The 112841-nt window shown below is 70.5% G+C and carries 109 protein-coding genes and 4 tRNA genes (2 of these 113 only partly in view); 93 read left to right on the top strand and 20 right to left on the bottom strand.

Annotated features, from left to right (window positions below; all coding sequences use genetic code 11):
- The 12 genes from SCWH03_RS11805 to SCWH03_RS11750 form a co-directional block, all read left to right on the top strand.
- Nucleotides 1-658, top strand: the final stretch of a protein-coding gene (locus tag SCWH03_RS11805) for an NADH-quinone oxidoreductase subunit D (RefSeq protein WP_173264095.1). 719 nt of this gene lie to the left of the window's left edge; 658 of the gene's 1377 nt are visible here — the last part of the coding sequence; the start codon falls outside the window, past its left edge; its stop codon occupies nt 656-658.
- 17 nt (nt 659-675) lie between these two features.
- Nucleotides 676-1533, top strand: coding sequence for an NADH-quinone oxidoreductase subunit NuoE (gene nuoE, locus SCWH03_RS11800; protein ID WP_173264197.1), 858 nt, complete (start codon nt 676-678; stop codon nt 1531-1533).
- Nucleotides 1533-2897, top strand: coding sequence for an NADH-quinone oxidoreductase subunit NuoF (gene nuoF, locus SCWH03_RS11795; RefSeq protein WP_173264094.1), 1365 nt, complete (start codon nt 1533-1535; stop codon nt 2895-2897). Before nuoE ends, nuoF begins: the two co-directional genes overlap by 1 nt.
- Nucleotides 2894-5422, top strand: coding sequence for an NADH-quinone oxidoreductase subunit G (locus SCWH03_RS11790; protein WP_173264093.1), 2529 nt, complete (start codon nt 2894-2896; stop codon nt 5420-5422). Before nuoF ends, SCWH03_RS11790 begins: the two co-directional genes overlap by 4 nt.
- Nucleotides 5419-6822: an NADH-quinone oxidoreductase subunit NuoH gene (gene nuoH, locus SCWH03_RS11785; RefSeq protein WP_173264092.1), complete on the top strand. Its 1404-nt coding sequence runs from the start codon at nt 5419-5421 to the stop codon at nt 6820-6822. The genes SCWH03_RS11790 and nuoH overlap by 4 nt, the downstream gene beginning before the upstream one ends.
- Entirely contained in the window at nt 6815-7456 is a 642-nt protein-coding gene (gene nuoI / locus SCWH03_RS11780; RefSeq protein WP_173264091.1) for an NADH-quinone oxidoreductase subunit NuoI, read from the top strand. Before nuoH ends, nuoI begins: the two co-directional genes overlap by 8 nt.
- Nucleotides 7453-8352 carry an NADH-quinone oxidoreductase subunit J gene (locus SCWH03_RS11775; protein WP_173264090.1) on the top strand — a complete coding sequence of 300 codons (900 nt, stop codon included), beginning with the start codon at nt 7453-7455 and terminating at the stop codon, nt 8350-8352. Before nuoI ends, SCWH03_RS11775 begins: the two co-directional genes overlap by 4 nt.
- A complete protein-coding gene (nuoK, locus tag SCWH03_RS11770; RefSeq protein ID WP_017948731.1) occupies nt 8349-8648 on the top strand; it encodes an NADH-quinone oxidoreductase subunit NuoK in 300 nt (99 codons plus the stop codon). Before SCWH03_RS11775 ends, nuoK (SCWH03_RS11770) begins: the two co-directional genes overlap by 4 nt.
- 14 nt (nt 8649-8662) lie before the next feature.
- A complete protein-coding gene (gene nuoL, locus SCWH03_RS11765) occupies nt 8663-10567 on the top strand; it encodes an NADH-quinone oxidoreductase subunit L (protein WP_173264089.1) in 1905 nt (634 codons plus the stop codon).
- A 5-nt stretch (nt 10568-10572) separates the two neighbouring features.
- Complete coding sequence (locus tag SCWH03_RS11760) at nt 10573-12201, top strand: NADH-quinone oxidoreductase subunit M (protein WP_173264088.1); 1629 nt, start codon at nt 10573-10575, stop codon at nt 12199-12201.
- Nucleotides 12198-13847 carry an NADH-quinone oxidoreductase subunit NuoN gene (nuoN, locus tag SCWH03_RS11755; protein WP_173264087.1) on the top strand — a complete coding sequence of 550 codons (1650 nt, stop codon included), beginning with the start codon at nt 12198-12200 and terminating at the stop codon, nt 13845-13847. The genes SCWH03_RS11760 and nuoN overlap by 4 nt, the downstream gene beginning before the upstream one ends.
- Before the next feature lie 293 nt (nt 13848-14140).
- Nucleotides 14141-14290 (top strand): hypothetical protein, encoded by a 150-nt coding sequence (locus SCWH03_RS11750; RefSeq protein WP_173264086.1) that lies wholly within the window; start codon nt 14141-14143, stop codon nt 14288-14290.
- Nucleotides 14291-14430: 140 nt separating this feature from the next.
- On the opposite strand, the gene fahA is transcribed toward SCWH03_RS11750, so the two are convergent.
- Nucleotides 14431-15660, bottom strand: a complete 1230-nt coding sequence (gene fahA / locus SCWH03_RS11745) for a fumarylacetoacetase (RefSeq protein ID WP_173264085.1) — start codon at nt 15658-15660, stop codon at nt 14431-14433.
- A gap of 530 nt (nt 15661-16190) precedes the next feature.
- On the opposite strand from fahA, the gene SCWH03_RS11740 reads away from it, so the two are divergent.
- A complete protein-coding gene (locus SCWH03_RS11740) occupies nt 16191-17201 on the top strand; it encodes a polyprenyl synthetase family protein (RefSeq protein ID WP_173264084.1) in 1011 nt (336 codons plus the stop codon).
- Between the two features lie 297 nt (nt 17202-17498).
- Nucleotides 17499-18782 carry a LolA family protein gene (locus SCWH03_RS11735; protein WP_173264083.1) on the top strand — a complete coding sequence of 428 codons (1284 nt, stop codon included), beginning with the start codon at nt 17499-17501 and terminating at the stop codon, nt 18780-18782.
- 163 nt (nt 18783-18945) lie between these two features.
- Here SCWH03_RS11735 and SCWH03_RS11730 read toward each other — a convergent pair whose 3' ends face one another.
- From SCWH03_RS11730 to SCWH03_RS11700, 7 genes are all read right to left on the bottom strand, one after another.
- On the bottom strand, nt 18946-20295 hold the full coding sequence (locus tag SCWH03_RS11730) for a M28 family metallopeptidase (RefSeq protein ID WP_173264082.1): 1350 nt from the start codon (nt 20293-20295) through the stop codon (nt 18946-18948).
- Nucleotides 20296-20752: 457 nt separating this feature from the next.
- A complete protein-coding gene (rarD, locus tag SCWH03_RS11725; protein ID WP_173264081.1) occupies nt 20753-21754 on the bottom strand; it encodes an EamA family transporter RarD in 1002 nt (333 codons plus the stop codon).
- Between the two features lie 503 nt (nt 21755-22257).
- Nucleotides 22258-23319: a 2-oxoacid:ferredoxin oxidoreductase subunit beta gene (locus tag SCWH03_RS11720; protein ID WP_173264080.1), complete on the bottom strand. Its 1062-nt coding sequence runs from the start codon at nt 23317-23319 to the stop codon at nt 22258-22260.
- The gene (locus SCWH03_RS11715; protein ID WP_173264079.1) at nt 23312-25258 is read right to left on the bottom strand and encodes a 2-oxoacid:acceptor oxidoreductase subunit alpha; all 1947 of its coding nucleotides are present in this window, start codon (nt 25256-25258) and stop codon (nt 23312-23314) included. Before SCWH03_RS11715 ends, SCWH03_RS11720 begins: the two co-directional genes overlap by 8 nt.
- Before the next feature lie 224 nt (nt 25259-25482).
- A complete protein-coding gene (locus tag SCWH03_RS11710; RefSeq protein WP_173264196.1) occupies nt 25483-26142 on the bottom strand; it encodes a response regulator transcription factor in 660 nt (219 codons plus the stop codon).
- Between the two features lie 338 nt (nt 26143-26480).
- Nucleotides 26481-27788: a sensor histidine kinase gene (locus SCWH03_RS11705; RefSeq protein WP_173264078.1), complete on the bottom strand. Its 1308-nt coding sequence runs from the start codon at nt 27786-27788 to the stop codon at nt 26481-26483.
- Between the two features lie 261 nt (nt 27789-28049).
- Nucleotides 28050-29222 (bottom strand): sensor histidine kinase, encoded by a 1173-nt coding sequence (locus tag SCWH03_RS11700; RefSeq protein ID WP_173264077.1) that lies wholly within the window; start codon nt 29220-29222, stop codon nt 28050-28052.
- A 192-nt stretch (nt 29223-29414) separates the two neighbouring features.
- On the opposite strand from SCWH03_RS11700, the gene SCWH03_RS11695 reads away from it, so the two are divergent.
- The 13 genes from SCWH03_RS11695 (at nt 29415) to SCWH03_RS11635 (ending at nt 41970) form a co-directional block, all read left to right on the top strand.
- A complete protein-coding gene (locus SCWH03_RS11695) occupies nt 29415-29819 on the top strand; it encodes an NADH-quinone oxidoreductase subunit A (RefSeq protein WP_173264195.1) in 405 nt (134 codons plus the stop codon).
- Nucleotides 29810-30559: an NADH-quinone oxidoreductase subunit B gene (locus SCWH03_RS11690; RefSeq protein WP_173264076.1), complete on the top strand. Its 750-nt coding sequence runs from the start codon at nt 29810-29812 to the stop codon at nt 30557-30559. Before SCWH03_RS11695 ends, SCWH03_RS11690 begins: the two co-directional genes overlap by 10 nt.
- On the top strand, nt 30556-32118 hold the full coding sequence (locus tag SCWH03_RS11685; RefSeq protein WP_173264075.1) for an NADH-quinone oxidoreductase subunit C: 1563 nt from the start codon (nt 30556-30558) through the stop codon (nt 32116-32118). The genes SCWH03_RS11690 and SCWH03_RS11685 overlap by 4 nt, the downstream gene beginning before the upstream one ends.
- Complete coding sequence (locus tag SCWH03_RS11680) at nt 32115-33086, top strand: complex I subunit 1/NuoH family protein (protein WP_173264074.1); 972 nt, start codon at nt 32115-32117, stop codon at nt 33084-33086. Before SCWH03_RS11685 ends, SCWH03_RS11680 begins: the two co-directional genes overlap by 4 nt.
- Nucleotides 33083-33718 (top strand): NuoI/complex I 23 kDa subunit family protein, encoded by a 636-nt coding sequence (locus tag SCWH03_RS11675; protein ID WP_173264073.1) that lies wholly within the window; start codon nt 33083-33085, stop codon nt 33716-33718. Before SCWH03_RS11680 ends, SCWH03_RS11675 begins: the two co-directional genes overlap by 4 nt.
- A complete protein-coding gene (locus SCWH03_RS11670) occupies nt 33715-34284 on the top strand; it encodes an NADH-quinone oxidoreductase subunit J family protein (protein ID WP_173264072.1) in 570 nt (189 codons plus the stop codon). Before SCWH03_RS11675 ends, SCWH03_RS11670 begins: the two co-directional genes overlap by 4 nt.
- Nucleotides 34284-34643: an NADH-quinone oxidoreductase subunit NuoK gene (gene nuoK, locus SCWH03_RS11665; protein ID WP_173264071.1), complete on the top strand. Its 360-nt coding sequence runs from the start codon at nt 34284-34286 to the stop codon at nt 34641-34643. Before SCWH03_RS11670 ends, nuoK (SCWH03_RS11665) begins: the two co-directional genes overlap by 1 nt.
- Nucleotides 34640-36667 (top strand): NADH-quinone oxidoreductase subunit 5 family protein, encoded by a 2028-nt coding sequence (locus tag SCWH03_RS11660; protein ID WP_173264070.1) that lies wholly within the window; start codon nt 34640-34642, stop codon nt 36665-36667. Before nuoK (SCWH03_RS11665) ends, SCWH03_RS11660 begins: the two co-directional genes overlap by 4 nt.
- A gap of 27 nt (nt 36668-36694) precedes the next feature.
- Complete coding sequence (locus SCWH03_RS11655) at nt 36695-38248, top strand: NADH-quinone oxidoreductase subunit M (protein WP_173264194.1); 1554 nt, start codon at nt 36695-36697, stop codon at nt 38246-38248.
- The gene (locus SCWH03_RS11650) at nt 38245-39834 is read left to right on the top strand and encodes an NADH-quinone oxidoreductase subunit N (RefSeq protein ID WP_173264069.1); all 1590 of its coding nucleotides are present in this window, start codon (nt 38245-38247) and stop codon (nt 39832-39834) included. Before SCWH03_RS11655 ends, SCWH03_RS11650 begins: the two co-directional genes overlap by 4 nt.
- Nucleotides 39835-40096: 262 nt before the next feature.
- Nucleotides 40097-40555, top strand: coding sequence for a large conductance mechanosensitive channel protein MscL (gene mscL, locus SCWH03_RS11645; RefSeq protein WP_173264068.1), 459 nt, complete (start codon nt 40097-40099; stop codon nt 40553-40555).
- A gap of 162 nt (nt 40556-40717) precedes the next feature.
- Nucleotides 40718-41581 carry a zinc metalloprotease HtpX gene (gene htpX / locus SCWH03_RS11640; RefSeq protein ID WP_173264067.1) on the top strand — a complete coding sequence of 288 codons (864 nt, stop codon included), beginning with the start codon at nt 40718-40720 and terminating at the stop codon, nt 41579-41581.
- Complete coding sequence (locus tag SCWH03_RS11635) at nt 41578-41970, top strand: YccF domain-containing protein (RefSeq protein WP_173264066.1); 393 nt, start codon at nt 41578-41580, stop codon at nt 41968-41970. The genes htpX and SCWH03_RS11635 overlap by 4 nt, the downstream gene beginning before the upstream one ends.
- 146 nt (nt 41971-42116) lie before the next feature.
- On the opposite strand, the gene SCWH03_RS11630 is transcribed toward SCWH03_RS11635, so the two are convergent.
- Nucleotides 42117-43361, bottom strand: a complete 1245-nt coding sequence (locus SCWH03_RS11630) for an APC family permease (RefSeq protein WP_173264065.1) — start codon at nt 43359-43361, stop codon at nt 42117-42119.
- 116 nt (nt 43362-43477) lie between these two features.
- Here SCWH03_RS11630 and SCWH03_RS11625 point away from each other — a divergent pair, with 116 nt between their 5' ends.
- Nucleotides 43478-43747, top strand: a complete 270-nt coding sequence (locus SCWH03_RS11625; protein ID WP_173264064.1) for a GlsB/YeaQ/YmgE family stress response membrane protein — start codon at nt 43478-43480, stop codon at nt 43745-43747.
- Nucleotides 43748-44105: 358 nt separating this feature from the next.
- On the opposite strand, the gene SCWH03_RS11620 is transcribed toward SCWH03_RS11625, so the two are convergent.
- Nucleotides 44106-44594 carry a YajQ family cyclic di-GMP-binding protein gene (locus SCWH03_RS11620; protein ID WP_173264063.1) on the bottom strand — a complete coding sequence of 163 codons (489 nt, stop codon included), beginning with the start codon at nt 44592-44594 and terminating at the stop codon, nt 44106-44108.
- 190 nt (nt 44595-44784) lie between these two features.
- Between SCWH03_RS11620 and SCWH03_RS11615 the strand changes: the two genes are divergently transcribed.
- Nucleotides 44785-44866: transfer RNA gene (locus SCWH03_RS11615), tRNA-Tyr, on the top strand.
- A gap of 159 nt (nt 44867-45025) precedes the next feature.
- On the opposite strand, the gene nadE is transcribed toward SCWH03_RS11615, so the two are convergent.
- From nadE to SCWH03_RS11595, 4 genes are all read right to left on the bottom strand, one after another.
- Complete coding sequence (nadE, locus tag SCWH03_RS11610; protein ID WP_272491055.1) at nt 45026-45856, bottom strand: NAD(+) synthase; 831 nt, start codon at nt 45854-45856, stop codon at nt 45026-45028.
- Between the two features lie 367 nt (nt 45857-46223).
- Complete coding sequence (locus tag SCWH03_RS11605; protein WP_173264062.1) at nt 46224-46682, bottom strand: transglycosylase SLT domain-containing protein; 459 nt, start codon at nt 46680-46682, stop codon at nt 46224-46226.
- Between the two features lie 665 nt (nt 46683-47347).
- A complete protein-coding gene (locus SCWH03_RS11600; protein ID WP_173264061.1) occupies nt 47348-48004 on the bottom strand; it encodes an SDR family oxidoreductase in 657 nt (218 codons plus the stop codon).
- 498 nt (nt 48005-48502) lie between these two features.
- Nucleotides 48503-49750: an amidohydrolase family protein gene (locus tag SCWH03_RS11595; RefSeq protein ID WP_173264060.1), complete on the bottom strand. Its 1248-nt coding sequence runs from the start codon at nt 49748-49750 to the stop codon at nt 48503-48505.
- Between the two features lie 424 nt (nt 49751-50174).
- Here SCWH03_RS11595 and SCWH03_RS11590 point away from each other — a divergent pair.
- The 6 genes from SCWH03_RS11590 to SCWH03_RS11565 all read left to right on the top strand — a co-directional run bounded on the left by SCWH03_RS11590 (nt 50175) and on the right by SCWH03_RS11565 (nt 52957).
- Nucleotides 50175-50247: transfer RNA gene (locus tag SCWH03_RS11590), tRNA-Thr, on the top strand.
- 47 nt (nt 50248-50294) lie between these two features.
- A tRNA-Met gene (locus tag SCWH03_RS11585) sits at nt 50295-50367 on the top strand.
- An 86-nt stretch (nt 50368-50453) separates the two neighbouring features.
- Entirely contained in the window at nt 50454-50618 is a 165-nt protein-coding gene (rpmG, locus tag SCWH03_RS11580) for a 50S ribosomal protein L33 (protein WP_003956487.1), read from the top strand.
- A 120-nt stretch (nt 50619-50738) separates the two neighbouring features.
- The gene (locus SCWH03_RS11575) at nt 50739-51191 is read left to right on the top strand and encodes a MaoC family dehydratase N-terminal domain-containing protein (protein ID WP_173264059.1); all 453 of its coding nucleotides are present in this window, start codon (nt 50739-50741) and stop codon (nt 51189-51191) included.
- 4 nt (nt 51192-51195) lie between these two features.
- Nucleotides 51196-51624: a MaoC family dehydratase gene (locus SCWH03_RS11570; RefSeq protein ID WP_173264058.1), complete on the top strand. Its 429-nt coding sequence runs from the start codon at nt 51196-51198 to the stop codon at nt 51622-51624.
- Between the two features lie 277 nt (nt 51625-51901).
- Nucleotides 51902-52957, top strand: a complete 1056-nt coding sequence (locus SCWH03_RS11565) for a UDP-N-acetylmuramate dehydrogenase (protein ID WP_173264057.1) — start codon at nt 51902-51904, stop codon at nt 52955-52957.
- 238 nt (nt 52958-53195) lie between these two features.
- Here the strand turns inward: SCWH03_RS11565 and SCWH03_RS11560 are convergent, their stop codons facing one another.
- Both SCWH03_RS11560 and SCWH03_RS11555 read right to left on the bottom strand, forming a co-directional pair.
- Nucleotides 53196-54215, bottom strand: a complete 1020-nt coding sequence (locus SCWH03_RS11560) for an adenosine deaminase (protein ID WP_173264056.1) — start codon at nt 54213-54215, stop codon at nt 53196-53198.
- 593 nt (nt 54216-54808) lie between these two features.
- Entirely contained in the window at nt 54809-56035 is a 1227-nt protein-coding gene (locus SCWH03_RS11555) for a pyridoxal phosphate-dependent aminotransferase (RefSeq protein WP_173264055.1), read from the bottom strand.
- Nucleotides 56036-56320: 285 nt separating this feature from the next.
- On the opposite strand from SCWH03_RS11555, the gene SCWH03_RS11550 reads away from it, so the two are divergent.
- From SCWH03_RS11550 to SCWH03_RS11505, 10 genes are all read left to right on the top strand, one after another.
- Nucleotides 56321-56393: transfer RNA gene (locus SCWH03_RS11550), tRNA-Trp, on the top strand.
- 106 nt (nt 56394-56499) lie between these two features.
- Entirely contained in the window at nt 56500-56787 is a 288-nt protein-coding gene (gene secE, locus SCWH03_RS11545) for a preprotein translocase subunit SecE (RefSeq protein WP_173264054.1), read from the top strand.
- A 74-nt stretch (nt 56788-56861) separates the two neighbouring features.
- Nucleotides 56862-57788, top strand: coding sequence for a transcription termination/antitermination protein NusG (gene nusG / locus SCWH03_RS11540; RefSeq protein ID WP_173264053.1), 927 nt, complete (start codon nt 56862-56864; stop codon nt 57786-57788).
- Nucleotides 57789-58071: 283 nt separating this feature from the next.
- Nucleotides 58072-58506 carry a 50S ribosomal protein L11 gene (gene rplK / locus SCWH03_RS11535; protein ID WP_116428045.1) on the top strand — a complete coding sequence of 145 codons (435 nt, stop codon included), beginning with the start codon at nt 58072-58074 and terminating at the stop codon, nt 58504-58506.
- A gap of 81 nt (nt 58507-58587) precedes the next feature.
- The gene (gene rplA / locus SCWH03_RS11530) at nt 58588-59310 is read left to right on the top strand and encodes a 50S ribosomal protein L1 (RefSeq protein ID WP_173264052.1); all 723 of its coding nucleotides are present in this window, start codon (nt 58588-58590) and stop codon (nt 59308-59310) included.
- A gap of 160 nt (nt 59311-59470) precedes the next feature.
- Nucleotides 59471-60421, top strand: coding sequence for an SCO4651 family lipoprotein (locus tag SCWH03_RS11525; protein ID WP_173264192.1), 951 nt, complete (start codon nt 59471-59473; stop codon nt 60419-60421).
- 380 nt (nt 60422-60801) lie between these two features.
- Nucleotides 60802-61332, top strand: a complete 531-nt coding sequence (rplJ, locus tag SCWH03_RS11520; protein ID WP_017949675.1) for a 50S ribosomal protein L10 — start codon at nt 60802-60804, stop codon at nt 61330-61332.
- A 107-nt stretch (nt 61333-61439) separates the two neighbouring features.
- Complete coding sequence (rplL, locus tag SCWH03_RS11515) at nt 61440-61826, top strand: 50S ribosomal protein L7/L12 (RefSeq protein ID WP_109295533.1); 387 nt, start codon at nt 61440-61442, stop codon at nt 61824-61826.
- 542 nt (nt 61827-62368) lie between these two features.
- On the top strand, nt 62369-65854 hold the full coding sequence (gene rpoB, locus SCWH03_RS11510) for a DNA-directed RNA polymerase subunit beta (protein WP_109295534.1): 3486 nt from the start codon (nt 62369-62371) through the stop codon (nt 65852-65854).
- 128 nt (nt 65855-65982) lie between these two features.
- Nucleotides 65983-69891, top strand: a complete 3909-nt coding sequence (locus SCWH03_RS11505; RefSeq protein ID WP_173264051.1) for a DNA-directed RNA polymerase subunit beta' — start codon at nt 65983-65985, stop codon at nt 69889-69891.
- 398 nt (nt 69892-70289) lie between these two features.
- Here the strand turns inward: SCWH03_RS11505 and SCWH03_RS11500 are convergent, their stop codons facing one another.
- Nucleotides 70290-70499 carry a DUF397 domain-containing protein gene (locus tag SCWH03_RS11500; RefSeq protein ID WP_109295536.1) on the bottom strand — a complete coding sequence of 70 codons (210 nt, stop codon included), beginning with the start codon at nt 70497-70499 and terminating at the stop codon, nt 70290-70292.
- Entirely contained in the window at nt 70499-71374 is an 876-nt protein-coding gene (locus SCWH03_RS11495; protein ID WP_116428046.1) for a helix-turn-helix domain-containing protein, read from the bottom strand. Before SCWH03_RS11495 ends, SCWH03_RS11500 begins: the two co-directional genes overlap by 1 nt.
- Nucleotides 71375-71541: 167 nt before the next feature.
- Between SCWH03_RS11495 and SCWH03_RS11490 the strand changes: the two genes are divergently transcribed.
- The 41 genes from SCWH03_RS11490 (at nt 71542) to truA (ending at nt 101497) form a co-directional block, all read left to right on the top strand.
- On the top strand, nt 71542-72087 hold the full coding sequence (locus SCWH03_RS11490; protein WP_173264050.1) for an ATP-binding protein: 546 nt from the start codon (nt 71542-71544) through the stop codon (nt 72085-72087).
- A gap of 157 nt (nt 72088-72244) precedes the next feature.
- Nucleotides 72245-73510, top strand: a complete 1266-nt coding sequence (locus SCWH03_RS28965; RefSeq protein WP_254076691.1) for a helix-turn-helix domain-containing protein — start codon at nt 72245-72247, stop codon at nt 73508-73510.
- 346 nt (nt 73511-73856) lie between these two features.
- Nucleotides 73857-74741: a hypothetical protein gene (locus tag SCWH03_RS11475; protein ID WP_173264049.1), complete on the top strand. Its 885-nt coding sequence runs from the start codon at nt 73857-73859 to the stop codon at nt 74739-74741.
- Nucleotides 74742-75626: 885 nt separating this feature from the next.
- A complete protein-coding gene (gene rpsL, locus SCWH03_RS11470) occupies nt 75627-75998 on the top strand; it encodes a 30S ribosomal protein S12 (RefSeq protein ID WP_003948652.1) in 372 nt (123 codons plus the stop codon).
- 2 nt (nt 75999-76000) lie between these two features.
- Entirely contained in the window at nt 76001-76471 is a 471-nt protein-coding gene (rpsG, locus tag SCWH03_RS11465) for a 30S ribosomal protein S7 (RefSeq protein ID WP_006347241.1), read from the top strand.
- Between the two features lie 40 nt (nt 76472-76511).
- Entirely contained in the window at nt 76512-78638 is a 2127-nt protein-coding gene (gene fusA, locus SCWH03_RS11460; RefSeq protein WP_173264048.1) for an elongation factor G, read from the top strand.
- Between the two features lie 151 nt (nt 78639-78789).
- A complete protein-coding gene (gene tuf, locus SCWH03_RS11455) occupies nt 78790-79983 on the top strand; it encodes an elongation factor Tu (RefSeq protein WP_173264047.1) in 1194 nt (397 codons plus the stop codon).
- 467 nt (nt 79984-80450) lie between these two features.
- Nucleotides 80451-80912, top strand: a complete 462-nt coding sequence (locus tag SCWH03_RS11450) for a hypothetical protein (RefSeq protein WP_173264046.1) — start codon at nt 80451-80453, stop codon at nt 80910-80912.
- 9 nt (nt 80913-80921) lie between these two features.
- Entirely contained in the window at nt 80922-82727 is a 1806-nt protein-coding gene (locus SCWH03_RS11445) for an alpha/beta hydrolase (protein ID WP_173264045.1), read from the top strand.
- Between the two features lie 76 nt (nt 82728-82803).
- Nucleotides 82804-83223: a hypothetical protein gene (locus SCWH03_RS11440; RefSeq protein ID WP_173264044.1), complete on the top strand. Its 420-nt coding sequence runs from the start codon at nt 82804-82806 to the stop codon at nt 83221-83223.
- A gap of 579 nt (nt 83224-83802) precedes the next feature.
- On the top strand, nt 83803-84111 hold the full coding sequence (gene rpsJ, locus SCWH03_RS11435; RefSeq protein ID WP_003948644.1) for a 30S ribosomal protein S10: 309 nt from the start codon (nt 83803-83805) through the stop codon (nt 84109-84111).
- Nucleotides 84112-84124: 13 nt separating this feature from the next.
- The gene (gene rplC, locus SCWH03_RS11430; protein WP_173264043.1) at nt 84125-84769 is read left to right on the top strand and encodes a 50S ribosomal protein L3; all 645 of its coding nucleotides are present in this window, start codon (nt 84125-84127) and stop codon (nt 84767-84769) included.
- Nucleotides 84770-84777: 8 nt separating this feature from the next.
- Complete coding sequence (gene rplD / locus SCWH03_RS11425; protein WP_173264042.1) at nt 84778-85428, top strand: 50S ribosomal protein L4; 651 nt, start codon at nt 84778-84780, stop codon at nt 85426-85428.
- The gene (rplW, locus tag SCWH03_RS11420) at nt 85428-85742 is read left to right on the top strand and encodes a 50S ribosomal protein L23 (RefSeq protein WP_173264041.1); all 315 of its coding nucleotides are present in this window, start codon (nt 85428-85430) and stop codon (nt 85740-85742) included. Before rplD ends, rplW begins: the two co-directional genes overlap by 1 nt.
- A 37-nt stretch (nt 85743-85779) precedes the next feature.
- A complete protein-coding gene (gene rplB, locus SCWH03_RS11415) occupies nt 85780-86616 on the top strand; it encodes a 50S ribosomal protein L2 (protein ID WP_017949662.1) in 837 nt (278 codons plus the stop codon).
- 12 nt (nt 86617-86628) lie between these two features.
- Nucleotides 86629-86910, top strand: coding sequence for a 30S ribosomal protein S19 (rpsS, locus tag SCWH03_RS11410; RefSeq protein ID WP_109295548.1), 282 nt, complete (start codon nt 86629-86631; stop codon nt 86908-86910).
- A gap of 42 nt (nt 86911-86952) precedes the next feature.
- The gene (gene rplV / locus SCWH03_RS11405; RefSeq protein ID WP_053759515.1) at nt 86953-87300 is read left to right on the top strand and encodes a 50S ribosomal protein L22; all 348 of its coding nucleotides are present in this window, start codon (nt 86953-86955) and stop codon (nt 87298-87300) included.
- Complete coding sequence (rpsC, locus tag SCWH03_RS11400) at nt 87300-88148, top strand: 30S ribosomal protein S3 (protein ID WP_173264040.1); 849 nt, start codon at nt 87300-87302, stop codon at nt 88146-88148. Before rplV ends, rpsC begins: the two co-directional genes overlap by 1 nt.
- Before the next feature lie 5 nt (nt 88149-88153).
- On the top strand, nt 88154-88573 hold the full coding sequence (gene rplP / locus SCWH03_RS11395; RefSeq protein ID WP_017949658.1) for a 50S ribosomal protein L16: 420 nt from the start codon (nt 88154-88156) through the stop codon (nt 88571-88573).
- Nucleotides 88573-88797, top strand: coding sequence for a 50S ribosomal protein L29 (gene rpmC, locus SCWH03_RS11390; protein WP_071273166.1), 225 nt, complete (start codon nt 88573-88575; stop codon nt 88795-88797). Before rplP ends, rpmC begins: the two co-directional genes overlap by 1 nt.
- On the top strand, nt 88797-89081 hold the full coding sequence (rpsQ, locus tag SCWH03_RS11385; protein ID WP_109295551.1) for a 30S ribosomal protein S17: 285 nt from the start codon (nt 88797-88799) through the stop codon (nt 89079-89081). Before rpmC ends, rpsQ begins: the two co-directional genes overlap by 1 nt.
- Before the next feature lie 156 nt (nt 89082-89237).
- Nucleotides 89238-89606: a 50S ribosomal protein L14 gene (gene rplN / locus SCWH03_RS11380; RefSeq protein WP_003956455.1), complete on the top strand. Its 369-nt coding sequence runs from the start codon at nt 89238-89240 to the stop codon at nt 89604-89606.
- Nucleotides 89607-89608: 2 nt separating this feature from the next.
- Complete coding sequence (rplX, locus tag SCWH03_RS11375) at nt 89609-89932, top strand: 50S ribosomal protein L24 (RefSeq protein WP_017949655.1); 324 nt, start codon at nt 89609-89611, stop codon at nt 89930-89932.
- A complete protein-coding gene (gene rplE / locus SCWH03_RS11370) occupies nt 89932-90489 on the top strand; it encodes a 50S ribosomal protein L5 (RefSeq protein WP_017949654.1) in 558 nt (185 codons plus the stop codon). Before rplX ends, rplE begins: the two co-directional genes overlap by 1 nt.
- Nucleotides 90490-90494: 5 nt before the next feature.
- On the top strand, nt 90495-90680 hold the full coding sequence (locus SCWH03_RS11365; RefSeq protein WP_003956452.1) for a type Z 30S ribosomal protein S14: 186 nt from the start codon (nt 90495-90497) through the stop codon (nt 90678-90680).
- 263 nt (nt 90681-90943) lie between these two features.
- The gene (gene rpsH, locus SCWH03_RS11360; protein WP_017949652.1) at nt 90944-91342 is read left to right on the top strand and encodes a 30S ribosomal protein S8; all 399 of its coding nucleotides are present in this window, start codon (nt 90944-90946) and stop codon (nt 91340-91342) included.
- Between the two features lie 22 nt (nt 91343-91364).
- Complete coding sequence (gene rplF, locus SCWH03_RS11355; RefSeq protein ID WP_173264039.1) at nt 91365-91904, top strand: 50S ribosomal protein L6; 540 nt, start codon at nt 91365-91367, stop codon at nt 91902-91904.
- Between the two features lie 3 nt (nt 91905-91907).
- On the top strand, nt 91908-92291 hold the full coding sequence (gene rplR / locus SCWH03_RS11350) for a 50S ribosomal protein L18 (protein ID WP_109295554.1): 384 nt from the start codon (nt 91908-91910) through the stop codon (nt 92289-92291).
- 38 nt (nt 92292-92329) lie between these two features.
- Nucleotides 92330-92935, top strand: a complete 606-nt coding sequence (gene rpsE, locus SCWH03_RS11345) for a 30S ribosomal protein S5 (protein WP_005313527.1) — start codon at nt 92330-92332, stop codon at nt 92933-92935.
- Complete coding sequence (gene rpmD / locus SCWH03_RS11340) at nt 92935-93117, top strand: 50S ribosomal protein L30 (protein ID WP_017949649.1); 183 nt, start codon at nt 92935-92937, stop codon at nt 93115-93117. Before rpsE ends, rpmD begins: the two co-directional genes overlap by 1 nt.
- 2 nt (nt 93118-93119) lie before the next feature.
- A complete protein-coding gene (gene rplO / locus SCWH03_RS11335) occupies nt 93120-93575 on the top strand; it encodes a 50S ribosomal protein L15 (RefSeq protein WP_173264038.1) in 456 nt (151 codons plus the stop codon).
- A gap of 261 nt (nt 93576-93836) precedes the next feature.
- A complete protein-coding gene (secY, locus tag SCWH03_RS11330; protein WP_173264037.1) occupies nt 93837-95156 on the top strand; it encodes a preprotein translocase subunit SecY in 1320 nt (439 codons plus the stop codon).
- The gene (locus SCWH03_RS11325; RefSeq protein WP_173264036.1) at nt 95156-95815 is read left to right on the top strand and encodes an adenylate kinase; all 660 of its coding nucleotides are present in this window, start codon (nt 95156-95158) and stop codon (nt 95813-95815) included. The genes secY and SCWH03_RS11325 overlap by 1 nt, the downstream gene beginning before the upstream one ends.
- Nucleotides 95816-95951: 136 nt before the next feature.
- Nucleotides 95952-96788 (top strand): type I methionyl aminopeptidase, encoded by an 837-nt coding sequence (gene map / locus SCWH03_RS11320; protein WP_173264035.1) that lies wholly within the window; start codon nt 95952-95954, stop codon nt 96786-96788.
- 336 nt (nt 96789-97124) lie between these two features.
- Complete coding sequence (gene infA, locus SCWH03_RS11315) at nt 97125-97346, top strand: translation initiation factor IF-1 (RefSeq protein WP_003956442.1); 222 nt, start codon at nt 97125-97127, stop codon at nt 97344-97346.
- Nucleotides 97347-97404: 58 nt separating this feature from the next.
- Nucleotides 97405-97518 (top strand): 50S ribosomal protein L36, encoded by a 114-nt coding sequence (gene rpmJ / locus SCWH03_RS11310; RefSeq protein WP_003956441.1) that lies wholly within the window; start codon nt 97405-97407, stop codon nt 97516-97518.
- A gap of 198 nt (nt 97519-97716) precedes the next feature.
- Nucleotides 97717-98097: a 30S ribosomal protein S13 gene (rpsM, locus tag SCWH03_RS11305; RefSeq protein ID WP_173264034.1), complete on the top strand. Its 381-nt coding sequence runs from the start codon at nt 97717-97719 to the stop codon at nt 98095-98097.
- Nucleotides 98098-98162: 65 nt separating this feature from the next.
- Entirely contained in the window at nt 98163-98567 is a 405-nt protein-coding gene (gene rpsK, locus SCWH03_RS11300; RefSeq protein ID WP_017949643.1) for a 30S ribosomal protein S11, read from the top strand.
- A gap of 200 nt (nt 98568-98767) precedes the next feature.
- Nucleotides 98768-99790 carry a DNA-directed RNA polymerase subunit alpha gene (locus SCWH03_RS11295; RefSeq protein ID WP_017949642.1) on the top strand — a complete coding sequence of 341 codons (1023 nt, stop codon included), beginning with the start codon at nt 98768-98770 and terminating at the stop codon, nt 99788-99790.
- 202 nt (nt 99791-99992) lie between these two features.
- Nucleotides 99993-100532 carry a 50S ribosomal protein L17 gene (gene rplQ, locus SCWH03_RS11290; protein ID WP_173264033.1) on the top strand — a complete coding sequence of 180 codons (540 nt, stop codon included), beginning with the start codon at nt 99993-99995 and terminating at the stop codon, nt 100530-100532.
- 95 nt (nt 100533-100627) lie between these two features.
- On the top strand, nt 100628-101497 hold the full coding sequence (gene truA / locus SCWH03_RS11285; RefSeq protein ID WP_173264032.1) for a tRNA pseudouridine(38-40) synthase TruA: 870 nt from the start codon (nt 100628-100630) through the stop codon (nt 101495-101497).
- 133 nt (nt 101498-101630) lie between these two features.
- On the opposite strand, the gene SCWH03_RS11280 is transcribed toward truA, so the two are convergent.
- On the bottom strand, nt 101631-102509 hold the full coding sequence (locus SCWH03_RS11280; protein WP_173264031.1) for a hypothetical protein: 879 nt from the start codon (nt 102507-102509) through the stop codon (nt 101631-101633).
- Nucleotides 102510-102565: 56 nt separating this feature from the next.
- Between SCWH03_RS11280 and SCWH03_RS11275 the strand changes: the two genes are divergently transcribed.
- The 5 genes from SCWH03_RS11275 to SCWH03_RS11255 all read left to right on the top strand — a co-directional run bounded on the left by SCWH03_RS11275 (nt 102566) and on the right by SCWH03_RS11255 (nt 108760).
- Nucleotides 102566-104218 carry an ABC-F family ATP-binding cassette domain-containing protein gene (locus SCWH03_RS11275; RefSeq protein WP_371872653.1) on the top strand — a complete coding sequence of 551 codons (1653 nt, stop codon included), beginning with the start codon at nt 102566-102568 and terminating at the stop codon, nt 104216-104218.
- A 436-nt stretch (nt 104219-104654) separates the two neighbouring features.
- The gene (rplM, locus tag SCWH03_RS11270) at nt 104655-105098 is read left to right on the top strand and encodes a 50S ribosomal protein L13 (RefSeq protein ID WP_017949632.1); all 444 of its coding nucleotides are present in this window, start codon (nt 104655-104657) and stop codon (nt 105096-105098) included.
- A 41-nt stretch (nt 105099-105139) separates the two neighbouring features.
- Nucleotides 105140-105658 carry a 30S ribosomal protein S9 gene (rpsI, locus tag SCWH03_RS11265; RefSeq protein ID WP_109295568.1) on the top strand — a complete coding sequence of 173 codons (519 nt, stop codon included), beginning with the start codon at nt 105140-105142 and terminating at the stop codon, nt 105656-105658.
- Nucleotides 105659-105854: 196 nt separating this feature from the next.
- Entirely contained in the window at nt 105855-107213 is a 1359-nt protein-coding gene (gene glmM, locus SCWH03_RS11260) for a phosphoglucosamine mutase (protein WP_173264030.1), read from the top strand.
- Nucleotides 107214-107359: 146 nt separating this feature from the next.
- Nucleotides 107360-108760 (top strand): alpha/beta hydrolase family protein, encoded by a 1401-nt coding sequence (locus SCWH03_RS11255; RefSeq protein WP_173264029.1) that lies wholly within the window; start codon nt 107360-107362, stop codon nt 108758-108760.
- Nucleotides 108761-108839: 79 nt separating this feature from the next.
- Here the strand turns inward: SCWH03_RS11255 and coaA are convergent, their stop codons facing one another.
- Nucleotides 108840-109832 (bottom strand): type I pantothenate kinase, encoded by a 993-nt coding sequence (gene coaA, locus SCWH03_RS11250; protein ID WP_173264028.1) that lies wholly within the window; start codon nt 109830-109832, stop codon nt 108840-108842.
- A gap of 179 nt (nt 109833-110011) precedes the next feature.
- Between coaA and SCWH03_RS11245 the strand changes: the two genes are divergently transcribed.
- Both SCWH03_RS11245 and glmS read left to right on the top strand, forming a co-directional pair.
- Nucleotides 110012-110812 carry a hypothetical protein gene (locus SCWH03_RS11245; protein ID WP_173264027.1) on the top strand — a complete coding sequence of 267 codons (801 nt, stop codon included), beginning with the start codon at nt 110012-110014 and terminating at the stop codon, nt 110810-110812.
- Nucleotides 110813-111025: 213 nt separating this feature from the next.
- Nucleotides 111026-112841, top strand: the 5' portion of a protein-coding gene (gene glmS / locus SCWH03_RS11240) for a glutamine--fructose-6-phosphate transaminase (isomerizing) (protein ID WP_173264026.1). It continues 32 nt past the right edge of the window; only the first 1816 of its 1848 coding nucleotides appear in the window; it begins with the start codon at nt 111026-111028; its stop codon lies beyond the right edge, outside the window.

Here is a 112841-nt window from a genome sequence, read left to right as displayed (position 1 = left end):
CGCCACCGGGAACCCCGTCTTCAAGGGCCGGATGCAGGAGATCGGCCATCTCGACCTGGCCGGCTGCATGGCCCTCGGCGCGACCGGCCCGATCCTCCGCTCCACCGGACTGCCGCACGACCTGCGCAAGACCGACCCGTACTGCGGCTATGAGACCTACGACTTCGACGTCCCGACCGCGGACACCTGCGACGCCTACGGCCGCTTCCTGATCCGGCTGGAGGAGATGCGGCAGTCGCTGCGGATCGTCGAGCAGTGCCTGGACCGGCTCGCCCCCGGCCGGGTGATGGTCGAGGACAAGAAGATCGCCTGGCCCGCGCAGCTCGCGCTCGGCCCGGACGGTCTCGGCAACTCCCTCGACCACATCAAGAAGATCATGGGCACCTCCATGGAGGCCCTGATCCACCATTTCAAGCTGGTGACCGAGGGCTTCCGGGTCCCCGCCGGGCAGGCGTACGCGGCCGTCGAGTCCCCCAAGGGCGAACTCGGCGTCCATGTCGTCTCCGACGGCGGCACCCGCCCCTACCGGGTCCACTTCCGCGACCCGTCGTTCACCAACCTGCAGGCCGTGGCGGCGATGTGCGAGGGCGGCCAGGTGGCCGACGTCATCGTCGCCGTCGCGTCCATCGACCCCGTGATGGGAGGCGTCGACCGGTGACAGACGTATCGCTCGGGATGCCCCAGCCACCCGCCCCCGACTATCCGGCCCAGGTGCGCGCGAGGCTGGAGGCGGATGCCCGGCAGATCATCGGCCGCTATCCGGAGAGCCGCTCCGCGCTGCTGCCGCTGCTGCACCTCGTGCAGTCGGAGGAGGGCCACGTCACCCGCACCGGTATGCGGTTCTGCGCGGAGCTGCTGGATCTGACGACGGCGGAGGTCACCGCGGTCGCCACCTTCTACACCATGTACCGCCGCAAGCCGTCCGGCGACTACCAGGTCGGCGTCTGCACCAACACCCTGTGCGCCGTGATGGGCGGCGACGCGATCTTCGACGGCCTCAAGGAACACCTCGGCGTGGGCAACGGCGAGACCACCGGGGACGGCAAGGTCACCCTCGAGCACATCGAGTGCAACGCGGCCTGCGACTTCGCCCCCGTGGTCATGGTCAACTGGGAGTTCTTCGACAACCAGACACCCGAGTCGGCCCGCCGGCTCGTCGACGACCTGAGGGCGGGGCGCCCCGTCGAACCCACCCGCGGCGCCCCGTTGTGCACGTTCCGGGAGACCGCCCGCATCCTCGCCGGCTTCCCCGACGAGCGCCCCGGGGCCGTCGCGGCCACCGGCGGGGCCGGCCCCGCCACCCTCGTCGGCCTGCAGCTGGCCAGGGGCGAGGCCCCCCAGCCGAGGGTCGTCCACCCCCGCGGCGCCGCTGCGCAGGACGAGCCGCCCGGTGAGCACCCCGGCTCCGATGCCCGCCCCTCGCCCGGCCGGCATCCCGCGACGCGTCCCCCCGGGACGCGGCACGACGCACAGGAGACGTCGGCGTCCGACCCGGCCCACCCGGCCGGACCGGTTTCCGAGGAGGGGGAGTGATGACCGTGTCCACCGAACACGGGCCGGAGGCCGGCGGCGGGACCAGCCCCGAGAAACTGCTCACGCCCGTCCTCTCCGCCTTCTGGGACCGGCCCGAGTCCTGGACCCTGGACACCTACCGCGAGCACGAGGGCTACGAGGGACTGCGCAAGGCCCTCGCGATGGCCCCCGACGAACTGATCGCCTACGTCAAGGACTCCGGACTGCGCGGCCGCGGCGGCGCGGGCTTCCCCACCGGGATGAAGTGGCAGTTCATCCCGCAGGGCGACGGCAAACCGCACTACCTCGTCGTCAACGCCGACGAGTCGGAGCCGGGCACCTGCAAGGACATCCCGCTCCTCTTCGCCAATCCCCACTCCCTCATCGAGGGCATCGTCATCGCCTGCTACGCGATCCGGTCCCGCCACGCCTTCATCTATCTGCGCGGCGAGGTCGTCCCGGTACTGCGCAGGGTGCACGAGGCCGTCCGGGAGGCGTACGACGCGGGCTTCCTCGGCCGGAACATCCTCGGCAGCGGCCTCGACGTCGAAGTCACCGTGCACGCCGGCGCCGGCGCCTACATCTGCGGCGAGGAGACCGCCCTGCTGGACTCCCTGGAAGGCCGGCGCGGTCAGCCCAGGCTGCGGCCCCCCTTCCCCGCGGTCGCCGGTCTGTACGCCTGCCCCACGGTGGTGAACAACGTCGAGTCCATCGCGTCCGTTCCCGCCATCCTCCACCGGGGCAAGGAATGGTTCCGTTCGATGGGCAGCGAGAAGTCCCCCGGCTTCACGCTGTACTCGCTGAGCGGCCATGTCGCCCGCCCCGGCCAGTACGAGGGCCCGCTCGGCATCACCCTGCGCCAACTGCTCGACATGGGCGGCGGCATGCGCCAGGGCCGCCGGCTGAAGTTCTGGACCCCCGGCGGCTCCTCCACCCCGATGTTCACACACGAGCACCTCGACGTGCCGCTGGACTACGAGGGCGTCGCCGCCGCCGGGTCGATGCTCGGCACCAAGGCACTCCAGTGCTTCGACGAGACCACCTGCGTCGTCCGGGCCGTCACCCGCTGGACCGAGTTCTACGCACACGAGTCCTGCGGCAAGTGCACACCCTGCCGCGAAGGCACCTACTGGCTGGTCCAGCTGCTGCACGACATCGAGGCCGGCAAGGGCGTCATGGAGGACCTCGGCAAGCTGAACGACATCGCCGACAACGTCAACGGCAAGTCGTTCTGCGCCCTCGGTGACGGTGCCGCCGCGCCGATCTTCTCCTCGCTGGAGTACTTCCGCGACGAGTACGAGCAGCACATCACCGGCCGGGGCTGCCCCTTCGACCCCGCGAAGTCCACGGCCTGGGCCGTGCCGAACCTGGAGGTGGACGCATGACCGTCACCACGTCCGCCGCGTCCGGAGGCGGGGGGAGCACCGCGGTCCCGCCGGAGGACCTGGTCACGCTGACCATCGACGGCATCGAGATCTCCGTGCCGAAGGGCACCCTGGTCATCCGGGCCGCCGAGCAACTCGGCATCGAGATCCCCCGGTTCTGCGACCACCCCCTCCTCGACCCGGCCGGGGCCTGCCGGCAGTGCATCGTCGAGGTCGAGGGCCAGCGCAAGCCGATGGCCTCCTGCACCATCACCTGCACCGACGGCATGGTCGTGAAGTCGCAGCTCACCTCGCCCGTCGCCGAGAAGGCGCAGCAGGGCGTGATGGAGCTGCTGCTCATCAACCACCCGCTCGACTGCCCCGTCTGCGACAAGGGCGGCGAGTGCCCGCTGCAGAACCAGGCGGTCTCGCACGGCCGCGCCGAGTCCCGCTTCGAGGGCAGGAAGCGCACCTACGAGAAGCCGGTCCACCTCTCCACCCAGGTGCTGCTCGACCGCGAGCGGTGTGTGCTCTGCGCGCGCTGCACCCGCTTCTCCGACCAGATCGCGGGCGACCCGATGATCGAACTCCTGGAGCGCGGCGCGCTGCAGCAGGTCGGCACCGGCGAGGGCGACCCCTTCGAGTCCTACTTCTCCGGGAACACCATCCAGATCTGCCCGGTCGGCGCGCTGACCTCGGCCGCCTACCGGTTCCGCTCCCGGCCCTTCGACCTGGTGTCGTCGCCGGCCGTCTGCGAGCACTGCGCGGGCGGCTGCGCGATCCGCACCGACCACCGGCGCGGCAAGGTGATGCGGCGGCTCGCCGCCGAGGACCCCGAGGTCAACGAGGAGTGGATCTGCGACAAGGGGCGGTTCGCCTTCCGCTACGCCCAGCAGCGCGACCGGCTCACCACCCCGCTCGTCCGCAACATCGAGAGCGGCGAACTGGAGCGCGCGAGCTGGCCGGAGGCGCTGGCGGCGGCCGCCACCGGACTCGCGGCGGCCCACGGCCGGGCCGCGGTGCTCACCGGCGGCCGGCTCACCGCCGAGGACGCCTACGCGTACGCCAAGTTCGCCCGGATCGCCCTCGGCACCAACGACATCGACTTCCGGGCCCGGGTCCACTCCCAGGAGGAGGCCGACTTCCTCGCCGCCCGGGTCGCCGGCCACGGCCGGGATCTCGACCGCGAGGGCGTCACCTGCACCTCCCTGGAGCAGGCCCCGGCCGTGCTGCTGGCCGGCCTCGAAGCGGAGGAGGAGGCCCCCGGCGTCTTCCTCCGGCTGCGCAAGGCCGCGCGCAAGCACGGCCAGCGGACGTTCTCCCTCGCCACGCACACCACCCGCGGTCTGGCGAAGGCCGCGGGCGTGCTGCTGCCGACCGCCCCCGGCACCGAGGCCGAGTGGCTGGACGCGCTGGCGTCCGGCACCGGGCTCGACGGGGACGGCGCCATCGCCGCCGAGGCGCTCCGGTCGGAAGGGGCCGTGATCGTCGTCGGGGAGCGACTGGCCGGGGTGCCGGGCGCGCTGAGCGCCGCGGTGCGCACGGCCGCGGCGACCGGCGCAGGGCTCGTCTGGATCCCGCGCCGGGCCGGGGAGCGCGGCGCGGTCGAGGCGGGCGCCCTGCCGTCGCTGCTGCCCGGCGGCCGCCCCGCGACCGACCCGGGGGCCCGCGAGGAGACCGCGGCGGCCTGGGGCGTACGCGAACTGCCGCACCGCCCCGGCCGGGACACCGGGCAGATCCTGGCGGCTGCCGCGAGCGGCGGACTGGCCGCCCTGGTCGTCGCCGGGGTCGAGGTCGCCGACCTGCCCGACCCCGCCCGCGCCCGCGAGGCGCTCGACGCGGTCGGCTTCCTGGTCTCGCTGGAACTGCGGCCCTCCGAGGTCACCTCACGGGCCGACGTGGTCTTCCCGGTCGCGGCCGTGGCCGAGAAGGCCGGGACGTTCCTCAACTGGGAGGGCAGGGCGCGGCTCTTCGAGGCCGCGCTGAAGCCGGACCAGCTGACCCGCCCGCCGGCCCCGGCGGACGCGCGGGTGCTGCACATGCTCGCCGACGCGCTCGACGTCCATCTCGCCCTGCCCGACCTGCGGTCCGTGCGGCGCGAGATGGACGGCCTCGGCACCTGGACCGGCCCCCGGGCGCAGCGGCCCGCCGGGTCCGCCCGTCCGCTGCCCCGCCCGGGCGAGGGCGAGGCGGTCCTGGCCGGCCACCGGCTCCTGCTCGACCAGGGCCTGCTCCAGGAGGGCGACGAGGCGCTGGCCGGTACCCGGCACGCGGCGGTCGCCCGGCTCTCCGCGGCCACCGCGGCCGAGGCCGGTGTCGAGGACGGGGATCTGCTCGCCGTGAGCGGACCCTCGGGGTCCGTGCGGCTCCCGCTGCGGGTGACCGAGATGCCCGACCGCGTGGTGTGGCTTCCGCTCAACTCGGCAGGCGGCGGTGTGCCGGGCGACACGGGCGCCACGCCCGGCGGGCTTGTCCGCGTCGGCCCCGCGGCAACGGCCGGCCGGGGGACGGCCGGCCCCGACGACGTACCGGAGGTGCGCGCGTGAACCCGGCACTCCTCGACCAGACGCTGCTCGCGGCGGAGGACCTTTCGCTGTTCGGGCGGGACCCCTGGTGGCTGGTCGTCGTCAAGGCGGTGTTCTGCTTCGCCTTCCTGATGGTGACGGTGCTGTTCTCCATCGTGTGGGAGCGCAAGGTCGTGGCCTGGATGCAGTTGCGCATCGGCCCCAACCGGCACGGCCCGTGGGGCCTCCTGCAGTCCCTCGCGGACGGCGTCAAGCTGATGCTCAAGGAGGACGTGGTCGTCAGGCGCGCGGACAAGGTGGTCTACGTCCTCGCACCGATCGTCGCGGCGATCCCGGCGTTCATGGCGATCGCCGTCATCCCGTTCGGCCCGGCGGGCAACGAGGTCTCGATCTTCGGCCAGCGGACCACGATGCAACTCACCGACCTGCCGATCGCGGTGCTCTACCTCCTCGCGGTCGCCTCGATCGGCATCTACGGCATGGTGCTCGCCGGCTGGTCGTCCGGTTCTACGTACCCGCTGCTCGGCGGACTGCGCTCGGTGGCACAGGTGATCTCGTACGAGATCGCCATGGGTGCCGCGTTCGCCTCGGTCTTCCTCTACTCCGGGTCGATGTCGACCTCGACGATCGTTGAGGCGCAGGCGGACCGCTGGTACCTGCTGCTGCTGCCGGTCTCGTTCCTCATCTACGTCGTGACGATGGTCGGCGAGACCAACCGGGCCCCGTTCGACATGCCGGAGTCCGAGGGCGATCTGGTCGGCGGCTTCAACACGGAGTACTCGTCGATCAAGTTCGCGATGTTCATGCTCGCCGAGTACGTCAACATGGTCACCGTCTCTGCGGTGGCCGTCACCCTGTTCCTGGGCGGCTGGCGGGCTCCGTGGCCCGTCAGCACCTTCTGGGAGGGCGCGAACCACGGCTGGTGGCCGATGCTCTGGTTCGTCCTCAAGGTGCAGTTGCTGCTCTTCTTCTTCATCTGGCTGCGCGGCACGCTTCCGCGCGTCCGCTACGACCAGCTGATGAAGCTCGGCTGGAAGGTGCTCATCCCGGTCTCGGTCGTCTGGCTGATGCTCGTGGCGACCGTACGGGCGCTGCGCAACGACGGCCGGGACTTCTCGCAGATCGTGCTGTACGTCGGCGGTGCGGTCCTCGCCGTGCTTCTGCTGTCCTTCGTCGCGGACCTGTTCCGGGACAGGAAGGAGCGGGCCGACGCGGAGGCGAAGGAGGCGGCCGGGGCCGGGGGGGCGGCCGGCGCGTTCGACCCGATGGCCGGCGGCTTCCCGGTGCCTCCGCTGCCCGGACAGGTGCTGCCGCAGGCTCCGCGCAGGCGGCCGCGCCGTGACCGCGAGCTGATTGTCAGTGGTGGATCCGATACTGACAGTGACGGTCCTCGTGACGGAAAGGAGGCTGACGGTGTCTGAGCGATCCGAGGATTCCGGGAGCGCGTTCCAGAATCCGCTCGCCGGCTTCGGCGTGACCTTCAAGGCCATGTTCAAGAAGCGGCTGACCGAGCAGTACCCGGAGCAGCAGAAGACCACGGCGCCGCGCTTCCACGGCCGGCACCAGCTCAACCGGCATCCGGACGGGCTGGAGAAGTGCGTCGGCTGCGAGTTGTGCGCCTGGGCGTGTCCGGCGGACGCGATCTATGTGGAGGGCGCGGACAACACCGAGGAGGAGCGCTACTCGCCGGGCGAGCGGTACGGCCGCGTCTACCAGATCAACTACGCCCGCTGCATCCTCTGCGGGCTGTGCATCGAGGCGTGCCCGACCAGGGCGCTGACGATGACCAACGAGTTCGAGCTGGCCGACAGCTCCCGAGAGAACCTGATCTACACCAAGGAGCAGCTGCTGGCGGGCCTTGAGCCCGGCATGGTCGACACCCCGCACGCGATCCACCCCGGCACGGACGAGCAGGACTACTACCGGGGCCTGGTCACCGAGGCCGCGCCGGGGACCGAGCGCCAGGTGGCCGTCTCCAAGGGAGAGAAGCCCCAAGACGCCGCTTCGGACGCGGGGTCCGCCGAACCGGCGGCGGACAAGGGGGCCGACGCATGAGCGCGCTGGCCGCCGCGGCCTCCACCGGCGAGGCCGTGCAGTTCTGGGTGCTCGGCACCGTCGCCGTCGTCGGGGCGCTGGGCACCATCTTGATGAAGAAGGCCGTGCACAGCGCGCTGTGCCTCGCCGCGACCATGATCATCTTGGCGGTGTTCTACCTCGCCAACGGCGCGTACTTCCTGGGCGTCGTCCAGATCATCGTCTACACCGGCGCGATCATGATGCTCTTCCTCTTCGTCGTGATGCTGGTCGGCGTCACGGCCGCCGACTCCCTCAAGGAGACGCTCAAGGGCCAGCGCTGGTGGGCGGCCCTGTGCGGCATCGGCTTCGGTGTGCTGATGATCGCGGGCATCGGCCAGGCCTCGCTGGGCCCCGGGGCCTTCGTCGGACTCGGCGAGGCCAACGCCGCGGGCAACGTCCAGGGGCTCGCGGCGCTGATCTTCACCAAGTACGTCTTCGCCTTCGAGGCCACCGGCGCCCTGCTCATCACGGCGGCGGTCGGCGCGATGGTGCTCACCCACCGGGAGCGCACCGAGCGCGCCAGGACCCAGCGCGAACTGGCCGAGCAGCGGGTGCGCGAGGCGAGCGCCCCGCCGTCCGCCGCCCCCCACCCCGCGTCGGCGGACTACGGCTGGAAGCTTCCGACCCCGCTGCCCGCCCCGGGCGTGTACGCCCGGCACAACGCCGTGGACATCGCCGGCCTGCTCCCCGACGGCACCCCGTCGGAACTCACCGTCAGCAAGACGCTGCGCGACCGCGGCCAGATCCGCGACGTATCCCGGGAGGCGCTGAACGACCTGAGGGCGCTGGAGCAGCGGTCCGAGGAGCGGCTCGGCCGGGACTGCGACGAACTCGACCGGGGCGGCCGGGGCGAGGGACAGGAGGCAGGCCGGTGAACCCCGTCAACTATCTCTACCTCGCAGCCCTGTTGTTCACGATCGGCGCGTCCGGCGTGCTGATCAGGCGGAACGCGATCGTGGTCTTCATGTGCATCGAGCTCATGCTCAATGCCTGCAACCTCTCGCTCGTCGCCTTCTCCCGGATGCACGGCAATCTCGACGGCCAGATCATCGCGTTCTTCACGATGGTCGTCGCCGCGGCCGAGGTCGTGGTCGGGCTCGCGATCATCGTGTCGCTGTTCCGTTCCCGCCACTCGGCCTCGGTCGACGACGCCAGCCTGATGAAGCTGTAAGGGGTCGCAGACTCGTGGACAACGCAGAGAACCTGATCGCGCTGCTCGTCGCGGCGCCCCTGCTCGGAGCGGTGGTGCTGCTTCTCGGCGGACGCCGACTCGACCGCACGGGCCACTGGGTCGGCACCGCGCTCGCCGGGGCCTCCTTCGTCGTCGCCGTCGTGCTCTTCACCGAGATGCTCGGCCGGCCCGGTGACGACCGCACGCTGTACCAGCATCTGTTCAGCTGGATCCCGGTCGGCGGCTTCCAGGCGGACGTCGCCTTCCAGCTCGACCAGCTGTCGATGACCTTCGTGCTGCTGATCACCGGCGTCGGCTCGCTCATCCATCTGTACTCCGTGGGGTACATGGAGCACGACGAGCGCCGCCGCCGCTTCTTCGGCTACCTCAACCTGTTCCTCGCGGCGATGCTCCTGCTGGTGCTCGCCGACAACTACCTGCTGCTGTACGTCGGGTGGGAGGGCGTCGGCCTGGCCTCGTACCTGCTCATCGGCTTCTGGCAGCACAAACCCAGCGCGGCGACCGCGGCGAAGAAGGCCTTCCTGGTCAACCGGGTCGGGGACATGGGCCTCTCCCTCGCCATCATGGTGATGTTCACCACCTTCGGCACCTTCGCCTTCGGCCCGGTGCTGGACTCCACGGGCAGCGCGTCCGAGGGCACGCTGACCGCCCTGGGGCTGCTCCTGCTGCTCGCCGCGTGCGGCAAGTCCGCCCAGGTGCCGCTGCAGTCCTGGCTCGGGGACGCGATGGAGGGCCCGACCCCGGTCTCCGCCCTGATCCACGCGGCGACCATGGTCACCGCCGGCGTCTACCTGATCACCCGCTCCGGGGCGATCTTCGACGCCGCCCCCGCGGCCCAGCTCGCGGTCGTCACCGTCGGCGCGGTCACGCTGCTCTTCGGTGCGATCGTCGGTTGCGCGAAGGACGACATCAAGAAGGCGCTTGCCGGGTCGACGATGTCGCAGATCGGCTACATGATCCTGGCCGCCGGCCTCGGTCCCGTCGGCTACGCCTTCGCCATCATGCATCTGGTCACCCACGGCTTCTTCAAGGCCGGGCTCTTCCTCGGCGCCGGATCGGTCATGCACGGTATGAACGACGAGGTGGACATGAGGCGGTACGGCGGTCTGCGCAGGTACATGCCGATCACCTTCGTCACCTTCGGCCTCGGCTACCTCGCCATCATCGGGTTCCCCGGCCTGTCCGGCTTCTTCTCCAAGGACAAGATCATCGAGGCGGCCTTCGCCAAGGGCGGCACCGAGGGCTGGATCCTCGGCGGCGCGGCCCTGCTGGGCGCGGCCATCACGGCCTTCTATATGACGCGTGTGATGCTGATGACCTTCTTCGGCGAGAAGCGCTGGCAGCCCGACGCCAAGGGCGAACTGCCGCACCCGCACGAGTCGCCCCGGACGATGACCGCCCCGATGATCGTCCTCGCCTTCGGCTCGGTCTTCGCCGGCGGGCTGCTCTCCTGGCACGAGTCGTTCGTGAAGTGGCTGGAGCCGGTCACCGGCTTCGACCACGGCCATGCGCCGCTCGGCGCCGCCGCGATCACGACCGCGACGGTCGCGGCGATGGTCCTCGGTGTCGCCCTGGCCTATCTCCAGTACGGCCGGCGCCCGGTACCGGCCACCCCGCCGCGGGGCTCGCTGCTCACCCGCGCCGCCCGCCGCGACCTCCTCCAGGACGACCTCAACCACGTGGTCCTGGTCCGGGGCGGCGAGCACCTGACCCGGTCGCTCGTGTACGTCGACCACAGCCTTGTCGACGGGGTCGTCAACGGCACGGCGGCGTCCTTCGGCGGCCTCTCCGGCCGGCTGCGCAAGCTGCAGAACGGCTACGCCCGCACCTACGCGGTCACGATGTTCGGAGGTGCGGCGGTGCTGATCGCTGCGACCCTGCTGATGAGGGCGGTGTAACCGACATGTCCTTCCCGCTCCTCACCGCGGCGGCGGCGCTCCCGGCACTCGGCGCGATCGCCACCGCCGCCGTCCCCGCCGGCCGGCGCACCGCGGCCAAGTGGCTGGCCCTGCTGGTCTCCCTGGGCACGCTCGCGCTGGCGGCGGTGATCGCCGTCCGGTTCGAGCCCGGAGGCGAGCGCTACCAGCTCACCGAATCCCACGCCTGGATCGCGGACTTCGGGGTCCGCTACGAACTGGGCGTGGACGGCATCGCGGTGGCGCTGATCGCGCTGACCGCCGTGCTGATCCCGTTCATCATCCTGGCCGGCTGGAACGACGCCGACCCCGCTCCTGACGCCGCCCCCGGCCTCGGGGGTGCCGCACCCGGCTCCGGCGGCACCCCCGCCGGGGCGAAGCACTACCGGTGGCGGCCGACCCAGGGCTTCTTCGCCCTGATCCTCTCGGTCGAGGCGATGGTGATCCTCTCCTTCGAGGCCACCGACGTCTTCCTCTTCTACATCCTCTTCGAGGCCATGCTCATCCCGATGTACTTCCTCATCGGCGGCTTCGGGGACCGCGCCCACGCGGGCAGCGACGAGCACGCGGCGGCCCAGCGCTCCTACGCCGCGGTGAAGTTCCTCCTGTACAACCTGGTCGGCGGCCTCATCATGCTGGCCGCGGTCATCGGGCTGTACGTGGTCGCGGGGAACTTCTCGCTGACGGAGATCGCCGCGGCCCGCGCGGACGGCACGCTGGAGATGGCGGCCACCATCGAACGGCTGCTGTTCCTCGGCTTCTTCTTCGCCTTCGCGGTGAAGGCACCGCTGTGGCCGCTGCACACCTGGCTTCCCAACGCGATGGGCGAGTCGACCGCTCCGGTCGCCGTGCTGATCACCGCGGTGGTCGACAAGGTCGGCACGTTCGCCATGCTGCGCTTCTGCCTCGGGCTGTTCCCCGAGGCCTCCGCGTGGGCGACTCCGGTGATCCTGGGCCTGGCACTGGTCAGCATCGTCTACGGTGCGCTGCTCGCCGTCGGTCAGCGCGACATCAAGCGCCTGATCGCCTATGCGTCGATCTCCCACTTCGGCTTCATCGTCATGGGCATCTTCGCGATGACCACCCAGGGCCAGTCGGGGTCCACGCTCTACATGGTCAACCACGGGATCTCGACCGCCGCGCTGATGCTGGTGGCCGGCTTCCTGATCTCGCGGCGCGGCTCCCGGCTCATCGCCGACTACGGAGGAGTGCAGAAGGTCGCGCCGGTCCTCGCCGGCACCTTCCTGATCGGCGGCCTGGCGACCCTGTCGCTTCCGGGACTCGCGCCGTTCGTCAGCGAGTTCCTGGTCCTCGTCGGGACGTTCACGCGCTACCCGGTGGTCGGGGTCATCGCGACCCTCGGCATCGTGCTCGCCGCGCTCTACACGCTGGTGCTGTACCAGCGGACCATGACCGGACCGGTGAAGGAGGAGGTGCGGACCCTGCCCGATCTGCGGCTGCGCGAACTGGTGGTGGTCACCCCGCTCATCGCACTGCTGATCTTCCTCGGCGTCTATCCGAAGCCGCTGACGGACATCGTCAACCCGGCCGTCGAGCACACCATGTCCGACGTCCGGCAGAAGGACCCCCGGCCCGAGGTGGAGGCGGCCCAGTGAGCACGACAGCTGTCCACAGCCTGTGGATCACGGCGGCCCAGCCGCTGGACAAGATCCAGGCCCCGCACATCGAGTACGCACAACTCGCGCCGATGATCATCGTGTTCGGTGCGGCGATCCTCGGTGTGCTGGTCGAAGTCCTCGTCCCGCGCAGGAGCCGCCACCACACCCAGATGTTCCTCGCCGTCGTCGCGCTGACCGCCGCGTTCGCCGCGGTCCTCGGCCTGGCCGCCGGGGGCTACGGCACGACCAGGGCGGGCATCGCGGCGATGGGCGCCATCGCGGTCGACGGACCTGCCCTGTTCCTGCAGGGCACGATCCTGCTGGCTGCGCTGGTCTCGGTCTTCACCTTCGCCGAGCGGCGGCTGGACCCCTCGGCGGACGGCAGGCGCGTCGACTCCTTCGCCGCACAGGCCGCCTCCGTACCGGGCAGCGACAGCGAGAAGGCCGCGGTCAAGGCCGGGTTCACCACCACCGAGGTGTTCCCGCTGGCCCTCTTCGCCGTGGCGGGCATGCTCGTCTTCCCCGCGGCCAACGACCTGCTGACGCTGTTCATCGCACTGGAGGTCTTCTCCCTCCCGCTCTACCTGCTGTGCGCACTGGCCCGCCGCAAACGGCTGATGTCGCAGGAGGCCGCGGTGAAGTACTTCCTCCTCGGGGCCTTCTCCTCCGCTTTCTTCCTCTTCGGCATCGCCCTGGTGTACGGCTACGCGGGCTCGGTCGCCTACGCGCGCATCGCCGACGTGGTCGACGGCACCGTGCAGACCATCGACCCGGCGCTCGCCGCCACCATGGGCAACGACGCACTGCTGCTGATCGGCGGAGCCATGCTCCTCATGGGGCTGCTCTTCAAGGTCGGCGCTGTGCCGTTCCACATGTGGACCCCGGACGTCTACCAGGGCGCGCCCACCCCGGTCACCGGGTTCATGGCGGCGGCCACCAAGGTCGCGGCGTTCGGCGCACTGCTCCGGCTGCTCTATGTGGTGCTGCCCGGGCTGAGCTGGGACTGGCGGCCGGTCATGTGGGCGATCGCCATCGTCACCATGCTGGGCGGGGCGATCGTCGCCATCACCCAGACCGACATCAAGCGCCTACTGGCGTACTCCTCGATCGCGCACGCCGGCTTCATCCTCGCCGGTGTCATCGCGGCGACTCCGGAAGGCATCTCGTCGGTGCTCTTCTATCTGCTGGCGTACTCCTTCGTCACCATCGGCGCGTTCGCCGTGGTCACGCTGGTGCGCGACGCGGGCGGGGAGGCCACCCACCTGTCCAAGTGGGCCGGTCTCGGCAGGCGGTCGCCGCTGGTGGCGGCGGTCTTCGCGGTGTTTCTGCTGGCCTTCGCCGGGATCCCGCTGACCTCGGGCTTCTCCGGAAAGTTCGCCGTGTTCCGGGCGGCGGCGGAGGGAGGCGCCGGAACGCTGGTCGTGATCGGCGTGATCTCCTCCGCGATCGCCGCGTTCTTCTATATCCGGGTGATCGTGCTGATGTTCTTCAGCGAGCCGAGGCCGGAGGGCCCGACGGTCGCCGTTCCGTCACCGCTGACGATGACGACGATCGCGGTCGGTGTCGCGGTCACCCTGGTGCTCGGAGTCGCCCCCCAGTACTTCCTGGATCTGGCGGGTCAGGCGAGCGTGTTCGTGCGGTAGGCGGCGGTGCTGCGGGGGTTCCTCTCCCACCCGGCCCGAGGGCCCGGCGCCCTCCGACAGGGATCCCGTCGCCGACGGCATCCCCCGGAGGGCACCGGGCATCCGCTCCACCGCGAGCGGCCACGCCGGTGGCCCGCGGGCGGCCGGTGGCGGGAGGTGCTCCCGCCACCGGCCCGCGCCGTCCTGGACCGGCCCCGTCGGCCCCCGTCGGTCCGCACGGCCGGGCCGCCCGGAAAGGACTACGCTCGGTGATAGGGCGAGGCCGTCGGCCGAGTCGGTCGAGGAGGAACGTCATGATCGACCAATACCAGGAGCCCGAGTACACCACGCCCTCGCAGGCCGAGGGAGAAGACCGGGAATCGACGGAGGAGCAGCACCCCGACGTCGACCGGACCACACCGTCCCAGGCCGAGGGCGAGCGCATCGGTGACGACACGAGCTGACGGACTCCGAAGCGGGGCGGGATCCGGGGACGCCGGCCCGGCCGGCCGCGCCCGGGTAGCGGGCCGCTCCGCCGGCCCGGGCAGGGCCTCGGCCGTTCACAGGGGCCCGCCGAAGCGCGCCTGCGCGGAAGGGCCCGCTGTCAGCCCACGGCGGGCGTGATCCGGCCGGTGACCTCGCCGAGGCCGACCCTGACGCCGTCCGCGCCGGGTGCCCACGCGGTGACGGTGACCTCGTCCCCGTCCTCCAGGAACGTCCGCTTCCCGTCCGGCAGCTCGAGCGGCTCACGGCCGTTCCAGGTGAGTTCGAGGAGCGAGCCGCGCTGGTGCACGTCGGGACCGCTGACCGTGCCGGAGCCGTAGAGGTCCCCGGTGCGCAGCGAGGCACCGTTGACGGTCATATGGGCCAGTTGCTGGGCCGCGGTCCAGTACATGGTGGCGAACGGCGGCTCGGACACGATCCGACCGTTGACGGCGACGGAGATGCGCAGGTCGAAGCCGCCCGGCTCCTCGTCACCCGAGTCGTCGAGGTACGGCAGCAGGCCGAAGTCCCGGGCGGGCGGGGAGACCCGGGCCGCGTCGAGGGCCTCCAGCGGGGTGACCCAGGCTGCAACGGACGTGGCGAACGACTTGCCGAGGAACGGGCCGAGCGGCACATACTCCCAGGCCTGGATGTCGCGGGCGGACCAGTCGTTGAGCAGCTGCAGGCCGAAGACGTGGTCTCGGAAACCGGAGAGCGGGACGGGCCGGCCCAGCTCGGACGGGGTGCCGACGACGAAGCCGACCTCCGCCTCGATGTCCAGTTTGACCGACGGGCCGAAGACGGGGGCCGCGTCGCCGGGGGCCTTGCGCTGCCCGGACGGGCGGATCACCTCTGTCCCGGACACGACGACGGTTCCCGAGCGTCCGTGGTAACCGATCGGCAGGTGCTTCCAGTTGGGTGTGAGCGGCTCGCCGTCCGGCCGGAAGATGCGGCCGACGTTGGTGGCGTGGTGCTCGCTGGCGTAGAAGTCCACATAGTCGGCGACCTCGTAGGGGAGGTGGAGGGCCACCGACCCCAGCGGGTGGAGCAGCGGCTCGATGTCCTGGCGGTGGGCCGGCACCGTCACCCAGGCGGTGAGCGCCCGGCGCACGTCCCGCCAGGCGGTGCGGCCGGCCGCGAGCAGCGGGCCGAGACCGGGCTGTGCGAGCAGCGCCGCGTAGGGGGAGCCGAGGGTCTGCGCCGCGGCTCCCGCGTCGAGCACATGGCCGCCGATCCGGACCCCGAGCCGGCGCCGGCCCGGCTCGTCCGCCGTGGTGAAGACGCCGTACGGGAGGTTGTGCGGGCCGAAGGGGTCGCCCTCGGCCAGATCGAGCGGGCTCTGCTCGGGCATCGGTGCTTGCCTCGCTTTCCACGGGTGTCGAGGACACGTTACGTGGAGTGTGCAGCCGGCGTCAGGGCCGCTCGGGGACCGGGGGCGGGCCGGCCCCGGTCCGCCGTACGGCAGAAGGCGCTGCCCGGGCGTCGGCCGCTCCACGGCCGCTCCACGGCCGTGCCGCCCGGGCCCTCGGCAGTCCTCCCTGCGGGGCCCGGATGCCGTCCGCGCGGGACCCGTGCGGGTCGCCGGTGCCGATCGCGATGACGGCGGTCCACGGTGGATCCGGCGCGCTGCTGCGGGGCCCGCACCGCCCGGCGGCAGGGAAGGGCGGCAGCGTTCCGCCGGCCTGTTCACGCCCGCTCCCGCGGGCACGATCGGGAGTCCGGACAAGGAGCCCAAGCCCAGTCCTATCGGCTGATCAAGAACATACCGGGGAGGCGGGAAGGCGCCCATGGTGATCGAAAGGCGACCGGATACGCTGACTTGAGTGGGAGCAGCGACACATCGACAATCCGTGTGATCGTCAGCAGACAGGAGTACCTCTCGTGACCGTCGTCGGGCCGTTCGGGCTGAGCGTGCGGGACCAGGCTCTTGAGGCCGATGTCCAGGCCGGATTGGCGGCCGTGGAGTCGGGGCTTCTCGACGCCACCAAGAGCGAGGTGCCCTTCATCACGGAGGCTGCGCAGCACCTCGTCCGGGCCGGCGGGAAGCGGTTCCGGCCGCTCCTGGTGATGCTGGCGGCCCAGTTCGGCGACCCCGATGCCTCGGGTGTGGTGCCCTCGGCCGTGGTCGTCGAGCTGACCCACCTGGCGACGCTCTACCACGACGACGTGATGGACGAGGCCGAGGTGCGGCGCGGAGTGCCCAGCGCCAACGCGCGCTGGGGGAACTCCCTCGCCGTCCTCACCGGCGACTTCCTCTTCGCCCGCGCCTCGCACATCCTGGCTGATCTCGGCCCCGAGGCCGTCCGCATCCAGGCCGAGGCGTTCGAGCGCCTGGTGACCGGCCAGATCCTGGAGACGGCGGGTCCGCGCGACGGCCGGGACCCGGTGGAGCACTACCTGGACGTGCTGCGCGGCAAGACGGGGTCGCTCGTCGCCGTCTCCTGCCGGTTCGGGGCCATGATGTCGGGCGCCGACGAGCGGATCACCGACGTCCTCACCCAGTACGGCGAGCGCCTCGGCGTCGCCTTCCAGCTCGCCGACGACGTCCTCGACATCGCGTCCGACTTCCACGAGTCCGGCAAGACCCCCGGCACCGATCTGCGCGAGGGCGTCGCCACCCTCCCCGTGCTCCGGCTTCGTGAGCAGGCGGCCGCACACGGCCGGCGGGAGGACCTGGAGCTGGTCGAGTTGCTCTCCGGTGATCTCACGGATGACGGCCGGCACGCGGAAGCGCTGGCGCGGCTGCGGGCCCATTCCGCTCTGGCGCAGGCCAGGCGGGACACGGTGCGCTCGGCGCAGGAGGCCCGCGCGAAGCTGACGGCGCTCCCCGAGTGCACCGCCAGGGCCGCGCTAGAGGAGCTGTGCGACGCGGTGGTCCACCGCGCGGGCTGACGCCCTGGCCGCGGGGCCGGCCCCGCGCCGTCGCCGGCCGGGTGTGCGGCTGCCGCCGCGCGGGGCGCCGCATCGACCTCCCGACCCCTAGTGGAATGGTGCCCGAACCGGCCCCGGGGTCATACCGCAGCAGTACGCGGAGTTGGCCCCCGGGGCTGACGCGCAGAGCGGCGTGCTGTGGTCGGATGGACGGCAACCACTCCTCACCGATGCAACCGCAGAGGGTGAGTATGGCGGCGCGGGGTGGACTCGTGCACTGGACGGACGACGCCGCCGATCACGGAGGTAGGGCACACCATGGCACCGAACGACACCGCACGAACCACCGAGGAGGCGGGGGAGGGCAGCGCCGTCCGCCGGAGGGCGGGGCGCTACGCGGTCCCGGTCGCGGTGGCGGGGGTCGCCGCGGCGACTATCGGGCTCGTTCCCGCGCTCGCCGTGTCCGGTGACCCCGAACTGCCGGAGGTCACGGCCCGGGAACTGATAGCGAAGATCGCCGCGTCGGACGCGGAGCAGCTGTCCGGGACGGTCAGAATCAGTACCGACCTCGGTCTGCCGTCGCTCGCCGGGCTGGTCGGGGACGCCGCGGACGGACTCGTGCCCGGCGCGGGCGGCTCGTCCGCCGCGCCTGACGCCAGGCTGATGGAGCTGGCGTCCGGCACCCACACGCTGCGGGTCGCGGTCGACGGCCCGGAACGCCAGAAGCTGTCGGTCCTCGACGACGCCGCGGAGTACAGCGTGCTCCGCAACGGCGACGATGTCTGGGCCTACGGCAGCGAGTCCGGCGAGGTCTACCACGGCGGGGGCGCCGGTGCGGCCGCAGAGCGCGAGCGCCCGGCCCTGCCGGAGCCGCCCACCACCCCGAAGGAGTTCGCCGACGAGGTGCTGAAGGCCGCGGGCGACACCACCTCGGTGACCGTCGACGGCACGGCCAGGATCGCCGGCCGTGACGCCTACCGGTTGCTGGTGAAGCCCGAGCAGAGCGGCTCGACCGTCGGCTCCGTCAGGATCGCGGTGGACGCCGAGAACGGGGTGCCGCTGAAGTTCACCCTGCTGCCGAGCGGCGGCGGAAAGGCCGTGGTCGACGCGGGCTTCACCAAGGTCGACTTCTCCCGGCCGGCCGCGTCGACCTTCGAGTTCACCCCGCCGGAGGGCGCGAAGGTGATCGAGGCGGATGAGCTCGACGGAGGGGAGCAGGGGGCGCCGGAGCACGGCGTGGGGCTGGGAGGGCTTGAGGGCCTGAAGGGCCTGAAAGCCATCGAGGGCCTGGGGCCCGTCGGTGAGGACGGCCAGGGGGTCGACGTCATCGGCGAGGGCTGGACGGCCATCGCCCAGATCACGGCTCCCGGCGGCGGGGGTACCGTCGCTCCGGAGCCGGGCGACGCCCCGCCGGAGGCCCGGAGCTTCCTGGAGTCCTTCGGCGACCGGGTGAAGGGCGATTTCGGTACCGGCACGGTCTACAAGACCCGCCTGGTCAACGCGCTGATAACCGACGACGGCACGCTCTATGTCGGCGCGGTCACACGGGATGCCCTCGTCGGGGCGGCGAACGCGGCGAACACGGCGAACGCGGCGAGGTAGGACGGCCGGTGCACGCACGGACAGCGCCGCGGTGTGAGGGCGCGGTGCCGGTATCGGCGGTATCAGCGGTATTGGCGGTATTGGCGGTACGGAAACGGCCGCATGCGCACGCGGTGTCGCGTGCGCATGCGGCCCGTGGGGGGTGGGTCCGGAGCTTGCGGTCCTAGAAGGTGAGCCGCCAGCTGTCGATGTAGCCGGTGTCATAGCGGGCCACGTCCTGCACCCTGAGCTGCCAGGTGCCGTTCGCCGTCTCGCCGGAGGCGTTCACGGTGTACGTCGTGATGACGTTGTCGGCGGAGTCGCTGCCGCTGGAGTCCTTCAGCCGGTACGCGGTGCCGTCCGGCGCGAGCAGATCGACCACGAGGTCGCCGCGCCAGGTGTGCTTGATGTCCACGCCCACCTCGAGATCGGCCGGCGCGTTGCCCGCGCGGCCGGACACGGTCACGGACGAGGCCACCGCGGCACCGTTGTCCGGGATGGCGACGTCCACCGTGGTCTCGTAGACATCCCCGGGGGGCACGGTCGACCCGGCGGACAGGGTCCAGACGGCGTGCGCCATGGCGTCGCTGTTGCGGTCGAGCGCCGTGTCGTCGATGTTCGAGGTGGTGTCGCAGGACGTGTGGTAGCAGCGGTCGAAGGCCTGGCCGGCCGTGCCGCCCCACTTCTGGGCCTGCGCAGTCGACTTGGTGCGGCTGGCGCCCGTGAACAGACCACCCACCGCTATCCCGACGTTCTTGAACGAGGCATGGTCCGAACGGCCGTCGCCCTCGGTCTCGATCTCGGTCGGTACACCGATTCCGGCGTAGAAGTCCTTGAAGGTCTGCTCGATCACCGGGTCGTCGTCGTAGACGAAGTAGCCGGGGTTCGGTGATCCGATCATGTCGAAGTTGAGATAGCCGGAGACCTTGGCACGGTCCGTGGAGGAGAGGTTGCCGACGTAGTACCGCGAACCGACGAGTCCCAGCTCCTCAGCGCCCCACCAGGCGAACCGCAGATGCTTCTCGGGCTGCAACTCGGCACGGGAGACGGCGAGGGCGGTCTCCAGCACACCCGCCGAGCCGGAGCCGTTGTCGTTCATGCCCGCTCCCGAGCTCACCGAGTCGAGATGGGCGCCGGCCATCAGCACCTGGTTGGGGTCGCCGCCCGGCCAGTCGGCGATCAGGTTGTAGCCGGTGGAGCCGGCGGAGGTGAACTGCTGCACGGTCGTGGTGAATCCGGCCGCGTCCAGCTTGGCCTTCACATAGTCGAGCGAGGCCTTGTAGCCGGGCCTGCCGTGGGCGCGGTTGCCGCCGTTGGCGCCGGCTATGGACTGGAGCTGGGACAGATGCGCCTTGACGTTGGCCAGCGGTATGTCCGGCGCCGCGGGCGCTGCCGGGGAAGCGGCGGCGGCTGCCCGGGAGACGGGCGCGGGTGGTCCACCGGGTGCAGCGGTGGCCGGAACCGCCGCGGTGAGCAGTCCGGCGAGGGCGAGTGCGGTGGCGGCGGCGGTACGTCTGTGCGCGGAGTGACTCATGTGGGGCTCCGGATTCCGTACGGGGACAGGACGGAACGTGCGGGACTCCGTGCGACGACGGCGTCGCAGGGTGCTGGAGCTGTGGGCGGTGCGGCTGTGTGCTGAATGTTCAGCGAGATGATGACTGACCGTCAAGGGCGGAAACCGGTCAGTCGGGTTCGATAGGCGGACGACGCGGAACCGTCGATCCCATACGGCGCCGGCAGCGGGATCCGTCTGGTGCCGCACCGGGGAGGACCCGCAGACCGCTGTCGGGAGGTTTCCGGCTCCGTTCCTTCCGTCGCTTCCGTCGCTTCCGTCGTTTCGCTCTGCCGACTCCGCCGACCGCGCCCAGGGTGCCCGCCGTTACCGTTGTGCCCGTTGTGCCCGTTGGCGGGGAGCGGTGGGAGCGGTGGGGGCGGTGGGGCAGGGCGTGCTTCCCCGGGCGCGGCCCTGTTCCCGGAGCGTCGGGACGCTGTCAGGCGGCGGGCTCGGGGTGCCGCCCGGACGCCGCCTCCGGAGCCGCCGGTGTGTCGGGTGTCGAGACCGCGGCCGCGGCGCGCGCCGCGGTGGCCAGCCGCGCCGCCTCCGCCCGGACCCGCCTGGCGTTGCGCAGCGCGTCCCAGGTGAGGATGGTCAACGCCAGCCAGACCAGCGAGAAGCCCGCCCACCGCTCGGCGGGCATGGCCTCGTGGAAGTAGAGGACGCCCAGCAGGAACTGGAACACCGGTGCGAGGTACTGCAGCAGACCCAGTGTCGACAGCGGAACCCGGATCGCGGCCGCGCCGAAGCAGATCAGCGGCACGGCGGTGACGATCCCGGTGGCGGCGAGCAGTGCGGCGTGGCCGGCTCCGTGCGCGCCGAAATCGGCCGTACCCCGGGAGCCCAGCCACAGCAGAAAGGCGAGGGCCGGCAGGAACTGCACCGCCGTCTCCGCCGCCAGCGACTCGAGGCCGCCGATGTTGGTCTTCTTCTTGATCAGTCCGTAGACGGCGAAGGTCAAGGCCAGGACCAACGAGATCCACGGCGGGCGGCCGTATCCGACCGTGAGCACCAGCACCGCGGCGAAGCCGACGCCGACGGCCGTCCACTGCGCGGGCCGTAGCCGCTCCTTCAGCAGCAGCACGCCCATCGCGATGGTGACCAGCGGGTTGATGAAGTAGCCGAGGGACGCCGCCACCACCTGGCCATTGTTGACCGCCCAGATGTAGACACCCCAGTTCACCGTGATCACTGTGGCGGCGACAGTGATCAGGCCGAGCCTGCGCCGGTCGCGGAGCAGCGGGCGCATCCATCCCCAGCGGCGCAGCACCAGCAGGGCGATCCCGACGACCGCGAGGGACCAGACCATGCGGTGGGCGAGGATCTCGACGGCGCCGGCCGGCTTCAGCAGCGGCCAGAAGAGCGGGACCAGTCCCCACATCCCGTAGGCGCCCATCCCGTACAGCAGGCCCATGCGCTGCTCGTTGTCCGCCTTCACCGAATCTCCTGCCGCACCGTGCCGCCCTGTCCCGGTCGAAGGTAGCGCCGGGCGGGGTGGGATGTCATGTTCGTATCGCCATACGGTCATGACGGGGCTGTCCGGCCCGGTCCGCCGAGGCCGTCGCGACGGTCTTCCCGGCCGCTGGTTCCCGGGTGCGCGGCTCAGGGGACCGGGGGCGGTGCACCCGGGCAGGGCTGCCTTTCCCCGTGCGGGGGTTTCCGCGAGCGGGGTGGCCGGTCTGAGGGCGGGAGGGGAGCGGCGGGGTCCGCTACGGCCGGCGCCCCCTGCCGCGGTGGAGCGGGCGGACCCCGGGCACCGCACTGGTCCGGGCCGGGCGGTGTCGCGGCCTGGAGGTGGAGACCCCGCAGCCCGGGCTTGCGGATCGCGCCGGACGTGCCGGGGCCCGGAGGGGGCGCGTCCCGACGCGCGACGGGGACGTGCCGGGGCCCGGACCTCCCGCAGCGGGGGTCCGGGCCGGTGTCCGGGAGCAGGGACGGGCGTCAGCCGACGACGGTCCAGGTGTCGTTGCCCGCGAGCAGGGCGCCCAGGTCGCCCTTGCCGTTCTGCTCGATCGCGGCGTCGAGCTGATCGGCCATCAGGGAGTCGTACACGGGGCGCTCGACGCTGCGGAACACCCCGATGGGCGTCTGGTGCAGCGTGTCCGGGTCGGCCAGCCGGGACAGCGCGAACGCGGTCGTCGGGGTGGCGCTGCGGGCATCGTGGACGAGGATCCGGGACTCGGTCTCCGCGGAGACCTCGACGACCGTGAGATCGCCGGTCGCCGGGTCCCGCACCACGCCCTTCGAGCCGCCGGGGCCGAACCGGATCGGCTGCCCGTGCTCCAGCCGGATCACCGCCTCCTCGGCCTGATCCTTGTCCTTGAGCGCCTCGAAGGCGTTGTCGTTGAAGATGTTGCAGTTCTGGTAGATCTCCACCAGGGCCGTGCCCGGGTGGTCCGCCGCCGCGCGCAGCACCTCGGTGAGGTGCCTCCGGTCGGAGTCGACCGTGCGGGCGACGAACGACGCCTCGGCGCCCAGCGCCAGCGACACCGGGTTGAAGGGCGCGTCCAGCGAGCCCATCGGCGTCGACTTGGTGATCTTGCCGAGTTCGGAGGTGGGGGAGTACTGCCCCTTCGTCAGACCGTAGATCCGGTTGTTGAACAGCAGGATCTTGAGGTTGACGTTGCGCCGCAGGGCGTGGATGAGGTGGTTGCCGCCGATGGACAGCGCGTCGCCGTCGCCCGTGACGACCCATACGCTCAGGTCGCGCCGGGAGGAGGCCAGTCCGGTCGCGATCGCCGGAGCGCGGCCGTGGATCGAGTGCATCCCGTAGGTGTTCATGTAGTACGGGAAGCGGGAGGAGCATCCGATGCCGGAGATGAAGACGATGTTCTCCCTCGCCAGGCCGAGTTCGGGCATAAAGCCCTGCACGGCGGCGAGGATGGCGTAGTCACCGCAGCCCGGGCACCAGCGGACCTCCTGGTCCGACTTGAAGTCCTTCATGGACTGCTCGGCCTCGGCCTTGGGAACCAGGGACAGCAGTGCGGACGCTGCCTCAGTCATCGATGGCCTCCTTGAGGGCCGCCGCGAGCTGCTCGGCCTTGAACGGCATTCCGTTGACCTGGTTGTACGGCTGTGCGTCGATGAGGAACCTCGCCCGGATCATGGTGGCGAGCTGGCCCAGGTTCATCTCCGGTACCACTACCTTGTCGTAACGTCCGAGAGCGTCCCCGAGATTCCTCGGGAACGGGTTGAGATGCCGCAGGTGGGCCTGGGCGACGGCGCCGCCCTCCCGGCGGATGCGGCGGACCGCCGCGGTGATCGGCCCGTAGGTGGAACCCCAGCCGAGGACCAGCGTCCTCGCGCCGTCCGGGTCGTCGACCTCCAGGTCCGGGACCTCGATGCCGTCGATCTTGGCCTGGCGGGTGCGGACCATGAAGTCGTGGTTCGCCGGGTCGTACGAGATGTTCCCGGTGCCGTCCTGCTTCTCGATGCCGCCGACCCGGTGCTCCAGACCCGGCGTGCCGGGCACGGCCCAGGGGCGGGCCAGCGTCCGCGGGTCCCGCTTGTAGGGCCAGAACACCTCGGTGCCGTCCTGGAGCGTGTGGTTCGGGCCCGTGGCGAACCGGGTCCGGAGATCCGGCAGCTCGTCGAGGTCCGGGATCCGCCACGGCTCCGAGCCGTTGGCGAGATACCCGTCGGAGAGCAGGAGCACCGGGGTGCGGTACGTCAGCGCGATGCGGGCCGCGTCCAGCGCCGCGTCGAAGCAGTCCGCCGGGGTGCGCGGGGCGACGACCGGCACCGGTGCCTCGCCGTTGCGGCCGTACATGGCCTGCAACAGGTCGGCCTGCTCGGTCTTGGTCGGCAGACCGGTCGAGGGCCCGCCCCGCTGGATGTCGATCACCAGCAGCGGCAGCTCCAGCGACACCGCCAGGCCGACGGTCTCCGACTTCAGGGCCACGCCGGGGCCGGAGGTGGTGGTCACGGCCAGCGAGCCGCCGAACGCGGCACCGAGCGCCGCGCCGATTCCGGCGATCTCGTCCTCGGCCTGAAAGGTGCGCACGCCGAAGTTCTTGTGGCGGGACAGTTCGTGCAGGATGTCCGAGGCCGGGGTGATCGGGTACGAGCCGAGGTACAGCGGCAGGTCGGCCTGCCGGGACGCGGCGATCAGCCCGTAGGACAGCGCCAGGTTGCCGGAGATGTTGCGGTACGTGCCGGCCGGGAACGCGGTGCCGGCGGGTGCGACCTCGTAGGAGACGGCGAAGTCCTCGGTTGTCTCCCCGAAGTTCCAGCCGGCCCGGAAGGCCGCCACATTCGCCTCGGCGATGTCCGGCTTCTTCGCGAACTTGGCTCTCAGGAACCTCTCGGTCCCCTCGGTCGGCCGGTGGTACATCCACGACAGCAGGCCCAGCGCGAACATGTTCTTGGAGCGCCCGGCCTCCTTGCGGGAGAGCCCGAACTCCTTGAGCGCCTCGATCGTGAGCGTGGTCAGGGGGACGGGGTGCACGCTGTAGCCGTCCAGCGAGCCGTCCTCCAGCGGCGAGGTGTCGTAGCCGACCTTGGCCATGGCGCGCTTGGCGAACTCGTCGGTGTTGACGATGATCTCGCCGCCGCGCGGCACATCGGCGATGTTGGCCTTCAGTGCGGCCGGGTTCATCGCCACCAGCACATGGGGGGCGTCGCCCGGAGTGAGGATGTCGTGGTCGGCGAAGTGCACCTGGAAGCTGGAGACGCCGGGCAGGGTGCCGGCGGGAGCCCTGATCTCGGCGGGGAAGTTGGGCAGGGTCGACAGGTCGTTCCCGTACGACGCCGTCTCCGAAGTGAAGCGGTCACCCGTCAGCTGCATACCGTCACCGGAATCACCCGCAAAGCGGATGATCACCCGATCCAGTTGGCGTACTTCCTTCTCGCCGGGAGGTTGCCGTTGCCCCCCGACGAGGGCCTCCCCGGGCCCGTCTGCCTCGTCCGCGTGCTCTGCTGGGCTGCTGACCTGGCTGGTCACTGAACTGGACCTCCCTCGAGGCGGCTGGTTCGCGGCCGGCGCACCGGTCGCTCCAAGGTCAACCCTACGTCCGTGAGTACCACCTTCCCGGGACTGCTCACATGTCGGACGTCGATTTGAGATACCGCCGTGTCCTGGTTTGCCGTGTTCTGTTCGCCCCGGGGATTCGTTCGGTGGGGCGCCGTTCCTGATCGATCGCTCTTGCCTGACAGGGTGTCAAATAATCAGGCATCCAGATAGGTGAGCACCGCCAGTACCCGCCGATGATCACCCTCGCCGGGGGGCAGCCCGAGCTTCAGGAAGATATTGCCCACGTGCTTCTCCACGGCGCCGTCGCTCACCACGAGCTGCCGTGCGATGGCCGAGTTCGTCCTGCCCTCCGCCATCAGGCCCAGCACCTCGCGCTCCCGGGGGGTCAGGCCGGCGAGTACCTCCTGCTTCCGGCTCCGCCCCAGCAGCTGCGCCACGACCTCCGGGTCCAGCGCCGTCCCACCGCCGGCCACCCGGACGACCGCGTCCACGAACTCCCTGACCTCGGCGACCCGGTCCTTCAGCAGATAGCCCACACCGCGGCTGCTCCCCGCGAGCAGCTCCGTGGCGTATCGCTCCTCCACGTACTGCGACAGCACCAGCACACCCAGGCCCGGATGGTCCCTGCGCAGTCGGACGGCCGCGCGGACGCCCTCGTCCGTGTGCGTGGGCGGCATCCGTACGTCCGCGACGACGACGTCGGGCAGGTCGTCCCGCGCGGCCAGCTCCCCGACCGCCCCGATCAGCGCCTCGGCATCCCCGACGCCCGCGACGACGTGGTGACCGCGGTCGGCGAGCAACCGGGTGAGGCCCTCGCGGAGCAGCACGGAGTCCTCGGCGATGACGACCCGCACGGCGCGCGGCCCGGACGGGGCGCTACCGGACGGTGCGGCGTGCCCGGGGAGGGCGTCTGTCTCGTGCTCCACGGCGGTGCGTCCCCCTGCGGTCGTTGTGCACGGCCCGCGGCCTGCGTCCGGCGGTCGACCCCAGCATCGCACCCTTCACACGATCGGGTGAGCGTTTCGGATCAGGGGCCGCGCGGATCGGGTGCCGGGTCCGGTCCCGCTCCCGGGCGTGGAGCGAGGCCCGGGTGGTGTGTCGGGGCCGACTGGTGTGCGGCCGGTGTCCGGGCCCGGAACGGGGAGGGGTCTGTGTGGAGGTGCCGCTTCGTGGGCCGGGGGGTGTGGCGGGGTTAGGTGCGCCAGGGGAGTTCGGCGGTGATGGTGGTGGGTCCGCCGGTGGGGGAGTCGATGAGGAGGAGTCCGTCGACTGCCTGGAGGCGTTCGGCGAGGCCGGCGAGGCCGTGTCCGGTGGGGTCGGCTCCGCCGTGTCCGTCGTCGTGGACCTGGATGAGCAGGCGGTTCTCGGTGCGCCAGATGTCGATGGAGGCGGTGTGTGCCCGGCTGTGTTTGCTGATGTTCTGCAGGAGTTCGGAGGCGGTGAGGTAGGCGATGCCTTCGGTTGCCGGGGTGGGGCGGGTGGGTAGGTCCACGTGGACTCGGACGGGGACGGTGCAGCGGGTGGCGGCGGAGGAGAGTGCGGCGTCGAGGCCGCGGTCGGTGAGGATGGCCGGGTGGATGCCGCGGGCCAGGTCGCGGAGTTCCTTGAGGGCGAGTTTCACCTCGCCGTGGGCTTCGTCGACCATGGTGGCGGCGGTGTCGGGGTCGTGGTGGAGTTTCTCCTTGGCGAGTCCGAGGTCCATGGCGAGGGCGACGAGTCTGGCTTGTGCGCCGTCGTGCAGGTCGCGTTCGATGCGGCGCAGGTCGGCGGCTGCCGTGTCCACGGCGACGCCCCGACCCGACTCCAGCTCCACCAGCCTGCCCTCCAGTCGGGAGGGGCCGAGCAGCCCGGTGACCAGCAGCCGGTCCACCGTGGCGAGTCCGCGGATGATCCAGGGCGCGGCCAGGGTGAACAGCAGGCCGATCAGGCTGGTCGCGGCGAGTTCGAGCGGGGAGTCGAGGTAGACGTCGTGCGTGTCGTCACCGTAGATCTGCAGGCCGTCGATCCCCGCGTAGAGGGGGAAGACCCACTGCCACAGCGGATAGGTCAGCAGACACCAGCCGTAACTCCAGAACACCAGGGAGACGGAGAACGCGAAGACCGCCCACGGCATGTGCACCAGCGCGTAGAGGAGGTGCCGCCAGGACGTCCCGCTCTTCAGCAAGGCGGTGACCCGGCCGAGCGCGCCGTTGCCCCCCGGCGGCAGTGGCGCGGGATCCGCCACATCGAGCCGCAGCAGCGCCCGCGCCCGGACCCGTTCCAACGCGCCGAAACCCCGGCACATCGCGAGCGCTCCGGCGAGGACCGGGATGCCGAGGAACGTGACCACCAGTCCGGCGCCGGCCGCAGTCAGCGACAGGGCCAGGGCGAAGAACACGATGCTGAGGGGCAGGCTCAGCAGGAGGTAGCCGAACTCGCGCCAGGTGCGGCCCTCGAACGGTGCCCGCAGCGCCGGGGGGAGTCCGTGGACCCGGGGCCCGGCTCGGTGTGCCGTGGTCATGGTGTCGTCCGTTCTGCTCGTCCGGTCGGCGGTGGCACGCCGCGGGTGGCGCGGTGTGCACGCCCAGCATTCGCGGTGCCGCCGGGCAGGCACCATGCGGTGCTTCTCCGTGTTCCTCCGGGGGTTTTCCCCACCCCGTCGGCCGGCGGGTGCGTCGGATCAGGGGGTGGAGCAGGGCCGGTGTGCGGCCGGTGTCCGGGCCCGGAACGGGGAGGGGTCTGTGTGGAGGTGCCGCTTCGTGGGCCGGGGGGTGTGGCGGGGTTAGGTGCGCCAGGGGAGTTCGGCGGTGATGGTGGTGGGTCCGCCGGTGGGGGAGTCGATGAGGAGGAGTCCGTCGACTGCCTGGAGGCGTTCGGCGAGGCCGGCGAGGCCGTGTCCGGTGGGGTCGGCTCCGCCGTGTCCGTCGTCGTGGACCTGGATGAGCAGGCGGTTCTCGGTGCGCCAGATGTCGATGGAGGCGGTGTGTGCCCGGCTGTGTTTGCTGATGTTCTGCAGGAGTTCGGAGGCGGTGAGGTAGGCGATGCCTTCGGTTGCCGGGGTGGGGCGGGTGGGTAGGTCCACGTGGACTCGGACGGGGACGGTGCAGCGGGTGGCGGCGGAGGAGAGTGCGGCGTCGAGGCCGCGGTCGGTGAGGATGGCCGGGTGGATGCCGCGGGCCAGGTCGCGGAGTTCCTTGAGGGCGAGTTTCACCTCGCCGTGGGCTTCGTCGACCATGGTGGCGGCGGTGTCGGGGTCGTGGTGGAGTTTCTCCTTGGCGAGTCCGAGGTCCATGGCGAGGGCGACGAGTCTGGCTTGTGCGCCGTCGTGCAGGTCGCGTTCGATGCGGCGCAGGTCGGCGGCTGCCGTGTCCACGACGACGCCCCGACCCGACTCCAGCTCCGCGATGCGCCGCTCCAACTCGTCGGACGGCGAGAGCAGTCCCCGGACCATCGCCCGGTCGACGTTCGCCAGCGCCCGGACGAGGAAGGGCAGCACCGGCCACAGCACGAAAAGCCCCGCCGATACGACGGTGAAGGACAGGACCGCCCAGGGAAGCCTGACGAACGCGTACAGCACGGTCCGCCAGCCCACCGGGTCCTTCAGCCTGTTCCACAGCCTGCCGAGGAACCCCGTCCCCGGGGTTCGGGGGAGCCGGCTCGGCTCGTCCACCCGCACGCCGAGCAGCGCCCGGGCCCGGGCCCGCTCCCCGCGACCGAACAGGCGCGCGCCGGCCAGTCCGCCCGCGAGCAGCGGCAGCCCGACGACCGTCACCGACAGTCCGGCGCCGACCGCGAGCATGGTCGACGTGTAGACGAACCCGGCGAGGGCGACCGGCAGATCCAGGAGGAGGTGGGCGATCTCCTTCCAGGTGCACCGGTCGTAGGCGAAGCGGGCCGGCGGCGGTCCGTCGGGTCCGCACCCGCGGACGTCGGGGGAACTGCTGGTCGGGGTCATGCGGGACAGCCTGCACGCCCGTGTCCGCGCACGCCATGGGGTATGGGGGTGAAGGCGGAGTGGGGATATCCCCACCGGTGCGGTGCCCGTTGTTCCGGTCCGATGACTGACACGCCCGCTTACCGTTTCTTTAACAGGGCCTAGACTCCCGTGCGTACAGATCGTCGAACGGGCAGGGAGCGAGGGGTGGACGTGCGGACACTTCCCGAATCGCCGGCCGTACTCGCGGCCGACTACTTCCAGAGCTACGCGGTGGTCGGGCTGCTCGCCCTCGTCGGGGTGCTCTTCGTTGCCGTGGCGTTCGGCGCGGGACGGCTGCTGCGGCCGGTCGTGCCGACTCCGGAGAAGCTGCTCACGTACGAGTGCGGGGTCGACCCCGTGGGCGAGGGCTGGGCGCACACCCAGGTCCGCTACTACGTGTACGCGTTCCTCTACGTGATCTTCGCCGTGGACTCGATCTTCCTGTTCCCGTGGGCCACGGTCTTCGCCGCGGCCGGATACGGGGCGACGACACTCGTGGAGATGTTCATCTTCCTCGGCTTCCTGGCCGTGGGAATTCTCTACGCATGGAAGAAGGGCGTCCTCACATGGACGTGACCCCGCGGACCCCGGGCCAGGAGCCCGCCGAACCCGCAGCTGGACCGGCAGCCGAACCCGCAGCCGAGCCGGTGCCGCTGCCGGAACCCAGGAGGCTGGGAGCCCTCTCCCGGCTCGCACCCGAGCCGATGAAGGTGATCCTGAACTGGGGCCGCCGCTACAGCCTGTGGGTCTTCAACTTCGGTCTCGCCTGCTGCGCGATCGAGTTCATCGCCGCGTCGATGGCCCGGCACGACTTCATCCGCCTCGGCGTGATCCCGTTCGCGCCCGGCCCGCGCCAGGCCGATCTGATGGTGGTGTCGGGCACGGTCACCGACAAGATGGCGCCCGCCGTCAAGCGGTTGTACGAGCAGATGCCCGAGCCCAAGTACGTCATCTCCTTCGGGGCCTGCTCGAACTGCGGTGGCCCGTACTGGGACTCCTACTCCGTGACCAAGGGCGTCGACCAGATCATCCCCGTGGACGTCTACGTCCCGGGCTGCCCCCCGCGGCCCGAGGCGCTGCTGGGGGGCGTTCTCAAACTTCAGGAGAAGATCGCTCGCGAGTCGCTGGGCGAGCGGTACGCCACCGCTTCCGGGCGGGCCTCGGTGAGCGAACTCCGCAGTGGGCTGGTGAGCCCGCCCGGGCCGGCCGGGAACGCCCCGGACTCCCCCTTCGGTGCGACGGCGCCGGGTGCGACGCCGTCGCAGGACGAGGCGCAGGACGGGCGCGGGTCCGACCGGGGAGGAGCCGCCTCGTGAGCACCTTCGAGACCGACATCGCGGAGCGCTTCGGCCCGGAAGCGACCGCCGAGGCGGCGTACGAGCTGCTGACCGTGGACGTTCCGGCCTCCGCGTGGCCGGACGCGCTTCGGATCGCCCGCGACGAACTCGGCTGCACCTACTTCGACTGGCTCAGCGCCGTCGACGAACCGGGCACCGGATTCCGCGTCTGCGCCCACGTCGTGTCGCTGGAGAAGGCGGCGGAGGGGACCTCCGTGCGCAGGCTGATGCTGCGTACGACCGTTCCGCACGACGCACCCGTGCTTCCCACGGCCGTGGAGATCTTCCCCGGCGCGGGCTGGCACGAGCGCGAGACCCACGAGATGTTCGGCGTGGACTTCACCGGCCATCCGCATCTGGTGCCGTTGCTCCTCCCCGAAACGTTCGAAGGACACCCGCTGCGCAAGGACTTCGTACTCGCGGCGCGGGTCGCCAAGGCATGGCCGGGGGCGAAGGAACCGGGAGAGTCGGAGCACGGCGGTCCGAAGCGGCGCCAGATGCTGCCGCCCGGCGTCCCGGACCCGAACGAGTGGGGCCCCCTCAGGGGCCAGCTCCCCCCTGCAGCCGCCCGCACAGCCCGCCCTCCGCGCGCCGCCGGCGAGCGCCCTCCGCGCCGCACCCGCAGCGTGGCGGAGGGGTCGGCGAGTCAGGCCGGGCCGGGCGGCCCCGCGGCTTCGGCCGGTCGGACGGACACCGCGGGCCAGGCCCGTTCGGGCGGTCCGGCCGCTGCGGCGAAGGGGCCGCGGGCAGCCGGCGGCGGGCCTCCGGCGCGGCGGTCCCGTTCCGCCGCCGAGGGGTCGGCGAGTCAGGTGCCCGAACGGCGTTCGCGCTCCGCGTCCGAAGGTCCGGCCAGCCGGCGAGGGACCGCTCAGCAGGCGGACACCCCACCGCAACGCGCCCAGGGCACGGCGGATCGCCCAACGGGCCGGCCCGGCGAGGTCGAACCCCCGTCGGGCCCGGCCTCGCGCACCCGCGCCACCGACGCTCCCTGGCACCATGCCCGCCCGGCGTTCGACGACCCGGAGCGGCCGGAGACCGACCCCGCGGATCAGGCCGGACGGGGCGAAGGCCCGACGCCGCCGCCACCCGGCGCCGCGGCCGGACCCGAGCCGGAGCGGGGGCCCGGGCCGGCGTCTGCCCCAGAGCCCGAGTCGCGCCCCGAGCCGAAGCCGGAGCCCGGGCAAGGGGCTGCCCCTGAGCCCGGGCAAGGATCTGCCCGCGAGCTTTCGACCGGGCAAGGGGCTGCCCCCGAGCCGGAACCTGGGCAAGGTCCCGGGTCAGGGCCTTCCCTTGAGCCGGGGTCCGAGCCGGGACCTGAGTCAAAGTCAGGGCCTGCCCCTGAGCCGGGGTCCGAGCCGGGGTCCGAGCCGGGGTCCGAGCCGGGGCCGCGCCCCGGGCGGGCAGCCGCCCCCGGGCCGCGCCCGGCGGCACGCCCCGACGGCCCCCCTCCCGCATCCCCGGCTCCCCGGCCGGACGGCGGGCCCGATGAAGGATCCGGTCCGCGGTCCGACGACGCCTCAGGAGGCGACCACGCGTGAACGACGCACTCGACGTCGCCCTGCGGCTCCTCGCCGTGTTCGCCGTGTTCCTGGTGCTGCCCCTCGTCGTCGGGCAGACCGAGCACAAGGTGATGGCCCATATGCAGGGCCGGGTCGGCCCCATGTACGCAGGCGGCTTCCACGGCTGGGCGCAGCTCGTCGCGGACGGGGTGAAGTTCACGCAGAAGGAGGACGTGGTCCCGGCCGCCGCCGACCGCCGCGTGTTCCAGCTCGCGCCGGCCGTCGCGCTCCTGCCGTATCTGCTCGTGCTGGTCGCGATCCCGATCGGTCCCGGCGAGGGAGCGGTCGGCGTCGTCGTCGACGCGGGCGTCTTCTTCGTGCTCGCCGTCATGGGCGTCGGTGTGCTGGGTTCGCTGATGGCGGGCTGGGCCTCGGCGAACAAGTTCTCGCTCCTCGGCGCCCTGCGCACCGCCGCGCAGCTCCTCGCCTACGAGCTGCCGATGCTGCTGGCCGCCGCGTCCGTCGCCATGGCCGCCGGTACCGTCTCCCTCCTCGGCATCCTCGACGCCTTCGAGTGGTGGTGGCTGCCCTGGCAGATCGTGGGCGCCCTGGTCTTCTTCGTGGCCGGTCTCGCCGAGTTGCAGCGCCCGCCGTTCGACATGCCGGTCGCCGACTCCGAGATCATCTTCGGCGCGTACACGGAGTACACCGGGCTGCGCTTCGCCCTGTTCCTGCTCGCCGAGTACGCGGGCATCGTCGTCCTCTGCGGTCTGACCACCGTCCTCTTCCTCGGTGGCTGGCACGGCCCGTTCGGTGCCGAGGGCCTCGGCTGGCTGTGGACCCTGCTGAAGACCGCGGTGCTCGCCTTCGTCGTGATCTGGATCCGGGTGTCCTCTCCGCGGCTGCGGGAGGACCAGCTCCAGCGGCTCGCCTGGACGGCGCTCGTCCCGCTCGCCCTCGCCCAGATCGCCCTCACCGGCGTCGTCAAGGTGGTGATCCAGCCATGACCGGCTCCCATCCGCCGTCCCGGTCCCGCATCCCGGGATCCGGCCTGGCCAAGGGGCTCGCCGTCACCCTGCGGACGATGACGAAGCGCGCGCACACCGCGCAGTACCCCGACGTGCAGCCCGAACTCCCGCCCCGCTCGAGGGGGGTGATCGGTCTGTTCGAGGAGAACTGCACGGTCTGCATGCTCTGCGCCCGTGAGTGCCCCGACTGGTGCATCTACATCGACTCCCACAAGGAGACGGTCCCGGCCGCCGCCCCAGGGGGCCGTGAGCGCTCCCGCAATGTCCTCGACCGGTTCGCCATCGACTTCTCGCTCTGCATGTACTGCGGCATCTGCATCGAGGTGTGCCCCTTCGACGCGCTGTTCTGGTCGCCGGAGTTCGAGTACGCGGAGACCGACATCCGCGAGCTGACCCATGAGCGGGACAAGCTGCGCGAGTGGATGTGGACGGTTCCTGCGCCGCCCGCGCTGGACCCGTCCGCCGAGGAGCCCAAGGAACTCGCCGCGGCCCGCAAGGCCGCGGAGAAGCTCGCCGCCGCGCGTGCCCAGGACGGCGGGGCCGGCCAGGCGACCGGGACACCGGACGCCACGGGCCCGGCCACTCCTCCGGACCGGGGGGGCCGGTCATGACCCTCGCCCACGCCGTCGCCCAGACGGGGAACGGTTTCCTGTCCCCGACGGGCGTCGAGATCGCCTTCCTGCTCGTCGGCGTCGCCACCCTCGCCGCCGCCGTCCTCACCGTGACGACCAGGCAACTGGTGCACGCCGCCCTGTGGCTGGTCGTGGCGCTTGGCGGGCTGGCGGTCGAGTACCTCCTGCTGACCGCGGAGTTCATCGCCTGGGTGCAGGTGCTGATCTACGTCGGTTCCGTGGTCGTCCTCCTGCTCTTCGGGCTGATGCTCACCAAGGCTCCCATCGGCCGCTCCCCCGACGCCGACTCCGGGAACCGTGCCGCCGCACTGACCGTGGCGGCCGCCGCGGCCGCCGCCCTGGTCTGGGTGGTCGTCGACGCGTTCCGCACGACGTGGATCGACCTCGAAGGACCGGCCCAGGGCTCCACCCGGGTCACCGGCGAGATCCTCTTCCGGCACTGGGTGCTGCCGTTCGAGGCGCTCTCCGTGCTGCTGCTGGCCGCCCTGGTCGGAGCGATCGTCCTGTCCCGCAGGAGCCCCGAGGGCCGGGAGGGGAAGAGCTGATGCATCTCGTCTATCCGGCGGTGCTCTCCGTCCTCCTCTTCTGCACGGGCCTGTACGGGGTGCTCGCGCGCCGCAACGCGATCCTGGTCCTGATGTCGGTCGAGCTCATGCTCAACGCCGTCAACCTCAACCTCGTCGCCTTCGACGTGTGGCTGCGCGACGCGCTGCACAGCGGCCAGGCCCTGACGCTGTTCACCATCGCCATCGCCGCCGCGGAGATCGGTATCGGCCTGGCGATCGTCCTGATGGTGTACCGCAACCGCGGCACCTCGGACATCGACAGGCTCCGCGACACCGCCGAGGGCCGTGAACCACCTGGCGGCCCCGCGCCGGCGGAGAAGGCCGAGGCCACCGCGTGAACACGACGACCCTCGCCGTTCTCGTCCCCCTCCTTCCCTTCCTCGGCGCCGCAGCCGGCCTGCTCCTCGGCCGCAGGTCACCCGGATTCACCCGGCCCCTGGCCGTGCTGCCCACGCTGGCCGCCGCCGCGCTCGCCGTCCTGGTCGCCGTACGCCAGGGCGGCGAACGGCCGATCAGCGCGTCCACCCGGCTGACCCCCACCGGGTCGGTGCCCGTCGACCTGGCCCTCTACCTCGACGGCTTCGCCGTCCTGGCCGCCGTCCTGGTCGGTGTCGTCGCCTCCTGCGTGCAGATCTACTCGACGGCCTATCTGCGCGACGACCCGCGCTACCCCTCCTACGCGGCCCTTGTCTCACTGTTCACCTCCGCGATGCTGCTTGTCGTCTACTCCGGCGACCTGATGGTGCTGCTGGTCGGCTGGGAGGTCATGGGCATCTGCTCGTACTTCCTGGTCGGCCACTACTGGGAGACGCCCGAGGCGCGCGCGGCCTCCCTGAAGGCGTTCCTGGTCACCAAACTCGGCGACGTCCCCTTCCTCTTCGGTCTGTTCGCACTGGCCGTGGACGCCGGAACGTTCCGCATCACCGGGATCCTCGGCGCCGTCGCCACGGGGGCGATCGAGCACCCGACCCTGGTGGCGCTGCTGCTGCTCGCGGGTGTCGCGGGGAAGTCCGCCCAGTTCCCGCTGCATACCTGGCTCCCCGACGCCATGGCCGGCCCGACACCGGTCTCCGCGCTGATCCACGCCGCGACGATGGTCGCCGCGGGTGTCTATTTCGTCGCCCGGCTCCTTCCCGTCTTCGCCGCGTCCGCCGCCGCGCTGACCGTCCTCGCCGTGCTGGCGGCGATCACCATGGCGGGTGCCGCCCTCGCCGCCCTCGCCCAGGACGACATCAAGCGGGTCCTCGCCTACTCGACGATCAGCCAGCTCGGCTATATGTCGGGCGCGCTGGCCGTGGGGGACCGCGGCGCCGCCCTCTTCCACCTCCTGTCCCACGGTGCGTTCAAGGCACTCCTCTTCCTCGCGGCCGGTGTGGTCATCCACGCCGCCGGCACCAACTCGCTCGCCGCGATGTCCCGGATGAGCGGCCTGGGCCGGCGGATCCCCGACGCCTACTGGACGATGGCCATCGCCCTGCTGGCGCTCGTCGCCATCCCCCCCTTCGCCGGCTTCTTCTCCAAGGAGGCCGTGCTCGTGGCCGCCGAGCGGACCGCGCTCGGGGAGTCCGCCGCCCCGGTCGCGGCGGGCTGGGCCGTGCTGGTCTCCGGTCTGCTCACCGCCCTCCTCACCGCCGCGTACGCCACCCGCCTGTGGCTGCTGGCCTTCCGCGGCCGGGGCCCCGGGGCCCCCGACCACGGCCGGCAGCCCGCGGTGATGAGCGCGGTCCTCTGGGCGCTGGCGGTACCGTCGCTCGCCTTCGGGCTGACCGCGGGCTTCATCGGCGACTGGTTCGACGGCCGGCCGCTGCAGCCGACCCTCACCACCGCCGTGCTCGGCACGGGAGTCGCCCTCGTCGGCGGGCTCGTCACCTATGCCACCTGGCGGCACACCACGGCTCTTGCCTCGCGCGTCCCGAACGGCGCCGCCGCCCATCCCGAGCCCCACCGCAAGGCCGAACCCCCGGTCTCCGAACCCCCGGTCTCACCCGCGGTCGCCCCGGCCCCCGAGGCGGTCACCGGCCGCGAACCCGCGTACGGGGACATCGGCGCCGCACCCGAACCGGCCGACCCCGGCCGGCTGCTGCTCGGCCCGCTGCACCGGCCCGCCGCGGCGGGCTTCCACCTCGACGCCGTCTACCGCGCCCTGTTCGTCCGCCCCGTCACGGCCGGCGCCGAACTGGTCAGGTTCCTCGACCGGGAGGTCGTCGACACCTATGTACGCGGCGCGGGTACCGGCACCAACTGGCTCGGGTGGCTCGTCCGCCGTGCGCAGACCGGAAACGTGCAGACCTATCTCAGCGCACTGCTGGCCGGCTCCGTCGTCCTGGCGATCGCCGTCGTACTCGTCGCCGCGGGAGTGTGAGCCGTGCTCGATATCAGCGAATCCGTGATGCAGTTCCTTCTCGCGTTCATCGTCGTCGGCCCGCTCATCGGCGCCGCAGCGGCCCTCCTGCCGGCCCCGCCCGGGCTGAAGGGGAAATCACCGGACCAGGCCGTGCTGCGGCACGGGGTGACCGTCACCGGCGCGGTCCTCGCCGCGGCGATCGTCCTCGCGCTGGGCTTCGACCACGACCAGCCGTCGAAGATGCAGGCCACGACGGACATCAGCTGGATCCCGGCGCTGGACGTGCGGATCCACCTCGGCACCGACGGCATTTCCCTCCCCCTCCTCGTCCTGACCGCGCTGCTGACCTTCCTCTGCGCGCTGTACAGCTACTTCGCGATGCCCGAGGGCCCGTCCCCCAAGGCGTTCGTCGCGCTGATCCTCGTGCTCGAGTCCGGCACTCTCGCCACCTTCGCCGTCCTCGACCTGCTGCTGTTCTTCCTCGCCTTCGAGACGGTCCTCATCCCGATGTACTTCCTCATCGCCCGCTGGGGCGGCGCCGGCCGGCGCCCCGCGGCCTGGAAGTTCATCCTCTTCACCCTGCTCGGTTCGGTCGTCATGCTGCTCGGCCTGCTCCTCGTGGGACTGCAGGCCGGCACCTTCGACATGCTGGCACTCGCCACTGACAACGGCCGCGGCCTCAGCCTCTCCGTGCAGGTCGCCGCCGTCCTCGCGATCGGGATCGGCCTCGCGGTGAAGACCCCGATGTGGCCGCTGCACAGCTGGCTGCCCGATGCCCACACCACCGCCCCGACGGTCGGCTCGGTCCTGCTCGCCGGGGTGCTGCTGAAGATGGGCACCTACGGGTTCGTCCGGATCCTCCTGCCGGTCGCGCCCGACGGCATGCTGGTCCTCGCCCCGTACCTCGCCGCCTTCGCCGTCGTGGGCGTCGTCTACGGCTCCCTCGCCTGCCTCGCGCTCGCCAGGCCCGGCTCCAGAGGCGACCTGAAGCGGCTGATCGCCTACTCCTCCGTCGGCCACATGGGCTTCGTGCTCCTGGGCATCGCGACCATGACCCCGACCGGCGTCAACGGCGCGCTCTTCGCCAACATCGCGCACGGCCTCATCACCGGTCTGCTCTTCTTCCTGACCGGCGCCGTCAAGGACCGCTACGGGACCGCCGACCTCGACACCCTCGCCGGCGCCACCGGCGCCGCGCTGTACGGCCGCGCCCCCCGCCTCGGCGGCCTGCTGGCCTTCGCGGCGGCGGCCTCGCTCGGCCTTCCCGGCCTGGCCGGGTTCTGGGGCGAGATGCTCGCCCTCTTCGGCGCCTTCGATCCCGCCGACGGCCTCAGCCGTCCCGCCTTCCTCACCTTCATGGCGATCGGCGGCCTCGGCACCCTCCTCACCGCGGCGTACCTGCTGGTCGTCGTCCGCCGGGTCTGCATGGGCGGCGCCCGGCCCGCCGGAGAGGCGCGGCTCGCCGACGTGCGGGGCTACGAGTTCGCCGCCTGGACGCCGCTCGTCGCCCTCACCCTCCTCGCCGGACTCTGGCCCGCGGTCCTCCTCGGCCTCACCGATCCGGCCGTGCAGAAGCTCCTCTCTGGAGGAAAGGCATGACCCTGGCCGCCGCCGCACCGCATGCGCTCTCCGCGCCTCCCGTCCAGTTCCCCGCCCAGCCGGTCGTCCAGTCCGTAGTCCAGTCCGTCGACTGGCTCGCGATCGCCCCGCCCACCATCGCCGCGGTGGCCGCCCTGCTCATCCTGGTCGCCGACCTCTTCGTCGCCGAGCGGAAGAAGACGCTGCTGGGCTACGCGGCCGTCGCGGCCCTCGCCGTCGCGCTGCTCTCGCTGGTGCCGCTGCGCACGGCCGACCGCGCCACGTTCTGCCTGACCACCGCCCCCGACGTGTGCAGCTACACGGTGGACCGGTTCACGCTCGTGATCCAGTTCCTGGTGCTGGGCGGGGCGCTCGTCACCGCGCTGCTCTCCGTGACCGAGACCCGGAAGCGGCTGCCCGCCGGCGAGTACTGGTTCCTGCTGCTGTCCTCGGCGGCCGGAGCGGCCCTGCTGCCCGCCGCGCGGGACCTGGCCACCCTCGTCGTCGCGCTCGAGGTCGCCTCGCTGCCCGCGTTCGCACTGGTCGGCATGCGCCGGGGCGACCGGATGTCCAGCGAGGCCGCGCTCAAGTTCTTCCTGTCCTCGGTCACGGCCACCGCCGTGATGCTGCTGGGCGTCAGCTTCGTCTACGCGACGACCGGCAGCCTCCACCTGACCCGGATCGCGGCCCGGATGGACGACGTCCCCGGCCGGCTGGACACGCTGGCCGCGGCCGGTGTGGCGCTCACCCTGGTCGGCTTCGCCTTCAAGACCGCCGCCGTACCGTTCCACTTCTGGGTGCCCGACACCTATGTCGGCGCGCCGCTGCCCGTCGCCGCCTATCTCTCCGTCATCGGCAAGGCCGTCGGTTTCTCCGGGCTGATCCTGGTGACGGTCATCGCCTTCCCCGCCCACGCCGGTGTGTGGGGCCCGGTCGTCGCCGTACTGGCGGCCCTGACCATGACCGCGGGCAACGTCGCCGCAGTTCGCCAGTCGCCCACTCGCGCGCACAGCGCCGTACGGCTGCTGGCCTGGTCCTCGGTGGGGCAGGCGGGCTACATCCTGGTCCCGGTCGCCGCGTCCGCCTGGTCGGGGGACGTACCGATCGGCGCCACCGTCGCGTACGCCCTGATGTACGCCGTCGTGAACCTCGGGGCCTTCGCCGTGGTCGCCCTGGTCGCCCGTACGAAGCCGCTGAACCGGATCGCGGACTACCGCGGCCTGTATGCGACGCGCCCCGCGGCCGCCCTGGCGCTTGGCTTCTTCCTGCTCTGCCTGGCCGGTCTGCCGCCCGGTGTCATCGGCCTCTTCGCCAAGGTCGCGGTGTTCTCGACCGCGGTCGACGCCGGCCTCGGCTGGCTCGCCGTCGTCATGGCGGTCAACGTCGTGATCGCGCTCTACTACTACCTGCAGTGGACCGCGCAGCTCTTCCGGGCGCCGCACGAGGCGCCCGCGCCCGCAGCCGCGCCCCTGCAGGACGGCTCTCCGGCCGGACGTCGCGGCCCCGCACTGGTCACCACCGCCATCGTGCTCACCGCCGCCGCGGGAGTCGTGCTCTCCGGCTGGCCTCAGCTCGTCCTGCGCTTCGCCGCCATCGACCTCTTCTGACCCGTCCGCGCGTTCGACCCCTCCGACCCGTCCACGACACGGGCGGGCGGGGCCGCCGGGCGGGCGGAACCGGCGGTTCGACAAGCGGCGCCCGCAACGGGCACGGTGGTGACCGCACACGGATGGCGGCAGCCCGGACGCGGTGCAGGCCCGACACGGTGCAGGCCTGGCACAGGGCCGGGCCGGCAGCGACGGCAGACGGCGACGGCAGACAGCAACGGCAGACAGCAACGGCAAACAGCGACGGCAAAGGAGTACCGCTGTGCTGAGCGGGTTCAAGGACTTCATCCTCCGCGGGAACGTGATCACCTTGGCGATCGGTCTCGCGGTCGGCTCCGCTTTCACAGCGGTCGTCACGGGATTCAGCAACGCCTTCATCACCCCGCTGATCGGCGTGGCCACGAAGGGCGCCGGCGACTTCAGCAAGGCCGTCTTCACCGTCCAGGGGGTGAAGTTCCCCTACGGCCTCTTCGTCAGCGCCGCCATCGCCTTCCTGATCACCGCGGCGGTCCTCTACTTCTTCGTCGTCGTCCCGATGCTGAAGGTCCAGAACCGCTTCACCAAGGAGAAGCCGGCCGGGATCAAGGCCGCGGTGCGCGACTGCCCGCGCTGCTACACGGAGATCCCCGCGATCGCCAGCCGCTGCGCCCACTGCACCAGCGATGTGCAGCCGCTCCCCGAGGCACTCGAGAAGGCCGGGCTGCTCCCGTCGCAGCGCTGAGCCGGCCGGGTCGCCCGAACGGCCCAGCGGTGCCGCCGTCCACGCCCCTGGCGGCGGGGGAACCCGCGGCTCCCGCCTGGCGTTGACCAGTACGGGAGGGTCCACTGGAGAGCGGACCGCGACCGCAGAGGTTCCCCTGCCGAACCACTTGGAGGGCGTACCGTGCACCGCCGGCACAACGGACTGAGGACCGCCGTTCTCCTCGGAGGGCTGTCGGCCCTCATCATCGTCATCGGCAGTCTGTTCGGCCGTACCGGCCTGGTCGTGGCCGTGGTCGTCGCCCTGGGGACGAACGCCTACGCCTACTGGAACAGCGACAAGCTCGCGCTGCGGGCCATGCGCGCCCGCCCGGTGAGCGAGTTCGAGGCACCCGCGCTGTACCGGATCGTCCGCGAGCTCTCCACCCACGCCCGCCGGCCGATGCCCCGGCTGTACATCTCACCGACCCAGGCGCCGAACGCCTTCGCCACGGGGCGCAATCCGCGCAACGCCGCGGTCTGCTGTACCGAGGGCATCCTGCGGATCCTCGACGAGCGCGAACTGCGGGCCGTGCTCGGCCACGAGCTGAGCCACGTCTACAACCGGGACATCCTCATCTCGTCGGTGGCCGGCGCCCTCGCCTCGGTGATCATGTTCCTGGTGAACTTCGCCTGGCTGATTCCCCTGGGCCGCTCGGACGACGACGACGGCCCCGGGCTGTTCGGCATGCTGCTGGTCATGATCCTCGGCCCCCTCGCGGCGTCCGTCATCCAGCTTGCCATCAGCCGCTCCCGCGAGTTCGAGGCCGACGCGGACGGCGCCAGGCTCACGGGCGACCCGCTCGCCCTCGCGAGCGCCCTGCGCAAGCTCGAGCAGGGCACGAGGCAGCTGCCCCTGCCGCCGGAGCCGAAGATCGAGACGGCAAGTCATATGATGATCGCGAATCCCTTCCGGCCGGGAGAGGCCGTCACCAGGCTCTTCAGCACCCATCCACCGATGGCCGAACGCATCGCCCGTCTCGAACAGATGGCAGGTCACCGCCCATGAAGACAGTCCTCAACGTCATCTGGCTCGTCCTGGGCGGATTCTGGCTGTTCCTCGGCTATCTGCTGGCCGGCATCCTGCTCTGCCTCACCGTCATCGGCATCCCGTTCGGCCTGGCGGCCTTCCGGATCGCCGGCTACACCCTGTGGCCCTTCGGCCGGACGGTGGTCGAGCGCCGGGACGCGGGCGCCCCGTCCTGCATCGGGAACGTGATCTGGCTGGTGCTGGCCGGCTGGTGGCTGGCCCTCGGGCACATCGCCACGGGCATCGCCCTCTGCCTCACCGTCATCGGCATCCCCCTGGCCATCGCGAACTTCAAGCTGATCCCCGTGTCACTGCTGCCGCTGGGCAAGGAGATCGTGCCGAGCGACCAGCCGTTCGCGACGCGGTAGCGGCCAGCCGTCCGTTCGCGACGCGGTAGCGGCCAGCCGTCCGGTCACCAGGCGGCCACCGGCCGTCCGCCATGAGGCGAGGCGCACGGCCGGCCTCCGCCCGGCCGGCCCGCGCCCGTACCACCGGCTCCCGGGCGAGGGGGGCTTCAGGTCCGTCCCCGGCCGGCCCGTGCCCGTACCGCGTACGCCGCCGCTCCCGCAGCCAGCACCGCCGCGCCCGCCACCACCGACGACGACGGCAAGGCGAACGCGAGCACCAGGCAACCCGCCAGCCCGGCGGCGGTCAGCACCCGCCCCCGGGAACCGAGCGTCCAGGCCGAGGCGTTGGCGAGGGCGTAGTACACGAGCACACCGAACGACGAGAAGCCGATCGCGCCCCGCAGATCCGCCGTCGCCGCCACCACGGCCACCACCGACCCCACCGCCAGCTCCGCGTGGTGCGGGACCCTGAAGCGGGGGTGGACGGCGGCGAGCGTACGCGGCAGATGACCGTCCCTGGCCATCGCCAGCGTCGTCCGGGACACACCGAGGATCAGCGCGAGCAACGAGCCGAGCGCGGCCACCGCCGCACCGGCCGTCACCGCGGGGACCAGCCCTTCCGCCCCCGCCGCCCGTACCGCTTCGGCCAGCGGGGCCGCCGCCCGGCCGAGCCCGCCGACGCCGAGCACCGAGACGACCGCGCAGGCCACGGCCAGGTACACCGCCAGGGTGATGCCCAGGGCGAGTGGGATCGCGCGTGGGATCGTCCGGGCCGGGTCGCGCACCTCCTCGCCGAGCGTGGCGATCCTCGCGTATCCGGCGAAGGCGAAGAACAGCAGTCCGGCGGCCTGCAGCACACCGCCCGTGCCGCCGCCGGGGCCACCCGACAGCAGCCGCTCCGGGTCCGCTGACGGCGAGGCGAGGGAGGCGGTGGCGACCGCCGCCAGCACCGCGAGCACGGCCGCGACGATGGCCCGGGTCAGCCAGGCGGACTTCCGGACGCCTCCGTAGTTCACGGCGGTCAGGGACACGACAGCCGCCACGGCGACGGCGTGCGCCTGTTCCGGCCACAGGTACGCCCCCGCCGTCAGCGCCATCGCCGCGCACGAGGCGGTCTTGCCGACGACGAACGCCCAGCCCGCGAGATACCCCCAGAACGGTCCGAGCCGCTCCCGCCCGTACACATACGTCCCGCCCGACGCCGGGTAGCGGGCCGCGAGCCGGGCCGACGCCGTGGCGTTGCAGTAGGCGACGGCCGCGGCGAGACCCAGCGCAAGGAGCAGCAGCGGCCCGGTGCCGGCCGCCGAGCCCGCGGGCGCCAGGGCGACGAACACCCCGGCTCCGACCATCGAGCCCAGACCGATGACCACGGCGTCGAACACGCCCAGCGACCTGCGCAGCTCATGTGTCATACGCCGCACCCTACGCACGGCCGCAACCGCACTCCGTACCACGATCGTCCTACATGGCAGCAGCGCGTTACGGGGAGGAAACCCGGGAACGCGCACAACGAAAGGCAGGTCATGGCATGGGCATCATCAGCTGGATCATCCTCGGGCTGCTCGCGGGGATCGTCGCCAAGATCCTGCTTCCCGGCCGGGACCCGGGCGGACTGATCGGCACCACTCTCATCGGGGTCGCCGGCGCCTTCGTCGGTGGCTGGATATCGTCCCGCTTCCTGGACCGGCCGATCGCCCAGGACTTCTATGACGGGGCCACCTGGGTGTCCGCCATCGGCGGTGCACTCGTCCTGCTGATCGCGTACCGGATCCTCTTCGGCCACTCCCGGTCCCGCTAGAACCTGTCCGGCGGACCCTGCGACCCTCGCGGCATCGGGTCGTCGGTGCGGTCTCGGGCGGATGGAGATCTCTCGAACGCGGCAACGGCGCCCCGGCCCGGCATCCCGCCGCGGGTAGCCGGACCACCCGGCGTGACCCGGCTGCCCCGGGGACGGGGCCCTCCGCCGGTACGCGAAGCGGGGCGCTCCGCGCCCGGCCTCCCCAAGCCGTCGATCAGGCTCGACACATACCCGCACACCTGCGGCCGGACGAGGAGGGCACAACGGGGGCCGCCGTTGAGGCAGTCCTCGGGGATATGTCCCCCGTTGTGCCCTGCCCGCTCAGCCTGACTACGCCCGTGCAGGTCAGGCCACTTGATCAGCGGTAGTTGACGAACTGCAGGGCGAAGTCGAAGTCCTTGCCCTTCAGCAGCGTGATGACGGCCTGCAGGTCGTCCCGGCTCTTCGAGCTGACCCGCAGCTCGTCGCCCTGCACCTGGGCCTTGACGCCCTTCGGGCCCTCGTCTCGGATGGTCTTGGCGACCTTCTTCGCGTTCTCCTGGGAGATACCCTCCTGGATCGAGGCGAAGAGCTTGTACTCCTTGCCGGAGAGCTGCGGTTCGCCGGTCTCCAGCGCCTTCAGCGAGATACCGCGCTTGATCAGTTTGGACTGGAAGATGTCGAGGATCGCCTTGACCCGCTCCTCGCCGCTCGCCTGCATCAGGATCTTCTCGCCCGACCACTCGATGGTCGCGCCGGTTCCCTTGAAGTCGTAGCGCTGCGAGATCTCCTTTGCGGCCTGGTTGAGGGCGTTGTCGACCTCCTGCCGCTCGACCTTCGAGACGATGTCGAAACTGGAGTCGGCCATGTCCTGTGGCTCCTTGTATCGGGTGGCTGTACGCACGGCCGGATGCCCGGACCGCCAGGGCAAAGCCTAGCCACCCGCGTCCGCCGCAGGTGCTGATCAAACCGGTGGCAGAGCACCCCTGGGCATCGGGTATCGTTTACGTCGTCGCCCCGGAGCACCACGCGCAAGCCGCTCCAGAGCGGCATCCCATGGCGGTGTGCCCGAGTGGCCAATGGGAGCGGACTGTAAATCCGTCGGCTTAGCCTACCCAGGTTCGAATCCTGGCGCCGCCACGCGAAGTGAGACCCCCGTCGACCTGCGGAAGCGCAGGACGGCGGGGGTCTTCTCGTCGGCCCGACGCGGCTTCGGCGGTGGTCCCGGTCCGACGGCGGTCGCGGCGGTGGTCCCCGACGGGCCGTCAGCGCCCCGGCCCCTGCGGGAAGCGCCGGCCCTCAGGGGGCGACGGGCAGCGCTCGCTTGTGGCCGGTGGCCCGGAAGCGGCGGACGATCGTCTCGAAGGCGCGCGCGTCCACCGGCTTGCCTTCCAGGAAGTCGTCGATGTCGTCGTAGGTGACCCCGAGCGCGTCCTCGTCCGCCTTGCCCGGGTCGAGGGTCTCCAGGTCGGCCGTCGGGGTCTTCCACACCAGTTCGGCGGGCGCACCCAGCGCGTCGGCGACGGCGCGCACCCGGCGCTTGGTCAGGCCGGTCAGCGGCACGAGGTCCGCGGCGCCGTCGCCGAACTTGGTGAAGAAGCCGGAGACCGCCTCGGCGGCGTGGTCGGTGCCGACGACCAGACCGTCGTGCGCGCCCGCTACCGCGTACTGGGCGATCATGCGCTGCCGGGCCTTGATGTTGCCGAGCACGAAGTCCCGGTGGTGGGCGTCGAGGAAGGCCACCCCCGAGGCGGGCAAGGCGGCGAGGGCGGCGTCGCTCGCCGGCCTGATGTCCACGGTCAGCACCTGGTCGGCCCGGATGAAGGCCAGCGCGAGCTGCGCGTCGTGCTCGTCCGCCTGCACCCCGTACGGCAGGCGCATCGCGTGGAACCGCGCCTCGTGCCCGGCCGCCCGGGCGCGCTCCACCGCGAGCTGGCAGAGCCTGCCGGTGGTGGTGGAGTCGACACCGCCGCTGATCCCGAGCACCAGGGAACGCAGACCGGTGGAGGTCAGGCGGTCGGCGAGGAAGGCCACCCGGCGCTCGATCTCGTGCTCGGCATCGAAGGTCTCGGCGACCTGGAGTTCCCGGGCTATCTCCTGCTGCAGGGCGATGGGCGCCGACTCGCTCACGTCTGCTCCTGGCTCCTGGGGGGGGCGGTCTGCCGTGTCGCGCCCACCCTAACGTCTGCGGGTGGGGGCTTCTCCGCAGCTCAGACGGATCCGTCAGATGCCCGTGGCGGGCGGGACGCAAGGGCGGACCCGGTAGGGAGGCCGCTGAGGGAACGGGCACCCGCAGGGTTGAGGGGACGCGTCCAGGGACGGGTACGGGTACGGGTGCGGAGACGGGCGCCGTTGCGCAAGACACGGGCGCGGGCGCCGTCAGAGCCATGGCCGTCGCACGTGCGGGCCGTGGCTCGCGGTACCCGGCACGTCATGGGGACCGCGGGCTGCCCGGCGGGTGGGGAGACGGCGCAGGGGGTGGGTGGGGGGCAGAGGTTCAGTAGGGGCCGTTGACGTTGTCGATGGACCCGTAGCGCTTGGCCGCGTAGTTGCATGCCGCAGTGATATTGGCAATGGGGTCGTAAATATCCCATGAGGTGCCTTCGACATGGTATGCCCGAAATGTCGGTTCAATTACCTGCATGAGGCCCTTGGAGGGAATGCCCTTTTTCGCGTTGGAATCCCAGAGGTTGATCGCGTAGGGATCGCCGCTCGACTCGCGCATCAGATTGCGGTGGATCCCGTGGTAGCTGCCGGGGATTCCCTTGGCCTCCATGACCGCCAGGGAGTGCGTGATCCAGCCGTCGATCCGCTGTGCGCCGACAGGGGCCGCGGAGGCCTGGGATGGAGTGACCACCCAGGTCGCACCGGTCGCGACGGTGGCCGCCGCGAGACCGGCCGCGAGGTATCGGGCGATCTTGGGTGTCGCTCTACGGGGGAGGGGGGAAAGCCGCATGACGCCGCCCTTTCGCATGAATGCTGAAGGTCTGATCCCATGTGGGGCGGTTAATCGGGAATGGGGGTTTCCGCCGCCGGGGGTTTCAGCATCCGAATGAGGGTGGGTGGCGGCAAGGGGCAATTCTGTGATTGGCGCCACAAGGCAATAAATACCGTGTCATATGGGGTGTGTTTCCCGTCACGGTGACGGGTCGGGCGGGCTGGTGCCGTCGGGTGTCGCCCCGGGATGACCGGCTCGGCCTGCATGCAGCGAGCCTGCTGCTCGAGACACCGGCGGAACGTGGGGGCGCCGGCGCGGTGTACGGAGAGGGGGAATGCCGCCGGAGCGGGTAGCGGCCGACCGGCGGGCGGTCCCTGGGGCAACTCGTGCTCCGGGCAGCGTCGATGACGATGAGTCGGCGGTTGCCCGCGCTCCGCGCCGCCGCGTCACACGTCCCGCACGCCGGTGGCCGGTCGGATCGGCCGGATGGGGGGCTGTCCCGTCCCCCCCGTTCATCCGGGCTTGGCCCCGGGCCCCAACCGTACTGGCCCTACCCGAGCCCCTAGCCGAGCCCTGACTCGGGCGGGGTTCGGGACGGGGCGCGTGTGTAGTTGCCCGGGGCCCCGTCCAGGCCCGCCCGGGGCGCCTGCCTCCTCACGGCCGGGCGCCGAAGCGGCGGGGGCTCAGTTGCCCGCGATCGCCTTCACCGCGACCGTGACGGGCACATTGCCGCTGATCACGTCCAGGACCAGCCCCGCCGTCGCCGAACCGTCCAGCAGTTCGGCCACCACAGCGGCCACATCGTCCCGGGGGATGGTCCCGCGCCCGGTGCCGGCCTCCAGCCGGACGAGCCCGTTGCCGGCGTCGTTCGTCAGCATCCCGGGGCGCAGGATCGTCCAGTCCAGGGCTTCCTTGCCCATGACGTAGGCGTCCGCCTCGCCCTTCATCCGCAGGTACGCGTCGAACACCTCGTCGCCCCGGTGGCCGGGGTCGGCGCCCATGGACGACACGACGACGTACCGCCTCACCCCGGCCCGTTCGGCCGCGTCGGCGAAGAGGACCGCGGCGTCCCGGTCCACCGTCTTCTTCCGCTCGGCACTGCTCCCCGGACCGGCGCCCGCCGCGAACACCGCCGCGTCCGCGTCCTGGAGCACCGCCGCGACCTCCTCCACCGAAGCGGACTCGAGGTCGAGCAGGCGGGGCTCCGCACCAGCCTCCCGTAGGTCGTCGCCGTGCTCCGGTTTCCGGATGATGCCCACGGGCTCGTGCCCGCCGGCGGCGAGCAGCCGCTCCAGGCGCATCGCGATCTGGCCGTGTCCTCCGGCGATGACTATCCGCATGCTCCCGACCGTACGCCCGTCCGGCTCCCCGTGCGCGCGCCGGCCGGGGACCCGGAGGGGCTGATGTCGGCCGGGCGCCGGAGCGCGCCCCGTTTTCTTGTCTTTCACCCGTTTTCTTGGCTTTCGCCCGCCGTGTCGGAGTCACGGGTCACGGCACCCGGCGGCGCAGCGGCGTATACGGGCCTGGTTCGGCCCGGGCGGCCCGGTCCGGCCCGGACGCGCCGGCTGGAGCGGCTTCGGCTCCAGCCGGTCCAACCAGCAGCCCCGACCGGGTCCGATCGCGTGCGCGTCCCCCGTCTATCGGCTCCCGTCTATCGGCTCCCGGCTCCCGGCTCCCGGCTCCTGGCTCCCGCCTCCACCCGCGCCCCGTGCCTCCCGGCCCGGCTCTTTCCGCCATGCCCCACTCCCGCCCATGTCCCCGAACCGGCTTCGCCCGCCCGCTGCCCGGTCTCCACACGCACCCCGCCCGCCCTCTGCCCGGTTTCCGGCCCGCCTCCCTCACGGCCTCGGATCGGGACGCCCCTGTCGTGGCAGCTCCAGTGCCACCGCCGCCGCCGAGTCGCAGTACTCCCGTACCGCGCTGGTCCGGGCCACCACGCGTCCCCGGTGGATGACGATCCGGCTGTATGCGAGTGAGAGGACGCCCGCAAGCCGCTCGCCCCGGACGGCGAGGAGTTCCGCCGGGAAGCCCGCCTCCAGCCGCACCTCCGGCAGGCCCATCGCCGCCCGCGCCGCCGCGCTGACGGCGTCGTACGCGTCCGGGACCCGCAGCCCGCCCTGCGAGGCGAGCAGGAAGGCAGCCTCCAGCGGGTCGCCGCGGCCCACCGGATTCGCCACGTCCCGCATCGCCCCGCTGCCCGCGGCGACGGGCACTCCTGCCGCCCGCAGCAGCCGCACGGGAGCGACCCCGCGCAGTTCGGAGCCCGCGCAGCCGCCCTGCGGAAGGCAGACGACCGTGACCCCGGCGGCGGCCAGCTGGTCCGCCGTCCGGGATGCCACATCCGCGGGCAACCGGGCAAGACCGGCGCACGGGCCGATCGACACCCCGGGACGCAGGCCCCCGGCCATGGCGGCGAGCCGGGCCAGCCGCGCGGGATCGTCGCCGTCGGTGTGCAGGTCCACCGGGCAGCCGTGCTCGGCAGCGGCCTCCAGTACCGCCTCCGTGTAGCCGGTCGGATCCGGATCGGCGTCCGGGCTGCCGCCCACCACGGAAGCGCCCGCTTTCAGCGCGTCCCGCAGCATCGCGAGGCCGTCCGCGCCCGCCACCCCGGTCAGCAGCCGGGGTACGGCGACGGTCGTCACCTCGGCGAGTCCGCGCAGCGCCCGTCGTGCCTCCAGTACGGCCTCCAACGGGCCGAGTCCCTGGACATCGCCGATCCGCACGTGCGAGCGCAGGGCCGTCGCCCCGTGCCCGAGCTGGAGCAGCGCTGCCTCGGTGGCGCGCCTCTGCACGTCCTCGGCGGTGTACGACACCGGCCCCTCCGGCGCGAGCGCGGTGAGCGCGGTGTCGGCGTGGCCGTGCGGCTCGGCGGGGGCGGGCAGCAGCAGATAGCCGCCGAGGTCCACGCGGGCCGAGCGCGCCGTCGCCGCGGAGCTCAGGCTGCCGGCGGTGCCGACGGCCTCGATGCGCGCGCCGCTCAGCCGCACGTCGACCGTGCGTCCGTCGGTGAGCCTGGCGCCGCTCAGGAGCAGTGTGGTGCTGTCCGCGGTGGCGCCGTCGGGCGGCTGCGCCTGGCTGTCGGGCATCGCGCTCCTGAGGGCGGGGGAGTGGCCTGCGGTCGGCCCGCGGGACGATCAAGATCACCCGGCGTGTGACAGACCTTAGGGGCGCCCCGACCCCGCATCGAGGAAGAGCGCAATAGTCGTACCGGTGTGGCCGCAAGTGGCGCAGGGGGGCGGGCGCGGGGGGTGGGGTGATGGGTGGAGTGAATGGGTGGGGGCGACGGGTGGGGACTGCGGGTGGGGACGGCGGTGCCCGCCGAGGGGTAGGGGCGGCGGGCGTGCCCGGACCGCTGGGCAACCGTGCCGGCCTTGTGCCGGAACCACGCCGGAACACATCACCATGCACAGGGTTGTATCGGTGTGTAGCGGTCCGCCTCGAAGGGGGTCAGCGTCGCCTGTGAACGGATTTGGGCGATCGGTGGGCGACCGTGTAATGTCTTCATCGCTCGCCCCAATAGCTCAGTCGGCAGAGCGTCTCCATGGTAAGGAGAAGGTCTACGGTTCGATTCCGTATTGGGGCTCTGGTGTTGGGTGATCCTCGCCTTCGGGCGAGGGGATCCTGCATCAAAGCGGTGTAGCTCAGTCGGTAGAGCAAGCGGCTCATAATCGCTGTGTCACCGGTTCAAGTCCGGTCACCGCTACGCACAGTAGCCGATTGCGGGGTCGGTCCTTCGATCGGCTACTCTTTTCTGCGTTCCATCCGTCCATCCGTCCAAGGAGCACTCACGTGGCTGCCACCGACGTCCGCCCGAAGATCACGCTGGCCTGCGTGGAGTGCAAGGAGCGGAACTACATCACCAAGAAGAACCGGCGCAACAACCCGGACCGTCTTGAGATGAAGAAGCACTGCCCGCGCTGCAACTCCCACACCGCGCACCGCGAGACGCGCTGAATCAGGCTCGTATGCGAGGCCGCCCCCACCGGGGGCGGCCTCGTGTCGTTTGTCCCGGGGCTACCGGCGGGTCTTCCGGTGCCATCGGCCAGTAAGGGAAAAACAGGAGGTAGCGAGTCCATGGCGCTCGACCAGTCCTTCGTCGGGCGGAGCTATCCGCCCACCGCGCCGTACGAGGTCGGCCGGGAGAAGATCCGGGAGTTCGCGGAGGCGATCGGTGACGCCAACCCCGCGTACACGGACCCCGGGGCCGCCCGCCGGCTCGGACACCCGGACGTGATCGCCCCGCCGACCTTTGTGTTCGCCATCACGTTCAAGGCGGCCGGACAGGTCGTCGAGGACCCGCAGCTGGGCCTGGACTACAGCCGCGTGGTGCACGGGGACCAGCGGTTCGCCTACGCCCGTCCGGTGCGGGCGGGGGACCGCCTGACGGTCACCTCCACGATCGAGGCGATCAAGTCGCTCGCGGGCAACGACATCCTGGACATTCGCGGTGAGGTGCGCGACGAGGCCGGAGAGCATGTCGTCACCGCGTGGACCAAGCTGGTGGCGCGCGCCGCCGAGGAGGACTGACCCCATGGCGGCGAAGATCGCATACGAGGACGTCGAGGTCGGGACCGAACTGCCGGCGCGGACCTTCCCGGTGGACCGGGCCGCGCTGGTCCGGTACGCGGGCGCATCCGGGGACTTCAACCCGATCCACTGGAACGAGAAGTTCGCCAGGGAGGTCGGCCTCCCGGACGTGATCGCACACGGCATGTTCACGATGGCCGAGGCGGCGCGGGTGGTCACCGACTGGCTGGGCGACCCGGGTGCGGTCGTCGAGTACGGGGTTCGCTTCACCAGGCCGGTGGTCGTGCCGGACGACGGCCAGGGCGCGGTGATCGAGGTCGGCGGCAAGGTCGCGGCCAAGCTGGACGGCAACCTGGTGCGCGTCGACCTGACGGCGGTCTCGGCGGGCCAGAAGGTACTGGGGATGTCCCGGGCGGTCGTCCGCCTCGCCTGAGGCCGGACACCGGGGTGCGGCCGGACACCGGGGTGCGGTGCGCCCGACCGTGGCGGTGCGCCCGGCCGCGGCGGCGCGCCTGCGGGGGCCCTGCCGGGTCGGGGTACGCCCGTTGTGTCCGGGGCCAGGCCGGGCGAACGCGGAAACGCAGAGGGCCTGCCGGGGAGTCCGGACGCTCGCGGACGATCGGGTGGGCCTTCCCCGAGCGCAGGGTCCCGCCCGCCCCAGGGTCCCGCCAGCCCCGGACGGCTGCCGACCGGACCGTACTCTTGTCCCCGTGCTGGAACTCCACGACGCGCCCCTCGCCCCGCTGACCACCTTCCGCCTGGGCGGTCCTGCCACCCGTCTCGTCACGGCCACCACCGACGACGAGGTGATCGCCACCGTGCGGGAGGCGGACGCCGCCGGGACCCCGCTGCTGCTGATCGGCGGCGGCAGCAACCTGGTGATCGGGGACAAGGGGTTCGAGGGGACCGCCCTGCGCATCGCCACCACCGGCTTCCGGCTGGAGGGCGGGGAGCTGGAACTCGCTGCGGGCGAGGTCTGGAGCGATGCCGTGGCCCGCACCGTCGAGGCCGGACTCGCCGGAGTGGAATGCCTGTCCGGCATCCCCGGCTCGGCCGGTGCCACCCCGATCCAGAACGTCGGGGCGTACGGCCAGGAGGTCTCCAGCACCATCACCGAGGTCGTCGTCTACGACCGGCGCACCGGCGGGACGGTCACCGTGCCGAACGCCGACTGCGGTTTCACCTACCGCCACAGCCGCTTCAAGGCCGCCCCCGACCGCTATGTGGTGCTGCGCGTCCGCTTCCGGCTGGAGGATGCGGGGGGCCTGTCCGCTCCCCTCAGGTACGCCGAGACCGCACGGGCCCTCGGGGTCGGGGCCGGCGACCGGGTGCCGCTGGCCGCGGCCCGAGAGACGGTCCTGAAGCTGCGTGCCGGCAAGGGCATGGTCCTCGACCCCGACGACCACGACACCTGGTCGGCCGGTTCCTTCTTCACCAACCCGATCCTGTCGGCGGGGGAGTACGAGGCCTTCCTCGGCCGGGTGCGGGACCGGCTCGGCGAGGACGCCTCCGCGCCCGCCTACCCGGCCGGCGACGGGCACACCAAGACCTCCGCCGCCTGGCTCATCGACAAGGCCGGTTTCCCCAAGGGGTACGGCGGCGGCCCCGCCCGGATCTCCACCAAGCACACCCTGGCCCTCACCAACCGCGGCGAGGCCACCACCGAGGACCTCCTCGCCCTGGCTCGCGAGGTGGTCGCCGGGGTCCGCGACGCCTTCGGGGTCACGCTCGTCAACGAACCCGTGACGGTGGGCGTCAGCATCTGAGGCCGTCCGGGGCGGCACCGCACGGCCTCGCGCGGCGTCATGCGGCGTCACGCGGGGTCCGCTGCGACGGGGCGGGCGGAAGGCCGCGCCCTCGGCTCCCGCCTCCCCTCCCCGGACGTCCGGGGACCCGGGCGCATTCCGTGCCGGACCGATTCCGCGCCGGGCGCCCTGCGCCGCACGGGGCCCGTCGCCGGCACCCGTCACCGGCGCCGACGACGGGGCCCACGAGCGGGCCCGGTCAGTCCTTCAGCCACTCGTCGATCCCGCCCAGCAGGGCTTCGCGCACCTGCCTCGGAGCCGCCGAGGCCCGGACCGACTGGCGGGCGAACTCGGCCAGCTCCTCGTCGGTGAAGCCGTGATGGCGCCGGGCGATCTCGTACTGGGCCGCCAGCCGCGACCCGAAGAGCAGCGGGTCGTCCGCACCCAGCGCCATGGGCACGCCCGCGTCCCACAGCGTCCGCAGGGGTACGTCCTCCGGCTTCTCGTACACCCCCAGGGCCACGTTCGACGCCGGGCAGACCTCGCAGGTCACCCCGCGGTCCGCGAGCCTTCGCAGCAGCCGCGGATCCTCTGCCGCGCGGACGCCGTGGCCGATCCGGGAGGCGTGGAGGTCGTCCAGGCAGTCGCGCACCGACGACGGTCCGGCCAACTCGCCGCCGTGCGGGGCCGCCAGCAGACCGCCGTCGCGGGCGATCGCGAACGCGCGGTCGAAGTCCCGGGCCATGCCCCGGCGCTCGTCGTTGGAGAGGCCGAAACCGACCACCCCGCGGCCGGTGTAGCGCACCGCAAGCCGCGCCAGCGTGCGGGCGTCCAGCGGATGCTTCATCCGGTTGGCGGCGACCACGACGCGCATCCCCAGTCCGGTCTCCCGCGCCGCCTCGTCCACGGAGTCGAGGATGGTCTCCAGCGCGGGGATCAGTCCACCCAGCATCGGGGCGTACGAGGTGGGGTCGACCTGGATCTCCAGCCAGCCCGAGCCGTCCCGGACGTCCTCCTCCGCCGCCTCCCGCACCAGCCTCCGGATGTCCTCCGGCTCCCGCAGACAGGACCGGGCGATGTCGTAGAGCCGCTGGAAGCGGAACCAGCCGCGCTCGTCCGTCGCCCGGAGCTTCGGCGGCTCTCCGCCGGTCAGTGCGTCGGGGAGGTGCACGCCGTACTTGTCGGCGAGTTCGAGCAGGGTGCCGGGCCGCATCGACCCGGTGAAGTGCAGATGCAGATGGGCCTTGGGCAGCAGGCTGAGGTCGCGTACTCGCTCCATTGAAGGATCTTGCCGCACACACCGGGCATCCGGCAGCCCCTTTCCCCGATCGGGTCCTTGCCCGAACGAAAGAACACGGTCCGCGGAGGACGGCGCCCGACCGGAACGCCCCGGGGGGAGGGGAGCGGGCCCGGTCGAGGACGGCGCCCGGGCCGTTGCACCGGGTCGCCCGGGGCCCTCGCATCGGGCCGTGGCGCCGGGCCGTGGCACCCCGGGAGGGTTTCCTGGGCTGTGCACGCCCGGGCTGTGGCGACCGGCCGCAGAGACCCGGGGCCGTGCCTCGTGCCCCGGTCCCGGCCCCGGTCCCGGCCCCGGTCCCGGCCCCGGTCCCGGCCCCGGTCCCGGTCCCAGTCCCGGTCCCGGTCCCGGCCCCGGTCCCAGTCCCGGTCCCGGTCCCGGCCCCGGTCTCGGGCCTCCGGGCCCCGGAGCCGTCCCTTCAAGACCGTCCCCGATACGGGAACGGCCCTGGCCGCGGGGCACCGGCACCCCCGGGCAGCGGAAGGGCCCCGGTCGTCCGGACCCGCCGGTACCACCGGTGGAGCCCTTCCGGCCGGGGCCCGCCCCGCCCCGACCCGCCGAGCGGAAACGGAACCTCAGTCCCGGGCCTCCGCCAGCAGCTTCTGCATACGCGAGACGCCTTCGACCAGGTCCTCGTCGCCCAGCGCGTACGACAGCCGCAGATAGCCCGGCGTGCCGAAGGCCTCACCCGGGACGACGGCGACCTCGACCTCCTCCAGGATCAGCGCCGCGAGCTCCACCGAGGTCCGCGGCCGCCGCCCACGGATCTCCTTGCCCAGCAGGGCCTTCACCGACGGGTACACATAGAAGGCGCCCTCGGGCTCCGGGCAGACCATGCCGTCGATCTCGTTGAGCATCCGCACGATGGTGCCCCGGCGGCGGTCGAACGCCTCACGCATCCTCGCGACCGCGTCGAGATCGCCGGAGACCGCCGCCAGCGCGGCGACCTGCGCCACGTTCGAGACGTTGGAGGTGGCGTGCGACTGCAGGTTGGTCGCGGCCTTGACGACGTCCTTGGGGCCGATGATCCACCCCACCCGCCAGCCGGTCATCGCGTACGTCTTCGCGACGCCGTTGACCACGATGCACCTGTCGCGCAGCTCGGGCACCAGCGCCGGGACGGAGGCGAACGATGCGTCGCCGTAGACCAGGTGCTCGTAGATCTCGTCCGTCAGCACCCACAGGCCGTGCTCGAGCGCCCAGCGGGCGATCGCCTCGGTGTCGGCCCGGCTGTAGACCGCTCCGGTCGGGTTGGAGGGGGAGACGAACAGGACGACCTTCGTCCGCTCGGTGCGGGCCGCCTCCAGTTGCTCCACGGAGACCCGGTAGTTCGTGGTCTCGTCGGTGGCCACCTCCACCGGGACACCGCCGGCCAGCCGGATCGACTCCGGGTACGTCGTCCAGTACGGCGCCGGGACGATGACCTCGTCGCCCGGATCCAGGATCGCCGCGAAGGCCTCGTAGATCGCCTGCTTGCCGCCGTTGGTCACCAGGACCTGCGCGGGGTCGACCTGGTAGCCGGAGTCGCGGAGCGTCTTCTCCGCGATCGCCTTCTTCAGCTCCGGCAGGCCGCCGGCCGGGGTGTAGCGGTGGTACTTCGGGTTCTTGCAGGCCTCGATCGCGGCCTCGACGATGTAGTCCGGGGTCGGGAAGTCCGGCTCGCCCGCGCCGAAACCGATCACCGGACGGCCGGCGGCCTTGAGGGCCTTGGCCTTGGCGTCGACGGCGAGGGTCGCGGACTCGGAGATCGCGCCGATGCGGGCGGAGACCCGGCGCTCGGCGGGAGAAGTGGCAGCGCTCATGCGGCCATGGTCCCAGAACGCCGAGCGCCCGGGCACAGGGGATTCACCGACCGGGCGGCGGCCGGACAGTTCCGGACGGGAGCCGCTCGCCCGCAGCGTGGACGGGGCGACGGACGGGACGTGGACGGGACGTGGACGGGACGCGGACGGGACGTGGAAGGGACGCGGAAGGGAACCGCCTCGAAGCTATCTGTTCGACGCACGGCTCCCGACCACGTACACTCACCTGTCGTTGGCCCTCACGGACCACCACCGCGGATGCGGTAGGTTTGGGGGGAACCACATAGGGTCGTAGCTCAATTGGTAGAGCACTGGTCTCCAAAACCAGCGGTTGGGGGTTCAAGTCCCTCCGGCCCTGCTACACACGCCTTCGCCAGGATGTGTGCGTATGTACGTACTTCGATGCACCGCCGTGCGGCTCGACCGGGCGCGGCACGGCCACGACCCGGAATCAGGTGAGAGACGTGACGGACGCCGTGGGCTCCATCGACATGCCTGATGCCGAGGACGAGGCGGCCGACTCACGCAAGAAGACCCGCAAGGGCGGCAAGCGTGGGAAGAGAGGCCCCCTGGGCCGCCTCGCGCTGTTCTATCGACAGATCGTGGCCGAGCTGCGCAAGGTCGTCTGGCCCACCCGCAACCAGCTGACGACGTACACGACCGTGGTGATCATCTTCGTCGTTATCATGATCGGTCTTGTGACCGTGATGGACTATGGCTTCCAGGCAGCCGTCAAGTACGTCTTCGGCTGATCCCGCGGAGGGCGCCCGACCGGCGCCTCTTTCGCATGTTCCACCCCATCTGTATCCAGGAAGAAGCAGCCACCGTGTCTGACCCGAACCTGAACGACGCCGTTGAGCCGCGCGAGAGCCGCGAGTCCGCTGAGGACGCGCTCGACATCGTCGAGGCGGCGGACTCCGTCGGCCCGGACCGGGCGGAAGCTGCTGACGCCGCTGCGGGCGAGCCCGCCGAGCAGGCCGCGATCCACGTGGACAGCGAGCCCGCGACCGGGGACGCCGTTGCCGGGGACGCCGGGCCCGGGGATCCCGAGGCCGTCGCCACTGCCGACGAGGAGCCCGCCGACGAGGAGCCCGCCGCCGAGGGGGCTGCCGAGGCGACCGCGCAGGAGGCTCCGGCCGATCCCGTCGCCGAACTCCGCGAGGAGCTGCGCGGGCTGCCCGGCGAGTGGTACGTGATCCACACCTACGCCGGCTACGAGAAGCGGGTGAAGGCCAATCTGGAGCAGCGTGCCGTCTCGCTGAACGTCGAGGACTTCATCTACCAGGCCGAGGTGCCCGAGGAGGAGATCGTCCAGATCAAGAACGGCGAGCGCAAGAACGTCCGGCAGAACAAGCTGCCCGGGTATGTGCTCGTCCGGATGGATCTGACGAACGAGTCCTGGGGTGTCGTCCGCAACACGCCCGGCGTCACCGGCTTCGTCGGCAACGCGTACGACCCCTACCCCCTGACCCTGGACGAGATCGTCAAGATGCTCGCCCCCGAGCTGGAGGAGAAGGCGGCCCGCGAGGCGGCCGAGGCCGAGGGCAAGCCGGCGCCCGCCCGCAAGGTCGAGGTCCAGGTGCTGGACTTCGAGGTCGGCGACTCGGTCACCGTCACCGACGGCCCCTTCGCCACCCTGCAGGCCACGATCAACGAGATCAACCCGGACTCGAAGAAGGTCAAGGGTCTTGTCGAGATCTTCGGTCGCGAGACGCCGGTCGAGCTGAGCTTCGACCAGATCCAGAAGAACTAGCCCTGATCACGAGCTAAAGGCGCCCCTCCCAGCGGTCTTCCCGCCGGCAGGGGCGTCGCCCATGCTGCCGGTGCCGTCCGAGTACGTCCGGCGGCGCGCGAACTTCCCGCCTGGCGGGACCGCGGGGGCCCGGCCGGGCCGGAGCGGTCCCGGGCTGCGCTGACCTGCGCGGTTTTTGGCCCCACGGTAGTACCCGCTATCGTGGTGCGGTATGCCTCCATCCGGATGATCGGGTGGATGCCATGCCGTTACAGCACACTCTCAACTGGACCCGGAGAGAGCAATGCCTCCCAAGAAGAAGAAGGTCACGGGGCTTATCAAGCTCCAGATCCAGGCCGGCGCCGCCAACCCGGCTCCGCCGGTCGGCCCCGCGCTGGGTCAGCACGGCGTCAACATCATGGAGTTCTGCAAGGCCTACAACGCCGCGACCGAGTCGCAGCGTGGCATGGTCGTGCCGGTGGAGATCACGGTCTACGAGGACCGTTCCTTCACCTTCATCACCAAGACCCCGCCGGCCGCCAAGCTGATCCTCAAGGCCGCGGGTGTGGACAAGGGCTCCGGCGAGCCGCACAAGACCAAGGTCGCCAAGCTGACGCGCGACCAGGTCCGCGAGATCGCCACCACCAAGATGCCCGACCTGAACGCCAACGACCTGGACGCCGCCGAGAAGATCATCGCCGGCACCGCCCGTTCCATGGGCGTCACGGTCGAGGGCTGACAGTCCCCCGAGACCTCAGTGGCAGGGCCAGGCGCTGGCCCGGACCACGAACTCCACGCCTGAGACACCACAGGAGAAGAAGTGAAGCGCAGCAAGGCTCTCCGCAACGCGGACGCCAAGGTCGACCGGGAGCGCAACTACGCCCCGCTCGAGGCCGTCCGTCTTGCGAAGGACACCGCCAGCACCAAGTTCGACGGCACCGTCGAGGTCGCCTTCCGCCTGGGCGTAGACCCGCGCAAGGCAGACCAGATGGTCCGTGGCACCGTGAACCTTCCGCACGGCACCGGCAAGACCGCCCGGGTCCTGGTCTTCGCGACCGGTGACCGTGCTGCGGCCGCGGAGGCCGCGGGCGCCGACATCGTCGGCTCCGACGAGCTGATCGACGAGGTGTCGAAGGGCCGCCTGGACTTCGACGCCGTCGTCGCCACCCCGGACCTCATGGGCAAGGTCGGCCGCCTCGGCCGGGTGCTCGGTCCCCGTGGTCTGATGCCGAACCCCAAGACCGGCACCGTGACCATGGACGTTGCCAAGGCCGTCACCGACATCAAGGGCGGCAAGATCGAGTTCCGTGTCGACAAGCACGCGAACCTGCACTTCATCATCGGCAAGGTCTCCTTCGACGAGACCAAGCTGGTGGAGAACTACGCCGCGGCGCTGGAGGAGATCCTCCGTCTGAAGCCGTCCGCGGCGAAGGGCCGCTACATCAAGAAGGCGACCCTGACCACCACCATGGGTCCGGGTATCCCGCTGGACTCCAACCGCACCCGCAACCTCCTCGTCGAGGAGGACCCGGCCGCGGTCTGAGTCTGCGGCTCGCACACGGCTGGGACCGACCCCCGCACCTCCTCTTTACGAGGGGTGCGGGGGTTCGTTTATCGTTGCAACGATGTCGGTCGGGCGCGCTACGGTTCGACCGACTTCACTGAGGCAACAGAACAGAACACGGGGTGGGGATTTCATGAGCATGTCGACGTGGAAGCGCGCGGGCGTCTCCCTGGCGGCCGTGGCCGTCGTCGCGGGTGCCGCGGGCTGCCAGAGCGGTGGCGAGGACGAGAGGAAGGCCGCCGGCTCCTCGCAGTCCGCCGGCCAGTCGCAGGGCGAGATCACCCAGGTGATCCAGGCCGCCTACAAGAAGACGTCGGACGCCAAGTCCGTCAAGGTCCGTATGACCATGGCCATGCCGGACGGCATGGAGGGCGGCACCATGGAGATGTCCGGGGTGCAGGGGTGGGACCCCGTCGTGATGGACGTCACCGCCAAGGGCTCGATGCTCAGCGCGGGCGACCCCGATGCGCCGTCCCAGATCCGCATGCTGATGGTGGACGACGCCATGTACATGGAGCTGAGCGCCAAGCAGGCCGCCGAGATGGACGGCAAGCGCTGGATGAAGCTGGACCTCGAGGCCGCCGCCGAGGCCAGCGGCGACAAGGCACTCCAGAAGCAGATGACCGGCAGCCTGGAGAACATGAACCAGGACCCGGCCCAGCAGCTCGCCCTGCTGCTCGGTTCGCCCAACATCAAGCAACTCGGCTCCGAGAAGGTCGACGGCGTCGAGGCACGGCACTACAAGGGCACGATGACCTTGGAGGAGATGCTCGACGCCAACACGGCCTTCGACGTGCTCTCGGCGGAGGAGCGCAAGGAGCTGGTCGACAGCGTCAAGAAGGCCGGCATCACGGGATACGACACCGAGGTCTGGGTCAACGAGGACGACTACCCGGTCAAGATGGTCGTCGGCATGAAGATGCCGCAGGGCACGATGGACATGACGGCGCACTACTCCGACTACGGAGCCGAGGCCGCCGTCCAGGCGCCGCCGGCGAAGGACACCTTCGACCTGTTCGAGATGCTCAAGCTGCTGGAGGAGCTCGGCGCGGAGGACGGCGCGGAGGACGGCGCCGGTCTCGGCGGCTGAGCGGTTCCCGGCTCCCGGTCGTGGCCGACCCGCGGTCGCGCCCTCCCGGTGGTGGCCGGTGGTCCCGCCGCCGGCCACCACCGCGGGAGGCCGTGACCGCGGCCGGCGGGCCCTGACGCCCGATTTGCTTGCCGGCGATCGGTTCGCGTACTCTTCCCCGGAAGCCAAAGACCGCTGGTCGTTGCCGTGCCCGTCAGGGTGTCGGCGGCCGAAGGATCCGCTCGCTGCGGACGACCCGCGCAGGTGACTGTGGATGAGGTTCCCGGATATACGTCCGGTGGAGCCACGCCCCGTGCGCCTGCGCCGGGGCGTTTCGTTTTGCCCGGTTCTCCTTCCTTCAGCCCATGCGGTCCGAATCACCCGGAAGGAGGCCGAGGCTCATGGCGAGGCCCGACAAGTCCGCCGCGGTCGCCGAGCTGACGGACAAGTTCCGCAGCTCGAACGCCGCCGTGCTGACCGAGTACCGCGGTCTCACCGTGGCGCAGCTGAAGCAGCTGCGCCGTTCGCTCGGTGAGAACGCCCAGTACGCCGTGGTGAAGAACACGCTGACCAAGATTGCGGCCAACGAGGCCGGGATCACCTCGCTCGACGACCAGTTCGCTGGTCCGACGGCGGTCGCCTTCATCACCGGTGACCCGGTGGAGTCGGCGAAGGGTCTTCGTGACTTCGCCAAGGACAACCCGAACCTCATCATCAAGGGCGGTGTCCTTGACGGCAAGGCGCTGTCCGCCGATGAGATCAAGAAGCTTGCGGACCTCGAGTCCCGCGAGGTTCTGCTCGCCAAGCTGGCGGGCGCCATGAAGGGCAAGCAGTCCCAGGCTGCCGCGCTCTTCCAGGCGCTTCCGTCGAAGCTCGTCCGCACCGTGGACGCGCTTCGCGCCAAGCAGGCCGAGCAGGGCGGTGCCGAGTAATTCGGCTCGCGCATTGATCCGCGCCGCCCGGCGCGGGTCGTAGCGGGCCGTACGCCCGCCGTTATGTACATCCCGGCACCAGCCGAATGAGTGGAAGGACCGCCATCATGGCGAAGCTGTCTCAGGAAGACCTGCTCGCGCAGTTCGAGGAGATGACCCTCATCGAGCTCTCCGAGTTCGTGAAGGCGTTCGAGGAGAAGTTCGACGTCACCGCCGCCGCCCCGGTCGCCGTGGCCGCCGCCGGCGTCCCGGGTGCCCCGGCTGCCGAGGCCGCCGAGGAGCAGGACGAGTTCGACGTCGTCCTCACCGGCGCCGGCGACAAGAAGATCCAGGTCATCAAGGTCGTCCGCGAGCTGACCTCGCTGGGTCTGAAGGAGGCCAAGGACCTCGTCGACGGCGCCCCGAAGCCGGTCCTGGAGAAGGTCACCAAGGAGGCCGCGGAGAAGGCCGCCGAGTCCCTCAAGGGCGCCGGTGCGGCCGTCGAGGTCAAGTGACCTCGGGGGTCCGCTGACTCCTGCGCTGTAACGCGCACGCACTGAAGGGCGATCATCCATTCGGGTGGTCGCCCTTCGGCGTTGCCCGCACCGTCGGGTGGGCGCCTTGCGCTGCCCGTCGCGGGGAGTAGGGTGATCTTCGCCGTGCGCCAGGTGACGATCCCCGCAGCCGGGAATGGGCTGGGGGGCCTTGACGAACCGCACGCAGCGCGCAATTCTCAGGACGCGTCGTCACAACGGTCCAAGTTCGAGGCATGGATCGGCGACCGAACGGGCAGTATCGGTGTGCGCCTCCCGGCGCGCGGCATACCGCGGAGTTGAGAACAACGAGGGTCTCGGTGAACCCGCCCTGGACATCAGTGGGCCAAGTGGCTACACTGACCCTTTGCGCTGCCTGTTAGCTGCTCCCTGCCCGTCACCAGGGGCATCCCCTCGCATGAGCATCGTTGACCAGAATAGCCCTGACCTGGGATTTCTGTCTTTGTGCCCGGCTTGGGACCGGTACGCGCGTAGTGAGTCCGAGCCCTCGGAAGGACCCCCTCTTGGCCGCCTCGCGCAACGCCTCGACCGCGAATACGAACAACGGCGCAAGCACCGCCCCGCTGCGCATCTCCTTTGCAAAGATCAAGGAGCCCCTCGAGGTTCCGAACCTCCTCGCGCTGCAGACCGAGAGCTTTGACTGGCTGCTCGGCAACGCCGCGTGGAAGGCTCGTGTCGAGGCGGCTCTGGAGTCCGGACAGGACGTCCCCACCAAGTCCGGTCTGGAGGAGATCTTCGAGGAGATCTCCCCGATCGAGGACTTCTCCGGGTCGATGTCGCTGACGTTCCGCGACCACCGCTTCGAGCCCCCGAAGAACTCGATCGACGAGTGCAAGGAGCGCGACTTCACGTACGCCGCCCCGCTCTTCGTCACCGCCGAGTTCACCAACAACGAGACCGGCGAGATCAAGTCCCAGACCGTCTTCATGGGCGACTTCCCGCTCATGACGAACAAGGGCACCTTCGTCATCAACGGCACCGAGCGTGTCGTGGTGTCGCAGCTGGTCCGCTCGCCGGGCGTCTACTTCGACTCCTCCATCGACAAGACGTCCGACAAGGACATCTTCTCCGCCAAGATCATCCCGTCCCGGGGTGCCTGGCTGGAGATGGAGATCGACAAGCGCGACATGGTCGGTGTGCGCATCGACCGCAAGCGCAAGCAGTCCGTCACCGTCCTGCTCAAGGCGCTCGGCTGGACCACCGAGCAGATCCTGGAGGAGTTCGGCGAGTACGAGTCGATGCGCGCCACCCTGGAGAAGGACCACACCCAGGGCCAGGACGACGCGCTCCTCGACATCTACCGCAAGCTGCGCCCGGGCGAGCCCCCGACGCGTGAGGCCGCGCAGACGCTGCTCGAGAACCTCTACTTCAACCCGAAGCGCTACGACCTGGCCAAGGTCGGCCGCTACAAGGTCAACAAGAAGCTCGGCGCCGACGAGCCGCTGGACGCCGGCGTGCTCACCACCGATGACGTCATCGCGACCATCAAGTACCTGGTCAAGCTGCACGCCGGGGAGACCGAGACGGTCGGCGAGAGCGGCACCCAGATCGTCGTCGAGACCGACGACATCGACCACTTCGGCAACCGCCGTCTGCGCAACGTCGGCGAGCTGATCCAGAACCAGGTCCGCACGGGTCTCGCCCGTATGGAGCGCGTCGTGCGCGAGCGCATGACCACCCAGGACGTCGAGGCGATCACGCCGCAGACCCTGATCAACATCCGGCCGGTCGTCGCCTCCATCAAGGAGTTCTTCGGCACCAGCCAGCTGTCGCAGTTCATGGACCAGAACAACCCGTTGTCGGGCCTGACCCACAAGCGCCGCCTGTCGGCGCTGGGCCCCGGCGGTCTGTCCCGTGAGCGGGCCGGCTTCGAGGTCCGCGACGTGCACCCGTCCCACTACGGACGGATGTGCCCGATCGAGACCCCCGAGGGCCCGAACATCGGTCTGATCGGTTCGCTCGCCACCTACGGCCGGGTGAACGCGTTCGGCTTCGTCGAGACCCCGTACCGCAAGGTCGAGGGCGGCCAGGTCACCGACCAGGTGGACTACCTGACCGCCGACGAGGAGGACCGCTTCGTCATCGCGCAGGCCAACGCCGCGCTCGGCGACGACCTGCGCTTCGCCGAGGCCCGCGTGCTCGTCCGCCGCCGCGGCGGCGAGGTCGACTACGTGTCGCCCGAGGACGTGGACTACATGGACGTCTCGCCGCGCCAGATGGTGTCGGTGGCGACCGCCATGATCCCGTTCCTCGAGCACGACGACGCCAACCGCGCCCTGATGGGCGCGAACATGATGCGCCAGGCCGTTCCGCTGATCAAGGCGGAGGCGCCGCTCGTCGGTACCGGTATGGAGTACCGCTGCGCCACCGACGCCGGCGACGTCATCAAGGCCGAGAAGGACGGGGTGATCCAGGAGGTCTCGGCCGACTACGTCACCGTCGCCAACGACGACGGCACGTACACCACCTACCGCGTCGCGAAGTTCTCCCGCTCCAACCAGGGCACCTCGGTGAACCAGAAGGTCATCGTCTCCGAGGGCGACCGGGTCATCGAGGGCCAGGTCCTCGCCGACGGGCCGGCCACCGAGAACGGCGAGATGGCGCTCGGCAAGAACCTGCTCGTGGCGTTCATGCCGTGGGAGGGCCACAACTACGAGGACGCGATCATCCTGTCGCAGCGCCTCGTCCAGGACGACGTCCTCTCCTCGATCCACATCGAGGAGCACGAGGTCGACGCCCGCGACACCAAGCTCGGCCCGGAGGAGATCACCCGGGACATCCCGAACGTCTCCGAGGAGGTCCTCGCCGACCTCGACGAGCGCGGCATCATCCGCATCGGTGCCGAGGTCGTCGCCGGCGACATCCTGGTCGGCAAGGTCACCCCCAAGGGCGAGACGGAGCTGACCCCGGAGGAGCGGCTGCTGCGCGCGATCTTCGGCGAGAAGGCCCGCGAGGTCCGCGACACCTCGCTGAAGGTGCCGCACGGCGAGACCGGCAAGGTCATCGGCGTCCGCGTCTTCGACCGCGAGGAGGGCGACGAGCTTCCCCCCGGTGTGAACCAGCTGGTGCGCGTGTACGTCGCGCAGAAGCGCAAGATCACCGACGGTGACAAGCTCGCCGGCCGCCACGGCAACAAGGGCGTCATCTCCAAGATCCTGCCGATCGAGGACATGCCGTTCCTGGAGGACGGCACCCCGGTCGACATCATCCTCAACCCGCTCGGCGTCCCGTCCCGGATGAACCCGGGACAGGTCCTGGAGATCCATCTCGGCTGGCTCGCCAGCCAGGGCTGGGACGTCTCCGGCCTCGCCGACGAGTGGGCCCAGCGCCTGCAGGCCATCGGCGCCGACCAGGTCGACCCCCGCACCAACGTCGCCACCCCCGTCTTCGACGGCGCCCGCGAGGACGAACTGGCGGGTCTGCTGGAGCACACGATCCCGAACCGCGACGGCGACCGCATGGTCCTCCCGTCCGGCAAGGCACGCCTGTTCGACGGCCGCTCCGGCGAGCCCTTCCCGGACCCGATCTCGGTCGGGTACATGTACATCCTCAAGCTGCACCACCTGGTCGACGACAAGCTGCACGCCCGGTCGACCGGTCCGTACTCGATGATCACCCAGCAGCCGCTGGGTGGTAAGGCTCAGTTCGGTGGCCAGCGGTTCGGTGAGATGGAGGTGTGGGCGCTCGAGGCGTACGGCGCCGCCTACGCCCTCCAGGAGCTGCTGACCATCAAGTCCGACGACGTCACCGGCCGCGTGAAGGTCTACGAGGCCATCGTCAAGGGCGAGAACATCCCCGAGCCCGGCATCCCCGAGTCCTTCAAGGTGCTCATCAAGGAGATGCAGTCCCTGTGCCTCAACGTGGAGGTGCTGTCCTCGGACGGCATGTCCATCGAGATGCGCGACACCGACGAGGACGTCTTCCGCGCCGCGGAGGAGCTCGGCATCGACCTGTCCCGGCGCGAGCCGAGCAGCGTCGAAGAGGTCTGACGGGCCTGGCCGGGGCTCCCGTCGGGAGCCCCGGCCGTCCCCGGACCCTCCCCCTACGCCCTGTGGGCGTGGAGGGACCCCCATCAGACCATTGATTGAGACACGACCCTGAGAGGGATTGACGCATAGTGCTCGACGTCAACTTCTTCGACGAGCTGCGGATCGGCCTGGCCACCGCTGACGACATCCGTCAGTGGTCCCACGGCGAGGTCAAGAAGCCGGAGACCATCAACTACCGCACGCTCAAGCCCGAGAAGGACGGACTCTTCTGCGAGAAGATCTTCGGTCCTACCCGGGACTGGGAGTGCTACTGCGGCAAGTACAAGCGCGTCCGCTTCAAGGGCATCATCTGTGAGCGCTGTGGCGTCGAGGTCACGCGCGCCAAGGTGCGCCGCGAGCGGATGGGCCATATCGAGCTGGCCGCTCCCGTCACCCACATCTGGTACTTCAAGGGCGTTCCGTCGCGGCTGGGCTATCTGCTCGACCTCGCCCCGAAGGACCTGGAGAAGGTCATCTACTTCGCCGCGTACATGATCACGTACGTGGACGAGGAGCGCCGCACCCGCGACCTGCCCTCGCTGGAGGCGCATGTCTCCGTCGAGCGCCAGCAGATCGAGAACCGCCGCGACGCCGACCTGGAGGCCCGCGCCAAGAAGCTCGAGACCGACCTGGCCGAGCTGGAGGCCGAGGGCGCCAAGGCCGATGTGCGCCGCAAGGTGCGCGAGGGCGCCGAGCGCGAGATGAAGCAGCTGCGCGACCGCGCCCAGCGCGAGATCGACCGCCTCGACGAGGTGTGGACCCGCTTCAAGAACCTCAAGGTCCAGGACCTCGAGGGCGACGAGCTGCTCTACCGCGAACTGCGCGACCGCTTCGGCACGTACTTCGACGGCTCGATGGGTGCCGCGGCGCTGCAGAAGCGCCTGGAGTCCTTCGACCTGGACGAGGAGGCCGAGCGCCTCCGCGAGATCATCCGCACCGGCAAGGGCCAGAAGAAGACCCGCGCGCTCAAGCGCCTCAAGGTCGTCTCCGCCTTCCTGCAGACCAGCAACAGCCCCAAGGGCATGGTGCTGGACTGCGTCCCGGTGATCCCGCCGGATCTGCGCCCGATGGTCCAGCTGGACGGTGGCCGCTTCGCGACCTCCGACCTGAACGACCTGTACCGCCGTGTGATCAACCGCAACAACCGCCTGAAGCGCCTGCTCGACCTCGGTGCCCCCGAGATCATCGTGAACAACGAGAAGCGGATGCTCCAGGAGGCCGTCGACGCCCTGTTCGACAACGGCCGCCGCGGCCGCCCGGTCACCGGCCCCGGCAACCGCCCGCTGAAGTCCCTCAGCGACATGCTGAAGGGCAAGCAGGGCCGGTTCCGCCAGAACCTGCTCGGCAAGCGGGTGGACTACTCGGCGCGTTCCGTCATCGTCGTCGGCCCGCAGCTGAAGCTGCACCAGTGCGGTCTGCCCAAGGCCATGGCCCTGGAGCTCTTCAAGCCGTTCGTGATGAAGCGCCTGGTGGACCTGAACCACGCGCAGAACATCAAGTCGGCCAAGCGCATGGTCGAGCGCGGCCGCACCGTCGTGTACGACGTCCTCGAAGAGGTCATCGCCGAGCACCCGGTGCTGCTGAACCGTGCGCCCACGCTGCACCGCCTCGGCATCCAGGCCTTCGAGCCGCAGCTGGTCGAGGGCAAGGCCATCCAGATCCACCCGCTCGTCTGCACCGCGTTCAACGCGGACTTCGACGGCGACCAGATGGCCGTGCACCTGCCGCTGTCCGCGGAGGCGCAGGCCGAGGCCCGCATCCTGATGCTGTCCTCGAACAACATCCTCAAGCCGGCCGACGGCCGTCCGGTCACCATGCCGACCCAGGACATGGTGCTGGGCCTCTTCTTCCTCACCACGGACGAGGAGGAGCGCGAGGTGCGCGGCGAGGGCCGCGCGTTCAACTCCACCGCCGAGGCGATCATGGCGTTCGACGCCCGGGAGCTCTCGCTCCAGGCGAAGATCGACATCCGCTTCCCGATCGGCACCGTCCCGCCGCGCGGCTGGACCCCGCCGGCGGACGAGGAGGGGCACGAGGGCATCGGCCCCTGGCAGCAGGGCGACAGCTTCCGCCTCACCACCACCCTGGGCCGCGCGCTCTTCAACGAGCTGCTGCCCGAGGACTACCCGTTCGTCGACTACACCGTCGGCAAGAAGCAGCTCTCCGAGATCGTCAACGACCTCGCCGAGCGCTACCCGAAGGTCATCGTGGCGGCGACGCTCGACAACCTGAAGGCGGCCGGCTTCTACTGGGCGACCCGCTCCGGCGTCACCGTCGCCATCTCCGACGTCGTCGTCCCCGAGGCGAAGAAGGACATCGTCGCGGGCTACGAGGCGCAGGACGAGAAGGTCCAGAAGCAGTACGAGCGCGGTCTGATCACCAAGGACGAGCGCACCCAGGAGCTCATCGCGATCTGGACCAAGGCGACCAACGAGGTCGCCGAGGCGATGAACGACAACTTCCCGAAGACCAACCCCATCTTCATGATGGTCAACTCGGGTGCGCGCGGAAACATGATGCAGATGCGCCAGATCGCCGGTATGCGCGGTCTGGTGTCGAACGCCAAGAACGAGACGATCCCCCGTCCCATCAAGGCGTCCTTCCGCGAGGGCCTGTCCGTGCTGGAGTACTTCATCTCTACCCACGGTGCCCGAAAGGGTCTCGCCGACACCGCCCTGCGTACCGCCGACTCGGGTTACCTGACCCGTCGTCTGGTCGACGTCTCGCAGGACGTCATCATCCGCGAGGAGGACTGCGGCACCGACCGCGGTCTGAAGCTGCGGATCGCCGAGCGGGGCGCCGACGGTGTCCTGCGCAAGGCGGACGACGTCGAGACGTCGGTGTACGCGCGGATGCTCGCCGAGGACGTCGTCGTGGACGGCAAGGTCATCGCGCCGGCCAACGTCGACCTCGGTGACGTGCTGATCGACGCGCTCGTGGGCGCGGGCGTCGAGGAGGTCAAGACCCGCTCGGTCCTGACCTGCGAGTCCGCCGTCGGCACCTGCGCGTTCTGCTACGGCCGTTCGCTCGCCACCGGCAAGCTGGTCGACATCGGCGAGGCGGTCGGCATCATCGCCGCCCAGTCCATCGGCGAGCCCGGCACCCAGCTGACGATGCGTACCTTCCACACCGGTGGTGTGGCCGGTGACGACATCACCCAGGGTCTGCCGCGTGTCGTCGAGCTCTTCGAGGCCCGTACCCCGAAGGGTGTCGCCCCGATCTCCGAGGTCGCCGGCATCGTCCGGGTCGAGGAGACCGAGAAGACCAAGAAGATCGTCATCACCCCGGACGACGGCAGCGACGAGGCGGCGTACCCGATCTCCAAGCGCGCCAAGCTCCTGGTGCGGGACGGCGACCACGTCGTGGTGGGGCAGAAGCTCACCTTCGGTGCCACCAACCCGCACGACGTGCTGCGGATCCTCGGCCAGCGCGCCGTCCAGGTCCACCTGGTCGGCGAGGTGCAGAAGGTCTACAACTCGCAGGGCGTGTCGATCCACGACAAGCACATCGAGATCATCATCCGGCAGATGCTGCGCCGTGTGACGATCATCGAGTCCGGTGACGCGGAGCTGCTGCCGGGCGAGCTGGTGGAGCGCTCGAAGTTCGAGCACGAGAACCGCCGCGTGGTCCAGGAAGGCGGCCACCCGGCCTCCGGCCGTCCGCAGCTGATGGGTATCACCAAGGCCTCGCTGGCGACCGAGTCGTGGCTGTCGGCGGCGTCCTTCCAGGAGACGACCAGGGTCCTCACCGACGCGGCGATCAACGCCAAGTCGGACTCCCTGATCGGCCTCAAGGAGAACGTCATCATCGGTAAGCTCATCCCGGCCGGTACGGGCCTCGCCCGCTACCGCAACATCCGGGTCGAGCCGACCGAGGAGGCCAAGGCCGCGATGTACTCGGCCGTCGGCTACGACGACATCGACTACTCGCCGTTCGGCACCGGCTCCGGCCAGGCCGTTCCGCTGGAGGACTACGACTACGGTCCGTACAACCAGTAAGGCGCACGTCTGACGCCAAGGGCGGCCACCCTCCGGGGTGGCCGCCCTTCGGCGTGCGGTGTGCGGTGTGCGGTGGGCGCGGTGGCGGTGGGGGAGGAACGAGGGGCCGAGGGAACCAGGGGACGCCTGAGGCGGCGATCGCGGACCGACGCGGGCAGTCCGGCGGAGCCGCTCCCTTGGCTGGGCTCCGGCGCCCGGGGGCCTCACGCACCCGGGACACCACCGCCGGCCCTGCTCCACGCGGACGACGACTACGCTGCCGTCACGAAGGTGCGTGTCCCCGAGCTGTTCGACGGTCAGCGCGCGGCCGGGCAGCCGGCCACCCAGCTGCCCGGGAGCGGTGGCCATGGGCCCCGTGCCCGCCGACAAGCAGGCGCAGGGCCCGTGCGGTCCGGAGGTCAGCCTCCCGAGGCGTACGTCACGAAGTCCGCCCAGGCCGACCGCGTCAGAGCGAGTCGGGGGCCGTCGAGGCACTTGGAGTCGCGCACATGGACCGTGCCGGGCACGGCGGCGACCTCGAGGCAGGAGTCACCCTCGCTGCTGCTGCTGTAGCTGCTCTTGAACCACATCAGGTCGGGGGCGTCCCCGGCCGAGGTGTTGCGGATCATCATGTATCCCCCAGCAGTTGCTCGATGAAGGCAGTCGACTCACGGGGCGTGAGGGCCTGGGCCCGGATGATGCCATAGCGGAGTTCCAGGATACGGAGCTGCCGGGCCTCGGTCACCGGTCGACCGTTGGCCATGGCCGGAGAGCGCCCGACCACCGAGCCGTCCTCGAACTTCAGCACCTCGATGCCGCCTGCCAGCCCGGCATGCTGCTCGCGGTCCATCGGCATCACCTGAAGTTCAACGTTCCTCAACTGGGCCACTTCCAGAAGGTGTTCAAGCTGGTTGCGCACCAGTGCCCTACCGCCGAGGGGACGCCGAAGCGTCCACTCCTCCAGAACGAAGCTGAGTTCAGGCGCCGGGTCGCGCTCGAACACCGACTTGCGGGCCACCCGCGCGGCGATGAACCGATCCACCTCGTCCCCGGTGTAGGCCGGGCGGCGCATCAGCAGCAGCCCACGCGCGTACTCCGGCGTCTGCAGCAGCCCATGGACGTTCAGCGGGTCGTACAACTGGAGTTCGACCGCCCGCCCCTCCATCTGCGCCAGATCCCGAACCTTCTTCGGATATCTGACCTTGCCCACGTCCTCCTTCATGGCCGCAAGCAGCCCACCCGCCCCCAGCACCTCGTCCGCCCTGTCCAGATACTCGGGGCGGGGAATCCGCTTCCCGCCCTCGATCTTGTAGACCAGGTCCTCCCCGTACCCCACCGCCTCGCCGAACTCACCGGCCCGCAGGCCCGCCGCCTCCCGCCGCAGCCTCAACTGCCGCCCCACCGTGGCGACCACGGCCACGCCCCAGTCGTCGTTCGGCTCCACCTCCCACCCCGGCTCGTCCGTCTCAGTCGTCGGCCGCCGCACCTCGTTGTCCACCGACATACCGCACTCCTCCGTCGTACCGTCGTACCGCCGTGCCGTACGGCCCGTACCGCACCCGCAACGCCCGTTCCGACAGCCCGGACAGCAGCGGACAAGCTCCGGACGGTCACCGTACGTATCGGCTGCGTCACTGTTCACGGTAAGCGCATGCCGCCACGCTCAGTGAGGTGAACCGGAAAAATTCCACCCAACTTCACCCCTGGACACGTCACTTCGGTGTGCTGCTTTCCCCCACGCCACGCGGTGCCCGGCTCGCCCGGCTTCTCGCGACCGAGTGGCTCCGCACCTGGGACCTGCCGCACTCCTCCCTCGAGGTCGCCGCGCACCTCGTCGCAGAACTCGCCTCGAACGCCGCCATCCACGGGCGCGTCACCGGGCGGGGGTTCCGCCTCGTGCTCCTCGCCGACGCCGGCACCCTCCGCATCGAGGTGACGGACACGCGCGGTGACGACCTGCCCCACCGCCGGCCGCCCGCTCCCGACGCCGAGTCCGGACGCGGGCTGGTGCTCGTCGAGGCTCTCGCCGACCGCTGGGGTGCCGAACCGGGTCCCGTCCCCCGCAAGACCGTGTGGGCCGAACTCGACCTGTCACCGAATCCCGGAAAGCCGAACTTCGGTGCGCCGGTCGCTCCCCACCAGGAACCGAGAGGAGAGAAAGAACCCGACCAAGCCCCACCCCTCCCTCCCGCGGCAGCCGCTCACTCTCACGGGTGAACCTCCCCCACTGAGCTGGATTCGGAGCCGGTCCGCTGCTCTACGCTCAGCGCGGCACCACACGCGGCACCCCACCACAACCGAAAAGCAACGGCCCTCGCCGGGACGGCAATCCCAGTGCGAGGGCCTGACCACCAAGGAAGAAGAGACCTTCCCGATGGACACCCAGAACCCTAGCGTGCGCCCGCACGCCCAGTCCCGTATCAGCGGGAAAATCCACCCCCGCCGCCCCGGCGGCTCCGCGGCACGTCCCGCCGGCGTCATCCACGACAACACCCGGCACACCAGCCACTTCACGGTGATCGGCAACCATCTCGCCCAGCACCGGGAGCTTTCGGGGCTCGCGATCGGGCTGGGTGTGCACATCCAGTCGCTCAAGGCCGGCAGCCTTGTCGACATCAGGACCCTCGCCGGGCGCTTCCCCGAGGGCCAGGCCCGTATCGCCGCCGCCCTGCGGGAACTGGAAGTCCACGGCTATCTGCGGCGCCCTCGCGAGCGCACCCCGAGCGGACGCATGGTCACCCGCACGATCTCCTGCAACCAGCCGGGCCGTTCCGGCGCCGCGACCGTGGCCAATGAGGGCACCGCCGGTGGGGAGTGCACCGCTGCTCCCGAGGCCACCCCCGATGGGGAGGCCACCGCGGCCCGAGACGCGACCGACGAGCACGGCTCGGCCGTTGTGCACCGCGTCGCCGACGAGCACGGGGCCACCGACGAGCACGGGGCCACCGATGCGCACGGCTCGGCCGTCGCACACCGCGCGGCGGACACGTACCACGTCACCGATGCGCACGGCGCCACCGACGCGCACCGGGCAGCGGACGCGCAGGAAGCGGCCGTTATGCCCGGCGCGCCCGCCGTGCCCGCCGCGCCGCCGGATGCGCGCAGGGTGACCGACGAGCGCCGGGTCCACGATGCGCAGAGCGTGCCCAAGCCGCCGGCCCGTGCGGTGCCGGCCACCGCCCCGCGCCGGCGATCCCCGCGCCGAGCGGCCCTCCCGGCCGTACCGCAGCCCGCGTACCCCGCCGTGAGCCTGCTCAGGACCGCCGCCGAGGTCCTCGCCTGCCTCCGCCACGACGATCCCCGGCTCCTGCTCTCCGCCGCCGATGCGGAACACCTCGCGCCCGGGGTCGCCGCCTGGCTGGAACGGGACCTTCCGCCCGACGCCGTACGCCACGCGCTGACCAGCCACCTGCCGCCCGAGCCCTTGCGCCGCCCGGCCGCCCTGCTGGCCCACCGCCTCGCGGACCGGATTCCTCCCCTGCCGCCGTTCCGGGCCCCCGAGGCGCCTCCGCCCGTCCGGCATCCCCTCCGCAACTGCGACGGTTGCGACCGCGCCTACCGGGGCCCGGATCCGGATGTCTGCCCGGGGTGCGCGGAGCGAGGCCGAATCCCGGAAATCCCGTCGAAGCGGCTCTCCTGATCGATGCGCGGGCCGAGCGCGGGTGCGCGGCACGCCAGTTCAACGTAGCCGACCAGTGCCTTCACGTGCCGAGACCGGGTGAGGGAGCAGTTCGGCGTCTCGCCGACCGGAGTCGGGCGCCGGCCCGCAAGCCACGCCTTCCGGCATGAGCGCATGACACCCGAGCACCGCCGGGCGCCGTCTCATGGGGCTCCGCGCTCGGTCACCTGTTGGGGTGAACATCGTCAACTGGCCCTGATCCAGGCTCTTTTGCGCAGCTACCTTCGTCGGGCGGCACATGCCTTCCGCATGTGTCGAAGGTGCCCGGCGCCTTCCCGTTCGCCCACTGCCCATCACAGGAACGCTCATGGTCAGCTCGTCCCACGAGGCGATGCACCGCATCTTCCAGGACCACCCGGGCCTCTTCTCCGGGGTGTCCGAGGTGCTCGGCGTCGACTTCGCCCCACCCACCTCGGTCACCGTCCTGCCTACAGACCTCACCGAGACGCGCCCGCTCGAACGACGCGTCGACACCCTGCTGAGGCTGGAGACGGAAGAGGACGAGCCGATTCTCCTCGCCGTCGAGGCCCAGGGCAGGAGGGACCCGGACAAGCCCGCGAGCTGGGCCTACTACGCCTCGTACCTGCTCGCGAAGTACCGGCTCCAGCCGATGCTGCTGGTGGTCTGCCAGGATCGCGCTACCGCCGAATGGGCGGCTAGGCCGGTCCGCTTCGGCCCTCCCCAGTGGCCGCTGCTCACCCTGCGGCCGCTCGTCGCGGGGCCGCACAACATGCCGGTGCTCACCGACCCCGCCGACGTGCGCAAGGATCTCGCGCTCGCCACACTGTCCGCGATCACCCAGGCCGCGAATCCGGACATCGGGGCCATACTCAAGGCAATGACCAACGTGCTGCGGGACACGCCCGCAGTCCTCGCCAACCCGATCGTCGAACTCATCGCGCAGGGTCTGGGCACGTACCCAGCCGCAGATACATGGAGGAAACTGGTGGCCGTGGACCTCTCTTTCTACAAGTCGCCCCTCTCCGAGGAACTCCGTGACGAGGGCCGTGCCGAGGGTGAGGCGCGGCGCGCGGCCGAGGACGTCCTGGACGTCCTGGCGGAGCGCGGTATCGCCGTGCCCGAGGCGGTTCGTGAGCGCGTGGTCGGCTGCGGCGACCCCGACACGCTGCGTCGCTGGCTCCGGCGGGCCGTCACCGCTCCCTCGGCTGACGCGATCTTCGCGGACGAGTAGTCCGGCCCGACCGAGCCGGGCCGTCGGGCACCGTCCGGCGGGTCTTGAGCGCACCGGGTGACGGCAGTGGAACGGGACGAAGGTCGGCTGGCTCCGGCATGTCGGTACCACCGGAGCCATCGACGATGACGGCGTCTTCGGGCCCGGACGCATCTCGTGTGCCGGGTCCCTCGCGTCAGAGTGGAGCCGCACCATGTCGTGGGTGGTGGGGACGGGCACCCTGCCGGGGCTGCTCGCGCTCGCATGGGCGATCGTCACGCTGCGGACAGGGGGGGGGTCGCGCCCATGGCACGCCGCTGCGTCGCGTGGCCCCACCTTCGCGGTCTCGCTGCCCTGCTCAAGGGCAGCCCCGCCGTGCTGCAGAGCCTCTTTCTGCTTCCGTCTCCCGCCGAGCGTCTCCTGGGATGTCCGGCGACTCCGGTCCCGGCGCCGCGGCTCCGCCCCGCCTCCACCATGTGCCCGCGGGCCCGATGGAGCGGGGCGGCACCGGCGAGGCGGTGTCGCGTCGGCCGCACTCCACGTGCGCGTACCGCCCTGGCGGGCCGCCCCGTGCCCGGTCGGCACGAGGCGCCCGGGAGGCGCCCGGGAGGCCGCCGGGACATGCGGCGGGGTATCCGGCCGGGGCGGCCGTTGTTCCGGCGTGTCGCTCCCCGTCTCATGTGTTTTGACCGGAGTCCATAGGCTAGGTACGCTCAGACCTTGTGCCTGGGGTGTGCCCTGGCCCTCGTGCGTGCCTACGACCGTGCGGGGAGCCTGTATCGGCCACCGTAATCTGCGCCTTTTCCGTCTTCGGCGGGGGTCCGCGGTATTCGACACACCCGACCGCGTGGGTCGGCGACGTTCCAGGTTAGCTTTACTACACGGCACACAGAAACCGGAGAAGTAGTGCCTACGATCCAGCAGCTGGTCCGGAAGGGCCGGCAGGACAAGGTCGAGAAGAACAAGACGCCCGCACTCGAGGGTTCCCCTCAGCGCCGCGGCGTCTGCACGCGTGTGTTCACGACCACCCCGAAGAAGCCGAACTCGGCCCTCCGCAAGGTCGCGCGTGTGCGTCTGACCTCGGGTATCGAGGTCACGGCCTACATTCCGGGTGAGGGACACAACCTGCAGGAGCACTCCATCGTGCTCGTGCGTGGTGGCCGTGTGAAGGACCTGCCGGGTGTTCGCTACAAGATCATCCGCGGTTCGCTCGACACCCAGGGTGTCAAGAACCGCAAGCAGGCCCGCAGCCGCTACGGCGCCAAGAAGGAGAAGTAAGAATGCCTCGTAAGGGCCCCGCCCCGAAGCGCCCGGTCATCATCGACCCGGTCTACGGCTCTCCTCTGGTGACCTCGCTGATCAACAAGATCCTGCTGAACGGCAAGCGCTCCACCGCCGAGCGCATCGTCTACGGCGCCATGGAAGGCCTCCGCGAGAAGACCGGTGCCGACCCGGTCATCACGCTGAAGCGCGCCCTCGAGAACGTCAAGCCGTCTCTCGAGGTCAAGTCCCGCCGTGTCGGTGGCGCCACCTACCAGGTGCCGATCGAGGTCAAGCCCGGTCGCGCCTCCACCCTCGCGCTCCGCTGGGTCGTGGGCTACTCGCGCGCCCGCCGCGAGAAGACCATGACCGAGCGCCTCATGAACGAACTGCTCGACGCCTCGAACGGCCTCGGCGCTTCGGTCAAGAAGCGCGAGGACACGCACAAGATGGCCGAGTCCAACAAGGCCTTCGCGCACTACCGCTGGTAGTCGCAGACCCCATCGAGAACCGAGAGAAGACTGAAGCCTTATGGCTACCACTTCGCTTGACCTGGCCAAGGTCCGCAACATCGGGATCATGGCCCACATCGACGCGGGCAAGACGACCACCACCGAGCGCATCCTGTTCTACACCGGTGTTTCGTACAAGATCGGCGAGGTCCACGACGGCGCCGCCACGATGGACTGGATGGAGCAGGAGCAGGAGCGCGGCATCACGATCACGTCCGCCGCGACGACCTGCCACTGGCCGCTCGAGGACGTCGACCACACCATCAACATCATCGACACCCCGGGCCACGTCGACTTCACCGTCGAGGTGGAGCGCTCCCTGCGGGTGCTCGACGGTGCCGTGACGGTGTTCGACGGCGTCGCCGGCGTCGAGCCGCAGTCCGAGACGGTGTGGCGCCAGGCCGACCGCTACGGCGTTCCGCGCATCTGCTTCGTCAACAAGCTCGACCGCACCGGTGCCGAGTTCCACCGCTGTGTCGACATGATCAGCGACCGCCTGGGCGCGCAGCCGATCGTGATGCAGCTCCCGATCGGTGCCGAGGCGGACTTCAAGGGCGTCATCGACCTGGTCCGCATGAAGGCCCTGGTGTGGTCCGCCGAGGCCGCCAAGGGCGAGATGTACGACGTCGTCGACATCCCGGACACGCACGCCGAGGCCGCCGAGGAGTACCGCGGCAAGCTGCTGGAGGCCGTGGCCGAGAACGACGAGGAGATCATGGAGCTGTACCTCGAGGGCCAGGAGCCCTCCGAGGAGCAGCTGTACGCCGCGATCCGTCGCATCACCATCGCCTCCGGCAAGGGCAAGGGCACCACGGTCACCCCGGTGTTCTGCGGCACCGCCTTCAAGAACAAGGGCGTGCAGCCCCTGCTCGACGCGGTCGTCCGCTACCTGCCGTCGCCGCTGGACGTCGAGGCCATCGAGGGCCACGACGTGAAGGACGCCGAGCGGGTCGTCACCCGCAAGCCGTCCGACGACGAGCCGCTGTCGGCGCTGGCGTTCAAGATCATGAGCGACCCGCACCTCGGCAAGCTCACCTTCGTGCGCATCTACTCCGGCCGCCTGGAGTCCGGCACCGCGGTGCTGAACTCCGTCAAGGGCAAGAAGGAGCGCATCGGCAAGATCTACCGCATGCACGCCAACAAGCGTGAGGAGATCGCCTCGGTGGGCGCCGGCGACATCGTCGCCGTCATGGGCCTGAAGCAGACCACCACCGGTGAGACGCTCGCGGACGACAAGAACCCGGTGATCCTGGAGTCCATGGACTTCCCGGCGCCGGTCATCGAGGTCGCGATCGAGCCCAAGTCCAAGGGCGACCAGGAGAAGCTGGGTGTCGCCATCCAGCGTCTCGCGGAGGAGGACCCCTCCTTCCAGGTGCACACCAACGAGGAGACCGGCCAGACCGTCATCGGCGGTATGGGCGAGCTTCACCTCGAGGTGCTCGTCGACCGGATGAAGCGCGAGTTCAAGGTCGAGGCCAACGTCGGCAAGCCGCAGGTCGCGTACCGCGAGACCATCCGCAAGTCGGTCGAGCGCGTCGACTACACCCACAAGAAGCAGACCGGTGGTACCGGTCAGTTCGCGAAGGTGCAGATCGCGGTCGAGCCGATCGAGGGCGGCGACGCGGCCTACGAGTTCGTGAACAAGGTCACCGGTGGCCGCATCCCGAAGGAGTACATCCCTTCCGTGGACGCCGGCTGCCAGGAGGCGATGTCGTTCGGCATCCTCGCCGGCTACGAGATGACGGGCGTCCGCGTCACGCTTCTCGACGGCGCCTACCACGAGGTCGACTCCTCCGAGCTCGCGTTCAAGATCGCCGGTTCGCAGGCCTTCAAGGAGGCCGCGCGCAAGGCGTCCCCGGTTCTCCTCGAGCCGATGATGGCCGTCGAGGTCACCACGCCCGAGGACTACATGGGCGACGTCATCGGTGACATCAACTCCCGCCGTGGCCAGATCCAGGCCATGGAGGAGCGTGCCGGCGCCCGCGTCGTCAAGGGCCTGGTGCCGCTGTCGGAGATGTTCGGCTACGTCGGCGACCTCCGCAGCAAGACCTCGGGTCGCGCAAGCTACTCGATGCAGTTCGACTCCTACGCCGAGGTTCCGCGGAACGTCGCCGAGGAGATCATCGCGAAGGCCAAGGGCGAGTAACTCGGCCGAGTACACGCTTTAGGCTTGACGCCGTACCGTCGGGGCGCTCCCGCGAACCCGTGAGGCCCGTCCCGGCGGTCGGCACCACCAGCAAAGATCACCCTGGCGCCGATGAGTAAGGCGTACAGAACCACTCCACAGGAGGACCCCAGTGGCGAAGGCGAAGTTCGAGCGGACTAAGCCGCACGTCAACATCGGCACCATCGGTCACATCGACCACGGTAAGACGACCCTCACGGCCGCCATTACCAAGGTGCTGCACGACGCGTACCCGGACCTGAACGAGGCCTCGGCGTTCGACCAGATCGACAAGGCTCCTGAGGAGCGCCAGCGCGGTATCACCATCTCCATCGCGCACGTCGAGTACCAGACCGAGTCGCGTCACTACGCCCACGTCGACTGCCCCGGTCACGCGGACTACATCAAGAACATGATCACCGGTGCCGCCCAGATGGACGGCGCCATCCTCGTGGTCGCCGCCACCGACGGCCCGATGCCGCAGACCAAGGAGCACGTGCTCCTGGCCCGCCAGGTCGGCGTCCCGTACATCGTCGTCGCCCTGAACAAGGCCGACATGGTGGACGACGAGGAGATCCTGGAGCTCGTCGAGCTCGAGGTGCGCGAGCTCCTCTCCGAGTACGAGTTCCCGGGCGACGACCTTCCGGTCGTCAAGGTCTCGGCGCTCAAGGCCCTCGAGGGCGACAAGGAGTGGGGCCAGTCGGTCCTGAACCTGATGGCCGCCGTCGACGAGTCGATCCCGCAGCCCGAGCGCGACGTCGACAAGCCGTTCCTGATGCCGATCGAGGACGTCTTCACGATCACCGGTCGCGGCACCGTCGTCACCGGTCGTATCGAGCGCGGCGTCCTGAAGGTCAACGAGACCGTCGACATCGTGGGCATCAAGCAGGAGAAGACCACCACCACGGTCACCGGCATCGAGATGTTCCGCAAGCTGCTCGACGAGGGCCAGGCCGGTGAGAACGTCGGTCTGCTCCTCCGCGGCATCAAGCGCGAGGACGTCGAGCGCGGCCAGGTCATCATCAAGCCGGGCTCGGTCACCCCGCACACCGAGTTCGAGGCCCAGGCCTACATCCTGTCGAAGGACGAGGGTGGCCGTCACACCCCCTTCTTCAACAACTACCGCCCGCAGTTCTACTTCCGTACCACGGACGTGACCGGCGTCGTGACCCTCCCCGAGGGCACCGAGATGGTCATGCCGGGCGACAACACCACCATGTCCGTCCAGCTGATCCAGCCGGTCGCCATGGAGGAGGGCCTGAAGTTCGCCATCCGCGAGGGTGGCCGGACCGTCGGCGCCGGCCAGGTCACCAAGATCGTCAAGTAAGTCCTTGACCGTCTGACCCGGCAGCTCCGCAGCGAGCCGCACACGAGGGGCCCCGCACCGCAAGGTGCGGGGCCCCTTGGCGTGCCCGGGCCGGCCGGCTTCGGGAGCCGACGGGCCCCGGTCGGCCGACCGGACGACTCCCCTGCGAGGTACTCAGGCGGAAGCTGAGTACCTGAGCGCTGCCACGGGCGGGACGCGGTGACTTGGATGGGCACCATGCCGCATGACCGCTCCCCCCTTCACCGGACAGCCCGGCCTCGGCCCGGGGGTTTCCCGCCGGGCCGTGCACATCGCCGAACGGCCCGGTACCGCGGCGGCGGAGGGCGGGATCGGGGTCCGGCGCCCGCCCGTACCCGTGGAGACCTGCTTGAACCCGCGCGGAGTGTTTGGCGATCATGACTGCGCGGCCGTCGAGGCTCCGAGGAGCGGGGGCGCGAGGCCGTTGACGCACAGGGAGGCGTACGGGGATGGCGTGGGACGAGTGGGAGCAGATCAAGACCGAAGCGGCCGCACGCGGCTCCGCCCGGACGGACCTGAAGCAGCTCCCGAGCGATGAGCCGGGTGGGACGCCTGCGGGCGCGGCTTCGGCGGAGCTGAGGTCGGACAAGAAGGCATGGGCGACGGCCGGTGAGGGTGTCACCGGTCTGAAGTCGGGAATCGGCAAGGCACTGACGACACTGGAGGAGGGCCAGGCGGGGCTGGGCGACCCTGCCGGGTGCCGGAGCGCGGCTGCGCAGAAGGAGCTGTACGAGTCCTGGAAGACGTACGTCGGCGAAGTGCGACGCCGCTGCGAGGCACTGGGGGGACTGCTGGAAAGAGCCGGGCACGACCTGTCCAAGAGCGATGCGGCGGTCAAGGAAGAGCTGGACGGGCTCACGGCGCACTATCGGGACACGGCCCCCGTCGGCGGCCAGACGAAGGGCAAGTGATCCGCGCTCATGGATCTCGCGACATTGAGCGCCTTCAAGCCCGCTCAGTACGAGGAAGCCGCCGACAGCTACCGAGCGACCGGTGACATGGCGCGTGCGGCCAAGGACACGGTCGACAACCAGATCTGCGCCGGGATGCGCAACCGGCTGCGGGGCGAGGCCGCCGGCGCCGCCCTGCAGCAGCTCAGAGAGCTGTCGAAGAACTTCCACTGCGTGCAGGCCGAATGCGGAATCGTGAGTACGGCGCTGAACGGATTCGCCTTCGACATGGCGCTGGCCAAGCGGAGACTGGACGCCGCCCTCGAGGATGCACGGGCGGGCGGCTGCAAAGTGAACGCGGACGGTTCGGTCAGCTATCCGACGGGCCGCAAGCTCGGTGACACCGAGCTCACCGAGGGCGGAACGGTGACCGGCAGCACCGGTGGCAGCCCGGTATCCGATGCCCTGGAGCGGCAAGCGGCGAGCATCCACCCGAACCCGCACTACGGCGCCGCGGTGGGCTATGCGAACCGGATCGCGGAGGCGCTGGAGGAAGGCGGCGACGCGGACGCCAAGTGGGCGCCCAGGCTGCGCGCGCTCACCGCGGACGACGACCCCGTGGTCTCGGCCCGGGACTGGGCCGACGCGAAGTCCGACACGGGCGGCGTGCGCCGGGCCGCCGACACGTATCTGGACACCATCGCGGCCCGGCCGGACAACGGCACCCCGGAGGAGAACGCGGAGTGGTGGAAGGGCCTCACCCAGGAGCAGCGCGCCGACCTTCTCGCCGTCGATCCCGGCGCCATCGGGGCGACCAACGGCCTTCCCTCGGACATCCGTGACGAGGCGAACCGCATGGTCCTGGCGGAGACGAGGGCGGCATATCGGCTGGAGCTCGATGCCATCCCGAAGGAGCCGGCCAAATACGCTGTCAACCCCGCCTACCCGGCGGTTCTGATCACGCCTGACTGGCAGGAATGGCGGGAGGAGCACGGGGACAGGAAGGCGAGACTGGAAGGTGCGCTGAAGGGCATGGACGCCATCCAGGCTCGTTTCGACCGGACAGGCCGAGCCGGACTTGCAGAGGCCTATCTCCTGGGGTTCGACCCCACCGGCCTCGGGGACGGCAAGGTCATCTTGGCGACGGGGAACCCCGACGCTGCCGATCACGTCGGCGTCTACGTCCCCGGGACTTTCGCCGGGCTCGAATCCATTGGTGACGGGGACGACCACGGGGACCTCGGCCGAGGGGACAGGCTCTGGGCCGAGAGCAGCCGTCTCGCCCCAGGTCAGAAGGTCTCCACCATCACCTGGCTCGACTACAACGCTCCGGACAGCATCGTGCCCCAGGCGACGCGAGGCCGGTACGCAGAGGAGGGCGGCCCCCGGCTGTACGACTTTCTCCAGGGGAGCCGGGTGGCGCAGGAGGGCGATCAGGGCGCTCGCGCGCACACGACCGTCATCGGCCACAGCTACGGCAGCACTGTGGTCGGAGTCTCGGCGCAGTCCGGTAGCTGGGATCACTCGGAGGCGGTCGACGATTTCGTCTTGGTCGGCAGCCCTGGTGTTCAGGCGGATCACGCGGCAGACCTGGGCGTCGGCGCCGACCACGTCTGGGCGATGGGTGGTCCCTGGGACGACCAGGTGGTTCGGCAGGGCGGTCGCCTCATGGGCCTCGGCGACAATGGCATCATCCCGACCGACGAGTCGTTCGGTGGACGAAGAATGACAAGTGATTCCGGTGGACATTCGGGATTTTGGGACACGGACTCTCTGAGTATGAGGAATCAGGCGGCTGTGATTGCCGGGAGATATGGTCAGGTGGAACTTGAGTAGGCGAGCCACGGGGGTGGTATCCGTTTTGGCGGCTTGTGTTCTTGTTGCGGCGTGTTCAGGTGGGGGTGAGGTCCCGGTGGAGATCCGTGACCGCGAGGCCGTCGAGGCGGATGTCGAGCAGGCATCGAGTCGAATCCTCGAAATGCTGGCACTGGGAGGGAAAGTCACCGAATCGGGCGCGATGACGGCGCGGTGCGCCGACTATGACTCCGGCCAGCACGTCTACCGGGCACGCCACCCGTGGAGTGTCTACCAAGTCCCCTTTGCGGACATGCAGAAGGCCATGGATCGCCTCCGGAGCGAGCTGCCCAAGAGCGGTTGGGAGATCCGCAAGGACGGTGTGGACGGCAGCGTGGGGAAGAGTCCGCAGATCATCGCGGAATCCGAGGGGCGCACGTTCTCGCTCGACGTGCGGCTCCACAAGGCGAGCGAGGCGGGTGGCGCCCCGGAGCTCTTGGAGGTCACCGTCGAGTCGGCCTGCTATCGCACGAAGTGATGGCGACATGCGGCCCCCTCCGCGTGGCTTCGGCGCGCGAGGCCGGTCTGGGCGGGGGCGGGGACGCCGGGTGCCGGTTCGTGCCCGGAAGCGGGGGCGGTGCTCCGCGCTTCGGCCGCCGCGGGGCGGGACGGCGCACGCCCGACGGGGGAGCGGGGCGGGCGCCGGGAGGCTGCTGCGCGCGCCGCGGTTTGACCTTCGTGATGGCCGGGGTAGTCTCTTCGGCTCGATTGGCGCCCCCAGCGGCCCGTATGGCAGACTGTCCGGGTTGCTCGGTTGCGTGCCGATGCTGCGCGCCTCCCGCCGGGAGGACCGGAAGCGAGTCCCACAGTACTCGTCACCCCTGATCAGGGGTGGACGTACGGGAATCTTCCGGGAAGCGTGAGCGGGGCGCCTGCCAGGCACCCGGCGGGTGTGTCACCCCCGGCTCCGTGGTCCCAGGGACCGCACCCCCTTGGTTGGGAAATCCTTCGGGAGATCTGCGTAGAGGGGATGCGACACGCCCGACCGCGTGGGTCGGAGGAGACGGGAAGCCGCCGGGTTCCGGAGCGTTACGAGAGACAGGACTACGAAGTAGCCATGGCGGGACAGAAGATCCGCATCCGGCTCAAGGCCTACGACCACGAGGTCATCGACTCCTCGGCGAAGAAGATCGTCGAGACGGTGACCCGCACTGGTGCGTCGGTCGCGGGCCCGGTGCCGCTGCCCACTGAGAAGAACGTGTACTGCGTCATCAAGTCGCCGCACAAGTACAAGGACTCGCGCGAGCACTTCGAGATGCGCACGCACAAGCGCCTCATCGACATCCTCGACCCCACGCCGAAGACGGTCGACTCGCTCATGCGTCTCGACCTGCCGGCCGGCGTCGACATCGAGATCAAGCTCTGAGGTGACGCGCGAGATGGCTAAGCAGATCAAGGGCATCCTGGGCGAGAAGCTCGGCATGACTCAGGTCTGGGACGAGAACAACCGTGTCGTCCCGGTCACCGTCGTCAAGGCCGGCCCCAACGTCGTCACCCAGATCCGTACGAACGACAGCGACGGCTACGAGTCGGTCCAGATCGCCTTCGGCGAGATCGACCCGCGCAAGGTGAACAAGCCCCTCAAGGGCCACTTCGCCAAGGCCGACGTCACCCCCCGCCGTCACCTCGTCGAGATCCGTACCGCCGACTCCGGCGAGTACACCCTCGGCCAGGAGATCACCGCCGAGGTCTTCGAGGCGGGCGTGAAGGTCGACGTCACCGGCAAGAGCAAGGGCAAGGGCTTCGCCGGTGTCATGAAGCGCCACAACTTCCGTGGCCTGGGCGCCGGACACGGCACCCAGCGCAAGCACCGCTCCCCCGGATCCATCGGTGGCTGCGCCACCCCGGGTCGTGTGTTCAAGGGCCTCCGTATGGCGGGCCGCATGGGCAACGAGCGGGTCACCACCCAGAACCTGACCGTCCACGCCGTTGACGCGGAGAAGGGTCTGCTGCTCATCAAGGGCGCGGTTCCCGGTCCGAACGGCGGCCTCGTCCTGGTCCGTACCGCGGCCAAGGGGGCCTGAGGTAACCGATGAGCACCATTGACATCCTTTCGCCCGCTGGCGACAAGGCCGGTAGCGTCGAGCTCCCCGCGGAGATCTTCGACGCCAAGGTCAGCGTTCCGCTGATCCACCAGGTCGTCGTCGCGCAGCTGGCCGCTGCCCGTCAGGGCACGCACAAGACCAAGACCCGCGGCGAGGTCCGTGGCGGTGGCAGGAAGCCGTACCGCCAGAAGGGCACCGGCCGCGCCCGTCAGGGCTCGACCCGCGCGCCGCAGTTCGCCGGCGGTGGCGTCGTCCACGGCCCCGTGCCGCGTGACTACTCGCAGCGCACCCCGAAGAAGATGAAGGCCGCCGCCCTGCGCGGTGCCCTCACCGACCGGGCCCGCAACGCGCGCATCCACGTCGTCTCCGGCGTGGTGGAGGGCGAGGTCTCCACCAAGGCCGCCAAGACGCTGTTCGGCAGGATCTCGGAGCGCAGGAACCTGCTCCTGGTCGCCGAGCGCTCCGACGAGGCCGCCTGGCTGTCCGCCCGCAACCTGCCCCGGGTGCACATCCTGGAGCCGGGTCAGCTGAACACGTACGACGTGCTCGTCTCCGACGACGTGGTCTTCACCCAGGCCGCCTTCGAGTCCTTCGTGTCCGGCCCCAAGGCCAACGACGATGAGGGGAGCGAGGCCTGATGGCCGAGATCACCAGCAAGACCTTCACCGACCCGCGCGACATCCTCGTCAAGCCGGTCGTCTCGGAGAAGAGCTACGCGCTGCTGGACGAGAACAAGTACACGTTCATCGTCGCGCCCAACGCCAACAAGACCCAGATCAAGCAGGCCGTCGAGGCGGTCTTCTCGGTCAAGGTCACCGGGGTGAACACGATCAACCGCCAGGGCAAGCGCAAGCGCACCCGCACCGGTTTCGGCAAGCGCGCCAACACCAAGCGCGCCATCGTGACCCTCGCCGAGGGCGACCGTATCGACATCTTCGGCCAGGTCTCCTAGCGGAGACCTCGGTCCGATATCGGACGAGGACTGAGAAATGGGTATCCGCAAGTACAAGCCGACGACTCCGGGCCGTCGTGGCTCCAGCGTCGCCGACTTCGTCGAGATCACGCGGTCCACGCCGGAGAAGTCGCTGGTCCGCCCCCTGCACAGCAAGGGCGGCCGTAACAACGCCGGTCGTGTGACCGTTCGCCACCAGGGCGGTGGCCACAAGCGCGCCTACCGCGTGATCGACTTCCGTCGTCACGACAAGGACGGCGTGCCGGCCAAGGTCGCGCACATCGAGTACGACCCCAACCGCACCGCGCGCATCGCGCTGCTGCACTACGCGGACGGCGAGAAGCGCTACATCCTCGCCCCGCGCGGCCTGTCGCAGGGCGACCGCATCGAGAACGGCCCCGGTGCCGACATCAAGCCCGGCAACAACCTGGCGCTGCGCAACATCCCGGTCGGTACGACCCTGCACGCCATCGAGCTGCGGCCCGGCGGCGGCGCGAAGTTCGCCCGCTCCGCGGGTGCCTCCGTGCAGCTGCTGGCGAAGGAGGGCTCCATGGCCCACCTGCGCATGCCGTCCGGTGAGATCCGCCTGGTCGACGTCCGCTGCCGCGCCACCGTCGGCGAGGTCGGCAACGCCGAGCAGTCGAACATCAACTGGGGCAAGGCCGGCCGTATGCGCTGGAAGGGCGTCCGCCCGACCGTCCGCGGTGTCGCCATGAACCCGGTCGACCACCCGCACGGTGGTGGTGAGGGCAAGACCTCCGGTGGCCGCCACCCGGTCTCCCCCTGGGGTCAGAAGGAGGGTCGTACGCGTTCTCCCAAGAAGGCGAGCAACAAGTACATCGTCCGCCGCCGCAAGACGAACAAGAAGCGCTAGGAGCGGGTTCAGATGCCGCGCAGTCTCAAGAAGGGGCCCTTCGTCGACGACCACCTGATCAAGAAGGTGGACGTGCAGAACGAGGCAGGCACCAAGAACGTCATCAAGACCTGGTCCCGTCGCTCGATGATCGTCCCGGCCATGCTGGGCCACACGATCGCGGTGCACAACGGCAAGACCCACGTCCCGGTGTTCGTCACCGAGTCGATGGTCGGCCACAAGCTCGGCGAGTTCGCGCCGACGCGCACCTTCCGCGGCCACGTCAAGGACGACCGGAAGTCGAAGCGCCGCTGACGCGGGGTGTGACTGACCATGACTTACACCGAAGGGACAACCATGGAAGCCAGGGCCCAGGCGCGGTACATCCGCGTCACGCCCATGAAGGCCCGCCGCGTGGTGGACCTCATCCGTGGCATGGACGCCACGGAGGCTCAGGCGGTCCTGCGTTTCGCCCCGCAGGCCGCGAGCGTGCCGGTCGGCAAGGTGCTGGACAGCGCCATCGCCAACGCCGCGCACAACTACGACCACCCGGACGCCTCCTCGCTGTTCATCAGCGAGGCGTACGTCGACGAGGGCCCGACCCTGAAGCGGTTCCGTCCGCGCGCCCAGGGCCGCGCCTACCGGATCCGCAAGCGGACCAGCCACATCACCGTGGTCGTCAGCAGCAAGGAAGGAACCCGGTAATGGGCCAGAAGGTAAACCCGCACGGGTTCCGGCTCGGTGTCACGACCGACTTCAAGTCGCGTTGGTACGCCGACAAGCTGTACAAGGACTACGTCAAGGAAGACGTCGCCATCCGCCGGATGATGACGTCCGGCATGGAGCGCGCCGGCATCTCCAAGGTCGAGATCGAGCGCACCCGTGACCGCGTGCGGGTGGACATCCACACCGCGCGTCCCGGCATCGTCATCGGCCGCCGCGGCGCCGAGGCCGACCGCATCCGCGGCGATCTCGAGAAGCTCACCGGCAAGCAGGTCCAGCTGAACATCCTCGAGGTCAAGAACCCCGAGGTCGACGCCCAGCTGGTGGCGCAGGCCGTGGCCGAGCAGCTGTCCTCCCGCGTCTCCTTCCGCCGTGCCATGCGCAAGAGCATGCAGTCGGCGATGAAGGCGGGCGCCAAGGGCATCAAGATCCAGTGCGGTGGCCGTCTCGGCGGCGCCGAGATGTCCCGCTCGGAGTTCTACCGCGAGGGCCGTGTGCCGCTGCACACGCTCCGCGCGAACGTCGAGTACGGCTTCTTCGAGGCCAAGACCACCTTCGGCCGTATCGGTGTGAAGGTCTGGATCTACAAGGGCGATGTGAAGAACATCGCCGAGGTCCGCGCCGAGAACGCCGCCGTCCGTGCCGGCAACCGCCCGGCCCGTGGCGGCTCCGACCGCCCGGCCCGCGGTGGCCGCGGTGGCGAGCGTGGCGGTCGCGGCCGCAAGCCGCAGCAGGCGGCCCAGGGCGGCCAGCAGCAGTCGGCCGAGGCTCCCAAGGCCGACGCCGCCGCTGCCGCTCCGGCTGCCGAGAGCACCGGAACGGAGGCCTGACCGACATGCTGATCCCCCGTAGGGTCAAGCACCGCAAGCAGCACCACCCGAAGCGCAGCGGTATGTCCAAGGGTGGTACGCAGGTGGCGTTCGGCGAGTACGGCATCCAGGCGCTCACACCGGCCTATGTGACGAACCGTCAGATCGAGGCCGCTCGTATCGCGATGACCCGTCACATCAAGCGTGGCGGCAAGGTCTGGATCAACATCTACCCAGACCGTCCGCTGACGAAGAAGCCCGCCGAGACCCGCATGGGTTCCGGCAAGGGCTCCCCGGAGTGGTGGGTCGCGAACGTCAAGCCCGGTCGGGTGATGTTCGAGCTGTCCTACCCGAACGAGAAGATTGCTCGTGAGGCGCTCACCCGCGCTGCTCACAAGCTTCCGATGAAGTGCCGCATCGTTCGGCGCGAGGCAGGTGAGGCGTGATGTCGGCCGGAACCAAGGCGTCCGAGCTGCGCGAGCTGGGCAACGAGGAGCTTGTCGGCAAGCTCCGCGAGGCCAAGGAAGAGCTGTTCAACCTCCGCTTCCAGGCGGCGACCGGTCAGCTCGAGAACCACGGCCGGCTGAAGGCCGTCCGCAAGGACATCGCCCGGATCTACACCCTGATGCGTGAGCGCGAGCTGGGCATCGAGACGGTGGAGAGCGCCTGATGAGCGAGAGCAACGTGACCGAGAACAAGACCGAGCGCAACGCCCGCAAGACCCGTGAGGGTCTCGTCGTCAGCGACAAGATGGACAAGACCGTCACCGTCGCCGTCGAGGACCGCGTCAAGCACGCGCTGTACGGCAAGGTCATCCGCCGTACGAACAAGCTCAAGGCCCACGACGAGCAGAACGCCGCCGGCGTCGGTGACCGCGTCCTCCTGATGGAGACCCGGAAGCTGTCCGCCACCAAGCACTGGCGCGTCGTCGAGATCCTCGAGAAGGCCAAGTAATTTTGCGGGGGCCTCCCCTGGGGGAGTCCCCGCATGCCCCCCGCTGGGGGAACTCCCGGGAGGGTGCTTCCCCAGCACTAAGTTCCGCCAGGCTCGGCGGGGCCGGTCCGCACGGACCGGCCCCGCCGGGAACCGGCAGACGATCAGGAGATAGACGTGATCCAGCAGGAGTCGCGGCTTCGCGTCGCCGACAACACTGGTGCCAAGGAGATCCTTTGCATCCGTGTTCTCGGTGGCTCGGGTCGCCGCTACGCGGGCATCGGTGACGTCATCGTCGCCACCGTCAAGGACGCGATCCCCGGTGGCAACGTGAAGAAGGGTGACGTCGTCAAGGCGGTCATCGTTCGCACCGTCAAGGAGCGCCGCCGCCAGGACGGCTCGTACATCCGCTTCGACGAGAACGCCGCCGTCATTCTGAAGAACGACGGCGACCCTCGCGGCACCCGTATCTTCGGCCCCGTGGGCCGTGAGCTGCGCGAGAAGAAGTTCATGAAGATCATCTCGCTCGCGCCGGAGGTGCTGTAAGCATGAAGATCAAGAAGGGCGACCTGGTCCAGGTCATCACCGGCAAGGACAAGGGCAAGCAGGGCAAGGTCATCGCCGCTTTCCCGCGCGACGAGCGCGTCCTGGTCGAGGGTGTCAACCGGGTCAAGAAGCACACCAAGGCCAACCAGCCGGGCCGTGCCTCCCAGGCCGGCGGCATCGTGACCACCGAGGCCCCCATCCACGTCAGCAACGTGCAGCTCGTCGTGGAGAAGGACGGCAAGAAGGTCGTCACCCGCGTCGGCTACCGGTTTGACGACGAGGGCAACAAGATCCGCGTTGCCAAGCGGACCGGTGAGGACATCTGATGGCTACCACGACTGCGCCGCGTCTCAAGACGCGCTACCGCGAGGAAATCGTCGGCAAGCTGCGTGACGAGTTCACGTACGAGAACGTCATGCAGGTCCCCGGTCTCGTCAAGATCGTGGTCAACATGGGTGTGGGCGACGCCGCCCGCGACTCCAAGCTGATCGAGGGCGCCATCCGCGACCTCACCACGATCACCGGTCAGAAGCCGGCCGTCACCAAGGCCCGCAAGTCCATCGCGCAGTTCAAGCTGCGCGAGGGCCAGCCCATCGGCGCCCATGTGACGCTCCGCGGCGACCGCATGTGGGAGTTCCTCGACCGCACCCTGTCGCTCGCGCTGCCGCGCATCCGCGACTTCCGCGGCCTGTCCCCCAAGCAGTTCGACGGCCGGGGCAACTACACCTTCGGTCTCACGGAGCAGGTCATGTTCCACGAGATCGACCAGGACAAGATCGACCGCGTCCGGGGTATGGACATCACCGTGGTCACCACGGCGACCAACGACGCTGAAGGCCGTGCCCTTCTCCGTCACCTCGGCTTCCCGTTCAAGGAGGCGTGAGCGAGATGGCGAAGAAGGCTCTGATTGCCAAGGCTGCTCGCAAGCCCAAGTTCGGTGTGCGTGCGTACACCCGCTGCCAGCGCTGCGGCCGCCCGCACTCCGTGTACCGCAAGTTCGGCCTGTGCCGCGTGTGCCTTCGCGAGATGGCGCACCGTGGCGAGCTGCCGGGCGTGACCAAGAGCTCCTGGTAGTCCCCAGTCCAGTCCGTCGGCCCGAAGGGCCGCCCCGAGGGGCGGCGGCCGGGCGGCGGCTGGACGGGATTACCGGAGGCTCTCGGTAAGCAACGGGCCGGCGGGTCCCCGACTCACATGCCGTAGGCTTGCGGGGTTGGGCGCCCGCCGCCCTGAACGACTTACTACGCCGTAGGTCCCCGTGCCGCACCCGTCCCGCCCCTGTGCGGGGAGAGGGATGGCGCATACAGGAAACCCCGGCGAGAGAGGCCGAAGGCCAATTCATGACCATGACTGATCCGATCGCGGACATGCTGACCCGTCTGCGTAACGCGAACTCGGCGTACCACGACTCCGTGACGATGCCGCACAGCAAGATCAAGTCTCACATCGCGGAGATCCTCCAGCAGGAGGGCTTCATCACGGGCTGGAAGGTCGAGGACGCCGAGGTCGGCAAGAACCTCGTCCTCGAGCTGAAGTTCGGCCCGAACCGTGAGCGCTCCATCGCGGGCATCAAGCGGATCTCCAAGCCCGGTCTCCGGGTCTACGCGAAGTCCACCAACCTGCCGAAGGTGCTCGGCGGCCTGGGCGTGGCCATCATCTCCACGTCGCACGGGCTCCTCACCGACAAGCAGGCCAGCAAGAAGGGTGTGGGCGGGGAAGTCCTCGCCTACGTCTGGTAGTCGGGAACGGAGGAGAAGAACAATGTCGCGTATCGGCAAGCTCCCCATCCCGGTTCCCGCCGGCGTGGACGTCACCATCGAGGGCCGCACGGTCACGGTGAAGGGTTCCAAGGGCACCCTGACCCACACCGTTGCCGCGCCGATCGAGATCGGGAAGGGCGAGGACGGCACCCTGCAGGTGTCCCGCCCCAACGACGAGCGTCAGAACAAGGCCCTGCACGGCCTGTCCCGCACGCTGGTGGCCAACATGATCACCGGTGTGACCCAGGGATACACCAAGGCGCTCGAGATCAGCGGTGTCGGTTACCGCGTGGCCGCGAAGGGCTCCCACCTGGAGTTCCAGCTCGGCTACAGCCACCCGATCCTGGTGGAGGCCCCCGAGGGGATCTCCTTCAAGGTCGAGTCGCCGACCAAGTTCTCGGTCGAGGGCATCGACAAGCAGAAGGTCGGCGAGGTCGCCGCGAACATCCGCAAGCTGCGCAAGCCCGACCCGTACAAGGCCAAGGGCGTGAAGTACGCGGGCGAGGTCATCCGCCGCAAGGTCGGAAAGGCTGGTAAGTAAGCCATGGCATACGGCGTGAAGATTGCCAAGGGCAAGGCCTACAAGGGCGCCGCTCTGAAGCGTCGCCACATCCGCATCCGCAAGAAGATCTCGGGTACGGCGGAGCGTCCGCGCCTGGTCGTCACCCGGTCCAACCGCGGTATCACCGCCCAGGTCATCGACGACCTCAAGGGCCACACCGTGGCGTCGGCGTCCACCCTGGACGCCTCCATCCGCGGTGGCGAGGGCGACAAGTCGGCGAAGGCGAAGCAGGTCGGCCAGCTCGTGGCCGAGCGTGCCAAGGCCGCCGGCATCGAGGCCGTCGTGTTCGACCGCGGCGGCAACCAGTACGCCGGGCGCATCGCCGCCCTGGCCGACGCCGCCCGCGAAGCCGGCCTGAAGTTCTGAGCCGTTCGTAGCTAGCGGAGAAGAGAGAGGTAAATCCAATGGCTGGACCCCAGCGCCGCGGCAGCGGTGCCGGTGGCGGCGAGCGGCGGGACCGGAAGGGCCGTGACGGCGGCGCTGCTGCCGCCGAGAAGACCGCGTACGTTGAGCGCGTCGTCGCGATCAACCGCGTCGCCAAGGTTGTGAAGGGCGGTCGTCGCTTCAGCTTCACCGCGCTGGTCGTGGTGGGCGACGGTGACGGCACCGTGGGTGTCGGTTACGGCAAGGCCAAGGAGGTGCCGGCCGCCATCGCCAAGGGTGTGGAGGAGGCCAAGAAGCACTTCTTCAAGGTCCCCCGCATCCAGGGCACCATCCCCCACCCCATCCAGGGCGAGAAGGCCGCGGGCGTCGTGCTGCTCAAGCCGGCTTCCCCCGGTACCGGTGTGATCGCCGGTGGCCCGGTGCGCGCCGTGCTGGAGTGCGCCGGCGTGCACGACATCCTGTCGAAGTCCCTGGGCTCCGACAACGCGATCAACATCGTGCACGCGACCGTGGCGGCCCTGAAGGGCCTGCAGCGTCCCGAGGAGATCGCGGCCCGCCGCGGTCTGCCGCTCGAGGACGTCGCCCCCGCGGCCCTGCTTCGTGCGCGTGCGGGAGCGGGTGCGTAATGGCCCGCCTCAAGATCACGCAGACGAAGTCGTACATCGGCAGCAAGCAGAACCACCGTGACACGCTGCGTTCGCTCGGCCTGAAGAAGGTCAACGACGTGGTCGTCAAGGAGGACCGCCCCGAGTTCCGCGGAATGGTGCACACCGTCCGCCACCTCGTGACGGTCGAGGAGGTCGACTGATCATGGCGGAGCAGAACCCGCTGAAGATCCACAACCTCCGTCCCGCCCCCGGCGCCAAGACCGCCAAGACCCGTGTGGGTCGTGGTGAGGCGTCGAAGGGTAAGACGGCCGGTCGTGGTACCAAGGGCACGAAGGCCCGCTACCAGGTTCCGGAGCGCTTCGAGGGCGGCCAGATGCCGCTGCACATGCGCCTCCCGAAGCTGAAGGGCTTCAAGAACCCGTTCAAGACCGAGTACCAGGTCGTCAACCTGGACAAGCTCGCCGCCCTCTACCCCGAGGGTGGCGAGGTCACGGTCGCCGACCTGGTCGCCAAGGGCGCGGTTCGCAAGAACCAGCTCGTCAAGGTGCTGGGCCAGGGCGAGGTCTCCGTGGCGCTGCAGGTGACGGTCGACGCCGTCTCCGGCTCCGCCAAGGAGAAGATCACCGCTGTCGGCGGCACCGTCACCGAGCTCGTCTGAGACGAGCCGATGGCCTGAACACCAACCGGGGATGCTCTCAGACGGGCATCCCCGGTTGGTCGTTCCCAGGGTTGGTCGTTCCAAGGGGGGCACACTCGCCGGTAAGGTGGCGTGCGTTGTTGCTGTCATCTCCCGGGGGGCGACCCCCGCACCGCGACGTGAGGCCGGCCGGCCTCCCGGAGCGGTACCCGTCCCCTACGAATTCGTCGAACCTCAAGACCGTCACCTCTGACGCTTTGCGCGGGGGTCGCAGGAGGCACCGTGCTCACCGCGTTCGCCCGGGCGTTCAAGACGCCCGACCTGCGCAAGAAGCTGCTCTTCACGCTCGGCATCATCGTGCTGTACCGGCTCGGTGCGCACATCCCCGTGCCGGGCGTCAGCTATGAGAACGTCCAGATCTGTGTGGACCAGGCAGCGAAGAACAACAGCAGCCTCTTCGGCCTCGTCAACATGTTCAGCGGCGGGGCGCTTCTGCAGATCACGATCTTCGCGCTCGGCATCATGCCGTACATCACGGCGAGCATCATCCTCCAATTGCTGACGGTGGTCATCCCCCGTCTGGAGGCCCTCAAGAAGGAGGGCCAGTCGGGCACCGCGAAGATCACGCAGTACACGCGCTACCTCACGGTCGCCCTGGCCGTGCTGCAGGGCACCGGCCTGGTGGCCACGGCCCGCAGCGGCGCGCTGTTCTCCGGCTGCCAGGTGGCCGGCGAGATCGTGCCCGACCAGTCGATCTTCGTCACCGTCACCATGGTGATCACCATGACGGCCGGCACCGCCCTCGTCATGTGGCTCGGCGAGCTGATCACCGACCGCGGTATCGGCAACGGCATGTCCATCCTGATGTTCATCTCCATCGCCGCCGGCTTCCCGGGCGCGCTGTGGGCCATCAAGGAGAGCGGCAGCCTCGCCAAGGGCTGGATCGAGTTCGGCACGGTCATCCTGATCGGCTTCGTCATGGTGGCGCTCGTCGTCTTCGTCGAGCAGGCCCAGCGGCGCATCCCGGTCCAGTACGCCAAGCGGATGATCGGCCGCAGGTCGTACGGCGGTACGTCCACCTACATCCCGCTCAAGGTGAACCAGGCGGGTGTGATTCCCGTCATCTTCGCCTCGTCGCTGCTCTACATCCCGGCGCTCATCGCCCAGTTCTCGAACTCGGACGCGGCGTGGAAGCGGTGGATCGAAGCCCACTTCGTCAGCGGTGACCACCCGTACTACATCGCGACGTACTTCGTGCTGATCGTGTTCTTCGCCTTCTTCTACGTGGCCATTTCCTTCAACCCCGAGGACGTGGCCGACAACATGAAGAAGTATGGTGGCTTCATCCCGGGCATCCGGGCCGGTCGACCTACCGCCGAGTATCTGAGTTATGTGCTCAACCGGATCACCTGGCCCGGCTCGCTGTATCTGGGTCTGATCGCTCTCGTGCCGACGATGGCGTTGGCGGGCTTCGGGGGTGCGAACCAGAACTTCCCGTTCGGCGGCACCAGCATCCTCATCATCGTGGGTGTCGGTCTGGAGACCGTGAAGCAGATCGAGAGCCAGCTCCAGCAGCGCAACTACGAAGGGTTCCTCCGCTGATGCGAATCGTCCTCGTCGGACCGCCCGGTGCCGGCAAGGGAACGCAGGCCGCGTTCCTCGCCGGGAACCTGTCGATCCCGCACATCTCCACGGGCGACCTGTTCCGGGCGAACATCAGCCAGGGAACGGAGCTGGGAAAGCAGGCCAAGGCGTACATCGACGCCGGCAACCTGGTGCCGGACGAGGTCACCATCGGGATGGCGCGGGAGCGGATGGCCCAGCGGGACGCCAGGAACGGCTTTCTGCTGGACGGCTTCCCGCGCAACGTCTCGCAGGCCGAGGCGCTGGACGCGGCGCTGGCGCTGGACGGGGTGAAGCTGGACGCGGTCCTTGACCTGGAGGTCCCCGAGGACGAGGTCGTCAAGAGGATCGCGGGCCGCCGCGTCTGCCGGAACGACAGCGCCCACGTCTTCCACGTCACCTACAGCGCGCCCCGGGTCGAGGGGGTCTGCGATGTGTGCGGCGGCGATCTGTACCAGCGGGGCGACGACTCCGAGGAGACCGTCCGCAAGCGGCTCGAGGTCTACCACACGCAGACCGAGCCGATCATCGACCACTACCGGGCCCAGGGCCTGCTGGTCACCATCTCCGCGCTCGGAATGGTCGACGAGGTGACCGAGCGCGCGATGCAGGCACTGGAGACGGACCGGGCCGCGTAGCCCGAGAACCCACCCACGGCGTTCCTCCCAGCGGATCGCACACGGCCGCGGTGTCCCCAGGACGCCGCGGCCGTATCGTTGACGACCCAGGGCGTTCAGCCGAACCACCCTCCCACTCTGAAAGGCGCCGGCCCCCATGGTGCAGATCAAGACCCCCGAGCAGATCGCGAAGATGCGGGCGGCGGGGCTGGTCGTCGCCGCCGTCCACGCGGCGGCCCGTGAGGCGGCGGTCCCGGGCGCCACCACGAAGGACCTGGACGAGGTCGCCCGCAAGGTGATCGCCGACCACGGGGCCACGTCCAACTTCCTCGGGTACGGCGGCTTCCCCGCCACCATCTGCACCTCGGTGAACGAGGTCGTCGTCCACGGCATCCCGGACGGCAAGACGGTCCTGAGGGACGGCGACATCATCTCCGTCGACGCCGGGGCGATCGTCGACGGCTGGCACGGTGACGCGGCGTTCACCGCGTTCGTGGGCGACGGCCACGCTCCGGAGCTGGTCGAACTCTCCCGGGTGACCGAGGAGTCCATGTGGGCCGGTATCGCCGCCATGCGCAGCGGCAACCGGCTGGTCGACGTCTCCCGGGCGATCGAGACGTACATCCGCCGCCAGCCGAAGCCCGGCGGCGGCCGGTACGGGATCATCGAGGACTACGGCGGCCACGGCATCGGCACCGAGATGCACATGGACCCCCATCTGCTGAACTACGTCAGCCGCAAGCGCGGCAGGGGCCCGAAGCTGGTGCCGGGCTTCTGCCTGGCGATCGAGCCGATGGTGTCGCTCGGCACCCCCCGCACCGAGGTCCTCGCGGACGACTGGACCGTGATCACCACGGACGGCACCTGGTCCTCGCACTGGGAGCACTCGGTGGCGCTGACGGAGGACGGTCCGCTGGTACTGACGGCGGTGGACGGCGGCCGGGCGAAGCTGGCGGAGCTGGGTGTCACGGCTGCCCCGGACCCGCTGGCCTGAGGGGGAGTTCCGGGACGAGGCGCCCGGACCGGCTCCGGGCGGGGCCGGCTCGGGGCGGGGCCGGCTCCGGGCGGGGCCGGAGGGCGGGTCCTGCGGCGAGGGCCCCAGGGCCCGGTGGGTCCGGAGCACACCGGCGAGCCGTGGGGCGGGGCGACCGGGGAGCCGCGGCCGGCCCCGCGCCCGCTTAAGGATCTCCTACCTTGGGCAAACTCCTCGGATTCGTCTTTTCCAGGGGCCTGACGTAGACTGATGCGTCGGTTCGCGTGTACCCGTATGCCCGCTTGCGGTCGAAGGGTGGCAAGAACCGATCAAGGTAGCCGATTCGAAGGGCGAAGCGTGGCCAAGAAGCAAGGTGCCATCGAGATTGAGGGCACCGTGATCGAGTCCCTGCCGAACGCCATGTTCAAGGTGGAACTCCAGAACGGTCACAAGGTCCTCGCGCACATCTCCGGCAAGATGCGGATGCACTACATCCGGATCCTTCCGGACGACCGGGTCGTCGTGGAGCTCTCTCCGTACGACCTGACGCGCGGGCGGATCGTCTACCGCTACAAGTAGATCTTGCCCTCACCCCTCCCGAGGGGTGCTGGCACTGACCCGGAGAACCTCACATCCCATGAAGGTCAAGCCGAGCGTCAAGAAGATCTGCGACAAGTGCAAGGTGATCCGCCGTCACGGCCGGGTCATGGTCATCTGCGACAACCTGCGCCACAAGCAGCGCCAGGGCTGACGCACGCCGACCTGCACCTCGCAGATCTTCGCGCGACGCGAGCAACACATGTTCACCAGCAGGGCCCGCCCAGTCACCAGAGGACCGGCGGCACCTCCGGCGGGGGCCGGGGACCGGGACGTACCACCTCTCCCAGGGAGCGGTCGGCGGCCCGGAACGGTTCTGCTGCAGACCCCCGAACACCACAGGAGCCATTGAATGGCACGCGTTTCCGGTGTCGACATCCCGCGCGACAAGCGCGTGGAGGTCGCACTCACCTACGTCTTCGGCATCGGCCGCACCCTGGCGCAGGAGACCCTCGCCGCGACCGGTGTGAACCCGGACACCCGCGTTCGCGACCTGGCCGAGGAGGACCTGGTCAAGATCCGCGAGTACGTGGACAACAACATCAAGACCGAGGGCGACCTCCGTCGCGAGATCCAGGCCGACATCCGCCGCAAGGTCGAGATCGGCTGCTACCAGGGTCTGCGCCACCGCCGCGGTCTGCCGGTCCACGGCCAGCGCACCAGCACGAACGCCCGTACCCGCAAGGGCCCGCGTCGCGCCATCGCCGGCAAGAAGAAGCCGGGCAAGAAGTAGTCCTCAGCAGGACGCTCTACCAGCGGTCTTCGCTGTAGGACCGACCACCTCCACGGGAGAAATACATGCCCCCCAAGGGACGCCAGGGCGCCGTCAAGAAGGTGCGCCGCAAGGAAAAGAAGAACGTCGCTCACGGCCACGCGCACATCAAGAGCACGTTCAACAACACGATCGTCTCGATCACGGACCCGAGTGGCAACGTGATCTCCTGGGCCTCCGCCGGCCACGTCGGCTTCAAGGGCTCGCGCAAGTCCACCCCCTTCGCCGCGCAGATGGCCGCCGAGTCGGCCGCCCGCCGCGCGCAGGAGCACGGCATGCGCAAGGTCGATGTCTTCGTCAAGGGTCCGGGCTCCGGCCGTGAGACCGCGATCCGCTCCCTCCAGGCCACCGGCCTGGAGGTGGGCTCGATCCAGGACGTCACCCCGACGCCGCACAACGGCTGCCGTCCCCCCAAGCGCCGCCGCGTCTGACGCGCCGCCGCAGCTGCGAGGCCGGCTCCGGGCGCCGGCGCCATCGGCGCCCGCCCCGCCAGGACCGGGGCTTCGGGCGGTACGGCCCCCATGGGACGTGCCGCCCGTACCCTTGCAGTACGCAGTATCGTGAGAGCCGGGTCCGTCCCGGCAGAGTCGGGCGTCAAATAGCGGGCGCCCATGACTGAAGGATCACTGACATGCTGATCGCTCAGCGCCCCTCGCTGACCGAAGAGGTCGTCGACGAGTACCGCTCCCGGTTCGTGATCGAGCCGCTGGAGCCGGGCTTCGGCTACACCCTCGGCAACTCCCTCCGCCGTACGCTCCTCTCCTCGATCCCGGGTGCGGCCGTCACGTCCATCCGGATCGACGGCGTCCTGCACGAGTTCACCACCGTGCCGGGTGTCCGGGAGGACGTCACCGACCTCATCCTGAACATCAAGCAGCTGGTCGTCTCCTCCGAGCACGACGAGCCCGTCGTGATGTACCTGCGCAAGCAGGGCCCGGGTCTGGTCACCGCCGCCGACATCGCGCCCCCGGCCGGCGTCGAGGTCCACAACCCCGACCTGGTCCTGGCCACGCTGAACGGCAAGGGCAAGCTGGAGATGGAGCTGACCGTCGAGCGCGGTCGCGGCTATGTCTCCGCCGTGCAGAACAAGCAGGTGGGCCAGGAGATCGGCCGTATCCCGGTCGACTCCATCTACTCCCCGGTGCTCAAGGTCACGTACAAGGTCGAGGCGACCCGTGTCGAGCAGCGCACCGACTTCGACAAGCTGATCGTCGACGTCGAGACCAAGCAGGCCATGCGCCCGCGCGACGCCATGGCGTCGGCGGGCAAGACCCTGGTCGAGCTGTTCGGCCTGGCCCGCGAGCTCAACATCGACGCCGAGGGCATCGACATGGGCCCGTCCCCGACGGACGCCGCCCTCGCCGCCGACCTCGCGCTGCCGATCGAGGAGCTGGAGCTCACGGTCCGCTCCTACAACTGCCTCAAGCGCGAGGGCATCCACTCCGTGGGCGAGCTCGTCGCCCGCTCGGAGGCCGACCTCCTCGACATCCGCAACTTCGGTGCCAAGTCGATCGACGAGGTCAAGGCGAAGCTGGCCGGCATGGGCCTGGCCCTCAAGGACAGCCCGCCCGGATTCGACCCGACCGCCGCCGCCGACGCCTTCGGCGCCGACGACGACGCGGACGCCGGTTTCGTCGAGACCGAGCAGTACTGAGCACCTCCCGGCGGGGTGCGGGGCCCGGCGCCCCGCACCCCGCCGGGTGGCCGCTCTCCGGGGCCCGCTGCCCCGGACACCGGGCGAGAGCCCGGCACAGACGTCCCCGGCACCGCCGGGGGGTGCGCGAGGGGTCCGAGCCCCTCGCACAGGCTGACACCGGTACCTGACACGGCCGGTGCAGATCACGAGGAGAAGAACCATGCCGAAGCCCGCCAAGGGTGCCCGTCTGGGCGGCAGCGCCGCGCACGAGAAGCTGCTTCTCGCGAACCTCGCGAAGTCGCTCTTCGAGCACGGCCGCATCACCACGACCGAGGCCAAGGCCCGCCGCCTGCGCCCGGTCGCGGAGCGCCTGATCACCAAGGCGAAGAAGGGCGACATCCACAACCGTCGCCTGGTGCTGCAGACGATCACGGACAAGGGCATCGTCCACACGCTCTTCACCGAGATCGCCCCGCGCTACGCCGAGCGTCCGGGTGGCTACACCCGGATCACCAAGATCGGCAACCGCCGTGGTGACAACGCCCCGATGGCCGTGATCGAGCTCGTCGAGGGCGAGATCGCGAAGAGGGCCACCGTCGCCGAGGCCGAGGCCGCCGCCAAGCGCGCGGTCAAGGAGGCCGACGAGGCCAAGGCCGAGGAGAGCAAGGCCGAGGACGCCAAGGCCGAAGAGGCCAAGGCCGGCGACGTCAAGGCCGACGACGCCGCCGAGGCTCCGGCCGAGGAGTCGAAGGACGCCTGAGGCGTTCCCCGACCGCTGTGCGGCCGACGGACGGGCCCGTTCCCCTTTCCCGGGGGCGGGCCCGTTCCCTTGACAGCAGGAGAGGCACACGAGACGTGAGCGACGACGTGAGGCCCGGCTTCGTACGGGTGCGGCTGGACCTGTCCTACGACGGCAGGGACTTCTCGGGCTGGGCCCGCCAGACGCGGGGGCAGCGGACGGTCCAGGCCGAGATCGAGGACGCGATCCGTACCGTGACCCGTTCGCAGGACACCTACGACCTGACCGTCGCCGGCCGCACCGACGCGGGGGTGCACGCCCGCGGCCAGGTCGCGCACGTCGATCTGCCGGGAGACCTCTGGGCGGAGCACCGGGAGAAGCTGCTGCGGCGGCTTGCCGGCCGGCTGCCCCACGACGTCCGGGTCTGGAACGCCGAGGAGGCACCGGCCGGCTTCCACGCCCGTTTCTCGGCGATCTGGCGCCGCTACGCCTACCGGGTCACCGACCACCCGTCCGGCGTCGACCCGCTGCTGCGCGGCCATGTCCTCTGGCACGACCGGCCGTTGGACGCCGGCGCCATGAACGCGGCGGCCGAACAGCTCCTCGGGGAGCACGACTTCGCCGCCTACTGCAAGAAGCGGGAGGGCGCCACCACTATCCGGACCCTCCGGGAACTGCGCTGGGAGCGGGACGCGTCGGGGATCCTCACCGCGACCGTGCGGGCCGACGCCTTCTGCCACAACATGGTCCGCTCGCTCGTCGGCGCGATGCTGTTCGTCGGCGACGGCCACCGTCCGGCGGACTGGCCGGCCCGGGTCCTGGCCGCCGGCGTGCGTGACTCGGCCGTCCATGTCGTGCGGCCGCACGGGCTCACACTGGAGGAGGTCGGCTATCCCGCCGACGGCCTGCTGGCTGCCAGGAACCTCGAGGCCCGCAACCGGCGTACGCTGCCGGAGCGCGGCGCGGGGGCGGCGGGCTGCTGCTGAGCGGTCAGGGGCCTCCCCCCGGGGCCCCCTCGCGGGGCGCCTCGGACCGGGGCCGGAGCCGGTCCCCCCGTGGGTTCCGTGTCCGGTGGGCTGCCTGCCGGCACGCCCGGCTGCCCGTACGCCCTTACGCCCGTCAGCCTGCCGGGGCCGCCGCCGCCGCGGACGCCTGGATCTCGCCGCGGCGCACGATCTGGCGGAACGTGAACTCCGCCAGATCGTCGCCCGGCCGGAACGCCTCGCTGTCGCCCTTGGTGACGGACTTCCCGCTGGCGTAGCCGGTGGTGGTGAAGTAGGCGTACCGGCCGTAGGAGTTGCCCACGAAGCGGCACACCGGACCGCCCTTGCAGAAGGCCCCGGTGCCGGAGCCGGACAGCGGGGCGATGCCGCGCGCCGACTGGTTCGCGGCCAGCCGGGCCTGCGCCTCGGTGGGGAAGACCGCGACGCCTACGGTGACCGCCACCTGGCCCCTGGTGTACGTGGCGCGGATGACCTGGTCGCAGCCGTGCGACCGGAGCGCAGCGGCCAGCGTGCCCTGGGCCGCCGAGGCGCAGTCCGCCGTGCGCGCAGTGGGGCCCTTGGCGTAGACCCGGTCTCCCATCGTCAGCTTCCCGCCCGGGAAGAGCGTGTCGGCGCTCAGCGGCGCGGTGTCCTTCTTCGCACTGGAGACGAAGTCCCTGGGGTCCGGCGGGGGAGAGGGGGCAACGGTGGAGAACGACGGCTCCGGCCCCGCGGTCCGACCGGGCAGTTCGGCGGCCGAGGGCAGCTCACCGGCGTTCTTGCCGGAGGGCGCCGCGTCGCCGGTGAAGACGACGGCCATGGCCACGATCGCGGCGACCGCGGCCGTCGCGGCACCGCCGGCGCCGATGAGCAGCCACCGCCTGCGCCGCACCCGCGCTGCGGAGGCGTCGGCCAGCGCCGCCCAGTCGGGCGTCGACGACGACACCGGCTCCCCGTACGACCGGTCGTCCGGCTGCCGCGGCTCCCGCGGCCACTGGGATCCCCCAAAGCTCATGCCGCGCATCCTAAACCTGTTGGGCGTGAGCGTGTCCTGCGGTGACAATGCTGGCCATGGGACATCTCGAGGCCGCGCATCTGGAGTACTACCTTCCGGACGGGAGGCCGCTGCTGGCGGATGTGTCGTTCCGGGTGGGGGAGGGCTGGGTGGTCGCCCTGGTCGGGGCGAACGGCGCGGGCAAGACGACCCTGCTGCGGTTGCTGTCCGGTGAGCTCAGGCCGCACGGCGGCACGGTGTCGGCAGGCGGCGGTATCGGTGTGATGCCGCAGTTCGTGGGCTCGGCGGCGGCGCCCCCCGGATCCGGCGGGCCGCGCGGCGGTGACGAGCGCACCGTCCGGGACCTGCTGGTCTCGGTGGCGCAGCCCAGGATCAGGGACGCGGCGCGCGCGGTCGACGAGGCCGAACACCTGATCATGACCGTCGACGACGAGGCCGCGCAGCTGCGGTACGCGCAGGCGCTCAGCGACTGGGCCGAGGTACAGGGGTACGAGGCCGAGACCGTCTGGGACATCTGCACCACCGCGGCGCTCGGCGTCCCCTACGAGAAGGCCCAGTGGCGCCTGGTGCGCACACTGTCCGGCGGTGAGCAGAAGCGGCTGGTGCTGGAGGCGCTGCTGCGCGGTCCGGACGAGGTGCTGCTGCTCGACGAGCCGGACAACTACCTCGACGTACCCGGCAAGCGCTGGCTGGAGGACCGGCTGCGGGAGACCCGCAAGACCGTGCTCTTCATCTCGCACGACCGGGAGCTGCTGGCCAGGACCGCGCAGAAGATCGTGGCGGTGGAGCCGGGGCCCTCGGGCAGCGACGTCTGGGTGCACGGCGGCGGCTTCGGCACCTTCCACCGGGCCCGGCGGGAGCGCTTCGCCCGCTTCGAGGAGCTGAAACGCCGCTGGGAGGAGGAGCACGCCCGGCTGAAGGCGCTGGTGCACAGGCTGCGGCAGCAGGCGGCGAGCAGCCCGGACATGGCGTCGCGGTACCGGGCGATGCAGACCCGGTTCCGGAAGTTCGAGGAGGCCGGCCCGCCGCCCGAGCCCCCGCGCGAGCAGGACATCCGGATGCGGCTGCGCGGCGGCCGGACCGGAGTGCGGGCCGTGACCTGCGAGCGCCTCGGGCTGACGGGACTGATGAAGCCGTTCTCCCTGGAGGTCTTCTACGGCGAGCGGGTGGCCGTGCTCGGTTCCAACGGCTCGGGCAAGTCCCACTTCCTGAGGCTGCTCGCGGGGGAGGAGGTGGCCCACACCGGGGAGTGGAAGCTGGGCGCCCGGGTGGTGCCCGGGCACTTCGCCCAGACCCATGCCCACCCGGAGCTGCTGGGCCGCACCCTGGTCGACATCCTGTGGACCGAGCACGCCAAGGACCGCGGAGGGGCGATGAGCGCCCTGCGCCGCTACGAGCTGGAGCGCCAGGGCGACCAGACGTTCGACCGGCTGTCGGGCGGGCAGCAGGCGCGCTTCCAGATCCTGCTGCTGGAACTCTGCGGCACCACCGCGCTGCTGCTGGACGAGCCGACCGACAACCTGGATCTGGAGTCGGCTCAGGCGCTGCAGCAGGGACTCGAGGTATACGAGGGCACGGTGCTCGCCGTCACGCACGACCGCTGGTTCGCCCGTTCCTTCGACCGCTTCCTCGTCTTCGGATCCGACGGGATGGTCAGGGAGGCACCGGAGCCGGTATGGGACGAGCGGAGGGTGGTGCGGGCCCGGTAGCGGCGGAGCCCGCACCTCCTTGTCATGCGGCACGACGGCGCCACCGGACCGCGGCGCCACCGGCACGACGGCGCCACCGCGCCGGGGCGACGACGGCCCGGCCCGGGGTCCGGCGGCGTCCTGGGGGGTGCCGGCGGGGTCCCGGCGGGCTTCGGAGCCGCCGCGGCGGGCCGTGCCGCGGGGCCGGGGGCGTTTTGACCCGTGCGGGGGAGCGCGGGTATTCTGCTGGTTCGTTATGCGTATTGGCTTGCTCTATCTCACGTGAGGGGCCCTTACGCCGGTCCACCGGGCCGATGACCAGCGGCGTGCACTCGGGTTGCGTCCCCGATGTGCCGCCAGGGCTGTCGTGATCGTCCGGGTGGCCTTGTCAGGACCCCGTCCTCCGTGCTTTCGCAAGCCGGGGGATCCCATCACTGAAGAAGCGAAGGCTACGACCGTGCGTACGTACAGCCCCAAGCCCGGCGATGTGACGCGCCAGTGGCACGTCATCGACGCCCAGGACGTCGTCCTGGGCCGTCTGGCCACCACCGCTGCCACCCTTCTCCGGGGCAAGCACAAGCCGATCTACGCACCCCACGTCGACGCTGGTGACTTCGTCATCATCATCAACGCCGACAAGGTGCACCTGTCGGGCAACAAGCGGACCCAGAAGATGGCGTACCGCCACTCCGGTTACCCGGGTGGCCTGCGCTCCGTCCGCTACGACGAGCTGCTCGACAAGAACCCGGAGAAGGCCGTCGAGAAGGCCGTCAAGGGCATGCTCCCGAAGAACTCCCTGGGCCGTCAGATGCTCTCGAAGCTGAAGGTCTACGCGGGCGAGAACCACCCGCACGCTGCCCAGCAGCCGGTCCCGTTCGAGATCACCCAGGTCGCGCAGTAAGTACGGCCACCCCCTAAGACGAAGAGAATCTGAGGAGCATCGTGGCCGAGACCACCACCGAGACCCCGCTCGAGGGCGAAGAGACCTACGCCGAGGTCACCACCTTCGAGTCCGAGGCCCCCGTCGAGGGCGAGTACACGAGCGAGTCGCTCGCGTCCCGCTTCGGCGAGCCGCAGCCGGCCGCCGGCCTGGGCCGCCGCAAGAACGCCATCGCCCGTGTCCGCATCGTTCCCGGCACCGGCAAGTGGACCATCAACGGTCGCACCCTCGAGGACTACTTCCCGAACAAGGTGCACCAGCAGGAAGTCAACGAGCCCTTCAAGGTGCTCGAACTCGACGACCGCTACGACGTCGTCGCCCGTATCGCCGGTGGCGGCGTGTCCGGCCAGGCAGGCGCCCTGCGCCTCGGTGTGGCCCGCGCGCTGAACGAGGCGGACGTGGAGAACAACCGCGGCCCGCTGAAGAAGGCCGGCTTCCTGCGCCGCGACGACCGCGCGGTCGAGCGGAAGAAGGCCGGTCTGAAGAAGGCCCGCAAGGCCCCGCAGTACAGCAAGCGCTAGATCGCCTGCTCGCCTGCACGGCGTACGTTCGCCCCGGCGGCACTCGGTGCCGCCGGGGCGTTCCGTATACCCGCCCCGGGCGCCCCCCCGGGATGTCACGGCACCGTAACCCGGCGTATAACAGCAGCCGGGACCCCGCACCTCGCGCAGGGACACCGCGGGGCCCGCGTTTTCGGAGCACAAACGGAGGACACCAGTGGGACGACTCTTCGGCACGGACGGTGTGCGCGGTGTCGCGAACGCGGATCTGACGGCGGAGCTGGCGCTCGGCCTCTCGGTCGCGGCGGCACATGTGCTCGCCGAGGCGGGCACGTTCGAGGGCCATCGGCCGACGGCGGTGGTCGGACGCGATCCCCGGGCGTCCGGGGAGTTCCTGGAGGCCGCCGTGGTGGCGGGCCTCGCGAGCGCGGGCGTGGACGTCCTGCGGGTCGGTGTGCTGCCGACCCCCGCGGTGGCATACCTCACCGGCGCGCTCGGCGCCGACCTCGGCGTGATGCTCTCCGCGAGCCACAACGCCATGCCGGACAACGGCATCAAGTTCTTCGCCCGCGGCGGCCACAAGCTCGCCGACGAGATCGAGGACCGCATCGAGACCGCGTACGAGCAGCACCGCACCGGCGCGCCGTGGGACCGCCCGACCGGCGCGGGCGTGGGCCGGGTCCGGGACTACGACGAGGGCTTCGACAAGTACGTCGCCCATCTCGTCGCCGTCCTGCCCAACCGCCTCGACGGGCTGAAGGTCGTCCTCGACGAGGCGCACGGCGCCGCGGCCCGCGTCTCGCCCGAGGCGTTCGCCAGGGCAGGCGCCGAGGTCGTCACGATCGGCGCCGAGCCGGACGGCCTCAACATCAACGACAACTGCGGCTCGACCCACCTCGGACTGCTGAAGGCCGCGGTCGTCGACCACGGCGCCGACCTCGGTATCGCCCACGACGGCGACGCCGACCGCTGCCTCGCCGTGGACGCGGCGGGCGACGAGGTCGACGGCGACCAGATCCTCGCGGTGCTGGCGCTCGCCATGCGCGAGGCGGGCACCCTGCGCGGCAGCACCGTCGTCGCCACCGTGATGTCGAACCTGGGCTTCAAGCTGGCGATGGAGCGCGAGGGCATCGAGCTGGTGCGGACCGCCGTCGGCGACCGCTATGTGCTGGAGTCGATGAAGGAGCACGGCTACGCCCTCGGCGGCGAGCAGTCCGGCCACGTCATCGTCCTCGACCACGCCACCACCGGCGACGGCACGCTCACCGGACTGCTGCTGGCGGCCCGCGTCGCCGCGACCGGCCGCTCGCTGGCGGAGCTGGCCGGAGTCATGGACCGCCTCCCTCAGGTCCTGGTCAACGTGCGTGACGTGGACAAGTCGCGGGTCGCCACGTCGGCGGAGCTGGCCGCCGCGGTCGGCGAAGCCGAGCGGGAGCTCGGCGCCACCGGGCGGGTGCTGCTGCGCCCCTCCGGTACCGAGCCGCTGGTCCGTGTGATGGTCGAGGCCGCGGACATCGAGCAGGCCCGCTCGGTGGCCGGGCGGCTGGCGGACGCGGTCAAGTCCGCGCTGGGCTGACGGGGCCGTGCCCGCGCCGGGCCGAGGCGGTCGGCTGCGTTGACGGCTCGCGTCGGGCCGACGCGGCCCCGCGACACCCGCCGTCCGGGGGAACGGCGGGTGTCGCGGGCGGCGGCCCGGGGGCACTCCTCCTACGTTCGGCGGGTATGACATACGTATCGGCCGACCGCACGCCGGGGCCCAGCCGCCGGTCGGCGCTGGCCGGCCTCGTCGGCGGGGCTGCCGCACTGGCCGGATGCACCGCGCCGGGGGCGAGTCCCGCGAGCGCGCCGACGCCCGCCGGGACCGGTTCGCCGCAGAGCGGGACCGGCGATCCGACGCCCGGGGCGATGACCCTTTTCGAGGAACCGGCCTACAACTTCAGCTGCCTGTGGGCTCTCGGCGGGGCCGGGTTCAGCGCGGCGGAGGTGGGCGAGGTCCTCACCGCGGTGAACGCAGTCGACAAGGCCGGCCTCTCGGCGCAGACGTACGTCAGGACCTTCCGCGAGCTCGGCGACAGGCTGATGGGGCCGCCCCCGGGCAGCGAGCCCGACGACGAGACCACCCGCTTCCGTGCGCTGCGGGCCGCGCAGTACTACGCCCAGGCGCTGTTCTTCGTGCTCGGCTCGGACGACCCGGGCAGCGAGGAGGACCTCTACAGGGCGGGGCGGGGCGCCTGGGACAGGTTCTGCGACCTGTCCGACCCGGCGCCGGTGAAGGCCGACGTGCCCTACGGTGCCGTCCCGCTGCCGGTGTGGTTCTTCCGGCCGGACCCGTCGGAGACCCGCCGCCCCACCGTGATCCTCACCAACGGCAGCGACGGGCAGAACGTCGACATGTGGACCTACGGCGTCGCGGCCGCACTGGACCGCGGCTGGAACGCGCTGGTCTACGACGGCCCCGGGCAGGGGCAGGTGCTCTTCGTGGACCGGGTGGTCTTCACCCCGGCCTGGGAGAGGGTCGTGGGGCCACTCGTCGACTGGCTCTCCGACCGCCCCGACGTGGACGTCTCACGGATCGGTCTCACCGGGCTCAGCATGGCCGGGAACCTCGCTCCCCGGGCCGCGGCCTTCGAGGACCGGATCGCGGCCCTGGTGGCGATGCCCGGCTGTGTGGAGCCGTGGCTGGGCTTCCCCGCGGAGGTACGGGAGATCCTCACCACGAGCAAGGCGGAGACGAACGGGATCTGGAACGAGGAGGTCGTTCCCGGACTGTCCCCCGCCGAGGCCGCCACGATGAAGAAGCGCTTCGAGCCCTTCTCCGTCCCGGCGATGCTCGCCGCCCGCAGGGGCAGCGTCTTCACCGACTTCTACACCCCCGCCACGCGCATCCGGGCGCTGAGGATCACCGACCTCGTGCCCCACATCAGGATGCCGACGCTGGTACTCGACTACGAGGGCGAGCAGTTCTACCCGGGTCAGGCCCAGCAGATGTTCGACGCGCTGACCGCGCCCAAGGACTATGTGAAGCTCACCGCGGCCGAGGGCGCGCAGCTCCACTGCTCCCCGATGGCGCCGCAACTGCACTGCGAGGTCGTGTTCGACTGGCTCCAGGAGATCCTGGGGTAGCTCCGCCGCACCGGCCCGGACGGTCCCGGACGGTCCCGGAAGGCCCGCACAGCTCCGCAGGACGCTCCGTGACGGGGCCTCAGAGTTTGCGCAGCGACAGCCGCTGGACCTTGTGGTCGGGGCCCTTGCGCAGGACCAGGGTGGCACGCCCGCGTGTGGGGGCCACGTTCTCCCGGAGGTTGACGCCGTTGATGGTCCGCCACATCGTCCGGGCGTACTCCAGCGCCTCTTCCTCGGAGACCTGGGTGTACCTGCGGAAGTACGAGGACGGGTCCTGGAAGGCGGTCTCGCGCAGCTTGCGGAAGCGGTTGAGGTACCACCGCTCGATGTCCTCGGGCCGCGCGTCCACGTACACGGAGAAGTCGAAGTAGTCGGCGAGACTGATCCGGGTGCGGCCGTCCTTGCCGGGCAGCGCGGGCTGGAGGACGTTGAGGCCCTCGACGATCAGGATGTCGGGGCGGCGCACGGTCAGCCGCTCCCCGGGGACGATGTCGTAGATGAGGTGCGAGTAGACGGGCGCGGACACCTCGTCCTTGCCGGCCTTGATGTCGGCGACGAAGCGGGTCAGGGCGCGGCGGTCGTACGACTCGGGGAAGCCCTTCCGCGACATCAGCCCCCGGTCCTCGAGCTGCTTCATCGGGTAGAGGAACCCGTCCGTGGTGACCAGTTCGACGCGCGGATGCTCGGGCCAGCGGGCGAGCAGTGCCTGCAGCAGCCGGGCCACCGTGGACTTGCCGACGGCGACGGAGCCCGCGACTCCTATGACGAACGGGGTGCCGCGCTGGGTGCCGTGGCCGTTGCCCGCCTCGCCGAGGAAGGTGTTCAGGGCGCCGCGGAGGTTGGCGGTGGCCCCGACGTACAGGTTGAGCAGCCGGGACAGCGGCAGGTAGATGTCCCGCACCTCGTCGAGGTCGATGACGTCGCCGAGGCCGCGGAGCCGTTCGACCTCGGCGGCGGTCAGCGGCAGCGGTGTCTTCTCGCGGAGGGCGCTCCACTCCTCCCGGGTCAGGTCGACGTAGGGGGACGCCTCGGTCCGGTCGGCCCTGCGACTTCGTGGCGGCGAACTGGTCACCTGCCCATTGTCGGTGCTGGGGGCGGGGCGTGGGGGGTGGGCTAGGTCACGCGGGGGCGGTGAGGGGCCTCAGGATGATCACGTGGGGATCACGGTTCGGACAGCGCTGCAGTCCGAACGATCACTCTGCCGCCGCGCAGTCATATCGTGTTCACATCAATCCCACAGAAAGTATCTCTATGCGAACCTCCCACGTCCGTCGTCACGCCGTCGCCGTCGCCGTCACCGCCGTTTCCCTGGCCCTGCTCACCGCCTGTGGCGGAGGGAACGACGAGGCCGCAGGCAAGAGCGAGGGCGGGTCCCCGGCCGCCGCCGAGCCCGCGGCCAAGGCGCTGAGCGCCGCCGAGCTGGAGAAGCTCGCCCTGGCCGAGGGGGAGGTCGACGGCAACAAGGTCACCAAGGCCGGGCCCGAGGAGGAGGTGGCCGACGGGGAGGTCGTCGCCGACAAGGCCGAGTGCAAGCCGCTGGCCGACGCCGTGGCCGGCGTGCCCCTCGGCGACGCGAAGGCGACCGTCAAGCGCAAGGTGGTCGCGGAGCCGAAGGAGCCGGAGGAGACCGATCTGGCCGACCTGGCCGACATGACGGACGAGGAAATGGAGAAGGCGCTCGGTTCGGCCCTCGACATGACCGCCACGCTGGTCTCCGTCTCCTCCTACGACGGCAAGGGCGCCGAGGAGGCCGTCGCCGGCCTGCGGACCGCCGCCGGTGCCTGCGCCGAGGGCTTCACCATGACGATGGGCACCGAGAAGTCGAAGGTCGTCAAGGTGGAGGAGACGAAGGTGTCGGGCGGGCAGGAGGCCACCGCCTGGGTGCTGGTGTCGGAGCAGGAGGGCGAGAAGGTGCCGCACAACGTGGTGCTGGTGCGCCAGGGCGCGAACCTCGCCTCGTTCTCCTCCTTCAACTTGGGCGCCGTGGCCTCGGGTGAGGACTTCCCGCTGCCCACCGCCGTCATCGACGCCCAGGCGGCGAAGCTCGGCTGACCGGTTCCCGGCGCCCGGCCGGTTCCGGGCGGCCGGTTCCGGGCGTGACGTTTCGCCACCGGCCGCACGGCCTGTTCGGCATGGGCGGTTCCGTGCGCCCGGTTCCCGGCGCCCGGTTCCGCCGCCGGCCGCACGGCCGGCCCGCGGCGGCCCGCCGCGCACACGCGCCCCGCGACTGCGGCGGGCCGGCCCCCGCAGTCGTAGGCTGCCGCCATGTGCGGAATCGTGGGTTACGTGGGAGCGCAGTCCGCGCTCGATGTCGTCATCGCCGGACTCAAGCGGCTCGAATACCGGGGCTACGACTCGGCGGGTGTGGCCGTCCTCGCCGACGGAGGGCTGGCCGCCGCCAAGAAGGCCGGGAAGCTGCTCAATCTGGAGAAGGAGCTCACCGACCGGCCGCTGCCGAGCGGCTCCACCGGTATCGGGCACACCAGGTGGGCCACGCACGGCGGCCCCACCGACGCCAACGCCCACCCGCACCTGGACAACGCGGGGCGGGTCGCCGTCGTCCACAACGGCATCATCGAGAACTTCGCCGCGCTGCGGGCCGAGCTGGCCGAACGCGGCCACGACCTCGCCTCCGAGACGGACACCGAGGTCGTGGCCCATCTGCTCGCCGAGGAGTTCTCCTCATGCGGTGAACTCCCCGAGGCCATGCGGCTGGTGTGCCGGCGGCTGCACGGTGCGTTCACGCTGGTCGCCGTCCACGCGGACGAGCCGGACGTGGTCGTCGGAGCCCGGCGCAACTCCCCCCTGGTGGTCGGGGTCGGTGACGGCGAGGCGTTCCTGGCGTCGGACGTCGCCGCGTTCATCGCCCACACCCGCTCGGCCATCGAACTCGGGCAGGACCAGGTCGTCGAACTCCGACGCGACGGCGCCACGGTGACCGACTTCGACGGTGCGCCCGCCGACGTGCGCACCTACCACGTGGACTGGGACCTCTCCGCCGCCGAGAAGGGCGGCTACGACTACTTCATGCTCAAGGAGATCGCCGAGCAGCCGAAGGCCGTCGCCGACACCCTGCTCGGCCGGATCGACGACCACGGTTCGCTCACACTCGACGAGGCGCGGATCCCCGCCGCCGTGCTGCGGGAGGCGCACAAGGTGGTCATCGTGGCGTGCGGCACGGCGTTCCACGCCGGGCTCATCGCCAAGTACGCCATCGAGCACTGGACGCGGATCCCGTGCGAGGTCGAACTGGCGAGCGAGTTCCGCTATCGCGACCCGATCCTCGACCAGCGCACCCTCGTCGTCGCCGTCTCGCAGTCCGGCGAGACCATGGACACCCTCATGGCGCTGCGCCACGCCCGCGAGCAGGGTGCGAAGGTCCTCGCCATCTGCAACACCAACGGCTCCACGATCCCGCGCGAGTCGGACGCCGTGCTCTACACGCACGCCGGGCCGGAGGTCGCGGTCGCCTCGACCAAGGCGTTCCTGACCCAGCTCGTCGCGTGCTACCTGGTGGCGCTGTATCTGGGGCAGGTACGCGGCACCAAGTGGGGTGACGAGATCCGGGCCGTCATCCGGGACCTCTCGCAGATCGCCACCCAGGTCGAGCAGGTCCTGCGGACCATGGAGCCGGTGCGCGAGCTGGCCCGCTCGCTGGCCCGCAAGAACACGGTGCTCTTCCTCGGCCGGCACGTCGGCTACCCGGTGGCCCTGGAAGGCGCGCTGAAGCTCAAGGAACTCGCGTATATGCACGCCGAGGGCTTCGCGGCCGGCGAACTCAAGCACGGGCCGATCGCCCTGATCGAGAACGATATGCCGGTGGTCGTCGTCGTGCCGTCGCCGCGCAGCCGCTCCGTGCTGCACGACAAGATCGTGTCCAATATCCAGGAGATCCGGGCCCGCGGCGCGCGCACCATCGTGATCGCCGAGGAGGGCGACACGGCGGTCGAGGCGTACGCCGACCACCTGATCCGCATTCCGCAGACCCCGGCGCTGCTCCAGCCGATGGTGGCGACCGTGCCCCTGCAGGTCTTCGCCTGCGAACTCGCCACGGCCCGGGGCAACGAGGTGGACCAGCCGC

The sequence above is a fragment of the Streptomyces pacificus genome, assembly GCF_011766325.1.
Classification (GTDB): Bacteria; Actinomycetota; Actinomycetes; order Streptomycetales; family Streptomycetaceae; genus Streptomyces; species Streptomyces pacificus.
The sequence above is the reverse complement of the archived record's forward strand: the minus strand, read 5'-3'. Positions and strand labels throughout refer to the sequence as shown.

What these genes read in the sequence shown, in the direction of transcription:
- nuoE (WP_173264197.1), top strand. Translation starts at nt 676, where the DNA reads ATGCCCCAGCCACCCGCCCCCGACTATCCGGCCCAGGTGCGCGCGAGG.
- nuoF (WP_173264094.1), top strand. Translation starts at nt 1,533, where the DNA reads ATGACCGTGTCCACCGAACACGGGCCGGAGGCCGGCGGCGGGACCAGC.
- SCWH03_RS11790 (WP_173264093.1), top strand. Translation starts at nt 2,894, where the DNA reads ATGACCGTCACCACGTCCGCCGCGTCCGGAGGCGGGGGGAGCACCGCG.
- SCWH03_RS11775 (WP_173264090.1), top strand. Translation starts at nt 7,453, where the DNA reads ATGAGCGCGCTGGCCGCCGCGGCCTCCACCGGCGAGGCCGTGCAGTTC.
- SCWH03_RS11760 (WP_173264088.1), top strand. Translation starts at nt 10,573, where the DNA reads ATGTCCTTCCCGCTCCTCACCGCGGCGGCGGCGCTCCCGGCACTCGGC.
- SCWH03_RS11750 (WP_173264086.1), top strand. Translation starts at nt 14,141, where the DNA reads ATGATCGACCAATACCAGGAGCCCGAGTACACCACGCCCTCGCAGGCC.
- fahA (WP_173264085.1), bottom strand. Translation starts at nt 15,660, where the DNA reads ATGCCCGAGCAGAGCCCGCTCGATCTGGCCGAGGGCGACCCCTTCGGC.
- SCWH03_RS11735 (WP_173264083.1), top strand. Translation starts at nt 17,499, where the DNA reads ATGGCACCGAACGACACCGCACGAACCACCGAGGAGGCGGGGGAGGGC.
- SCWH03_RS11730 (WP_173264082.1), bottom strand. Translation starts at nt 20,295, where the DNA reads ATGAGTCACTCCGCGCACAGACGTACCGCCGCCGCCACCGCACTCGCC.
- SCWH03_RS11720 (WP_173264080.1), bottom strand. Translation starts at nt 23,319, where the DNA reads ATGACTGAGGCAGCGTCCGCACTGCTGTCCCTGGTTCCCAAGGCCGAG.
- SCWH03_RS11705 (WP_173264078.1), bottom strand. Translation starts at nt 27,788, where the DNA reads ATGACCACGGCACACCGAGCCGGGCCCCGGGTCCACGGACTCCCCCCG.
- SCWH03_RS11700 (WP_173264077.1), bottom strand. Translation starts at nt 29,222, where the DNA reads ATGACCCCGACCAGCAGTTCCCCCGACGTCCGCGGGTGCGGACCCGAC.
- SCWH03_RS11690 (WP_173264076.1), top strand. Translation starts at nt 29,810, where the DNA reads ATGGACGTGACCCCGCGGACCCCGGGCCAGGAGCCCGCCGAACCCGCA.
- SCWH03_RS11675 (WP_173264073.1), top strand. Translation starts at nt 33,083, where the DNA reads ATGACCGGCTCCCATCCGCCGTCCCGGTCCCGCATCCCGGGATCCGGC.
- SCWH03_RS11670 (WP_173264072.1), top strand. Translation starts at nt 33,715, where the DNA reads ATGACCCTCGCCCACGCCGTCGCCCAGACGGGGAACGGTTTCCTGTCC.
- nuoK (WP_173264071.1), top strand. Translation starts at nt 34,284, where the DNA reads ATGCATCTCGTCTATCCGGCGGTGCTCTCCGTCCTCCTCTTCTGCACG.
- SCWH03_RS11655 (WP_173264194.1), top strand. Translation starts at nt 36,695, where the DNA reads ATGCAGTTCCTTCTCGCGTTCATCGTCGTCGGCCCGCTCATCGGCGCC.
- SCWH03_RS11650 (WP_173264069.1), top strand. Translation starts at nt 38,245, where the DNA reads ATGACCCTGGCCGCCGCCGCACCGCATGCGCTCTCCGCGCCTCCCGTC.
- SCWH03_RS11635 (WP_173264066.1), top strand. Translation starts at nt 41,578, where the DNA reads ATGAAGACAGTCCTCAACGTCATCTGGCTCGTCCTGGGCGGATTCTGG.
- SCWH03_RS11630 (WP_173264065.1), bottom strand. Translation starts at nt 43,361, where the DNA reads ATGACACATGAGCTGCGCAGGTCGCTGGGCGTGTTCGACGCCGTGGTC.
- SCWH03_RS11625 (WP_173264064.1), top strand. Translation starts at nt 43,478, where the DNA reads ATGGGCATCATCAGCTGGATCATCCTCGGGCTGCTCGCGGGGATCGTC.
- SCWH03_RS11620 (WP_173264063.1), bottom strand. Translation starts at nt 44,594, where the DNA reads ATGGCCGACTCCAGTTTCGACATCGTCTCGAAGGTCGAGCGGCAGGAG.
- SCWH03_RS11605 (WP_173264062.1), bottom strand. Translation starts at nt 46,682, where the DNA reads ATGCGGCTTTCCCCCCTCCCCCGTAGAGCGACACCCAAGATCGCCCGA.
- SCWH03_RS11600 (WP_173264061.1), bottom strand. Translation starts at nt 48,004, where the DNA reads ATGCGGATAGTCATCGCCGGAGGACACGGCCAGATCGCGATGCGCCTG.
- SCWH03_RS11595 (WP_173264060.1), bottom strand. Translation starts at nt 49,750, where the DNA reads ATGCCCGACAGCCAGGCGCAGCCGCCCGACGGCGCCACCGCGGACAGC.
- SCWH03_RS11575 (WP_173264059.1), top strand. Translation starts at nt 50,739, where the DNA reads ATGGCGCTCGACCAGTCCTTCGTCGGGCGGAGCTATCCGCCCACCGCG.
- SCWH03_RS11570 (WP_173264058.1), top strand. Translation starts at nt 51,196, where the DNA reads ATGGCGGCGAAGATCGCATACGAGGACGTCGAGGTCGGGACCGAACTG.
- SCWH03_RS11560 (WP_173264056.1), bottom strand. Translation starts at nt 54,215, where the DNA reads ATGGAGCGAGTACGCGACCTCAGCCTGCTGCCCAAGGCCCATCTGCAT.
- SCWH03_RS11555 (WP_173264055.1), bottom strand. Translation starts at nt 56,035, where the DNA reads ATGAGCGCTGCCACTTCTCCCGCCGAGCGCCGGGTCTCCGCCCGCATC.
- rplK (WP_116428045.1), top strand. Translation starts at nt 58,072, where the DNA reads ATGCCTCCCAAGAAGAAGAAGGTCACGGGGCTTATCAAGCTCCAGATC.
- SCWH03_RS11525 (WP_173264192.1), top strand. Translation starts at nt 59,471, where the DNA reads ATGTCGACGTGGAAGCGCGCGGGCGTCTCCCTGGCGGCCGTGGCCGTC.
- rplJ (WP_017949675.1), top strand. Translation starts at nt 60,802, where the DNA reads ATGGCGAGGCCCGACAAGTCCGCCGCGGTCGCCGAGCTGACGGACAAG.
- rplL (WP_109295533.1), top strand. Translation starts at nt 61,440, where the DNA reads ATGGCGAAGCTGTCTCAGGAAGACCTGCTCGCGCAGTTCGAGGAGATG.
- SCWH03_RS11500 (WP_109295536.1), bottom strand. Translation starts at nt 70,499, where the DNA reads ATGATCCGCAACACCTCGGCCGGGGACGCCCCCGACCTGATGTGGTTC.
- SCWH03_RS11495 (WP_116428046.1), bottom strand. Translation starts at nt 71,374, where the DNA reads ATGTCGGTGGACAACGAGGTGCGGCGGCCGACGACTGAGACGGACGAG.
- SCWH03_RS28965 (WP_254076691.1), top strand. Translation starts at nt 72,245, where the DNA reads ATGGACACCCAGAACCCTAGCGTGCGCCCGCACGCCCAGTCCCGTATC.
- SCWH03_RS11475 (WP_173264049.1), top strand. Translation starts at nt 73,857, where the DNA reads ATGGTCAGCTCGTCCCACGAGGCGATGCACCGCATCTTCCAGGACCAC.
- rpsG (WP_006347241.1), top strand. Translation starts at nt 76,001, where the DNA reads ATGCCTCGTAAGGGCCCCGCCCCGAAGCGCCCGGTCATCATCGACCCG.
- fusA (WP_173264048.1), top strand. Translation starts at nt 76,512, where the DNA reads ATGGCTACCACTTCGCTTGACCTGGCCAAGGTCCGCAACATCGGGATC.
- SCWH03_RS11450 (WP_173264046.1), top strand. Translation starts at nt 80,451, where the DNA reads ATGGCGTGGGACGAGTGGGAGCAGATCAAGACCGAAGCGGCCGCACGC.
- SCWH03_RS11445 (WP_173264045.1), top strand. Translation starts at nt 80,922, where the DNA reads ATGGATCTCGCGACATTGAGCGCCTTCAAGCCCGCTCAGTACGAGGAA.
- rpsJ (WP_003948644.1), top strand. Translation starts at nt 83,803, where the DNA reads ATGGCGGGACAGAAGATCCGCATCCGGCTCAAGGCCTACGACCACGAG.
- rplC (WP_173264043.1), top strand. Translation starts at nt 84,125, where the DNA reads ATGGCTAAGCAGATCAAGGGCATCCTGGGCGAGAAGCTCGGCATGACT.
- rplD (WP_173264042.1), top strand. Translation starts at nt 84,778, where the DNA reads ATGAGCACCATTGACATCCTTTCGCCCGCTGGCGACAAGGCCGGTAGC.
- rplW (WP_173264041.1), top strand. Translation starts at nt 85,428, where the DNA reads ATGGCCGAGATCACCAGCAAGACCTTCACCGACCCGCGCGACATCCTC.
- rplB (WP_017949662.1), top strand. Translation starts at nt 85,780, where the DNA reads ATGGGTATCCGCAAGTACAAGCCGACGACTCCGGGCCGTCGTGGCTCC.
- rpsS (WP_109295548.1), top strand. Translation starts at nt 86,629, where the DNA reads ATGCCGCGCAGTCTCAAGAAGGGGCCCTTCGTCGACGACCACCTGATC.
- rplV (WP_053759515.1), top strand. Translation starts at nt 86,953, where the DNA reads ATGGAAGCCAGGGCCCAGGCGCGGTACATCCGCGTCACGCCCATGAAG.
- rpsC (WP_173264040.1), top strand. Translation starts at nt 87,300, where the DNA reads ATGGGCCAGAAGGTAAACCCGCACGGGTTCCGGCTCGGTGTCACGACC.
- rplP (WP_017949658.1), top strand. Translation starts at nt 88,154, where the DNA reads ATGCTGATCCCCCGTAGGGTCAAGCACCGCAAGCAGCACCACCCGAAG.
- rpmC (WP_071273166.1), top strand. Translation starts at nt 88,573, where the DNA reads ATGTCGGCCGGAACCAAGGCGTCCGAGCTGCGCGAGCTGGGCAACGAG.
- rpsQ (WP_109295551.1), top strand. Translation starts at nt 88,797, where the DNA reads ATGAGCGAGAGCAACGTGACCGAGAACAAGACCGAGCGCAACGCCCGC.
- rplX (WP_017949655.1), top strand. Translation starts at nt 89,609, where the DNA reads ATGAAGATCAAGAAGGGCGACCTGGTCCAGGTCATCACCGGCAAGGAC.
- rplE (WP_017949654.1), top strand. Translation starts at nt 89,932, where the DNA reads ATGGCTACCACGACTGCGCCGCGTCTCAAGACGCGCTACCGCGAGGAA.
- SCWH03_RS11365 (WP_003956452.1), top strand. Translation starts at nt 90,495, where the DNA reads ATGGCGAAGAAGGCTCTGATTGCCAAGGCTGCTCGCAAGCCCAAGTTC.
- rpsH (WP_017949652.1), top strand. Translation starts at nt 90,944, where the DNA reads ATGACCATGACTGATCCGATCGCGGACATGCTGACCCGTCTGCGTAAC.
- rplF (WP_173264039.1), top strand. Translation starts at nt 91,365, where the DNA reads ATGTCGCGTATCGGCAAGCTCCCCATCCCGGTTCCCGCCGGCGTGGAC.
- rplR (WP_109295554.1), top strand. Translation starts at nt 91,908, where the DNA reads ATGGCATACGGCGTGAAGATTGCCAAGGGCAAGGCCTACAAGGGCGCC.
- rpsE (WP_005313527.1), top strand. Translation starts at nt 92,330, where the DNA reads ATGGCTGGACCCCAGCGCCGCGGCAGCGGTGCCGGTGGCGGCGAGCGG.
- rpmD (WP_017949649.1), top strand. Translation starts at nt 92,935, where the DNA reads ATGGCCCGCCTCAAGATCACGCAGACGAAGTCGTACATCGGCAGCAAG.
- rplO (WP_173264038.1), top strand. Translation starts at nt 93,120, where the DNA reads ATGGCGGAGCAGAACCCGCTGAAGATCCACAACCTCCGTCCCGCCCCC.
- SCWH03_RS11325 (WP_173264036.1), top strand. Translation starts at nt 95,156, where the DNA reads ATGCGAATCGTCCTCGTCGGACCGCCCGGTGCCGGCAAGGGAACGCAG.
- map (WP_173264035.1), top strand. Translation starts at nt 95,952, where the DNA reads ATGGTGCAGATCAAGACCCCCGAGCAGATCGCGAAGATGCGGGCGGCG.
- rpmJ (WP_003956441.1), top strand. Translation starts at nt 97,405, where the DNA reads ATGAAGGTCAAGCCGAGCGTCAAGAAGATCTGCGACAAGTGCAAGGTG.
- rpsM (WP_173264034.1), top strand. Translation starts at nt 97,717, where the DNA reads ATGGCACGCGTTTCCGGTGTCGACATCCCGCGCGACAAGCGCGTGGAG.
- rpsK (WP_017949643.1), top strand. Translation starts at nt 98,163, where the DNA reads ATGCCCCCCAAGGGACGCCAGGGCGCCGTCAAGAAGGTGCGCCGCAAG.
- SCWH03_RS11295 (WP_017949642.1), top strand. Translation starts at nt 98,768, where the DNA reads ATGCTGATCGCTCAGCGCCCCTCGCTGACCGAAGAGGTCGTCGACGAG.
- rplQ (WP_173264033.1), top strand. Translation starts at nt 99,993, where the DNA reads ATGCCGAAGCCCGCCAAGGGTGCCCGTCTGGGCGGCAGCGCCGCGCAC.
- SCWH03_RS11280 (WP_173264031.1), bottom strand. Translation starts at nt 102,509, where the DNA reads ATGAGCTTTGGGGGATCCCAGTGGCCGCGGGAGCCGCGGCAGCCGGAC.
- SCWH03_RS11275 (WP_371872653.1), top strand. Translation starts at nt 102,566, where the DNA reads ATGGGACATCTCGAGGCCGCGCATCTGGAGTACTACCTTCCGGACGGG.
- SCWH03_RS11255 (WP_173264029.1), top strand. Translation starts at nt 107,360, where the DNA reads ATGACATACGTATCGGCCGACCGCACGCCGGGGCCCAGCCGCCGGTCG.
- SCWH03_RS11245 (WP_173264027.1), top strand. Translation starts at nt 110,012, where the DNA reads ATGCGAACCTCCCACGTCCGTCGTCACGCCGTCGCCGTCGCCGTCACC.